The following is a 115343-nucleotide window of genomic DNA, read 5'->3' as shown; positions in this document are numbered from 1 at the left end:
GTCATCCTCACTGGCTTGGCTTAGCAACTGGCCTGCCTGGTCGAGCAGTACCAGCGCTTGCTTGCGCTCTGGCTCATCTCTGGCCAGGTGGGCCAGAATGTGCGCAGCCTCCTCCAGTACAAAGCGCTGAACGGAAGAACAAGTCTCGGCTAAGCGTTCGAGGGCCTCTCCTGCATGGTGGCGAGCCGCCTCCGCTTCTCCCAGCTCGAAATGAGCAATCGCCTGCCCGATCAGAGCATTGGCCAGCAGATCGCGGTAGATGCTCTCCCCCGGCGTCTTGCTCTGGCCGCTGGCCTGCTCCCAACTGCGGGCGATGGACAGGCAGTGCTGGACGAATGGCAGGGCGCTCGCTACACCATAGAGGTCAGCCAGCCCGTCGGCCACCAGTTGGGCATAGTTAAATTCTAAACGTAAGATATTATCTAACAGCTCATTTTGGATAAGAGGTAATAGCCGCTTCAGATAGGTGAGACGGCGCCAGGCTCGTGTCAGTAGCTCCGGCTGGCGACTGGCCCGAAATTCGGCGTAGAGTTCTGCTTGCTGGCGCTGGTAGGTGACCAGCAGAGGCTCCTCGCTATTCTCGCTGAGGAGGAGAGAGGTAGGTGAGGGAGGAAGGGGGAAACGAGGGACTGAAGGGCGTCGCGCATCTAGCCCCAGCAAATGGGGAGGGATGCCCAGGATCACGGAGAGCATGCGCCGGCGCCGTGAGGAATCCAGATAGTCGCTGCGGTTCTCCATGCGACGGATTGCCAGCTCTGACAGGCCGAGAGCCTCCGCCAGGTCAGCCTGGGTCCAGGAGCGCTCGCCACTCTGTTGCCGTCTGACTTGCTGCAGACGGTAATACTTGATGACCGCTCCTGGCAGCGGATAGCCGTCATCCCCGGCGGGAAAGGCCGGGTAGCCCTCCTGTACCCACCAGGGCGGCGAGCCGATGAGTCGCGGATGCTGGGGATCAAGCCCCAGCAGCTCCGGTGGAATGGCCAGCAGCTCAACCAGTTGGCGCCGCCGCTTGAGCGAATCAAGTCCCTGTTGCTGCTTCTCTAGATAGTAGATCATGCGCGCGTGAACGCCCAGCCGACGTGCCAGTTCAGCTTGAGACCACCCCTTTTGTCGGCGGTAATGTGCTACAACCTGTCCGGAATGTGGATAGTGACCGTGTTCGTCTTCGGGATCGAAGGCTCCATAGCTCCGCCACCACTCAGCTGCCATGCTATTACTACCCGTCCTTTCTACTTCTACTGCTGAAAACCTCTATGCTCCCGGAGGCGTCTCTTCCTGATACACAAGAAGTAGACCGATAATTTGAATATTTCGATCTCAGTGTATCATTGTAACTTTTCAGCCATAATTTTGCAAGCTGCCAGCATTCGGCTTGTATACTTCCTTGAGATTTTCCACTGAGCCTGCGCTGGGGAAACGGCAAAAGGTGTCCTTGAGCGACCTGAGCTGAAAGCCAGCACCTCAGTGGAGCGGTGGATGCCCTCTCTCCTGCGCGTGAGTCTTATCCTGCATCTGGATCACCTTCCCCTTGCAGCCACTGAAACAGGCGAGGACCAAGACGGCTAGCCCGGGCCGTTGCTGGCAGCGCTGCCAGAGTAGCTGCACTCATACACAGAATAAGCAGGCTACCGACCAGGAGTGTCCAGTTAGAGTTGGGGAGCATGGGGGTCCAGGAGTGGGTCAGAATATCCAGCATGGCCAGGGTGCTGCCCGTTGCGCCCACCATTGTACCTGAGCGCAGCAGCCAGGAAGCCGTAGCTCTTCCTCCCAGGGCCAGGGATGGCTGCTGATAGGAGAGCAGCGTCATCATATAGAAACAGAAGAAAGCGACGAACAGGCGCAGCAGCGTCATGGTTGCCAGCGGCAGGGCCATAGCTACTGAGGAAAAAGCCGCCTCTGATGGCACCAGGGGCAGTGCTACTAACAAAACAGCGGCTAGAACACCGGTGAGTAGTGTTTGTGTCACGAAAGCGCGCCACGGAATTCGTTCCCGGTTAAGCAAGGCCAATCCAGTTGGTAAAAGGCCGTCGAGGCTGGCCACAAACAGCAGGCGTGCGCCGGCGGAAGTATGGACGAGGGCCGCGCAGAGGTAGAATGCCAGCAAGCCGACCAGGGCCATATTGCCAGCAGCGTGGCCCAGGGCCATCTCAAGCACAAGGCCCGGCTCGCCGCCGGGTGTGACCAGAGCGGCGAGCGCGACGAGCAGATAGCTGCTGCAGACCAGTAGGGCGCTCCCAAGCAATGGGCGGCCTGGAGCGAGGCCGGGGCGCAGCTCGCCAGCCATGCTCAAAGGGGCGCTATAGCCGAGATAGAGCAAAGCGACCAGACTGTCAGACGGGCGTGAGGACCCAGCGACGGGCCAGCCTGGGCGCCAGGAGGGTGGGAGCCGCCACGCTCGCTGCTGCAGCAGTACCAGGCTGCAGATTCCGCTGAGGATCACAATGGCCAGTGTCAGTGTGCTGAACGTGTTCACGATACGCTGCACCGTACGCTGCCGTTGCCGGCCCAGCAGTAGCAACAGCGCCAGCACGATCATGATCACCAGTCCTCGCTGCCACGGTTCTGCCAGCCAGCCTGCTTTCAGGCTCTGCAGCGTCGTCACCAAACTCGCCAGCGCGCTGACGGTGGCCAGCAGACCGGGCAGCCAGTCGCTGATGCCCACAACCGTGCCCCAGTACGGTCCGAGTAAGCGTGCGGTCCAGGCATAGAGTGCTCCCTCGGAGGGAGCCAGTGCCATCAACTGCGAAGTAGCCAGCGTCATAGGGAGCAAGAGGCTTACCGTGCCCAAGACGACGGCCAGCAAGGCCGACGATCCTTCCCTGGTCAGCTGCAGCAGCGGGCCAGGGGTGAACAAGGCTGTGAAGTATAGCAGACAGAGATCAAGCGATCCGATAGGCCGTGGCAAGGCCCGTCTCGTGTAGTAATGGGAGAGCGCTGGCGGGCAGATCGCCCGGGAAACGCGGCCCGGCGGACCACCGGTCCCGGTTTGCATAGTGGCATCCCTGCCGTTTGGTTGCTGCCCTATCATAACCTTTTCCTCCTTCCTCTTCTCCTTCCACCCTGCGCCTCCGTGTGCTGACAGATGAGGAGATAGGAACAGGCGAGCGGTCATGGCGAGCGAGAGGCCCGCATCATGGCCAGACTCGCATTTTACACAAGAAACACCTTTATTCATATTGTACCGGAGGAGGTATAAGTAGCAGAAATAAGTGGGAGCTGCTCCTCTCTGCCGTGCCTTGACAGAGGGGGAAAAGATATGTTCTTATAGAAGGAACAAACAGCTGAGAGCGTCGAGCTGACGCCCCACTTAGGTTGTCAGGGAAGAGACTGGCTGATTGGCTGACCAGCTGATCGAGGAATGACTGACTGAGGAGGGAGCCAGTCTAACGGAGCAACCGAGGCGGCGGGCGGTCAGCGAGAGAACGAGTGTCAGTCAAAGAGTCATTGTAGCTCAAGAAGGACAGGCGTCCTGCCTGCCGTGCTGCTCGAAGGAAGCCAGCGTAATAGCAGGAGCAGGAGACCAGAGAAAAGCGCCCTCTGAAAGAGACGTGAGCATTCCCACGCAAGCCAGAGGGAGAAGAGCCAGCGACCTCCCGGCGGCGAGAGCGCAATCCTGCAGCAGTCGCGCCGGACAGGCCAGGCGAAGAGAGAGCAAGCCCGGCAGGGAGGCGTCCCGTACGTATCCGGTGCTCGTCTACCCCGTGCAAGAGGAACGAGTGGCCCGGCACAACAACCGATGGAACTCCACAGTGTGGAGGACGCGGGACCACGTGCCGGGCGTTTGCGTATGTTGAAGGAGGAAAGGAAGGAGAGCTATGGCCGAGGCTCATACAGCAGAAACCATCGGCGACCTGCAAGCGCACCCTGCCATTGCACCAGTCGAGTTTGAGCTAGATGGGCGAGAGAAATTTGTCGGTGAAGGGTTGACCTTCGACGACGTCCTGATCATTCCGGCGGCCTCGCGGGTTCTGCCCCGCGACGTCTCGACCAAGGCCCGTCTCACGCGCACCATCAGCGTCAACATCCCCATCGTCAGCGCCGCTATGGACACGGTCACCGAAGCGCGCATGGCCATTGCCCTCGCGCGTGAAGGCGGTATCGGCGTCATCCACCGCAACCTCTCGATTGAGGACCAGGCGCGCGAAGTTGATAAAGTCAAGCGCTCCGAGTCCGGCATGATCACCGACCCTGTCACCCTTGGGCCAGAGGCCTCGCTGCGCGAAGCGTTGCAGGCTATGGAGCACTTCCACATCTCTGGCATCCCAGTGGTCGAGAACGGCAGACTGGTTGGCATCCTCACCAATCGCGACATCCGCTTTGAGACCAACCTTGACCGGCCCGTCTCAGAGCTAATGACACGCGAGAACCTGATCACCGTGCCAGTAGGCACCACTCTGGAACAAGCCCGCGACATCCTCCATCGCCACAAGATTGAGAAACTCCCCGTCGTCGACGAGCATGGCATGCTGCGCGGCCTCATTACCATCAAAGACATCCAGAAGAAAATTCTCTATCCCAACGCGGCCAAGGACGAGTACGGGCGCCTGCGGGTTGCCGCCGCTGTCGGCGTTGGACCCGACACCGACGCGCGGGCCGCGGCCCTGGTCGAAGAGGGGGCTGACGTTCTGGTCGTCGATACCTCGCATGGTCATTCCCAGATGGTACTGGACACCGTGGCCCGTCTCAAGCATCTCTTCGGCGACCGTGTCCAGATTATGGCTGGCAACGTTGTCACCGGCGAAGCCACAGAAGCCCTGATTCAGGCGGGGGCCGATGCCGTCAAGGTAGGTATTGGAGCGGGCTCTATCTGCACCACGCGTGTCATCGCTGGCGTTGGCATGCCGCAGGTCACCGCTATCTATGAGTGTGCGCGGGTGGCCCGCCGCTATGGCGTCCCGATCGTTGGCGACGGCGGCATCCAATACTCGGGCGATATTGCCAAAGCCATCGCCGCTGGCGCCGACACCGTCATGCTGGGCAGCCTCCTGGCCGGTGTCGATGAAAGCCCTGGTGAGCTGATCATCTCCCACGGCGAGCGCTTCAAAGACTACCGCGGCATGGGTTCGATCGCGGCTATGAAGCAGCGCAGCTATAGCAAGGATCGCTACTTCCAGGGCGATATCGGTGATGAGTCGCAGCTGATCGCCGAAGGGATTGAGGCCCGCGTCCCCTACAAAGGCATGCTGGGGCCGCTTGTGCATCAGCTGGTCGGCGGATTACGTCAGGCTATGGGCTATGCGGGCTGCGCCACTATTGAAGAGATGCAGACGCGTACGCGCTTTGTGCGCATTACCAGCGCCGGCCTGCGTGAGAGCCATCCGCACGATGTGATGATCACCAAAGAGGCGCCCAACTACGGAACCAAGTTCCGCTAGGATCAGTGGGCCTATCGTAGTGGATTGCAGTGGCTTGTCGCAGCCCTGGCCGGCAACCACTGCAACTCACTCGTCGCTCCTCCCAGCCCTGTCAGCAGCGCCAGGCGCGGAGACAAGACCTCAGCAAGGTGCGCGATCTGCTCTGCTGCACTAGCGTTTTGGAGGCCGGCTGCCTGGTGGCTTTTCCTGGCCCTGGAGCCGGGCGAGCTCCAGCTCGGCGTTGATCAGCCGGCGCTGGAAGTCTGCCGCTACCTCGCGCAGCTCTTCCAGCTGCTGCCGCAGTGCTACGCAGACAGAGTCTCTATCGGCAACCGTACTGGTGTGATCAGGAGGCTGGGAGAGCATCTGAGGCGTGGGCCTGATCCCGCCAGCGGCCTGAGACTGGCCATTGCGAGCCAGGTAGGCAAAAAGTTCGTCCCAGGGGTAAGGCCCGGGACAGTAGCTACGTCCTTGTGGATCGAGCGAGAAATGACCGGTAATGCCCCCTTGGGCATCGGCTCGCCGTCGCGGAATGCCATGCCGCTCACACAGATGATCAATCAATAAAAAGCTGGCCTGCTTTTGGGCCTCGGTCAGCTCGTCTCCATTATCGCGCCTCAGCTTATGATGCTCGATCGAAAGCGTCACATAGTTGGGATTGCTGATTGTTCTCCACCAGCGGTCATGCCCCCGGCTCACTGCGCCGTTGCCCCAGGCGGCATCGGCCTCGCGTACAAGCTGGAAGATGCGCCCATCGCGTGCAATGAGATAATGCGTGCTCGCCTCCGTCTCGGGACGCTGAAAAAAGGCTACCACCTCTTCGGCAGTGGCGAAACCGGCGGTCCCATGCACAATGATCCAGCGTGGTCGCTCCCCTCGCCGACCAGCGAAGTAATGAGGCGAAGGGCGCCACAGCGCCCCTGGTTCGTCCATAATTCCTCCTGAATTGGTTGAGTACTCACTTACCTGATATAGAGTGTACTGACTGTCGATGGGAAAGATAACTGCTCACCACCCTTCCTGGCCCGGCCTGCCGATCCTGCTCCTGGCCAGGTCTGACCCGAGACCGGGATAGCCGGTGTATTGCTCATCCATCTACATATAACCATTAGCCAAGAAGTCTCACCTGGTTGCGCTCTCAAGCCGTATCGTATACAATACCAGCAGTCCCCGTATGGCAGAGCATAGGCGGGAACAGGCTGAATAATTGGCACCGGTGTTCCCTTCATCCACCTGCCGCGAGGTGCAACCCGTTCAGATATTCTTGTGGCTTCTTTTGCTCGCTAGCTCGCTAGCTGATGGGCGAGAGAGGGCAATTCTATTCTATACGATCGATCGACCGACCGACTTACCAACCGACCCGTTGCGGTGGTGCGTTCCGTGAGAGACGGAGGAGAGCATGGTTGACCTGAAGCAGGCACTAGGCCGCTTCCTAACCATCCCAGGCGTGAGGATGGCCATCCTTGTCGGACGCGATGGCCTGCTTATCGAGGGGGTCCCCCGCGATAGCAAGGAGGACCTCGAAGCTGTGGGGGCCATTATGACTAGCGGCCTGAGCGCCGCGGAGGCTCTGGGACGGGAGGTCGCTCGCGGCGGGCTTGTTGGCGCTCTTGTCGAGTTCGAGCATGGCCTGGTGAGCGCTGACCCCCTGGGCGACTTCGCGCTGATCGTGACGGTGTTCGACTCCGCTTCAGCGCTGGGGCGGGTACGCCATCTGGTCAAAAGTAGCCGCGATGAGATCCTCGAAGCGCTCGATATCGCTTGATCAGGCGCCGGCGCTCACTCGCTCGCTCACTGGCTTGCTCGTTCGTTTCTCTTTCTATTGTTCGTTCTTTCGTTCTTGCTTCGGTTTGTTCATGACGCCCGCTGCTCGCTGGCGCTCATGAAGCTGTGCCTGTGCTGTGCACGCTAAGCTTGTTGTACCGGACCGGAGGCGGCGCGTACATGGAGCAATTATCAAATCTGGTTATTTCGGATCATGAACTTGAGGCTATCCGGGCGACACTGAGCAAGTTGTTGCACGATACCAGCGCGTCCACTGTGATGTTGCTCGATAAGAGCGGCCAGGTGATCTCTAACTTCGGCAATGGGGTGCGCCGCAATGTGACTTCCCTGGGCGCCTTGCTGGCCGGCGCGTTCTCTTCCTCTCGCCAGGTGGCCGAACTCCTCGGCGAGAAGGATTTCCGTACGATCTTCCAGCAGGGCATGCACGAGAATATCTATACTACCCTGGTCGAAGAACAGTGGCTGCTGGTGATCGTCTTCGATAAACTGACCCATATCGGCCTGGTGAAGGTCTTGTCTAAAAAAGCCACCGATGAGCTGGTGCGCGTGCTCGCGCGCGTCAAAGCCGATACGTCTCGCCGAAAGACGTCGGTCATTAATGTGGAATTCCGTTCCTCTGTCGAGGATACAATCGATTTGCTTTTCCGCGATTAGGGCCTGCTTCCGAGGTAACTGGTTTCTATGGCTCTTATCAATATCGCTACTCACGAGATCCATTGCAAAATTGTCTACTACGGCATTGGATATTGTGGGAAGACTACCAATCTGCAGTACGTGTATAAGAGCATTAACCCCGCTATCCGCGGCGAGATGCTCTCTATCGCGACTGAGACTGAGCGCACGCTCTTTTTCGATTTCCTCCCCCTCGACCTCGGTACTGTGCATGGTTTCCGCACTCGCTTCCATTTGTATACGGTGCCCGGGCAGATTCTCTACGAGCGTACTCGCCTGGCTGTCCTCAATGGTGCCGATGGGATCGTCTTTGTCGTCGATTCTCAGGCGGAAAAATTTGAGGAGAACGTCCAGAGCATCGCCGAGCTGGAGATGTATATGCGTCGCCTCGGCAAGGATCTTGGCCATTTCCCCTTTGTGATGCAGTGGAATAAGCGTGATCTCCCTTCGGCTTTGCCTGTCCACGTGCTCGACCGCTACCTGAATCGTCGACGGGTGCCAGCTTTCGAGGCGGTGGCTTCCAGTGGCATCGGGGTCTTCGCGACCCTGCGTGCTATTAGTAAGAGTGTGATCGCGCAGCTCTAGCCTCGCTTGAGTAGGCGGTTGTCTGCTCTTTCTTGCTTGATCTGACTCCGGCCAGGCGCGGTTGAGGCCGTGGCGGGATCGGGCGCGTAACTTCATCTTCTGGTGGCCTTGTGATGTTATAGGGGCGATGGAAGATGCTGCGGTGGGGTGGATGGAATAGGATGAGGTGAGTGGCTCCAGGCAACGAGCGGAGCGGTCTGCTCGATGGCTGCTTTCTGTGGTCCTTCCTGTCTGATCGGGCCTGTCCAAGATGCGCATTTATGGCTGTGACTTCACCAGTGCTCCCTGCCATCGTAAGCCGATAGTGGTGGCTGTTGGCCAGCTAGAGGGCAGGCGTCTGACCATCCTGAGCCTGGAAGACTGCTCCGACTGGGCTGCCTTCGAAACCTATCTGCGTCTCCCTGGCCCCTGGCTGGCGGCCCTGGATCTCCCCTTTGGTCTACCCGCAGCGGTCGTGAAGGCGCTCGGCTGGCCGGCATCCTGGGCAGACTACGTGTCGCTCGTAGCCCGGCTGGAATTACCCTCCTTTCTGGCGCTTCTCCAGCGCTATAGCGCCGGCCAACCGCCAGGTCAGAAGCTGCCACGCCGGCCTACCGACGTTCTGGCTCAGGCGCGCAGTCCCCTGATGCGTCAACGCGTGCCTCTGGCCCGGATGTTCTGGCAGGGGGCGCCGCGTCTGCTGACCAGCGGCGCCTGCATTCTGCCCTGCCACCCGACGGAGGCTGAGCGTGTTATCCTGGAGGGCTATCCTGCTCTGGTAGCACGACGTTGGCTGGGGCGCCAGCCCTACAAAGGAGAGGGCCGAGAGCAGAACACCGCCGCCCATCGCCAGGCACGGCTCCGCCTGCTGATGTCTCTAACGTCTCCTGAATTGACTCAGAGCTATGATCTGACGCTCGTTCTCCCAGCAGCCTGCCAATCTGCCTGCCTGGATGATGCGCGTGGCGACCGTCTTGATGCCCTGCTCTGCGCCATCCAGGCTGCCTGGGCAGCGCAAGCCAGCGGGGACGTGAGCGCTCTCGCTCCCCAACAGCTGCGAGATCGTCTGTGGGCGCTTCTGCCTGTCGGCTGCAATCCCGATGAGGGCTGGATCTTCGACCCGGCACTTGTCGCCAGTGCTCACGCCAGTGGATCACTTCTCTCGCAGTCGAGCGACCGTCCCGCTTCACAGCAGCACACTGATAATCCCGGCCAGGGTCACAATGACGCCGATGATCGCTGTCAAGGACGGGATCTCATGCAGCCATAGGATGCCGAGCAAAATGCCTCCAGTCACCTCCTGGGTGGCGATCAGATTGGCATAAGTGGCATGCAGCGTCCGTAGCGAGGCATTGTAAAGCGTATGCCCCAAGCCGAGGGGCAGGACTCCCAAAGCAATCACAGCCCCCAGGGCTGGCAGCGGATAACTATGGCCAAAGGCGAAGTAGAGCATTACCGGCAGCAGCCAAAGCGCTGCCAGACCGTAGACATAGAAGGTATAGCGGAAAAGCGGATGCCGATCCCGTTCGCCACGCCCAGCGATCGAATAGATCCCGTAGCAGATAGCCGAGAGCAGAGCCAGGCTATCTCCCAGGAGCATGCAATGTCCTTCTTGTGGCTGGCAAGCGGTATAGTGCGGCTCAAAACCGGCCATGAAGGCCACCCCGATTACTGCCACCGCGATGCCGATGTACTTGCGCATTGGCAGGGCCTCGCGCAGTACCAGGGCGGAGAAGAGCGTCACGAAAATTGGCGAGGTGTAGACGATGGCCAGAGAATGAGCGATCGTCGTAAAGCTCAGCGAGGCGATGTAAAAAATAAAGTGCAGAGCTGTCACCAGCCCATAGAGCAGGAAGCGCGGCAAATCTCGGGGACTCAGCAGCAGTGACTGGCGCGTCACCAACCCCAATAGCAACACGAGCAGGGCGGCAATCGCCAGGCGCCAGAAAGCGATTTCGACAGAAGTAAAAGGGGTGGCAAGGCGAATAAAGACGGGGCTTGTTGAAAAAAAGAAAACCGCCAGACAGGCATAGAACAGACCCTGCCAGGAGCGGCCTTCTGTACCGAGGCCAGTGGGAACAGGGGCATCGGCCTCGATCTCGTGGGGGGAACGGGACTGCATCATGCTCCTCCTCGCGTTGTCCACACCCGCTCAGTCAGACGGCGTGGAGAGGCGCAGTGTCTTCCACGGAGCTGAACGAGTGGGTGAGTGGGGACAAACAATCTAGCCAGCTGCAGGCAGCCCAGACCGCTTACAGTCTGTTGACGGTTTGTTTACTGTCTGTTTGTCTAGCTGCCTGTCTGCTGCCAGGCACGCCGGCCTTGCTTCTAGACTGGACTGAGCGAGGCCTGGCAGCGGCTGGAACGGCTCGACCTTCTGCCAGCGCTCGCTCATGCGCTGCCGGTACTCTGAACATGCCAGAGCTGCTGACTCGACTTCAACCGTGCCCTGAGAAGCTAGGGACGGAGGGTAGCAATCAGACGCTTTGGATAGAAGAGGAGGTCGATCCCATCGATGGGGTTGCGCACCAGCACATCGGCGGCTTGCAAAGCCTCACGCGCCACTCCTTCGGGTCCCAGGACTGCCACGCCGATGGCTGCCCGGCGCAGCATTCCGGCATCGTTGACACCATTACCGAAGGCGATCACATTGGCTGGACCTAGCTCCTCAACATAACGTGTCTTCTCCTCGCCCGTATCGATCACATGCAGCGGCAGGCCCAGGCTGCGCTCCAGGGCAGCGACCTGGCCGTGTGTCGCCGCTGTCAGCAGGTGGATAGAGAGAAAGCTGGCCAGACGCTTCAAACGGCTCACGGCCTCGGGCCAGGGCTTTCCATCGAAGGCCAAAGTACCGTTGATATCAAAGACAGCATGCTTCAGTTCAATAGTCTCTCTTTGCGGAATCTCGATCCTGATCATTTCTATCAACTGATAAGCATCATGCGCTCAGAGAATGATGAGCTGACCACGGCCAGCTTTGTCCCCGCAGCTAGCGAAGTAACAATGCCAGCCATAAGGTAGAACTGGCACGGCAGCCAAATGAACCAGGCTGAACAGGCGGGAGAGAGGTAGTCAGCCTGGTATCCGCCTGGGTGTCTGCCGAGGCCACCGACGCCGGCTGCTCTGCCAGGCCGCCTGATGGATGCAGCTGGCGACATCAGCCGGACAAGCCTGCTCGGGCGTCCCTCTCTACCTGCAAGGCAGACCAGACATGAAGCATAAGAATAAGAAATTGCCGAGCAGAAGGACTGGCGAGCCCTTCTTGCCCAGGCAGGCAGAGTGAAGGACAGACGCGTTCACAGCTCACAGCTGTCCCGTCCCGGCTTATGGTCCTATCTCAGCAAATGGCCCCTCACGGCGGGCGACCATCTCTAGCAGTGCCTGTAAGCCCTCACGAGCACCGTGACGCTGGGTCGCACTCAAATTCGTAGCTGCCTGGAACTCATCTTCATCCAGCACCTGCACCCTCCCCTGACGGTCAACCCAGACGTCGAGAAAAAGATCGACCTGCTCGATACGATTGTCCTGGATCACCGCTGGCTCAGCAATGTTGCAATACCAACCCTTGCGCTGGCCATCCTTCCCTGCAATGGCAAAGATGTTGAACCAGCGATCAGTATAATAATACTCCGTAAAACAGTCGCCCGTTTCGAAGCGCGCATAGCCAAGATCGCGATCGGGCCACGTCCAGAAGGCGCGGATGATGCAAGTGCGCGAGGTAGCAGCGAGCACTTCACCCTGATAGGAGAAGAGCGCCTCACCCTGCGGATTTTTCTTAATAACGGTGATCATCGTATGCGCTCCTCGCGGCAATCCCACACGGGTCGGGCCACGGCCTGCATGACTCATCCGCCCAGGGAGAAGGGTAGCAGCAAGAGCCAGCCTTGTCAAGTGGCGAGAGCCAGAGGAGAAAGCCGCCGGAACGCAATAGAGAGCACTCAAGTGGCAGAAGATCCTCTTCCCCTAAGAAAGGTGAGCATGCTGATCAGATTGAGGAGCGGCGACCGGAGAAGCAAGGCGCTGGCGTTCTGGTCCGGCCCCGTCCCCCTGGTCAAGAAGCGCGCATTAAGCCAGCACCTGGACTCTCTTGCTCTACTCGCTTGCTATGCTATACTAACAGCGTATGCTGAGTCTTGATTTACTGCGCCAGCATCCCGATCTAGTACGGAAAGGACTCCAGAAACGCCAGGTCTCTGTTGCTCTAGAGGAGATTGTGCGCCTGGCCGAGCAGCGCGATGGCCTTACCAGGCGCTGCGAGGGACTCTATGGATCGCTTAAGAATCTGCGAGAGCAATGCCGGGCAACTCCAGTCAGCCAGCGCGCCCGGCTTGAACAGCAAATCACAAGCATCGGGGAGGAAATTCGAGAGCTGGAATTGCAGATCGCTGATCTGGAGACACGTCTACGCCTGTCACTTTTACCATTGCCCAATTTGCCCCACTCTGATGTCCCCACCGGCTTCTTGCGTTCGGCCAATCGCGAGCTACGCCGCTGGGGCGTTCCCATGAGCTTCTATTTTCCCCCGCGCTCATATCGCGAGCTGGGTAGTGAGCTGGGCATACTCGATAGCGTCGCCGGCAGCCGCCTGAGTGGCAGTCAGTTTATGGTCGTGAGCGGCCCGGGAGCCAGGTTGCTACGGGCGCTGGTGACCTTTGCCCTCGACTTCTTCACGCATGAGTGGGACTACAGAGAGGTTCAGCTGCCCCTTCTGATGAAATACGGTGCCCTGCTGGCCGCCGGACAGTTTCCTCCCCTGGAGACCCAGAGCTATAGCTGTCAGGCCGATGAACTCTATCTGAACCCCGGAGGCGCGACATCTCTGGTGAATCTGTACAGCGATATGCTGCTTACTGCCGAGACTATGCCCGTGCGCTTGGTCACCTGGACCCCCGTCTTTCACCGCGATGGTGGCTCGGCCTCGCTTCCTCCAAGTGCGGCTCGCCTGCCCTGGCACCAGCTCAGTGAGGTGCAACTGCTATTGTTGGTTGCTCCGAACGAATCATACACAGTCTTGCAAACACTGTTGTTTCAAATTGAAACACTGTTGCAGCGTCTGGAGCTGGCCTATCGGGTCGTCATGCTCTGTAGCGGCCAGTTGCCCTTCGCTGCAGCGATGACCCTGACGATCGAAGCCTGGCTACCAGCCCAACGCCGCTTTCTCCCCCTGGCCTCCGTGAGCAACCATGAGAGCTTTCTGACGCGCCGCTCCAACATCCGCTACCGAAGCCCCGCTGGTCAAATCGACTATCCCCACAGTCTGGGCGCCTGCGCCCTGAGCATTGAGCAGACGTTGGCCACCATTCTGGAGGTCTACCAGCAGGCGGATGGAAGTGTGGTGGTGCCCAAGGTGCTCCGCCCCATGATGGGCCTCTCCTTGCTCACTTCACACTGAACGCGATTCTAACAAATGTTTGTTCTCGCCATGACAAAGTGTCCACGATGTTGTCGATCCTTGTTGTGCAATGCATAAGACAATGACCCAAATGGTATGCTCGCAACGGCCCTAATCTTCCAAATTGAAACCGGTTGTGGTAAACTATCTAGCGGAGGGGTGGCAGAGCGGTCGAATGCAGCCGTCTTGAAAACGGCCGGGCGATGAGCCCCGGGGGTTCGAATCCCCCCCCCTCCGTCCTGCGCTGATCGATAGCGGCTGGCCTGTGTCCATAGCCCGGGGGTGCTGTGGGGACAGTGCGATTTTGTGTTTATGCGGCTGTGCCCGTGGATGGATAGGGTCATACTCACGCTGTCAAACAAGGTCGTTTGATGCCAACGCTGCTCAACGTTGTTGAATTTGACTCGGGTCGTATTCTGTTTGTAGATATTGCTGATGTCTCTCACGCATGCCGTGCTTGCTAGAGGCGAGAATTATACTTAGATATACACGCATGCACGCACACGCGCGGCAGGGGCATTGCGACAGGCGGTGAATTGCTGTGTCTACGGTGAGTTTTGCGACGACGTTAGATCGGGTCAATCTGGCTGATCTCTTGCGGCGCCTGGAGGCCCATGAGAAGAGCGGGATGCTGGTTGTAAAGCAAGGTGCTCTCTGGGTGGAGCTCTATTTTAGCCAGGGGCGCTTGCTCTGTATCGGCCCAGTGCGTGCTCAGCTGACGCTGGGCGACCGCTTGGTACAGGCTGGAGTGATCTCCCAGGCTGCTCTCTCCAACGCGATGACTGTCCTGCGGGAACGCGGTGAGGAGCCTGGCGAGACTCGCATCGCTCTGATCCTGATGGAGCTGGGCTATGCAACGCGCGAGCAATTGCGCGCCTGGGCCGCGCGCGAAGCCTCTCGCGTACTTGAGGTCCTCCTCTCGTGGCGCTCAGGCGAGGTGTATTTCGAAGAGGGGCGCACACCTCCTCCGTCTCGCTTGCTGGTCTCTCTCTCCCCCTCCACTCTCTTGCCCGCTCCGTCCGCTCACTCTGCTCCTGCGCCGTCGTCGCAGCTTATCCAAAACCAGGGGTCGTTTTCCGGCTCCGACCCGGTGTCCGCGCCTGCTGCTGCTTACCCTGGTTCGCTGCCTCCCTCTCAGGTGCCCTATGAGCAGCCGTTGTTGTCGCAACCTCTCTCTCCTTCATCGCAGCCTCAGCCGCCTCAACTAGCCGCCCAGGGGTCGGGACAGATCTCCCAGCAGCTTGCCCCGACTTCTCAACCGCGTGTAACTCAGGCTCTGCCTGAGACGGGCGCTGCCCCTCAGCGCCAGGAGCGTGCTCGCATCGATCTCAGTTCGCTCTTTGACCCCGATGCCCTGGCCCGCCTCTCGGCGGTTGCTTCTGATGCTCCCTCTTCCACCGCAACGGCCAATGCCGCAGAAGCGGCCTCTGCCCAACGACAGCCTTCTGTTGCCCAGCAGGCTGCCCCAACCTCCGCGGCGTCAGCTAACCTGCCAGCTCCTCGCCCCATTATGACGCCCTATACGCCGCGGCGCGTTGATGTCTCTTTTATCCATCCCGAGGCCAGGCTGATCCCGCCTGATCTACAGGCCCTGCGCTCTGGCAGCGTGGAGATTCCTCTGACCCCCGATGAGTGGCGTGTCTTTGGCTGTATTACTGGAGAGACAACGCCGCTGCAGATCGCTCAGCGTCTGGGGATGCCGCTAGAGCAGGTCTATGTTGTGATCGGAGAGTTGATGGCGCTGGGCCTGATCCAGCATCCTTACAGTATGCAGCCGCAGTATCCTGTCCAGGAGTTTTCTCCGGCTGCTCTGCCTCCAATGGCTGATCCTTCTGCGTCGCAGTCGCAAATGTCAAGCTCGCCGCCCTGGGTACCAGCCCAGGCGCAGGCGTGGCCAGCTCCGCCTCAGACTCCCCAGATCACGGGCGCGTTTGCTCCCACTGCCGCCGCGGTCCCTCAGTCGCCAATCTATGTGGAGACCGAATCGCAGTGGGGCAACGGCGGCAATGGGGCCCGCTTCATCGTGGGTCGTGGTTGGGGGGTCCAGCCAACACGACCGCTCTCGCCCGGTAGTCCCGCCCAGCCTCCGTATCCGGCCTCGGTGCCTGTTGGAGGCTCCCAACCCGGCAGATAGTCAGGCTGCATGCAGGTGAGCATAGTGGCCGCTGGCAGAGGGGCCTCACCGGTAGGGAGGCCGCTCCTGTTCGCCTGGTCATGGTAATTCCGTAGGCCGCTGGCTCCCTCCCGGGCAAGCCGAAATGGCGGCCTCCTTGTGAGCTGAACTGGAATGGAAGGAAGGGTGGGGACGATGTCGCAGGGTTCAGGACCGCGTTATAGCTCTCAGCCCGCTGCAAGCTCGCCTGAAGCGCATGAGGATGAGGCGCTCCTGATCGAGTTGGAGCGTTGTGGCCTGGTCATTGGACGTAGCCAGCCAATGCGTCAGATCGCGACGCTCATTCGCCAGGTGGCAGCTTTCCCAACCACGACAGTCCTGCTACAGGGGGAGAGCGGTACTGGTAAGGAAGTCATCGCTTACGCTATCCATGCCCTCAGCGGCGGTTCCGCTCGCCAGTTTGTGGCCATTAATTGTGCGGCCATTCCCGAAACCTTGTTAGAGACAGAACTGTTCGGCGTGGAAGCTGGCGCCTACACCGATGCTCGGGTGACGCGCGACGGCTATCTGGCGCGGGCCGATGGCGGCACGCTCTTTCTTGATGAGATCGCTTCGATGCCCCTCGTGCTCCAATCCAAGCTCTTACGCTTCTTGGAAACGCGCTCCTTCCGCCGCGTTGGTGGTACCACTGAGATTCAGGTCCGCCTGCGCGTGATCTCTGCCTCGAACGTCGATCTGGCAACGGCTGTGGCCCGGAAGGAATTCCGCGAGGATCTCTTCTATCGCCTAAAGGTCTTCACCATTCATATTCCCCCTCTGCGCGAACATCCTGAAGATATCGCCCCGCTGGTTGAGTACTTTTTACGTCAGCAGCTGGGGGAAGAAGGCCGTCCGCGCCGTCTCAGTCCCGAGGCTCTGGCCCTCTTGGAACGCTACAGCTGGCCCGGTAATGTGCGCGAGCTACGCAGCGTCGTCCAGCATGGCCAGATTATGTGTGAAGGCGATGAGATCCGCGTTGAGCACCTCCCTGCCTATTTGCAGTCTGCCTGTAGTAGTGCCCTACAGCGCTTGCTGGAACTCAAAGAGCAGCTCCATCTCCCCCCCGAAGGGATTAATTTAGAGGAGTTTCTCGCTGAGATCGAGCAGCGTTTTGTCTGTGAGGCCCTGGAACGCTGTAACTATAACCAGGTGCGGGCGGCAGCCCTGCTGGGCCTCTCGCGCGACCAGTTGCGCTATCGCCTGACACGGGTTGGCACTGGGAGAGGACGGCAGCACCGTTAGAGCACCGACGTCCCACGGAGAGGCCCATGCTCCTCCGACCGCATAGCGCTCTCTCGATGGCGGCTGCTGTCAGCTCAGCTATTCCTCTATTCCTCCGGCCAATCGAGCATGATGGCTTGCGCCGTCTCTCCCGGCTTGAGAATCTTGCCCCCTTCTGGAACGATCACCAGGGCGTTGGCGTTGAGCAGCGAGGTGGTAATATGTGATCCCTGATGACCGGTGGTGCGTGCTACAAAGCGGCCCTGCTCCCGACGTACCTGCGCACGTACGTAATGACGACGCGGCGTGCGCTCGCTGACGCCGTCCTCGACCGTGACCTCTACCAGGGGACGGTACAGGCGGCGGTGCCCCAGCAGCTTACGGATCAGCGGGCGCCCGAATAGCTCGAAGGTCACCGCGGCTGAGACAGGATTGCCTGGTAGCCCTAGCAGGGGGACCTGTCCAATGCGCCCGAAGGCCAGCGGCTTGCCAGGTCGCATATTGATTTGCCAAAAGTCGATGACCCCCTGCTCATTCATGATGCGCTTGACCAGGTCGAACTCGCCAACAGAGACGCCGCCAGAGGTAATGATGAGATCGTGTTGCATGGCCTGACTGAAGACCTGGCGCAGGCTCTCCTCGGTATCGCGTGCCACTCCCAGGCGCTGAGGCTCGGCCCCGGCGCGGCGCACTGCTGCCTCCAGCAGATAACCGTTGCTGTTGCGAATCTTGCCCGGTTGCAATGGCTCCCCCACGTCGATAATCTCGTCTCCCGTGCTGACAATCGCGACCCGCGGGCGACGAATCACCTTCACGCGGGCCTGTCCCACAGTGGCCAGGACACCGATCTCCCACGGGCCGATCTCACTTCCCTGGCTCAGCACACGCTGTCCGCGGCGGATGTCTTCACCAGCGGCGCGAATATTATTCCCCGGTGCTACCTCCTGGAGGATTTCGACCCAGCTGCTATCGGTGGGATCGCTGCGCGTCAGCTCGATCTGGATCACAGCATCGGCCCCGCGCGGTAACGGAGCACCAGTCATGATGCGCATGGCGGTGCCTGGCTCGATAGCCTGCTCTGTCACATAGCCCGCGGCGATCGTCCCGATGACGCGCAGACGGGCCGGACGCCCATGCTCCATACGCGTGTCTACGCTGCGCAGGGCGTAGCCGTCCATTGCCGAATTGGCGAAGGGCGGAAGATCTTCCTTGGCGACAACGTCCTCAGCGAGGACCAGTCCCGCGGCTTCCGCCAGAGCAATGGTGATAGCTGGCAGCGGTTGAATCGTGGCCAGCATACGTTCCTGCGCTTCCTCTACACTGATCATAGGCCCTCTTCCTTTGCTCTGTCTTGGCCCACGCCTGCCAGGATGGAAGAATATGGCAGGGCGAGCGGAAGGAACAACAAGGCCAGCCAAAAGCAAAGAGCCTGGCAAACCAGAAACACAGACAGGTCTGCCAGGCTCTTCCCACGATTGCGCTGATACCTCGTACGGGATTCGAACCCGTGATCTCCGCCTTGAAAGAGCGGCGTCCTAGTCCGCTAGACGAACGAGGCCCAATGACTGCTGCGCGCCAGCGTCTGGTAAAGCGCTGAGATGCTATCGCGCCTGCGTCATCTGGATTGTACTGTATCTGGCTCGTTTTGTCAAGCGGCTTTTGACGACAACCTCTTCCGAGCAGCTTAAGACCGGCGCGCGCCGACCGCTGACCAATGCCATTGTTGAGGGCAGGTATAGTCGAGAACCGCGACGTTGCCAGGCTCGGCGATCGCCACCACAACGAACTGGGGAACGCTCGGTTCCTGCAGCTGATTCGCTCGATCGGGGAGCTGGACGCTAATGCCATCCAGCTCATGAATATGTGAGATGGTGGCCTCGACGGTGGCCAGCTGGCGCAGGATAACGGTAACACTGAAGCTGAGGCTGTGGTCATAAGCGTCGATGGCCACAAAATGCGGAATAATTGTATCCTGCGCGTTGCGAAAAGGATCTTGGAAGGTAAAGTCTGTCTTGTAGGGATTGTCAGGGGTGGCGCGCAGATAGGCATAGGCTTCGGCGCAAAGATGATACTTGTAGGCGCTGTTAGGGCTGCGGACCAGTTGGACGCGCGGAGTTGGCGGGCGTCTGGAGGCCAGGCTGGGACCTAGCTGGTGGATGAGGACCAGCACACCAACCAGTAGGAGCGCCGCCGCGAGTGGTACGAGCAGAAGCCCCAACTGCCAACGCTGCTTCATGGCTTCTCTCCCCTTCCAGGAACTGGATGGAAAACTGGCTTTGCCTGACGCCTCCATTCCTGGCAAGGAAGAGGCTCATCCCCCCGCCTGCTCCTTGGCTCAGCGGCCCTTACCCACGGGAGAGACGCTTCTTTCCAACAGGGAGGGGGCAACAACCCTCTCACGACAGAGAAACTGGCGCTCACCCTGCCGATCAGTCAGGAGCCTCGGCCTGGCCGGAGGCTGACTGCTGTCTCTCCTTCTCCGCAGCTCCTGCGCTCAGATACAGAGATATGTATCTATCTAGCGACCAGCCCGAGAAGAGCGCGGGCGTGAGCGAGCAAGGGTTGTGGGCGGAGCGGAAGAAGAGGGCTGGAGTGCTCCTGCCTCCATCTCTGGCTCCGGTTCCAGCCACCTGGCCAGGCTGATCAGGAAAGCGATCAGGATCAAGACATGAAGAACGGTACACCAGAGACAAATGGCATGCAGGCGGACCAGCTCGACGTAGACCAGGTAGAGCACAGTGACCATACCGGCCAGCGACCAAAGGAACTGAGCGGGGCGAAGCCAGGCAGGCTCTGTAGGGCGCAGCAGGCTCATCAGCGCCAGCCCAGCCAGGATCAGGCACCAGCCCAGGCCAGGCAGCGAGATAGGAAGCGTTGTCCCGGGCACCACCGCGTAGCTGCTGCTGAGCACATGCGCGCAGTCAATAGCGCCCGAGGCAGGACAGACCAGCGGCGCATCTTGATAATGCACGATAGTCAGGTAGATCGCATCCCCTATGCCTACCAGTGCGAGCAGAAGAACCAGGAGCTGCAAGCCTGAACGTCGTAGTAACAGTTCCATCAAGTCAGACTCTTCGATACAAAATCGGTGACAACAGCACTCTCTGTAGAGAGGATACTGCGCGGTTCCCCCTCTGTCAAGGGTCAATCAAGTGCTACAATGAAGACGGCCTCTCGCGGCCCTGGCTGCGAGGGTGCTGTCCTGTGCTTGCTGCTTGATATGGAGGAGACTGAGATGGGACAGCGCATTGTCCAGGTCGATGCTTTTACTGATCGTCCTTTTGCCGGTAATCCGGCGGCAGTTTGCTTGTTAGCAGAGGCGCGTGACGAGCGCTGGATGCAGCTCGTCGCGCGCGAGATGAATCTCTCGGAAACGGCTTTCCTGCTCCCAGAAGGGGATGGCTATCGCCTGCGCTGGTTCACGCCGACAGTAGAAGTCGATCTCTGTGGCCATGCTACCCTGGCCAGCGCTCACGTCCTCTGGGAAGAGGAGCTGTTGCGGCCAGATGATCTGGCTCGTTTCTATACGCGCAGCGGCCTGCTGACCGCTCGTCGTCTGGATGGCTGGATCGAGATGGATTTCCCGGCGACGCCGGCCACAGCTACGACCCCGCCGCCGGGCTTGAGCGAAGCCCTGGGCCTAACCCCGCGCCTGGTTGCCAGGAACCAGTTCGATTATCTGATTGAGCTGGAGAGCGAGGAAGCGGTGCGTGCTCTCCAGCCGGACCTGACTCGCCTGCTGACCATTCCCGCGCGGGGCTTCATCGTAACCAGCCGTGCCAGCGGCCAGGACTATGATTTCGTCTCGCGCTTCTTTGGCCCTGCTGTTGGAGTGAACGAAGACCCGGTCACCGGTTCTGCTCACTGTACGCTGGCTCCTTTCTGGTGTAGCCGCCTCGGACGTCCCGCTTTGACAGGTTACCAGGCTTCTGCTCGTGGCGGTCTGGTGCGTGTGCGCCTGGCGGGAGAGCGAGTCTTTCTCAGCGGCCAGGCGGTCACCGTGCTGCGCGCCGAGTGCTTTTTCTAAGGGGAGCTACTGGAGGCCGCTCTCCCCTCGAGTCTGGGTGAGGAAGGGGGAGAGCGCTGAGCGCCGGCTGTCTGGGCTAGCGGAAGACGTAGCCCACGCCGCGCACGGTCTGAATCAGCTTGGGGGAAGCCGGATCTTCTTCTAATTTCTCACGCAACCAGCGGATGTGAACGTCGACGGTGCGGGTGTCGCCGGCGTAGTCGTAACCCCAGACGTGGTGTAAGAGTTGATCACGGGTCAGCACCGTTCCGCGATTGCGCACAAGATAGACCAGGAGATCGAATTGCTTCGGCTGCATTTCGATCTCCTGATCGCGACACCAGACCCGTCGCCCAGGCAGGTCGATGCGTACGGGGCCGGCAATCAGCTCCCGGGCACTGCGCCGCGACTGGACAGTGGCCTCTGGCGTCATGCTGCCCCCTTCGGGAGGCGCCTGCGTAACGGGATAGGCGGCACGGCGCAATAAAGCACGCACGCGCGCCAGCAGTTCGCGACGCCCGAAGGGTTTGGTCACATAATCGTCGGCCCCAACTTCAAGGCCCACAACCCTATCAATCTCTTCCCCGCGCGCTGTCAGGAGCATAATCGGCGTAGTAGCTGTAGCCGGCTCCCGTCGGAGCTGCCGGCAAACCTCCAGACCGTCGATCTCTGGCAGCATGATATCCAGAATAATTAGCTGCGGTCGCTCGCGCCGTGCCAGCTCCAGAGCAGCTCTGCCGTCAAGGGCCGTAAGCACCTGGTAGCCCTCCTGCTCCAGGCTGTAGGCAATGGCCTCAACAAGGACCTCTTCGTCATCGACCACCAGTATCTTCTCGCGTTGTCCTCTGATCATAGTGACGCTCTCATCCTTAACTGAAGCGCCCGCTGATGTAGTCCTCTGTCTCTCGCTGCCGCGGTCGCTTGAACAGCTCGGCGGTTGGCCCATATTCAATTAATCTGCCGTTAAGGAAGAAACCGGTATATTGGGAAATGCGTGCAGCTTGAGACATATTATGGGTCACAATGACAATGGTGTATTCCTTGCTGATCGAGAGCAGCAACTCCTCGATCTTGAGCGTGGCGATGGGATCGAGCGCCGAGCATGGTTCATCAAGCAGGAGCACCTCGGGGTGTAGTGCCAGGGCGCGGGCGATGCAGAGCCGCTGCTGCTGTCCGCCCGAGAGACCGAGAGCGGAAGCTTTCAGGCGGTCCTTGACTTCGTCCCAGAGCGCCGCGGCTCGCAGGCTACGCTCGACCTCCTCCTGAATCTGCCGGTGTGGCTTTCTCTGGATGCGCAGGCCATAGGCGATGTTTTCAAAGATCGACTTTGGGAAAGGATTAGGACGCTGGAAAACCATGCCAATGCGCTGACGGAGGCGGATGACATCGATGGCCGGGTCATAGATATTCTCGCCGTCAAAGATCGCTTCTCCCTCGATACGCGTCTCGGGAATAAGATCGTTCATGCGATTGAGTGTACGCAGAAAGGTGGATTTCCCGCAGCCAGATGGCCCGATCAGGGCTGTGATCTGCCGCTGGCGAATCGGTAGCGAGATATCGAAGAGAACCTGGCGCGTCCCGTAGTAGAAATTAAGGTGCCTGACCTCAATCGCAACCCCGGCGTTCTGGTCCAGCGGCTGACCTGGCTCAGCAGCCCCAAGGGCATGGTTTAGCCGAAGGTCGACAGGGGGCGTCTCGGATCGCTGGCTGGCGAGACGCCCCTCCGTCGCTGGCAACCGCGAGTATGGCCCACTCATATTGCTCTCCATTGCCTTTCCTCGCAGCCGCATCAGCTAGAGAAGCTGATACTCCTTATGAAGAGGAATAGCGGTATCTACGATCAGACGATTGTTCGTCACGATGAGACGAATGTAGCGCCCGGCGAGGGCTTTGCTGATAAAGTACGGGCGCCCTTCGTAGGAAATGTGGCCGCTACGGGCCACTTTCCGTGAGAAGATGCTGACGCCCTCTGGGAAGGTGTTACCGGTGGTGCTCACCGTATTCTTGCTCTCTGCTGCGGTATCCTTCACAGTAATCCCCTCTCTTGTAGCTGAGTTATCCTGACTAACTCGACTAGCCGAAACGTCCACTAATGTAGTCTTCAGTCTCTTTCTTGCGCGGGTGAGTGAAGAGCTGTTGAGTCTCTCCCTCTTCGACAAGGTGGCCCTGCAAGAAGAAGGCTGTGCGGTCCGCGATACGTGCGGCCTGTTGCATGTTATGGGTGACGACCACAATGGTGTACTGTCGCTTAAGATAGGTGATCAACTCCTCCACCTGGAGGGTGGAGATAGGGTCAAGGGCCGAGCATGGCTCGTCCATGAGCAGAACCTCTGGCTCCAGGGCCAGGGCGCGGGCGATGCACAGACGTTGTTGTTGCCCGCCTGAGAGGCTGGTGGCCGGGCTATGCAGGCGGTCTTTGACCTCCTCCCAGAGCGCGGCCTGCTGGAGGCTGCGCTCGACCAGTTCCTTCAGCCTCGATCCGCGCAGCCCTAGATTGAGCCGTGGCCCGATAGCCACGTTCTCGAAGATGCTGCGTGTCGGCAGTGGATTGGGCTGTTGGAAGACCATGCCGATGTGGCGCCTGACGTTCATCGGGCGAATGCCGCGCCCATAGATATCGAGGCCATTGGCGATCACCCTGCCCTCAACGCGGGCGCCGGGGAGGGTCTCATGGAGACGGTTGAGGCAGCGCACGAGCGTCGATTTGCCGCAGCCGGATGGCCCGATCAGAGCGGTGACGCTCAGTGGGGGCACCGTCAGGTTGATATCAAAGAGGGCCTGCTTACGTCCGTACCAGGCATTGAGCTGCTCAATGCTGAGCGCCATCCCCGCCGGCCTTGACACGCTCCTGCTTGTCTGCTCTACGATTGCCTGATCCATAGGCGAACTTCCTTCCTTCTTGTCCTCCTACCGGCCTGAACCTTGCTGCTCATCGTTGTTTGAAGCCGCCTGTGGCCAGGCGCACAGCCAGGGAGGCGAGGAGGATCAGGACGATGAGCACGAAGGCACCTGCGTAAGCTTGATTGACCTGTTGTTGATAAGGGCTGAGGGTGAACTGGAAGATGCGCAGTGGCAGAGCATCCATCGGCTGGGTGACATCGGTATTCCAGAAAGTCGTCCCGAAGGCGGTCATCAGCAGAGGCGCCGTCTCTCCAGCCACGCGTGCCATGGCTAGCACCACGCCTGTGATGATCCCGTTGCGCGCCGCGGGAAGCACTATCTGCAAGATTGTGCGCGCCTCCGTGGCTCCTAGTGCTAGCGAGGCCTCGCGTAGCTCGCGCGGTACCAGGCGCAGCACGTCCTCCGAGGTACGTGTCACGATGGGAATCATGATCATGCCGAGGGCGAAACCGCCGGCCAGACCCGAGAAGCTTTGCATAGGGATGACGATCAGAACCCAGGCCAGGAGGCCAAAGATGATGGTCGGGATGCCGTTGAGGACGTCGACCAGGAAGCGCACTCCCTGGGCGAAAGATCCGCGTCCGAATTCAGCCAGGTAGATGCCAGTGAAAAGTCCCAGCGGTACTCCCATCAGCGAGGCCAGAGCGATCAGGATCAGACTACCCTGAAAGGCTTCGCCCATGCCTCCCCCCGGCTCGCCGTTCGGGGTCGGGAGTTGCGTAAAGAAGTCGAGGTTGATGTAGCGCAGACCCTGGCTCAACACGTAGCAGAGCAGATAGATCAGTAGTCCGGCGGCGAAAAGAGCCGCCAGGGTGGTGAAAAGAACGATCAGGGCGTTCACCAGGCGCCGCCGTAGGTTCAGGGAGGAGCGTGTAGCCAGGAATGGGTGAAGACGGCTCTCCCCTGACGGCAGGGTTGATGAAGAAGATGCTGGCATAGGCACGCTCATGGGCGCCCTCCTCTGCTTCCTTGGGCCTGGCGCTGGAGACTGGCGATCAACCAGCGCGCCAGGATATTGGTGATCAAGGTGATGATGAAGAGGATGAGACCGGCTTCGATAATGGCCGAGAGGAAGAGGCCGGGCGTCGCTTCGCCAAACTGGTTAGCAATGACGCTGGCCAGGGTATAGCCGGGCGTGAAGAGGCTGAGGCTTGGCTCATTGGCCTGGTTACCGATGATCATGGTGACGGCCATCGTCTCGCCAAGGGCTCGCCCCAGGGCCAGAATGACACCGCCCAGAATGCCCACGCGTGCAAAAGGTAGCACGGCGTGGCGAATGACTTCCCAGCGAGTGGCTCCGAGCGCGAGCAGAGCCTCGCGTTGAGCGATGGGGGTCACCAGCATTACTTCGCGTGAGACTGAGATGATGAGGGGCAGGATCATCATTGTCAAGACGATGCCGGCCCCAAGGTAGCCGACGCCCTCCGGTTGCCCTGCGAATAGCGGCAGGAAGCCCAAGTGTTGCTGGAGCCAGGGCTCGCCGGCATTGTGCAGCCAGGGAGCGAGTACGAGAAAGCCCCAGAGGCCATAGATGACGCTCGGGATGGCGGCCAGCAGGTCAATCAGAAAGGCTAGAACGAGCCGCAGCGAGCGTGGGCAGAAGTCAACAAGGAAGATGGCAGCTCCCAGCCCCAGTGGTACGGCGAAGATGAGGGCAAAAGCTGAGGTCATCAGGGTGCCAAAGATGGCTGGCAAGACCCCGTAGACGTCGTGAACTGGATCAAAGGCTTTGTTAGTCAGGAAGCTAAAGCCGAAACGTCTGATGGTGGGCAGTGAATTGCTGATGAGAATCCAGGCTGTGCCCGCAACCAGCCCGAGAACGATCAGAACGAACAGCAGGGTAATGCCGCGGAAGAACAGGTCCCCGGGCCGCTGAACGCGCAATATCCGTTGCCAGCCTATCCACTGCTGACGTGCTTTGCTAAGGCTGACTCTCTCCTGGCTCATGCACTCTCCCCTGGCTCTCTACTCCCTAGGTGATGAGGCAGGGGCTGATCTTTGTAGGATACAGCTCCCTGCCTGTGCTTGCCTGGCTGATCTTTCTCGTTAACTCGCTGACGCCCTCTTCAGGAGCCGCTGTAGCAAGCGCTGCTGCCGCAACGCATGGCCTTGATCTGGGCCTCGTCCTTGCTGACGATGGTGTCTGGCAGTGGCACATAGTTGAGCGGCTGTGCATACTGCTGTCCGTCATGCACCATCCACCAGAGCAGGCGCGCCAGGGCCTGGCCCTTATCGCTGTTGCTCTGGTTCTGGTAGACTACGACCCATGAGAAGCCGGTGATTGGATAGGCGTTGTCGCCGCTGCCATTGACGATATAGAAGCGCAGATCTGCCGGGATATTGCTGAAGCTCTCGGCGTCGGCTTTGGCGCTGTCAAGTGAGGGCGCAACAAACTTACCAGCAGCGTTCTGGAGCAGGGCGTAGGGAATATTGTTGGCAAGAACGTAGGACAGCTCAACGTAGCCAATGGCCCCATCGGTGTTCTTGACCTGCCCGGCGACGCCGGAGCTTCCTTTGGCTCCGACACCCGTGGGCCAGTTAACGGTGGTACCAGCCCCGACCTTGCTCTGCCAGTCTGGACTGACTGCCGAGAGGTAGTGCGTGAAGATACTGGTGGTGCCACTGCCGTCAGAACGGTGGACGACGGTGATGTTCTTATGGGGGAGGTTGAGGCCGCCGTTAATGGCCTTGATCTGCGGGTCGTCCCAGGTGGTAATCTTGCCTTCGTAAATGGCGGCCAGAATCGGCCCTGTCAGCTTGAGCTGGCTGACTCCGCTGAGGTTATAGGAGATGGCCACCGCTCCAATGGTAATCGGGATGTGCAAGATCGGTCCACTGGTGCTCTTGTTCAGCTGATCGTTGGTCATAGGCGCATCAGTGGCACCGAAATCGACAATGTGCTGTAACAGGTTATTAATACCAGCTCCACTTCCTACCGCCTGATAGTTTACGTTGATACCACACTGGACTTTGGGATACTCCTGGAACATTTTTGAGAATAAAGGATTGTCAAACGTCGATCCAGCGCCCGTAAGCTGCTTGGTCGAAGGGCAGGTGCTGCCGCTGCCTGTAGTCGTGCCTCCGCTGGAGCTGTTGCCGCAGGCTGCCAGTAAAGCTAGCAAGCCCAGCAGCAGGAGGGCACCGAGATATCTCAGTCGCGGGCGCCCTCGGTGGCGGAGTGAAGGTGTGAATGGTGTCATAGCGCTGGTTTCCCCTCCTCAGTGACGCTGCCGTGGCGCGACGGCAGCGGAAAATAGATAAGCTAGTCGGCGGACAGGCCGCGCTGCCGGCCTTAGCCGGGCCACTGTTCCGTTCGGGCGTGCCCTGGCTCTTTTCCGCACCACCCGAATTGTACAGTTATCGCTTTAATGGCCCTTTAAGGGGGGGTTAAGTGCCTTTAAGCGGCGGTTAAAGTTTGCCGAAAGGATAGGAAGACTCTGTTAAAGAGATAGGGACGCCACTCTGCCGGGAGCACCTGGAGTGGCTCCGCAGGGAAGCTCTTGCCGCGAGCGACGGGGATGAAGAGTATAGAGGGGTGCCCGCCGTGGAGACTATAGCGTTTGAGCGGGATGGTGCCGGGTCCTGACTGCCAGTGCTCTCTTCCACGGCGGGCCTCTGATGAGGAAGGTGATGCTGCTTCTCTTTAGATGATCAGGCTGCGCTGTGGCCAGGTACCTCCGACCAGGATCGGGCTACTGAGCCTGGGGAGCTGTCTGTCGAGGATGAGGAAGGAGGCGGCTCTATCGATGGCGATTGGCCCCTGCTCCTGGCCTGGGACAGCCGTTCCAGGCGCAGATAGCTGCTCTCGCCGTCGGGGACCAGGAAAAGGTGGTCACCCCTGCCGATCTCGCCTCGCAACAGCGCCTCACTGAGACGGTCTTCCACCTCGTGACGCACAAGCCGCCGCAGCGGACGGGCACCCTCGATGAGCAGCTGCCGCTGACCGCGACTGAGCAGGTAGTCGCGTGCGGCTGGGCTGATTTGCAGGTTGATACCGAGTTGGGCCAGCCGCTGGCAGCTAGTGCCCAGCAATTGATCAACAATCTGGCCTAGATGCTCTCTCTTGAGGGGGTGGAAAGGGATAATGGCGTCGAGTCGGTTGAGCAGCTCTGGCCGGAAGCTGTGCTGAAGCTGGGTGAGGAGCTGCTTCCACCGGCGTATTGGCGACAGCCCACTCTGGGGCAGGCCGCTCCCGAAGCCGAGGACAGCTGCTTGATCTGGGGAGGTAGGCAGATTGGTAGTGAGGATGATAATGGCCTCGCGGAAGTTCACCAGCCGGCCCTGGCCATCGCTCAGGTGCCCATCTTCCAGGACCTGCAGGAGCAGGTCGAACAAGGCTGGGTGGGCCTTTTCCAGGCCCTCGAAGAGAACAATACTGGCAGGCCGCTGGCGGAGGGCCTCGCTCAGGAGGCCAGACTCCTTATAGCCCTGATAGCCCGGTGGGCTGCCGAGCAAGCGCTGTACCTGCTGGCGCTCCGTGAAGGCGGCCATATCCAGTGCAATTAAGGCGCGTTCGTCTCCTGTCAGGACCTCGGCCAGGGCTGTTGCCAGATGGCTCTTTCCGACGCCGCTGGGGCCAACGAAGAGGAATGAGGCTGCGGGCCGGCGCGGATCACGCAGGTTGCTGCGCGCGCGACGCACGGCCCGGGCGACGGTAGTGATGGCTTCTTCCTGACCGGCGACTCGTTGCTGGAGCAGATGTTCCAGGGAGAGCAAATACTGGGCCTCTGCGCCGCCTGGAAAGGTCACCTGCAGTCCTGTCCACTGCGCTACCACCGTGGCCACAGCTCTCTCGTCAACGCGCGGACGCGCGGCTGGAGTAGCTGCGTTCGATGCTACAGTACCTGACAACCTCTGCATCAACCACTCACTCTCGATGGCCAAAGCACGACGCAGGAGCTGCTGCTCTTGTCGGCGTAGCTCTAGAGCCGTGGAGAAGTGCTGTTGACGTATAGCGGCCTCTCGTTTCGCTCGCAGGCTGGCTAACTCCTCGTGGAGCTGGCGCAGAGCTGGGGGCGGCAGGGCCTGGCGCATGTGCAGCGTGGCGGCAGCTTCGTCGATCAGGTCAATCGCCTTGTCGGGCTGAGTGCGCCCGGCAAGGTAGCGCCCTGAGAGGCGCACTGCTGCCTTCAATGCCTCGTCGCTGATGATGACGCGATGGAAGGCTTCATAGCGCGGGCGCAGGGCCTGCAGGATCGCCAGCGTCTCGACGGCATCCGGTTCAGCGATAAAGACGGGCTGGAAGCGCCTGGCTAATGCTGCGTCCTGCTCGAAGTGGCGGGTGTACTCCTCAAAGGTTGTGGCTCCGATGCATTGCAGGTGCCCCCGGGCCAGCAGAGGCTTGAGCAGGTTGGCCACGTTCGGGGCGCTGGCTGGGCCGCCGGCGCCGATGAGCATATGAATCTCATCGATAAACAGGAGAACGTCACTGGCACTCTTGATTTCTGCCACGATACCTTGTACACGCTCCTCCAGGTCACCGCGGTAACGTGTACCGGCTATCAGCAGGCCGATGTCGAGGGCAACAACTCGTTTGCCCCGCAGACATTCTGGCACGCTGCCGGCGGCAATGCGAGCGGCCAGTCCCTCGACAATGGCCGTCTTGCCGCTACCCGCTGGCCCGAGCAGCAGCGGGTTGTTTTTGGTATAGCGCAGCAGGATCTGAATTGTGCGCGTCAGTTCAGCTTCGCGTCCAATCAGGGGGTCCAGGCGCCCCTCTAGTGCCGCCAGCGTCAGATCGTGGCTAACACTGTTCAGTTCCGGGGTACGCTCATAGCGCTCACGGTAACTCGATTGGAGGTCACTGGCTCTGCTGGCTGACGAGCCTGAAGGAAGATCGGAGGCAGAGCTACCTTGCGCTCCTGGCTCACCGGCCTGCGCAGGCGTGAAGATGGCCTGGTCGGGCAATGAGCCAGATGTGGCCAGGGCCAGCAAGCGAGCACGTACGCTGGCGCAGGTGATGCCAAAACCCTCCAGCAGGCCCAGCAGTAAAGCGGCCTGGCGATCCTGGACGCTGAGGAGGCCCAGGAGCAGATGCTCTGGCGCAATGGAAGGTGCTCCTAGTCTCCTGGCGTGGAGAGCTGCGGCACGTAAGGCCATCCGCGTCGCCGGAGAAAGCGTCTGACGGGACGCCTGGACACGCTTGCGCGGTCTGTCCAACGCCTCAATCATGTGGCGGAGCAGGGGAGGCCGCAGCATGAAGGAGGTCAGGAGTTGCCCGATGAGGGGGTCGTTGAGGCGCAAGATGCCCAGCAGCAGTTGCTCGTTGCCAATTAACCTGCGATGCCGTTTGCTGGCCTCTTCGCGTGCGTAGTGCAGGGCCAGGCGAGCAGCAGGGGTATATGTTTCATACACATGTTTCATTGATCTGGCCTTGTTAACCATGTCCTACAAAAATAAGCGCACCAGGTAGAAGAGACCCACTGCTTCCTCTCCCAGACCGCGTTGGCGTTGGCAGGGTGCTGAGACGGAGGGAGGCAAGCAGGGGCCTGTGGACATAAATCAGCAATAATCGATAGGGATACATACCTCTACAATATCTCTTGTCGGCAGGAGGGGCGTCAGCTATAAGGGGGAAAGCAATCCCTTCCCCAGATACTGCTATGGCAGACGGACAATGCTGAGAGAGGAAGGGAGAAGAGCTAGACTGCTCGCTCTGAGACGAAGCAATAAAGGTCTCCTCCTCATAGTGGTGAGCTGTCTGGTATCCCTGGACTCCGTATCGTGGATATGCTAGGATTCTCTTGCGAACTTCATTCGAAGTTGCAGTTCAAGTAGCCTATTGCTTAGTAGAGCAGAGCAGGGACAGCCTCGCCTGTCTCTGCTCTCTTCTTGCTCGCGACTCTACCTCAAGCCAGCTTGCTCTGGCCTGCTAGCTTTCCTTGTTCTGATTGAAGAATCGGAGGTCATTCTCGTATGAGCGAAGAGCAGCAACAGACGCGTGTGCCGGGGCGCTACGGGTTGGATGAGATTGCCACCAATCGCCTGGAAGCCTGGCCTAATCCGAACCCCGAGCGTGACTACGTCGTTCACCTGGAGATTCCCGAGTTTACCTGTCTCTGTCCGCGCTCGGGCTTCCCGGATTTCGCTACGATCGTTATCGATTATGTCCCTGACCGCTCGGTAGTTGAGCTGAAGAGCCTCAAGCTCTATATCAACGGCTATCGTGATCGACAGATCAGCCATGAGGCCGCCACCAACACCATTTTGAACGATCTGGTGACCCTGCTTGAACCGCGCTGGATGCGTGTGGCTGGGGACTTCAATGTGCGAGGCAATATCAAGACGATTATCTTCGCCGAGTATGCCGCTCCCAACTATAGCGGTCCCCGTCCTGAATATCGGCGTCACATGACGGGGAGCAGCCTGTAATCAGCTCCAGCTCCCGTGCGAGAGAGGCGCGACCAGTTGCCCACCTTCCCGGCGACCGGTGGACCCCCGAGGGGGCCTGGCGGGCCGGGAAGGGAGGCAGAAGAGAGAGCCTCTCTCGCTGGCCAGAGCCCTGACCTAACCTGTCACTGTTGGCTCAGTCAGCGCGAGAGCAGAATTGGACTGAAATTGGTATTGTAATCGAATGTATCGATCTGCTCATGCTTCTTGAGGAAATTGACGACTGCATAGGTCAGCGGCGTTGCCACCACCTCATAGCCAACCTTGAAAAGCCACTGCGTGAGCATCGCCGTCAACAGCTCGGCAGCTGGGATCACGCCCCAGAAGGCGATCGTAATAAAAATCAGCGTATCCAGTCCCTCCCCTACGAGCGTCGAGCCGATGGTCCGCGTCCAGAGCCAGCGCCCCTTTGTCAGAATCTTGAGCTTAGCCAGGACGAAAGAATTGGCAAACTCGCCGCAGAGATAGGCCACGAAGGAGCCAAGCAGTAAGCGCGGCGTGAAGCCGAGAATGGCGTTGTAGGCGGCCTGCAGCTTCCAGAAAGAAGCGGCGGGGGCCAGCCCTCCCACAAAAATAGCGACCACTGCCAGTAGATTGCAGGCGAAGCCAAGCCAGATAACGCGCCGCGCAGCCGCATAGCCATAGACTTCTGTCAAGACATCGCCGAATAGATAACTCAACGGAAAGACAATGATGCCCGCGGGCACGAGCAAGCCCGCCAGGGCGATGATCTTGACGGCAATAATATTAGCAGTAATCAAGCAGGTGACAAATAATGACGCGATGGTTACGAACCAGAACGATACTCGCAACGGACTCATCCTTTCTTAGCGTTTACTCCATGAACACCCGTCTGCCTGCCTTCAGATCTTCACAGGCTGTGCGCGTCTGCGTACAATATCAAGAGCAGTCGCCATCGCGCATCTATCCCGGTGACTTCTGCTCTATCAGGTAGGTGGCAGCCGCTATCATCTCTCGTTGGGGTGGTCGCCCAACAAGCTCCGGCTGGAAGTGCCCTGATCACACGCACCCGACTCACCTGACCTGGCCAGTGTGAGGGTGAACAACTGGAAGGAGAAGCAAGCATGTCTCGTCCCAAAGCGATCGCTGTTGTCAGTGGGGGGCTTGATAGTGTCACTCTGGCCCATCTACTCCATGCCCAAGGGTATCAGCTCCATCTGCTCTCTTTTGACTATGGCCAGCGTCATCGCAAAGAGCTGTTCTTTGCCGAGCGCTGCGCCCAGCGTCTAGAGGCGGCTTTTTCTCTCCTCGATCTGCGCCAGCTTGGCCAACACTTCAAAGGCTCGGCACTAACCGATGAAAGCGTGGCTGTTCCTGATGGGCACTATGCTGCTGCGAACATGGCCATCACAGTCGTACCCAATCGGAATGCCATCATGCTTGCCATTGCCTATGGTATCGCCGTGGCCGAAGAGGCGGAAGTGGTAGCTTTTGCCGCTCATGCTGGCGACCACTTTATCTATCCTGACTGCCGCCCAGCCTTTATCGAGGCTTTTGGTGCGATGGAGCGCCTGGCGGTCGAGGGGCATGGGCACCCGCGCCTGCATCTGGAAGCGCCCTTTGCCCACCTCAAAAAAGAGCAGATTGTCTGCCTCGGTGCGGCGCTCGGCGTTCCCTTCGTTGAAACCTGGAGCTGCTACAAGGGGGGCGAGAAACACTGCGGCACCTGCGGTACCTGTAACGAACGCAAAGAAGCCTTCCAGCTGGCTGGCGTCCCTGATCCCACTGACTATCTTCAGTAACCTGGCCCTGGGTGAGAAAGACAGAGGCTTCACCCAGGGCTGGCTTAGCAGGCGCAGCTCAGGTCGAGTGTGGGAACTGCCTCTTCGACGGTCTCCTCCTCAGCGCTATACCCTGAGAAGGCTTGCGGATTCTCCAGAGCCTGGTAGATGATAGCCTCCACCTCCGCCAGGCTATTGACGCGCACCAGGGCATTGCGGACATACTTGGCACCCGGGAAATGGCCCAGGTACCAGCCCATATGCTTGCGCAGCTCGACGAAATGATCCTCGCCCTTGAGCCGGGTATAGACTCGCGCGTGCTCCAGGGCCATCAGCAGGCGCTCCTCCCGGCTCGGGTTGGGGGGAGGCAGGTCGGCCTCCGTTGGCTCAATACCGGCATTGAGCAGACTCTTCATGCGCTCGCGATCGCGGAAGATCCAGGGATTGCCCAGGGTAGCACGCCCGATCAGCACCCCATGTACGCCCGTCTCGCGGATGCGCTTGGCCGCCTCGTAGAGCGAGTGGATGTCACCATTGCCGAGAATCAGTGTATCCGTCTGGCGCACGATCTCCGCAGCGGTAGCGATTGCCTCCCAGTTGGCCTCACCCTTGTAGTGTTGCACCAGCGTCCGCCCGTGCAACGAGATGGCAAACGGCTCCGTCTCTAGCAGATGCTGCACCCAGTCCTTAATAACGATAGAAGCGTAGCCCAGACGCGTCTTCACCGAGACTGGGATCAACCGTCGCTCGCTGCGCGGCTGATCTCCCCAGAGGCGGATGCGCTCCTCATTCATCTGCCGGATGCGCTGGATGCGCTCCGGCTCCATTCCCAGATCCTCTAGCGTCTGGCCATTAGCCCAGTCGCGCACTCCGCGCTGGGTGGCACGGATGATCTCTTTCGCCAAGTCGGGCGTACAGATCAGGGCCGCACCGCCACCACGGCTGGCCACACTCTTGGCCGGGCAACCCATATTGATGTCGATGCCGTCGAAGCCTAGCTCGCAGACCACGTGAGCGGCGCGATAGAAGGACTCCGGATTATTGCCGAAGATCTGCGCGACCACGGGCCGCTCAGCGGGCGTGTAGAGAAAATCGCGAAAGATACGATCGCTGCCTCGCCACAGGCCCTCGACATTGGTAAACTCGGTAATCACAAGATCGGGCCGCCCATAGAGGCCATGCATAGTCCGGCATGGCGCGTCTGTTACTCCATCCATCGGGGCCAGCCCAACAATCGGTTGTGGTATCTTCTCCCAAAACGATGGGTACCTTGTCATATCTCCCTCTGGCGCCACCTTCCCCTAATAGGTTGGCTAGGTGCTGAATAGCGAGGTGCCAGGCACTGAAGACTGGATACCAGGTGCACGGCAGCACCTGTCAGGCCCTTCTCTCTACCGACCTTTATCATTGGGATTATAGCCTTGTCTTGCCCAATCTGGCAAGTTAGCCCTCTGTTTCTCTGGCTGTCTGGCACCCGGCGACGGCCTTGGGATATAATGGGCCGCAGGAGCAGTGGCGCTCGTTGCCGCTTCGGAATAGCAGAGTCCCTTGCTCTGCTCATCCTGTCTGGATCTCCGGCTGCAGTAAAGGAGTCGACGCACGATGAATTTCTACTTGACTGAAGAGCAGCAATTAATTCGCGACACCGCTAGACGCATCGCCAGGGAAGTCGTTGCGCCTCGCGCCCCCGAGCTTGATGATACCGGGATTTACCCCGAAGATATTTTCCAGGTCTATAAGGAAACTGGCCTGCTGGGCCTGGGCTTCCCTGAAGAATTAGGAGGCAGTGGCGCCGGCATCTTTGGGCTAGCGCTGGCGATAGAGGAAATTGCCAAGGTCGACAATGCCTGTGCCCTCATCCTTCTCCTGACGCGCCTCTCCACCAGCGCCATTCTTAAAGCGGGCACTGAGGAACAGAAGAGGAAATACTGTGCTGGGACTGCGCGCGGAGAGCTGCGCGGCGCCTTCGGCCTGACCGAGCCAGGGGCCGGCTCCGACTCGGCCAATATTGCCACTCGCGCAGTAAGGAAAGGGAACGAATACATCCTTACCGGCACCAAATGCTACATCTCAGGTGCCAGCGTCGCCGATTTCTTCCTCGTTGCTGCCAAAACCGATCCCGGGGCTGGTTCTCGTGGCTTCAGCGTCTTCATCGTCGATCGTGACACACCCGGTTTCCGCGTTGGTAGAGAAGACCGTAAGATGGGCGTACATGGAGTTCCCACCTGTGAGCTGATCTTTGAGGAAGCGCGTGTGCCTGCCCACAACCTGGTGGGCCGCGAGAACGAGGGCTTCAAGCTCATCATGTGGAATCTCAATTCGGTGCGTCCTTGCGTCGCGGCGCGCGGCGTTGGTACCGCCGAGGGCGCTATTCAATATGCTGTTGACTACGCGCGTCAACGTCAGACCTTCGGTCAACCGCTGATCGAGCACCAGGCCATTCAAATGATGATTGCCGAGGTGGCGATGCACATCGAAGCCTCGCGCCTTCTCACCTACCAGGCTGCACTACTGGTCGATGAAGGAAAAGCCGATCGTGAGCACGCGCACTTTCTCTCGATGGCCAAGGCCTTTGCCACAGAGACCGCGGTTGAAGCCTGCGATAAAGCTCTTCAGATCATGGGAGGCCTGGGTTACATGCATGAGTCGCTGACCGAGCGCTTCTATCGCGATGCGCGCCAGCTCACGATCGTCGAGGGAACAAGCCAGGTTCAGCGCCTGATTATCGCGCGCGCAGTGAAAGATAACCTGCTCAACTGGTACTAAGGGAAGGAAGCAGCCACTTTCCCTCACTCCGTATCATCTACCTCGATCTCAGCAAGCTGGTTGCTGGCCCGGGCGTGGCCCGCCTGAGAGACAGGGGTTGCCAGTATCCCTGCGCGGGTCAGGTCAGGCAGGCCCTGGTAATGGTAAGAGACAGGTCTTTGCGCAGCAGCAGGCAAGAAGGAACAAGGCCGGCTCCTCACCCGGATGGGCAAGGCCGGTTCTCTCTTGCCTGCTGTTACCTCCTTGCCCGATCAGGCTGCTCGCTCAAGCGGCTCGCGCCTGAGTGGCAAGCTGGCGCTGGATAAAAGCACCAATATGCTGGATAGCGTGGGTGGCCTCGGGCATCCAGGGGGCGCCGATTTGCCAGACATGCCACATGCCTTCCCAGATCTCCAGCTCTACGGCTACACCGGCCTGACGCGCCCGCTCAGCAAAAGCGACCACATCGCTGAGGAGAATCTCATCGCTGCCTACCTGCAGGAGCAATGGCGGCAGGCCGTGCAAATCAGCGTAGAGCGGGGAAAGCAACGGCTCCGTCGGATCATGGTTCCCCACGTAGGCAGCGACCAGGGGGCCAACGGTCTCGACACGCAGAACTGGGTCGCGCCCGGCATGGGTGCGCAGCGACTCGCCCTTGCCATCGAGGGCTGTTGCGGGCGATAAGCAGACCGCCGCAGCTGGCAGAGCTTCGCCAGCGGCTCGCAGGGCTAGCAGGGCCGCCAGGACAAGATTGCCGCCGGCAGAATCACCGATCAGAACAGCCTCTGAGGCCGGGCAATGCTCCCTGAGCAACCAGCGGTAGGCGGTCAGCGTATCCTCAAGCGCTGCTGGAAAGGGATGTTCAGGAGCCAATCGATAGTCGATGGCAAGTGCCTGCAGCTGCGCTGCTGCCGCAATGCGGGCCACCAGGCCACGATGACTGCGTGGTGAACCCATAACAAATGCCCCTCCATGCAGGAACAAGACCGTGCCACGGCGGCGCTTGCCAGGGGGCAAGACCCACTCCGCTGGAACTCCACCTGCCGAAACCGGCTCGGTCACTGTGCCACAGGGAACCGAGAGGGAAAGAAACCAGTCCCCTTTCTCCATGCTTGCTCGTAGCTGGGCGATGCTCACATCTGCGCGATTGCTGAGCGAGCCAAGGCGCACAAGGTGACGAAACAAGATGCTTCGCAGGCTGGGCATAACGCGCTCTTTTCCAGAAGCCTTTTGCTTGTATCAAAAGCCAGCCGACCGCTTATTGGCAGGCCGGCTGAGAAGGAGCCAAGGCATTATCGGCTCCCTCGCTTTGATAGTCTACAATTCTCCACTGATGATTGCTATCCTCCTGGAGTGTGAGTGTCAGGCGATAGCTACGCTGGAGTTTGCTACGGGTGACCTCGTAGGTAGAGCTCCAGGTGTTGTCCTGGATAACGGTTGTGCCCTCGACCTGTTTATAGTCAACCACAGTGCCAAAGCAAGCGTCGTAGCGTTGGGCTTGGGCAATAAAGGTGCTCTGGGCGCCTGGTTGGAGTGTCATCGGGGGACCAAGATAGCGATAGGCCTGAGCGTAATCCTGGGTCCCCAGGGCGGCAAGAAAATTACTGGCGGTCACTGCTGCATCCTTGCTGAGACTCATACCGATGCCCAGATTGACGGCGGCGAAGGTTCCCATGAAGCCACAGATTCCGCAGATGACCAAGGCGGCGATAGCCAGCCACCACCAGCGCCATTTACGTCTGCGAGGAGGCTCTGGCTCGACATCAACATCATCAGGAGGGGGCCAGGCGGCAGGTGATCTCCACGCTGCCGACCGGCGGCGGGGGCGATAGCGGTGACCATTGGCCCCGTCGGCCATCTCAAACTCGGCGAAATCCTCTTCGTAGCGCTCCTGAGACTCTTCATCCCGGTCCCTGCGTCCTGGCATGCGATCCTCCTGCCATGTGCTATTGCATCACGATAGCTCTGTCTACAGGTATCGCTCTTTGACTGTGCGCAGCAGATCGCGCTGCGCTGTCGCAGGCGACACCTGTTCCCGAGCTTACTGGCTTTCACACTCGCTGCTCTTAATGACATTATGAATGGGGAACCACCCGAGAGGCAAGCCAGGCTGACCCGCTTGCAAGAAGCGAAGCAGGGAAAAGCGCTAGCAACTCATCCCTGCGTGAGAATGACCCCACTCAGACGGGCGCGGGCGCGTTGGAGCTGCTCACTCGCCTTCTTTGTGGCCGTCCGTGTACTGCGTCCCAGAACAACTACCAGGAAGGTTTGGTCAACGTAAGCACCCAGCAGCGAAGCATCGGCGCCTTCCAGAACGGGGGCTCCATGCACCACCAGCAAGCCTGATTGGCCCTGGCCCTCCTCTAGAAAGCGGCGCAGACTCCGGAGCAGCTCGGGTAAACGAGCTGCATAAGGAGCCAGCCCGTGCGGCATCCCTCCTGTACCGCTGCTCAGCAGCCAGAGGTGAGGTACAAAGGTTGGCGCCAGGTAGCGGCTCACCTGTTGTGGAGTCACCGTCTCTTCCTGCAAGAGTATATCCGAGAGACCCGGGCCCTGACTCAGGCCAAAACGCTGGCCCAGTCCGGGGTGGCGCACGTGAGCCTCAATCAACACCGTCGGCAGACCGCTTTGAGCCGAAGCGATGGCCAAATTAGCTGCCACTGTTGCCTGCTCCTCTGGATGAGACGGGCTGGTCAGCAGTAGCGCCAGAGAACGCTGCTGGCTCTCCCAGTTCAGGCGGATGGTAGCGAATAGCGAGAAGACCGCCTCAACGTAGGCTGAACCAGGATCATAATCCGATAACAAAGGCTGCATCTGTGTATGTGATTCACCCACGATACAATCTCCCGAGCTGCCAAAAGGTCAGGCTGTCAGGCTGCTGGGCTTGTTGGCCTGCGAACCCCAAACGATCTGCCTGCCAGCCGTTCATTGTTGTCGCTCTCACCTTGCATCCTCCCCCCTTATCTGTCCTATCCTCTCGGTCGTTAGAGCAATAGCAATTTGCCAAAGCATGGTTACTCGTACACTTACTGAGAGAGATCGCCTGCCTGCAGGAGCTAGCTTGAGTGAGCAGCTCAGGGCACTGGGGCAGGCGGGACCCGCCGTCGCTCGCGCTGCTCCCCAGAGCGTGGTGCCCGGGGCAGCTCACCATATACCGGCAACTGTAGCAGCTCAACGACCTCCTCGGCGCTACGAAGGCGGTCATCCAGGTAGTCGACCAGGAAAGCCAGCGCCAGACCAATGATCAGAGCCACGAGCATGATCGCGGCCAGAAGCGTCAAGCGGTTCCCCGCTGAACCGGCGCCAAGGCTGGGATCGGAGGCGGGACTGACCAGGCGCCCAATAGCTGCCGGCTGCAGCTGCTGCGCACCGGGACTGGCTCCTGGGGTGCCCTCAATGATATAGTCGAGATAGGTATTCAGATGGCTCGTCAGAACCTCGCCCACAGCATTGGCAATGGCCCAGGCGCCGGGGGCAGTAGGCCAACTGACGTCGATGGTCACCAGGTTATGCGATCGGCTGGCCGAAAGCGCCCCTCCAATCGCGCTCGGATTCTGCCAGTCGCCTAGATCAGGGCTATTCCCGTAACGCGCCTGGATCGCCTGCATATCCTGACTAATCTGGTCCGAGACGGCCTTGTCGAAGCCAGGCATAGTAACCAGGCTCGGCACGGCATCGGCCAGCGACTCAGCCACCTGCATATCTTCGATATAGCTAGGTATCATGCTGCGAGGCTCCGGTTGCAAGCCCACCTGAATCGTCACCGTCGAGTGGTAAGCTTTCAGAGCGCCGGGTGTCTTCCAGAGATGATAGCCCTGGTAAGCAACATAGAGAGCGGCAATAACGATCACTAGTATAACGAGCCAGAGACGGCGCCTGACGACATCCCAATAAGCTCGCAATTCCACGATTAACTATCCTTCCTCTCTTCTTCTTGGCTTGGCATACATAAGAGAAGCCACCAGTAGCGGAGCGGACTGCTGAGCCGCCAGGCTATGGCGCTCCAGAGGCCCCTGCCTCACCTCGCGGTTTGCCCTTCACTGCGACCGAAGGGAGAGCAAGAGTCTGCTCGTGTGACTGGCGCTCTGCCAGTTTCGCCTCGATGAATTGCAGCATGCGACGCTGGAAACGCGGCTTATCGAACTCCAGCGCGTGCTCACGAATCCTGTAAGGATCGAAGGCCCGTTCATCGAAGGTAGCTAGCACGGCGGCCAGGCTCTCCACCGTCTGCTCGTGGAAAAAGACCCCGGTCACACCCCCAATCACGGAAGCCAGAGCGCCGCCGGCGCCATAGGCGATGACCGGGCGGCCCGAGGCCTGGGCTTCAAGCGGCGTGATACCGAAATCCTCCTCGCCCGGAAAAATCAGGGCCCGGCAGTGAGCAAAATAGTCCAACACCTCCGCATCGCTGAGTTGGCCAGCAAAGCGGATCGTTGGGCCAGCCAGCCGCTGCAGGCGGGGCAGATCGCGCCCTTTTCCAATAATGACCAGAGGCAGGCGTAAGGCATTACAAGCCTCGATGGCCAGATCAATACGTTTGTAAGGAACCAGGCGGCTCACAATTAGAAAATAGTCACCTCTAGCTTGTGGCTCAAACTTGAAACGGCTGGCATCAACTGGCGGAGGGATGACCACTGCCTCGCGCCGGTAGTACTTGCGGATGCGCTCCGCCACCACGGGAGAATTGGCGATAAAGTGGTCAACGCGGGCCGCGGTCACCTGGTCCCAGAGGCGGAGCTTGCTGATCAAAAACGGCAAGAGACTGCGAGCCAGGCGTCCCAGCTGCTCGCGCTCGACGTATTCCTCATAGTTCCAGCACCAGCGCATTGGCGTATGGCAATAACAAATATGCAGCGTCTCCGGGCGCGTAATCACCCCTTTGGCGAAAGCACTAGAACTGCTCAGCACTAAATCGTAGCCGCGCAGATCCAGACTTTCCATTGCATAGGGGTAGAAGGGCAAATAGGGCTGGTGATGGCTTGTCACCAGAGGAAGTTTCTGCATAAAAGAAGTGCGGATATCCATCCGCCGAAACGCGGGATCAACCCGTTTCGGATCGTAGATAGAAGTATAGAGGGGGGCGTCGGGAAACAGTTCATGTAGCGCCAGAACAACGCGCTCCGCACCCCCCATCTGATTCAGATAGTCATGGACGAGCGCCACTCTCATCGTTTTTAGTATGCACCCCGCCTGAAAATGACCGCAGGAATCGTGCTCAACAGGATCTGAAAGTAGAGGCGCAGCGACCAGTTCTCAATGTAGTAGAGGTCGAGCAAGACGCCCTCATCGAAGCTAAGATCGCTCCGCCCGCGCACCTGCCAGAGGCCGGAGATCCCCGGTTTAATAGCCAGTCTACCCTTCTGCCACTCCTCGTACTGAGCGACTTCGCGAGGCAGAGCCGGGCGGGGGCCGACCAGGCTCATCTCTCCTTTGAGCACATTGATGAACTGGGGAATCTCATCCAGACTCAGCTTACGCAGAAGACGTCCAACGCGCGTTATGCGTGGATCAGAGCGCATCTTGAAGAGTGGTCCCTGCGCCTCATTGCGGTCGAGCAGGGCCGTCAGCATCTGGTCAGCGTTCTGATACATCGAGCGAAACTTATACATCTGGAAAGGCTTACCGTTCAGCCCGATGCGCGTCGACTTATAGATCACGCTGCCGGGCGAGTCCAGGCGGATAGCCAGGGCGATGCACAGCCAGAGCGGGGCGCCCAGAAGCAGGATCAGGCTGGAGACCACGATATCCACAGCGCGCGTGACGGCCCGCTGCCAGCGGTTGAGCGAAGACTGCTTGATGCCGATGAGGGGGATACCCTCGATCGACTCCATGTCGATGCGCGAGAGACTCAGCTCATAGAGGTCGGGAATGAGTTTAAAGGAGGTACCTAGCCGCTCGCAGAGACGCACAGTCCTGATCACCTGCTCATGCAAGTGAGAGGGCAGAGCGATGATCACCTCATCGACCTGCATCGAGCGGATGGCCATGCCCAGGTCATCCAACGTACCCAGCATCTTGAAGCGACCAAAATCGCCGGGCGCATTCTCCAGGTCATGGAGAAAGCCCACAATGGAGTAGCCCAGACTGGGGTTGGCCGCGACGTGCTGCATAATCATCTTGGCCAGGCGACCTGAGCCGACCACCAGGACGCGAGTCTCTCCCAGACCGAGCTGGTAGAGCGTGCCCATAATGGCCGAAGCGATCAGGCGCCCGAGGCAGAGCAGCACGATCGAGATGGCCCAGACGAAAGGTACCAGCAAGCGCGAATTGGCTGTCGGCTGAAAGACAAAGTAGTAGGTGATCAAGAAGGCCATGCCGATGGTGGCCGAACTGGTAATCGTCCACATCTGGCGAAACCAGGTACCGGTCAGGCGCAGCCGATAGAGGCCGCGAACGGCGAAAATGACGATGGCTCCAATCACGATGCCGGCCTGCATCTCGGTCAGCTTATCGAGAGGGATAAATGTGGCATGGCTAGGGCTGGCATCGGTCAGGGCACGGCGCAGACGATCGAGCCAGGGACTTTCAAACAGCAGCTGGAAACGGATAAGGTAAGCGAGATAGAACGAGATCGCGACCAGGGTGGCATCTAGCAGCACCATCGCGAGGCACTCAAGGATGCGCCACTGGCGGCGATGGGAGCGCCGCTGTGAGATAATGCGAGTCAGTTGGCCGGTAGCTCCCGTCACTCCCATGACCCCCGTATTGCCGGCCATCATACTGGCACCTGCCACTGAAGCGGTGGCCTCTGCTGGGGACTTCGGCGTTGCGCTCGCCGGACCCGCTGCTGGCGTTCTGGAGAGCTGTGCTTGTGAGAGTTCGCTACCTTTCACGGCCATATACCTGCTTTTTTGAACGTTTTATCACTCAAGAGAAGAAACATGTTGCTCCTTGCGTTGCGACCACGGCTCAGGTTGCTGTGGCTCTGGCGGCTTCTCGCTGAGGGCCTCCTCGTAGACAGCTCGCATCTGGCGAGCCATTGTGCGCAGCGAGAAGCGCTCTGCCACCGTGCTGGCCATTGCGCGGCAGTGCTGCCGATAGGCCTCATCGCTGAGTGCCCGGTACAGGGCGTTCGCCAGGGCGTCCACGTCGCGCGGCTCTACCGTCAGAGCCACGCCGGAACCTGCTTCGGGCAAGCTGGAGACAGTAGAGGTGACCACCGGCAGCCCGCAGGCCAACGCTTCTGCTACCGGCAGTCCGAACCCTTCATAGAGGGAGGGATAAGCAAAGGCCGTGGCTGCATGATACCATAAAACCTGCTCGCTGTCCGCGATGAAACCCGGGAATAGGACTTCTGACTCAAGCCCCAGGCTGCGAACGCGGGCAAAGATCGAGTCATAGAGCCAGCCCTTGCTCCCCGCCAGCACGAGCTTCTCCCGAATGCCCTGCTGGCGCTTCAGACGAGCAAAAGCCTCAATCAGTGTATCGAGATTCTTGCGTGGTTCTAGCGTCCCAAGATAGAGAATAAACCCACTCTCAAGTCCATAGTGGGCGCGTAACGCCCGTACTGCCTGCTCATCCTGCTGGCTGGCGGTAAAGCGAGCGTCGATGCAGGGGTAGACGGTGCGCAGACGCTCTGCCGGCAGAGAGAGCAGCTCGATGGCATCGCGTCGCGTGCTGTCTGAGACCGCGATGATCAGCGTTGCGCGGCGTAAACTATGTAACGTAAAGGTGCGCTGATAGAGCCGTTTTGGGCCTGTCAGAACCTCCGGGAAGCGGAGAAATGCCAGGTCATGGAGCGTCACCACGCCATGGCAGTCCGCTGGCAACCGGAAAGGGAGTACGTTCACCGGCGAGTGCAGCAGCTGGATGCGCCGCTGGCGCAGCTCGCCCGGCAGCTTCAGTTGCTCCCAAGCCACACGCCTCACAGGCTGCTCTTCTGGCCAGGGGGCACTGATATAGGTCAGCTGCGGATGGCGCGCTACTGCCGCTAGCTGCTCCTCTACCTGAGGACCATTGATAAAGATAGTATAGCAATGCTCGCCAGGTTCCTGGGCCAGTCCTTCCAGCAACCGGCGGATGTAGCGGCTCACTCCACTATTACGGTAGCTCTGGCTGTACGATAAGAGCTGGGCATTGATCCCAATATGCATAACAACTGCTACCCCTCCCAGAAAGGCGTATTCCCTATTCTATGCTATAGCAGCCGCTATAACCTGCCAGAAGAACGGCTTGTAGGCTGACCTGGTAACAACTCTGGGCCTTTTCACCCGCCCTTTCTCTGCTCTGGCCTCCCAAGAACAATAGCTCAGCTTACCAGCACGAACTTGACTCGCCTTGGTACCACCTGCTTCCACTACCCTATTACGGATAAACGCATGGCTCTGTCCTTTAGACACAGGGAATCCTCTCCGTCTCTAACCAGCCAGCCCGGACGCATAGAAGGGCCAGCTCCTGGCTCTGAGCACCCGTGGCCTGGCCAGATTGTCTCTTCTCTCTTTGGTCTGAGTCTGGTTTCACCCTGGCCCCCCGAACCACTCAGGCCAGCTTTCTTGACCACTGCCCCTTGCCTGTATACAATGCAAAAAAGGAGGCATTCCTCCTGGTCGGCTACCAAAAGTGAGCTGGCTGCTCGCAGAGCAAGCCAGCCGGAGAGGGGGGAAGAGCAGCGGAGACGGCAGCTAGCCAGAACAGGAGATTGTCGTGAGGGGGAAGGGCAGCGCCAGCAGCGCCTGAAGAAGGCACGCGCGGGCCTGTGATCAGCAAGGCTGTCTGCTTACTTACTTATGCTGAGGAGGAGCCGACCGGGGTGGATGGAGCTGAGCCTGGTGGCGCGGCTTCTACTCGGCCTTGCTATGCCTTTCCCATGCGTTGCGTTTTTCTCGGCGTCGGTGTAATATAGCCTAAAGTCTCGGAATTGCCTAGTGTGCACATCACTCAATCGCGAGCTATCAAGTACGGGAGAGAAGTGCTTTGGCCAAACAACTCCGTCTCGACGTTGCACAGCTAACAGACGTTGGCCGCAGGCGTGAGCACAATGAAGACAATATGGCCTATGTCATCCCTAAGGACCCCCAGGTGATGGCAACGAAAGGCTCACTGTTCATTGTGGCCGATGGCATGGGCGGTCATGCGGCGGGGGAGGTGGCAAGCGAGATTGCCGTAGACACTGTTAGCACGGCATACTATCAGGACGACAGCGATGAGGTTCCGGTCGCTCTGGTCCGCGCTATTAAGCGAGCCAATGCCGCCATTCATCAGCGCGCAGCCGAGAATATGCTGCGCAACGGCATGGGCACAACCTGCGTGGCAGCGGTGCTGCGTGGGAATATGGCCTATATTGCCAATGTAGGCGATAGCCGCGCTTATCTGATCCGCGGCAAGACGGTCAAGCAGATCTCTCAGGATCACTCCTGGGTCGCCGAGCAGGTACGCGCTGGCTTGCTGACTGAGGATCAGGCCCGTACTCACGCGCAGCGCAATGTGATCACTCGCTCGCTGGGCACACAACCCGATGTCGAGATCGATATTTTCACCGAGCCACTGCAGGAAGGGGACTCGCTCGTCCTCTGTACCGATGGCCTCTCCGGGTTGATCACTGAGGATGAACTGCAGGAGATCGTCAATCGCTTCGTCCCCCAGGAGAGTGTCTATCACCTGGTAGAGCGCGCCAATGAAAACGGGGGGCCCGACAATATTACGGCGATTGTGATTCGTGTCAACGAGGTAGGGGTCGAACCGCCTCCTCGCCAACGGCGCCCTGTAGCGGTCGGTGGACCCGAGGAGGATACGGCGATTCTGGAGACTTCGCTGGCCTCTTCGGCTGGTCAGGCAGGGACGCGCTATGGCAATGGCCACAGTGGTACATTCTCTTTCTCGGCTCGTGCCGTACCGACGCTGGCGGATGCGGCGCCGCTGGCCGCTCCTGCCTTACCTGTCTCCAAACGTCGGCGGCGGGGACGGATCTTCTTTCTCAATGTAGCCCTGCTTACGGTGGTCCTGCTGGCACTGGTTGTCGGGGCTGTCTACTATCTGGTGCTCCGCCAAGGTCCTGATCCCGATCAAGTCCTGGCCCAGGCAACGACCCTGATCAACCGCGCTACAGGTGAGCTGAACAGTGATCCGGTGCGCGCTCTGCAAGATCTGGCCAGCGCCCAGCAGTCTCTGCGCTCGCTTCAGGGCGTGTCGCTCTCAGATGCTCAGCGGACGCAGCTTGCCAGTCTTCAGCGCTCGCTGACCAGCCATGCTGAGGCCGCCCTGACTGCCTACAATAAGCGCTTTGGCATTACTTCCCTCCCCTGCTCCAGTACTGGCGTGAGTCCCATCAATACCGGCAGCATTGCCACGCGGGCCCGTAGCCTGGCAATCCTGCAGCAGAAGGGGAAGGCGCTCTTATACGCCTTGGGTGAGGATAGCCAGCTCTACCCACTGATGCAGGTTAATCGTCAATATAGCCTGCAGAATCATCTCGACCTTGATGGCAAGGTGCTCGGCGTGGCCAGTGCTAATGATGGCTCGCAGCTCTATCTGCTCCTGGCTCGCACCAGTCAGAGCCAGGGGGCTGCCTCTGTCAGCTATGAGCTGGCTGCCCTGCAGGCTGGCCAGACGAAGGCCAAAACAGTCCCTATCGATACAGCCTTGACCTCCAACGGTCAGGTCCCGTCGTTAATCGCGGCCTGGGATGGCGATGTCTATGTGGTCTTCTCTTCTAAACAGGCTCCCAACAGTGCCCAGATCGTCGACTTCGATCGTACCAAGCTGACTGCCAAGCAAGCACCGCTGCCGATCTCGGCCAATGTGGTCAGTATTGCCGCTTTCCCCAACAATCAGCTCTTTCTCTTGCTGGGCGATGGCAGCGTGCAGAGTCTGCAATACACCTCGGGCAAGGCCCAGGAGCCGGTACCAGTTCCTGTGCAGGTGCAGCGTCCCATTCCCAGCGCTCTCCCGGTCAGCGATCAGGGGTTCACTGCGGCTACTCCCGTTCCTACCGTCACGGTTCCGGCGCAGCAGGGTCCTGTGCCTCTGCTGGCCTCCAACAAGGCCACCCTCTCTGCTGGCCTGGTGAATCATATTCCCCATCTCTATGTGGCCGATAGCGCTGCCCATCGCTTGCTCGCTTTTACGCCGCTCGGCGGCGGCTCAGCTGGCGGCACTTCTGACTCGAATAGTATCTTAGTGCAGCTGACGGGACAATACACCTCCCCAGGCTTGTTCGCCTCCCTGCGCAGCGCTCAGCCTGACCCCTCCAGTGGCACCCTGCTCTATGCACTTGCTCAGAATACTGCCTCCCTGCTCAATGTGGTTGCTGTCGACACCAGCTCGTCGGGGAGTTGTGCCTGACCACGAGATGGTGTACACTTGGTGAAAACCATTGCAGAGAGTGGCCAGCAGGGACCGCTGCCTGGGAGGCTTTCTTTCTTTTTCCGGGCCGAAGCGAATTGGGCTGTTTCTCGGGTGGTGGTTATCCTCTTGCGTGTGCGTGAATGGCAGTGAAGAAGGAGTCCTGAGCAATCGTGAGTTTCGCCGTACATTATCGTACCCATACCTGTGGAGAGTTGCGTCAAGAGCACTGTGGCCAGCAGGTGCGCCTGGCGGGCTGGGTCAATCGCCGGCGTGATCATGGCGGGCTGATTTTCCTCGACCTGCGCGATCGCTATGGGATCACGCAGGTCGTCTGTGATCCCTCACGCTCGGAGGAGGCGCATCGTGTGGCCAGCGAGCTGCGGGCTGAGTATGTGATCGAGGTCACGGGGACGGTGGCGCCGCGCTTGCCGGGCACGGAAAATCCCCATTTGGAGACGGGGGCTATTGAGGTCGTGGCGACAGCCATCCGCCTTCTGAATCCCTCGCGCGTTCCCCCTTTCTCGATCTCTGGCGAGGGCCAGGTTGAGGAGACCCTGCGCCTGAAGTATCGCTATCTCGATCTGCGACGGTCCAGGATGCAGAAGAACATGATCCTGCGTCATCGCTTGATCAAGGCGATGCGTGACTACCTGGATGAGCGTGGCTTTTTGGAGATTGAGACGCCCATTTTGATCAAGAGTACGCCCGAGGGGGCGCGCGATTACCTGGTGCCGAGCCGGCTCTATCCCGGTCAATTCTACGCTTTGCCGCAGTCGCCCCAGCAGCTCAAGCAGCTGCTGATGGTCGCCGGTCTAGACCGCTACTTTCAGATCGCCCGCTGTTTCCGCGATGAGGACCAGCGCTCGGATCGGCAACCGGAGTTTACGCAGCTGGATATCGAGATGGCCTTTGTCGATGAGAACGATGTGATGAATCTCATCGAGGGGCTGCTGATCTTCTTGGTTGAGCAGGTGACGCAGAAGCGCATCAAACAGAAGCCGTTCCCGCGCCTCTCCTATGAGGAGGCGCTAGAGCGCTACGGTACTGATCGCCCCGATCTGCGCTTTGAGCTGCCCTTGGTGACCATCTCCGACTTGGCGGCTGGCAACTTTGGGGTCTTTCAACAGGCCCTCACCGTCGGCGGCGCGGTCAAGGGCATTCGCGTTCCAGGGGCGGCGGGCTATAGTCGGCGCGAAGTGGAAGAGCTGACAGAGTTTGCTCGCAGCCTGGGAGCGAAAGGCCTGGTCTCATTGGCTATCGCTCCGACGGGCGAGCTGAAGTCTGCCCTGACTAAATTCTTGCCAGCAGAGCAGCTCCAGGCCATTGTGAGCCGCATGCAGGCTGGCCCGGGTGACCTCCTGCTCTTCGTGGCCGATCGCGTTGAGGTCTGCAATGAGGTGCTCTCTCGCCTGCGCCTGCGCCTGGCAGAGCGTCTAAGGCTGATCGATCCCCAGGAATTGGCCTTCTGTTGGGTCGTTGACTTCCCGCTGCTCAGCTATAACGAGGAGGAGGGACGCTACGAGGCCGAGCATAATCCGTTCTCGGGAATGCGTGAGGAGGATGTGCCTTTGCTGGAGACGGAACCGCTGAAAGTGCGTTCGCGCCAGTACGATATCATTTGCAACGGCTCCGAGATCGGCGGGGGCAGTGTCCGTATTAATGTGGCTTCACTGCTCCATAAGGTCTTCTCGTTGATGAATTATAGCGATGAGCAGATTCGCGACCGCTTCGGCCATATGCTGGAGGCCTTCGAGTACGGCGCTCCTCCCCACGGTGGTATTGCCCTGGGCCTGGACCGCCTGGTGATGATTCTCGCCGGCGAGCAGACCATTCGCGAGGTGATCGCTTTCCCCAAGACGCAGAGCGCTCAGGATCTGCTGCTGAACGCTCCTTCACCTGTGGATGAGCAGCAGCTGCGAGAACTCCATCTACAGGTGCGCGCTGCGGCGGAGCCCCCCCAGCCTCCTGTCCATAGCTGAAGTGTAGATCCTCTCGCAGTGCATGCTGCACAGAAGCAGAAGAACCTGCGGGCAGTCAACCCCGCCCTGAAAAGCCTGGGGTTGTTCCTGCCCGCAGAGGCCGCTTCGGCTGGCGTCCCCTATTCAGTCTACAGCTTTTTCTCTATAGACAATTAATTGAAGGTTAATATTTATATGCATCTGAATTTGCTAATATTGTTTAGTAAAATTTGTATCTTTTTCTTGCCCAAAAATTCGCTTGTGAGTTAACGATAGATTTCTCCTTAATACGATTTGGATAGGCAAGTATACTGGAAGTAGATCCCCCCAGATCTAGAGAAAGTTTCAAATCACCCGGATGGGAGGATGGAAGGAGAAGAAGACAATGGCCACAACGAATCAGGGAAACACAACTCGCAATACACAGTCAGGTTCAACGGGATCACTGAGCGTCTTGAGTCGGCAGTCAGGTTCAACGACCCATCATTCGTCGGTGGGAGTGGGGCCTAAGTTCGTGCCGGCTCTCAGCGAAGATGAGGCCATCGGCCAGGCTCGCTTGCTGAAGGCGCTGGCCGATCCTACGCGCCTGCGCATCCTGAGCCTGTTAAGTCGCTATGAAGGGGAGGTGTGTGTCTTTGAGATCGTGGAAAGCTTCACCTTGGAGCAACCGACTATCTCGCATCATCTCCGTATTTTGCGAGATGCGGGGCTGGTGGATTGCCGTAAAAAGGGCCTCTGGGCTTATTACTATGTGCGTCGCGAGGCCCTTAACCGCGCTCGGGATGTGATCAGCGGCATTGTCTCTTAGCCTGGCCTGGCCTGATCTGGCATGTCTCCTGGCCAGGTGGCTCTATTCTCTATCTGGCTGGGGCTGGTGCTTGGGCTGGAATATGTCTGGTATGCCTGAGGTGCTCTGGATCAGCTCTGATTGCTTCCTGGTGGGGGCTTCTTCCAGCCAGTCAGAGGAGCTGGCGAGCCGTCGCACTTCTAGCGCGTGGTCAACAGACAGTTCTCAGTCTGTGGGCCTCTTGTGGGCCTCTTGTGGGCCTCTTGTGGCCTTCTCGCCGGTCCTCAAGGGTGTCAGGGGAGCGGTAGGAGAGGACCCCTGCTTCGCCCCTTCCTGGTCGACCGGGCGAACGCGGTGGAGCGGGGCTCTAGCACGTGAGGCGGCCCCCACCCTGCCAGGGGGTAAGATTGACTGGGGTACGAAGCAGGCTCAGGCTACCAGACTAACAGCGCTGCTGGCCTCACATGGGGGCCTTCGTTGCAGAAGAGGTCGCTCGGCGTCTCCAGTGGAGCTGAGCTTCTTCCCTCTCTTCGCATGGAGCCGCCCCCAAATTCACCAAACTGGTCAATCTCCCCCTTGACAAGGCTCAAAATTTTTTGTATCCTACAAGGCGGAAACGGTAAGTGCTAGATGTGCCTGTAGCTCAGTGGATAGAGCGTTGGCCTGCGGAGCCAAAGGTCAGAGGTTCGAACCCTCTCAGGCACGCCGATCGAGAAGCCCCGGTCATTGTCAATGGCTGGGGCTTCTCTTTGTCTCTGGCCCTGCCTGGCCCTCCTGCTGCCAGCCCTGGTCTGCATGGTATCCTTCCTGTCTACTCGCGAGTCAGGTTGCAGCCCTTTCTCCTCGCTGCTACAATGGAAACCACATGGCTGTGAGGCAGCTGCTACTGCTAAGGATCTCAGCTTCGTGAGGGCTTGGCTCGCGCGACCTCGGTTTCGAGCAGGGCAGGGGACCAGCTCATCCGCTGGCCTGCCTCGCATGCTGGTGGAGTATTGCCGTGACTCGCAGCTGGTTCTGTCGCTACCTATGCCATGCTCGCCGGTGCCTTGCCTGGGAGCGTCTCACTGGTTGGCTCCAGGTGCTGGTGCTCTCTGTCTCTACGAACTATCGCCTCTTCAGGTGGCGACGCCAGCCCCTACGCTGGTGGCGGCAAGACCAATCTGTAGGGAGCACTGCTGCAAGCTCAATGGAGAACAAGCAAACCTTGCTTTTTGTGCGTCATGGCCAGACATCCTGGAACGTTGAGCGTCGTCTGCCTGGACGCTTACCTGGTATTCCTCTGACCGATCAAGGGCGGCAGCAGGTAGCGCGCCTGGCTGATGCCTTGAGTGGGCTACCGATCAGTGCCATTATCAGCAGCCCGCTGGAGCGGGCGCGTGATACGGCGGAGATTCTGGCTCAGACTTGGGGCCTGGAGGTCTGGCTGGAGCCTGATTTGATGGATACCGATGTGGGGCACTGGGCTGGTGAGCGTTACGATGAGCTGCTCAAGAAAGATCCTGCCTGGAAGGCGTTTGTGCAAGATCCAACGGTGGCCCCTACCCCTGATATTGAGACATTTCCCCAGGTGCAGCAGCGTGCTGTTGCCGCAGTGGAGCGCTGGCGCCAGCGCTCCGAGGCGGGTGCCTGGCCGCTCTTTGTGGCTCACGCTGATGTGATCAAGCTGCTCCTGGCTCACTACAGTGGCCTGCCGCCTGTGCGGGCGCCCCTGCTGGGGATCGATAATGCCTCGGTGAGTATCGTAGAACTGGAGGGAGAGTTGCCTCCTCGTTTGATTGCCGTTGGCTGGACACCTCGCCCGGGCTGGTTGCGTGCGCCGGAGGCGGCACGGGCTTCTGTAGCCTCGCCTCCAGCCTCCCCGCCGTCCCCGGCGGCTTCGCCAGGCGCTGGCAGCCAGCCTGGGGAAAAGGGTACAATAGAAGGAGAGGCTTAGCGCGCTGTCTAGCTGTTGTCTATGCTGAGAGAGTGCTGGAAGGAAAGAAGCAGCATGTTTGATCCGCGAGATCCTTACGAGCGTTACTGGTGGCATTACGAGTCACGCCGCCCGCTCTCGATTGCGCAGATCATCGCCCTGGGCTCAACGGATGCGGAGACGGTAGCCTTGATCTGGCTCATGCTGGAGCACGGTGCCTCGCTCACGGTGGCTGGACCGACTGATCCTCAGCCTGGCGTTGGCAAAACCACAACCCTTAATGCCCTGCTCCAGTTTCTTCCCGAAGGGACGGCGCTGGCCTATATGTCCGGCATGTATGAGGATTTCTCTTTCACTCGCTTGCCTGAGGTCGATCCCACTCGCACCTATGCTCTTTGCAATGAGGTCAGCGATCATTTGCCGATCTATATGTGGGGGCGGGTGGCCCGCCGCTATCTGAGGCTGCCCTCGCAGGGTTTCCATATCGCTACCAGCGTCCATGCCGATACGATTGACGATGTGATCCGCATGTACCGTCGCGATCTCCGCCTGGAGATCGAAGATGTTCGTCGTCTGGGCCTGGTGATCAATATGGGCCTGGTAGGGCGCATCTACCCGCCGCGTCGTCGCTGGTTCACCACCCATTATCTGCATCCTGCGGCTCCATCCGAGCGTCCCGATGAGATTGTCAAGCTGCCTCTTTCCGTCTGGAATCCAGAGGACGATAGCTTTGAGCATGCTGATGCCTGCGTGATCGATGAGCTGGCCACGATCGCTGGCTTGCCCTCTCAAGAGTTCAGGGCTGCCTTTAAACGCCGTGTCGCCTGCCTCCAGGAGATCTCTCAGGGGCGCGGTATCGATATGCACGAAATGTTCAATGCTATCGAAAAAGTGCGAAAACAGGAGCGCCAGCTGCGCTCGTGAGCCGGCCTGACCTGAGTCAACAGCCTCAGCGGAAATATCCGCGCTTTGCCCGCGTGTTCTATGTAATGGCTACAGCATGGCGCTGTAGCCATCATGGTACATTGTTGTCTTCCGCCTGTTTTCAGGAGAGGAAAGGAGGGACGCCTGTGTCCGCGCATCTGCTCTCGATGGCAAGCGAAGGGCGCTGGCCCCGCATTTGCAACTCATAACGATTGCTGCCAATTCTTGTGAGGGGAAGGAGTTTGCGCATTATGAGGCATGCCATTGCCATGCTCTGCGTCCATACGTCTCCGCTGGACATGCCGGGGCAGACGCCGGACGCGGGCGGCATGAATGTCTATATTCGTTCTCTGGCGCGCGAGCTTGGTCAGCGCCAGGTTGCTGTTGATATCTTTACCCGTCGCACTGATGATCATCTTCCTCCGATCGTTCCGCTTGGACCCCGCACGCGAGTCATCCAGGTTGAGGCCGGCCCGGTCGCACGCTTGCCAAAGCACGACCTCTATCCCTATCTCCCCCAGTTTTGTGCCGCGGTTGAGGCTTTTCGTCAGGCTGAGGGCCTGAGCTATGATCTGATTCACAGTCACTACTGGCTCTCTGCCTGCGCCGGCCTGGAGCTGGCGAGTCGCTGGCATGTTGCGCATGTGACGATGTTTCACACCCTGGCCCAGGTGAAGCTGCTCAGTGATCCCACCAGTCAGGAGCCTCCCCTGCGCACTGAGATGGAAAAACAGGTCGTGGCCGAAACCGATCGTATTATTGCTGCGACAGCTGAGGAGCGGCTCCAGCTGATGAATCTTTATGCAGCCTCGCCTGGCCGCATTAGTGTCATTCCCTGTGGCGTTGATCTGCGTCACTTTGTCCCCCAGGATCGCTTCCAGGCTCGTCAGCGCTACCGCTTGCCGCTGGACCGTCCTTTGCTCCTCTTTGCGGGACGCCTGGACCCTTTCAAAGGGCCTGATCTACTGCTGCGCGCTTTGGCGCTGATGGAAGAACGGGCTGAGGCCGTCATTGTGGGGGGCAAGCTGCGCGGTGATCGCGAGCTTCAGCAGTTGCGTCGGCTGGCGGCCTCGCTCGGGATGGCGGCTCGGGTGCATTTTCTAGGGGCTTTGCCACCGTGCGAGATGCCTTTTGTCTACAGTGCCGCCGATGTAACGGTCGTGCCCTCTTGTAACGAAAGCTTTGGCCTGGCGGCGGTAGAGTCGCTGGCTTGTGGCACCCCGGTGGTAGCGACGCGCGTCGGGGGGCTGGCTGCGATCGTGCGCCACGGAGAGACTGGCTATTTGGTGCCCCGTTGCGCGGGCTTCTTCGCTGAGCGCCTGGATTTCATGCTACGTCATCCTCTCTTACTGGCTCAAATGCGCCGGGCCGCGCGTCCTTCGGTGATGCGCTTTAACTGGCAGCAGATCGCCTCGCAGGTGCTGGATGTCTATGCCGAGCTACTCAGTGATGCACGCTACCTGCTGGCGCAGTAGGGTGGGCCGGGCCGGTCGACTCTTCGCTGACTGGTGCTCTGCCGCCAGGTCGAAGTTGATGACCGCCAGCTCCCTCCCTCGGCTGTAGCAGATAGCATATGAAACAAGGATTGATCTCATGAGGAGGAGCAATGAGTGATGACACGCGCGCGCCTGCGTGACCTGGGAATCAGTGTGGGGCATCTCCCGCCGGGTCGCTTCAATGCCATTACCGATGTAGCTGGGGTCCTGGTGGGCCACTGTACGTTGATCTATGATGAGCCGCGGGTGGCGCGCACAGGGGTCACGGTGATTGTGCCGCGCGAGGGAAGGATCTGGACGGATCAGGCCTTCGCCGGCTATTTCAGCCTCAATGGTTGTGGCGAGATGACTGGCACGGCCTGGATAGAGGAGGCCGGCCTGCTGCATACACCTATAGCCATCACCAATACCAACGCTGTTGGGGTAGTGCGTGATGCCCTCTGCGCCTTTCCTATGGAGCAACAGGGTGAGGCCGCTCTGGCGGCGGTTTCTTCTTCATGGACTGGAGCCTTGCCGGTGGTAGGTGAGACCTGGGACGGCTGGCTCAACGACATTGCTGCTTTCCATGTGCGCAAGGAGCATGTCTTTGAGGCGCTGAGGACGGCGAAGGGGGGGAGCGTTCCCGAAGGGAACGTGGGAGGGGGGACAGGCATGATCTGTCACGAGCTGAAAGGAGGAATCGGGACTGCCTCGCGCCTGGTCGATTTGGGCGATGCTCGCTATGTGGTGGGGGCCCTGGTCCAGGCTAACTATGGTGCACGCCATCTGCTGCGCGTCTCTGGCGTACCCGTGGGCCGTGAACTCAGCTATGAGAAGGTCCCTAGCCCCTGGTCTACTCCGCCGCCTGCTGCTGGTCGAGAGGGGGCCGGCTCGATCATTGGTATTATTGCCACGGATGCGCCGCTGTTGCCCGTGCAGTGTAAGCGTCTGGCCCGCCGCGCCGCTCTTGGCCTGGCGCGTGTGGGCAGCATTGCCAGCAATGGAAGCGGAGATCTCTTCCTGGCTTTCGCCACCGGCAACCATCTGCCCGCGGGCCAACTGCGGCCCTACGCTCTGACGATGTTGCCCCATGATCGGCTTGACCTCCTCTTTGAGGCCGCGGTTGAGGCGGTCGAAGAAGCCATTCTTAACGCACTCACCGCGGCTGAAACGCTCAGTGGCTGGCAGGGTCGTACCGTCTATGCTTTGCCTTTGGATGAGCTGCAACGCATCATGGAGCGTTATCGCTAGCGGCCTGCGCTCCGGTGCGGCGTCGGGTGTGCGCGAAGGGACGCAGGTAGCTAGCGAGTCGCGGGTGCAGAGAGCGCAACAGCATCAGGTCCTCCTGAGTCAGAGGCCGGATCAGGAGCAGGAGCAGGGCTGCCCCTATGAGATAGATAAAGCCTGCCAGAGTGAGCGTCGGGAAATTATGCGGACGCAGCAGCAGCGATGGTATAGCAGCCAGGGCCAGGGCCAGGAGCAGGCGCAGGGTGTAGCTGAGGGGATAGCGCTCTGGCAGGAGTCGCCAGAGGAAGCCGAGCAGCAAGGCGCCGCCAATGATCTGAGCCAGTCCATCGGCGATCAAGGCGCCCGCCGGCCCCCAGCTGGGGATCAGCACGACCCCAAGGATGATGAGCGAGAGCAGACTGATCCACTGGCCAAGTACTACCTGCCAGGCTCTCCCCACCACATAGAGCGTTGACTGGTGGATGCTGGTACCAAGGGTTCGGATGAGGATCTGGAAGATCAGGAAGAGGGCCAGGAGCGGCCCAACTGGCTCATAGCCTTGATAGAGCAAGTGAGCAATCAGGGAGGCGTTGAAGAAGCTAAAGACCAATACCGGCGCCGCCAGCAGCGTTTCGATCTTGATGAGTGCCTGCCAGGAGCGCGCGAGCCGGGCATAGTTCTGGCCGACGAAGGCCGCCGCCAAGGCCGAGCCGGCTACACCACCGAAGCCGGTCACCATAAGGAGGCTGGCAGTGTGACCAAGCTGGTAGGAGAGGTTGAAATAGCCAATTTCTGCCAGCGGCACGGCGAAACTTCCCAGTAGGATGATGACTGTCTGCTTGAGTAAGGCGCCAGAAACAAGGTTGGTGAGCCAGGCCGAAAGCCCAAGGCGAATCACTGGCTTGAGCGGCTGATGATAACCCGCTCCGCGTTGAAGCAGGAGCGGTGCTTGCCAGATGAGGAAGGCAGCAGCGCTGGCGAGCGAGACCAGTGCCTGCATCCAGAGCAGGCCATCGACGCTGCCGCCCAGTCGCAGCACCAGGTAGCTCAGAGGAAGTTGCACCAGCTGGGACAGGCTGCCGATGACGAAGACGAGGCGCATGCGCATGAAGGAAGCACAGACGGCGGTTTGCAGGCTGAAGATGCCGTTGCCGAGGACGTAGAAGGCGATAGGCGTGATATGACGTAGAAGCTGGGGATTGCGCAACCCGTTGGCCAGGTCGCTAGCCCAGGTCCACGAGCTGGGAAGAAGGCTAAAAGGCCAGGCCAGGGCGGGTAGGGCGAAGAGCATCACCCCCATGCACAGAACCAGGGTCAGGCTGCGTAAGAGTAGCAAGCGCCGAATCAAGGCCGCTGCTGCCGGCTGCCCATGCTCAGCCAGGACTCTGGGTACATAGGTGGTTGTGGCATCCTCCAGCCCAAAAGCGACGATGTAGGCGATGGTATTGAAGGCCGACATCGCTACCGCGTAGACGCCATAGAGTTCATGACTATTGACAAATGCGCGGGTAATGATGAGCGTCAGAATGAATGAGGAGAGGAAAAACCACAGTCCGTATGCCTGATTGAGCAAATAGCTGATGGGGGTTCGGCGCAGCAAATGACGCGCTTCGCCCTCCGCTCTACTGTGCTCTGAGCTGATCGCAGAGCTGCTATCGCTGACAGTATTGGCGCTACTTATGCTGGCACTGACCACCTCTGCGACAGGAGGGTGGCTCGGCGGCGGGTCGTCTCGCTGGTCGCCGTCCTGTCTGCCTAATCCCTCCTGCAGCGTTGCCAGTGGCACGGGCTGGTCTGCCGCACTTCGATCGAGCTGAGAAGCCTCGCTGGTGAGCTGACCAGTATAGAAGCGCTTCAATCGTAAAGGGTGAAACCTGGGTCGCTGCATAGCTCGTAGTATACACCTTTAACCAGATTGGTGCAGCTTGAAGATATGTCGCCCTAGCCAACCAATCCCACCCAGCAAGGCGAACAACTCCAGGATGCTGACGTTGGCCGTCACATGGTCCGGCGAGACCAGGTAGAAAGCCCCGATCTTGGAGGTGGCCGCCACCAGAAAGAGGCCCAGGCTGAACCAGGCTGGCAGCGAGGCGTAGAACAAGGCTCGCTGCCAGGCGCGGCAGAGGAAGCCGATCAGGGTGGGGAGCACATAGAGCGAAGCCGCCACAAGAGGCGCCAGAACTGGGGGGTAGGGGCCGTCCAGGGCCGCTGCCGCTGATTGGGGCAGCAGGCGTGTCCAGAGTTGGGCTGGCACCAGGGCCGTTAACAAGAGCAAGGTCTCAATAACGATCAGACAGATGGCAGTAATATGCCAGCGTTTCTCTTGCTCAGCTGTTGGTACACTTAACCGCAGCATTATGGTTTTCTCTCTTTACAACAATAGAAGGTCAGTCAAAGACAGAAGCATCAGAAGAAAGCCTCTCTGCTGCTCTGAACGGTTAAGAGAGCTACTGTGGTAAATGCAGCAGCCCCAATTGGTATTTCAGCATCAGAATACGGCGTACAGACTCATCGATTCGTTGAACGCTCAATGTTCCCGTTTGCACTGCGGATTTCAGAGCTTCCAACATGGAGGCCGCTGTCTGCGCTGAGATCGGCCCCATAAGCAGATCGGCCCCGGCCTGGACCGCCATCACTGCCGCCTGGCTTTCGTTGTAGTATGCGCTGATCCCCTCCATCGTCAGGCTGTCGGTGATGACCACGCCCTGGAAGCCGAGCTGCTGGCGGAGAATACCGGTGATCACCTTGGGTGATAGTGAAGAGGGTGTGCTGCTGTCGACTGCTTTCACGATCTCATGGGTTACCATGATCGCGTGGACCTGTCCTGTTTGGATTAACGTACGATACGGTAACCAGTCGTTGGCCTCCAGCTGAGCCAGGCTGCGCGTGAGAACAGGTAGCCCACTGTGGGGGTCAACGCTAACATCGCCCAGGCCCGGGAAATGTTTCAGGGTGCCAAAGACCTGGCCACTCTGCTGTAGTCCTTGCAAGTATGCCCCTGCCATGCGTGTCACCAGGCCAGGATCGCTGCCGAAGGTACGCGTGTCCAGTTGCGGGTTATAGACGCTGGTCACGTCAACGACAGGGGCAAGATTCAGATTAATCCCGTAAGATGCCAGATCATGAGCGTCCTGGAGACCGGCGGCCCGCGCGCGCTCGGGGTCATTGGTGGCGCCGATCTCGGCAGCTGAGGGGCGAGGACCATCGAGGTCGCGCAGGCGATCGACTAGCCCTCCCTCCTGGTCAATGGCGATGAGGAGAGGAATGCCGCTTCCTGCGGTGCGAGCCCCGTTCTGAATCTCTTGAGTCAGCTGCTTCAGTTGAGGAATGCTTATGATATTGTTGTTGGCCGTGAAGAGAATCACTGCGCCGACATTTTCTTGTGTGATCATTGTGCTGAGATCCAGCGAATAATAAGGACCAGTGAATTGTACAAAGAGCATTTGCCCCAGTTTCTGGTCAAGCGTCATAGTGCGTAGAATCAGATTGATATAGGCTGCAGGTGTAAGCTGCTGTGAGCTTGGCTCCGTCGCGTGGACTGACGGCGTAGCGGAGGGCAAAGCCGAACGAATCTGCTGTAAGACGTTGTTAGAGCCAGCGGTTGGACCCCAAAGCATAAAGGCCCAGCCCTGTGGTCCCAGCAGCTGAGCCAGGCTGCTAGTGCTGGCGTTGATTACCAGGATGAGCAGGAGCACGAGCAGGCAAAAGGCTTGACCACGGCTGAGTCGCCAGGCCCGCTCTTCTTCTCGCCTGCCAGCTGCTTTCAGGGCCGGCAATTGGCGCGTGGGTAACAAGGCGAGAGCGGCGGCGGCTCGCTCTGCCACGTCGACCCATGTGGGAGGAGGGAAGGCAGGCACAGGGGCAGCAGGCAGTTTGGCAGTTTCGATCTCGGCCAGACGAGACTCTGCCTCTGCCAGTGCCGGAGGCAGAGGCAGCTCGCGCGTCTCCTCCTGGGCGATCTGCTCGGCCTGTTCCTCTTCACTTTGCTTCGGCTCGGCTCGAGCCGCTTCTGGGGGAGTGAACGGCGCCAGGAGAGGCGCTTGCAGCTTTCTGGCATCGCTCCCGCCACCAGTTCTCGAGGAGTGGCGAATGGGCGAGGGCCTGCCGGGAATCCTGATCGTGGCCAGCTTGACAGTATCCTCCTCATCTTCCTGGCGGATCTCAGGAATCTCTGCTGCTTTCCTCTGGCCAGGTGGTTGCTCTTTCTCCATGTTGGTAATACCTCATCATAGTGCCCTCTGACAGGGATGCACTTCTCTCTTCGCTCTAACAGAGGAGCTTGCCGCTTGCTTTGTTCTGCTGCTATTACCAATGACGTATAGCCTGTCTGCTGGTCCAGGGTCTTTTGTCCGTACTCTGGCCAGGCAGCAGGAAAGTGGAGACGGGAGCATGGAGGTCTTTCAATAGACTTGTTGACTGGCCGAAAGTAGGCAAGCACCGCGGGCAGCCTCTACTCTGGGTCGATAGCACGTCACGCAAGCTTGCCCCTTCTCTCTGGCTTTGTGTGACACCAGGTTCATAAGTCGTCTCAATAAGCAAATAGTCTTCCTGTTATACCGGCTCCGCATGATTGCTGGTTACCTCCATGTTGACACTTGTTCAAGTCACCGCTGCTACGCTATACTGTGACTGCTATCAACCGGCAAGTTCTGCGAAAGGTCGCTGGACGGAATGAGAGCGGAACAACATCCACAGGCCCTCGTAAGCGTACAAAAACTGGGAGGCGGGGCTACAGCTCTGCGACTACTCGCCTGGCCGCTGCTAGCTGGGACTTTGGCCGCCACAGCTGGCTTTGCTGTTGAGCTGGCGCTGTACTGGCTGCAGAGAATGGCCACTCACTGGCCGCTAGGACGGGGAGATGGCCATCAGCCCGCCTTGTTGCTGTCTTTTGCTTCCTGGCTTCCTTCGCTCTCCTTCGGTGGATGGTGGCCGCTGGCCATTCCTGTAGGGGTCGGTCTCCTTGTCTTTGTGATCACTGGCCTGCTGCGCCGCCCGCTGGCTCTCCGCGCCTATGCCCGAGCCGTGCGTTCCTCCCCGGCAGGTCCGCTGGCTATACTCCCGTTGTCAACTGCCTCTGATATCTATGAAACAGCGCTTGCTTATTATCAGGATATCACTGATCAGAGTGCTCTGCCATATAAACAGGACCTTTCTTTCTCCGCTTTGCTGCAAGAGCCATCTGCTCAGCTGCTACTGCTAGGAACGTCGGGGGCTGGGAAAACTTTTGCCCTTTCCAGGCTGCTGAGATCTACTCTCGATGCTTTCCTCCGCAATAGAGGAAAAGATACGAGATTGCCTGTCTACCTCTCTCTAGAGCACTATAGCCTCTATCTTAATAGACGGTCATCGATCGTATGCGCAGCTGATTCGGAGGCGGAGGAGGGAGGGCAGGGCAGGGGAGGGATGGTGAAGGAGGATGAGGAGGACAAGGAGGCAGCCCCTGATAAGCCGGCGCTGGTTAGCCTGCAGCCAGAGGCCACCCTTTTTGACTTCCTCCTGGAGAGCCAGGCCCCAGGTCTGCGCCACCTGCGGCCCTATCTGAGCCAGCTGGCGGAGCGTGGCCAGCTATTGCTCCTCTGCGATGATTTCCATCTGATTGAGGTGGCTTTCCGCGAGGCTATCATCTCTGAGCTGAGCTATCTCATGAGTCAGACAGGTAATCGCCTGGTGGTGAGTGCCTGCGATCTGGCTCATGACGCTCTGCCCCAGTTGGAGCGCTTGTTGACAGCAGGGGAGATGGCCTGTGCTGTTCTTACTCCACTCTCGCCCGCGCTAATCCGTCGCTTTGTCGAGCAGGCGCTGCGGGAGCAGCGGATTGTGACGCGTCGACAGTACACTGCTGGCCAGATTATGCGTGCGCTCGAAGATAGTCGCCTGCGCTATCTGTGTAGTGTGCCGCTCACCCTCTTTAGCTTTCTGGAGATTCTGGATACGCTCGATTTAGGGAATCCTGGGCAGTTCGATAGTCGTGGCCGCCTCCTCGCTCATTTATTACACCTCTTGCTGATGCGGGAGTTGCGGCAAAAGCGCTGGCGCCGGGGCAAGCGCGGTCTGACAGAAGAAGAAGTAGTGGCGCTGCTCCGCCGGCTGGCCTGGGTGCTCTATCTGAGTGGAGCGCGCAATCTCATCGTTCTGCCCGTGGCCCAAGGGCGCCGTCAGAAAACGGCGGCCCGTGCAGCAGCTCTGGCTTTGCCTCGCTGGCTCGAAGAGAATCGCTCGATCCTGTCGCGACAGGGGCTGGTACTACCAGAGGATCTCCAGGCTCCACTGGCTGAGCCATCGCTCCTGGAACACCAGCTGAGCTGTCTGGAGGCTGCTGGTCTGCTAGTGCTTGGCGGCGATTGCCTGCGCTTCCGTCATCTCTGGCTGGTAGAGTACCTGGTGGCCTCTGTCTTGCTAGAGGTTGATCTGGAGACAGGCCAGGGAGTGGAGGGACGGCAGGCAGTCCTCGCGCTCTGCTGTAGTGATGCTGCGCGCTGGGCGGGTCCCGTCGCGCTGTGGGCGGGCATTATCGATGAGCCTCTCGATCTGGCGGAGCGCTTTGCTGGCTTGGGAGAAGCGCATTCCTCCTCTGCCGTGGCTGCTGGAGCTTTGGCGCTTATCTGTGTCGGTGTCGCCTGGAGTCCCCCGCGTTCAATGGCCGATGAGCCGCTGAGCCTGCCACCTCGCCTCTTACGCTTGCTCAGTGGCATCCTGCGCGATCCAGCGGCTGTTGAGCAGCTCTCTCGTCTCATTGGGCGGTTCGCCGCGGAAGGCACGCTGGAGATCTATCAGGGATTGTTGCCGACCGTGATGGTGCCTGGCATTGAAAACCTGCTGCGGCTCTGCGACCAGAAGTTGCTGTTGGATCGCTTCTTCGATTATCTCTACGAGGTCATCGACCTGCCTGCCTATGATGGCCAGGTCCGGCGTCTTATCCCCGTTTTAGGGCGCCTGGGTGAGGGGGTAATTCCCTATGCTGCTGAGTTGCTGCAGCCAGCATCTGATCATTCGTTACGCTTGCGGGCGGCAGCAGTGCGTATCCTCGCTCGTTGTGATGCGCAGCAAGCCGTAGATCCTCTACTTGATTGCCTTGCCGATAGCGAGCAGGTGATCGTCGAGGGGGCGCTTAAGGCGCTGATTCGCCTCGGTCCCACGCGAGCCTTGGAGCCACTGCTCGATGCCTTAGAGCAGTATCTGCCCAGTGGTACGGCAGCGCGTCAGGTGCAGCGGGCCATTCTAGTGGTACTTGACTATTTTCTCAGCGAGAGCGATGCGCAACGTGCGCTTTCTGAGGAGCAGCGTAAGCGAGTTCTCGCGGCGGTCTGCCCTCTCCTGTCTGGGCAGCAGCCGCCCGAGGTACAGCGTGCGGCGCGTGATCTGCTGGCCCGTCAGTTGCAGAGGGAGCCGCAGCCCGAGAGTGTTCAGCTTCTCATCCAGGCTCTGGCTAGTGCAGATGAGCTGCTGGTGCGCAATGCCATTCGGGTCCTGCAGCAGGGAGATGCGCGCCTGACGCCTTTGCTCCTGAAGCAGTTAGAAAGCCAGAGCACCGATGTCGTACGGGCCCGCCTGGTCGAGGTGCTCGGCGGCATCCGCGACCTGCAGGCTTTGCCCCTACTGCTCAAGCTTCTGGCCGATACTTCGCCCCTGGTGCGCCAGCAAGTAGGGATCGCTTTGCAGCACGCCTACGTGCCCGAGAGTATTCCGGGCCTGATCGAGCTGGTGCTGCATGGCAAAGAAGAGCAGGTAGCCAGTCTGGCGGCGCGTATCCTCAGCGGGATGGGCGAAGAGGTGTTGGAGCCAATTTTGCAAGCTTTACCGCAGATTGTCCCCGGTCGTACCCAGCTGCTGATCCAGGTGCTCGAAGAGTTGGATGATCCGCGCGTGATCCCGGCGCTGATTGGCCTCCTGCAGGAGGCGCGAAGCGAGCCGCTGCTGACGGTAGCTATTATCCGGGCCTTGGCACGCTTCGCCGATGGGCAGGTGGTGCCGCCGCTGATCGGTCTGCTGGACAGCAAGGAGACGCTCGTCTATGAGGAGGCTATTCTGGCGCTGAGCCGCCTGCGTGAGGTGGCTCTCTCCGATCTCCTCGATGCGCTCGATGTCGAGCCGGAGTGTGAAACCGTAGTGGCGGCTCGGGTGAGGCGGGCGATTCTTGGTATGGAGCCGTTTCCTGGTGAACAGCTCATCGCTGTTCTGACCCACGGGAGCGAGGCCCAAGTCCAGCAGGTAGCGAAAATCTTCCAGGAGCGGGGAGCCGAGGCCGCGCTGCTGCTTGTCCAGCAGCTCTTCCATCCCGATGCACGCACTCGCAGCTATGTCCGCCAGATTCTCGATGGTATGGCCGGGCAGGTCCTGGTGCCTGCTCTCCTTGAAGTGCTGAATCGTCCGGCCTGGCGCCCGGTACTGGCAGAATATCTGGTACGCTATCCGGCTGAGGCTGTGCCTCCACTCATCAGTCTGCTTGGTGATCCCGAGCGTGGTGATGCCGCGGTCTCGATCCTGCTGCTCTTTGGGCCAGAGATTCTCTCGACCATCATTCCGGGTCTGGCTCAGGAGGATGAGCTGGCACGGCGACGGGCGCAGCAATTAGTGATCTCGCTCGTGCGCCAACAGCCGGAAGCTGTCGAGCAGGTGGTGCAGCTCTTTGGTCCCTCGTTGCCGCCACGGGCCTATGAGAGCCTGGTGGCGATCCTGGCTGGCGATCTCGCCGATCTGGCTGTTCCCGCTCTCCTGGACGGCCTGGGCGATGCCTATCTCCTCGGCGGGGTTTCAGACGTGCTTGCCCGCCTGGCCCGGCGCCGTCTTACACCTGCTGGACGCGAGGCGCTGGCGGGGTTAGTGGCGGCTCTCCGCTCGGAGGAGCGGCGGCATGGTGCCGAGATTACCCTGGTCGAGTTGGGTGATCTGGCGGTCGCTCCTGTAGGCGAGCTAATCACCGATCCTGATCCCCAGGTAGCGCGTGCCGCTCGGCGTATTCTGCGCGATATTGGTACACCAGCCCTCCCCTTTATCTGGGCAGCTTGTAGCGATCTGGCTAATCGTCAGCGGCGTGAAGCAGCCCTTGAGATCTTCCGCAGTATGCCGACGCTTGTCATTAAGGATGAGCTGCTGGCTCACCTGGCCAGCCGGACAGTTCAGGAAAGCGCAATGGCGGCAACGCTCTTGCAGGAGCGTATCCATGATGAAGCGAACAGCCCTGATCCTTCTCGTCAAGAGATGGTTCCGGCCTTGCTGGAATATGTCCAGCATCCCCAGAGCGACGAACGGCTCTGCCGCCGCATTCTGGCTCTGCTGCTGCTGATGGGAGGGGAGTATATTGTCCAGCATCTGGTGCAGGCTCTCTATGCGCGTTCGGAGCGTCAGGAACTCTTGATGCGTTGCTTTCTCTTCTTGGGCCGGGAGGGCGAGACTGCCCTGTGGGAGATGTATCATGATCCTGAGACCCCGCCGGATCTGGCCAATCTGGTGGTCAGTATGCTGGGAATGCTGAGGGCCTACCCTGAGATCAGCGAACTGGCTCTGAGCCTGAGTCAGTATGGCCTCACTCTCAATAGGGAACGCCTCCAGAGTCCTGATCAGCTGGAGATTTCTCTGCGGGCCCTTGGCGGCCTTCTGGCTGGAGGCCATTGGAATGTCGAGGCCCTGGAGGAGTTGCGCCAGCGCTTGAAGGAGGGCAGCGCAGAGCGCGATCTGGTGGAGGTGCTGCTGGGTTGGCGCTATGGGGCCTACATTACTCGCCTGGAGAACGATTTGCAGAGTGTTGAGCAGGCCCACAAGGAGAATATGCGCAATTTGACGATGCAGCTTCTGCAGGCCCGTAGCCAATTGAGCGATATGGAGCATGAGCGTGATAATCTCGAAGAATCGCTTAAGAAAGCACAGCAAGAGCTGGAGGTGACGCGGCAAGAGTTGACTCGTCTAACACAGGAATATCAGCGCCTGCAACAGGAGCAGGGGGCCAGGAGCGAGGAGCTAGAGCAGGCTCAGCAGGCCGTTCAGCGTCTCCAGGAGCGCTTGAATGTAGTCACACAGGAGAAGCGCCTGTTACAGGACCAGATCAATCAATTACATGCCCATAATGCTCAGCTTGTTGAGCAGATCAATCTGCTTCAAGGGGCGGAAAATCCCTGAATGCTCGCAGCAGACTGTCAGCCATTGCTGGTGATAGGTGGAACGAACAGGTAAAGTCTGGCTGGGGCGCCTGGAGCGGGTCGGGCCGGGCCGGGCTGGACCCGCTCCATCCTGCTGCTGAGGGGGGGCGAAGGGGGGCTGAGGCGCTGTGGATAAGGCAGGTGGCGATGGCCGGTCTGGCCGAGAGGGCTGGCCCGATTGGTTAGAGCTCGTGCTCGGCTTCCAGGTGACGCCGGCGGTGTTGGCTGTAGAGTGCATAGTCCCAGTCCAGGTACGCTTTAGGCAGCATATCCTCGGGCGACCATTCCTGCTGCTGCCCATATTTCCCCTGATATTCTTTGAGTGTCTCACCGACGTACTCGAAGGTGATCTGGCAGATGCGGAAGCCGACGGGCACGACAATGGTCGTCATGGTATGGTTGCTGATCTCCATTGTCCAGCGGCTGATATAGCCTACGTCGCCCACACCGGCGCAGCGGCAGACCGAGAGGCCCGAGCGAGCGACTGTGCTGCGTGCGTACATTTTCCCCAGGTAGCCATTGCGACCACCGATGATCTCTTGCGTATGGGCGAGAATGGTTGTCCCTGGGCGAATGGCTATCTGGCCATTCTTGGCGCGACGTGGCTCGCCCCAATAGCGTCGGATCTCCTCCGGGTTGTCTAGATGGAGGATCTCAACGTTCGCATCGCCCTGAAAGTACCACTCACCCAGACGGCAATCATAGGAATTGGTTCCAAGCTGGCGCTCGTCGAAAGGTTCGATAACAATGTTGCCGCGTGCAAGCTCCTCTTTGATACGCTTATCTGATAACAGCATAGATCATTATTTCCTCCGCGCTGGATGAACTGGCTCTACGGACCACCGCCATGATCTGGCTCCTGGCCTGGACTCGTCAGGAGCTGGTGGAAAGGAGAGCGATGATGTAGCTGCTATGGTATCACATCTGAGCCATTTTGTCTGCGCGCCTGGTCGTCTGATCCCGGCTCCTGTGGCTGGGTGCGCGTGGCAGGCCCTCGTTGCTGGGCACAGAGCGCTTGCCAGATGGCTTCAATCAGCTGCTCCCTGGCCTGCGCCTCCACCAGGACCTGGGAGGTGAGAGGGAAGAAGGCGCGGTCCCGGCTATGGCGCTTGATCCAGCGACTGATGATCATAATCTGGTCGATCTCCGCCTGTCCCACTGTGGTGGGGGGGGACGGCAGGGCCGCGGCCCTGGCGAGTAAGTGGCCCAGCGCCTGGCGCGTGGCCTGCTCCTCGTGAGGAACCCGTTGGAGTTCGAGCAAGCGACCGTGACGGATCAGAAAGATCTCGTTGTAGCCCTCCCAGGCTGAGGGATAGGCAATGAGCAGATTATTGGCGGCAACGGCACTGCTGATCAGGCGCTGACTGAGGAGGACCTCCTCAGCGCTCTGGAGCATGTCACGCAGGCGGGCGGCCCGCTCGTAGTGCAGGGCCTGGGCGGCTTCCTCCATCTGGTGGCGCACACGGGCCAATAGCTCGGGACGCTTCCCCGTCAGGAAGGCGCAGACCTCCTCGATCATCTGTCGGTAGGAAGCTGGATCGGCCTGACCACTGCAGGGGGCCAGGCAGCGACCCAGATGGTAGCGAAGACATGGCGCGCTGGGCGCGCCTGCTGGTGGCAAGGGGCGGGTACAGGTTGCCAATGGAAAAAGGCGCTCAAGCAGCTCTAACGTCACAGCCAGGCTGCGCTCGCTGCGAAAGGGTCCGAAATAGCGGGCCCCGTCGGTCCCTGGCTCACGGGTAATGCCAAAGCGTGGAAAAGGCTGGTGTACATCGACCTTGAGAAAAGGATAACGCTCGTAATCGCGCAGCTGGGTGTTGTAAGGAGGCTGTAGCTCCTTGATCAGCTGGGACTCGACGAGCAGCGCCTCTAGCTCGGAGCCGAGAGGACGTGTCTCGATGGCCTGCACTTGCGGGAGCAGACTATCGATTCTCGGCCTGATGCCTGGTCGGTGATGATAGTAGGAGGCCAGGCGCGCCTTTAAGCAGCGAGCCTTACCGACGTAGAGCACGTGGCCCGCTCCGTCTTTCATCAAGTAAACGCCAGGTTGCGCGGGAAACGTACGTCGCCAGGCGGGATTGAGCCAAAACATGCCTGAGAGTGGTGACCAGACGGTAGGGTCAGGTCTCCGCCTGGCCGAGTGTCTTTCTGCCTGCTGCGACTCAGAGCACTGTGCTGGCTGGCCCGGAACGCTGGGGGACCGGGCCAGACCTGTGCTCAGCTCTTCCTGCCCAGCTGACGCAGGCTGCAGATATTGCAGGAGCTGCCCGTAGGTCGTTAGACCCTGCTGACGGGCCAGCTGCAGCAGCTTGACAAAGACCATTGCCGTTGCCTCGGCATCTGCCAGCGCCCGATGAGGAGTCGTCAGTGGAACCTGCAGCCGGCGGGCCAGGGCCGCCAGGCCGCAGCGGCGCTGATCAGGCAAGAGACGGCGGGCCAGCGTCAGCACATCGATCCCCGCCACGGGCAGCCGTGCATTGAGGGGAGCCGTCTCGTAGGCGAGGAAATGTAGATCGAAGCCCAGGTTGTGCCCGACCAGGATGGCGCCGCTGCAGAAACGTAGCAGCTCAGGCAGGACCAGCCCGATTGTAGGCGCTGCCGCCAGACTTTGCTCATCGATGCCAGTTAATCGTACAATAGCGGCGGATACTGGCTGCTCAGGATTCACCAGGCTGTGGAACCGTCCACCCAGCAGCTCGCCTCGTAGGCGCCAGGCTCCAAGCTCAATGATGCGGTCGCGCCCCGGTCTTAGGCCGGTGGTCTCGATATCCAGGACGACAAAGTCAAGATGCTCTAGTTCTCGTTGCCAGAGTCTCCAGATGGCTGGCTGCCAACGTCCTGCAGGATCGCACACAAAGAGATCCGAGCTTGCCAGCAGCTGAGCGAGCGACTGGCGCGAGGGAAACTCGCAAGCCAACTGTGCCCTCTCCCGCAGCCCTTGAAGGAGCCGCTCCTCGTCCAGCGGCTCCCCTGCTGCCTGGAGCAGAGCGTAGATCTCTCGTAAAATGTGGCCAGAGCCGGCTGCTGGCTCTGGCTCCCCAGCATAGTGCAATGATAGCCTCGACCTTGACATGTTGCGCTGCTGCTAGTGACCGGCCTCTTTTCAGGTAGCCTTGAGAGAAGCAAAGTGGATAATAGCGGGCGCTGCTCACATCCTGCCGATACCAGAGAGGATAGCACGAGGTATCTGACCTGACAAGGGCACGGGCCAGCAGGCGCCAGCACCTCTAGATAGCGCTCCTCTTCCGCTGGCGCATTGGTCTGTATCCTGTCTGGCCTGGCCTGCTGCAGCCAGCTGAGATGAGACAGACAGAGGATGGCGCGCTTTAGAACCGAAGTAGATAAAGCTGGCCTGACACTCTTACTGGAACATTGCCCGCCAGGCCAGTCAGCGAGATGGTATACTGATCCTATACTGCTCACCCAGACGCACGCTCTACACGTCTGTTAGTGGCTGCCTGGAAATGCTCAGCCGCACTCTGTGCGATGCTGGAACCCTTCGCAGCAGGCGGGACGAGCTTTATTGCTTAACATAATCGCTGCTAGTGAGAAGTTGAAGATGACAGCAGAAATGCAGATTCCCACCTTTCAAGATGTATTGCGGGCCAGACAGCAAATTGCGTCCTATTTGCCACGCACTCCCCTATACAGCTATCCGGCACTCAATGAATTGCTGGCGGCCCAGGTCTATGTCAAGCACGAGAACTATCAACCCGTAGGCGCCTTCAAAGTACGCGGAGGCGTCAATCTAATTGCGCGTCTCACGCCCGAGGAGCGCGCTCGGGGGGTTATCGCGGCCTCCACCGGCAACCACGGCCAATCGGTGGCCTATGCTGCCCGCCTCTTTGGGGTCAAAGCGCGCATCGTTGTTCCTGAAGGAGCGAATCCGGGCAAAGTAGCGGCCATGCGCGGGATGGGTGCAGAAGTCATCTTTCATGGTCCGACCTATGATGAAGCCAAGTCCTACTGTGAAGAGCTGGCCCGGCAGCATGGCTATCGCTACATCCATTCGGGGGATGAGCCACTGCTAATTGCCGGTGTGGCGACCCTGACCCTGGAGATTCTGGAGGACTGCCCGGACCTGGAGGTACTCATTGTCCCCATCGGGGGTGGCAGTGGGGCCGCCGGCGCCTGTCTTGTGGCCCGTACGCTCAATCCTGGCCTGCGCGTCATCGGCGTGCAATCCGAGGCAGCCCCGGCGGCTTACGAATCCTGGCGCCAGCGGCGGCTGGTGACCGCTCCGAATCGCACCCTGGCTGAAGGACTGGCAACCGGGGTCTCTTTTGCCTTACCGCAACAGATCCTGCAGGAGAAGCTGCGCGAATTCGTATTGGTCTCCGACGAGGAAATCCTGCGTGCGATTGCCTGGATGGCTGAACTGGCCCATACGCTGGCCGAGGGAGCAGGCGCCGCGGCCCTGGCGGCAGCCTATCGGCTGCGAGACGAGCTGCAAGGCAAAAAAGTCGCTCTCGTCTGCTCGGGCGGCAACGTCTCCTTGGAGCAGCTACAGCGTGCCCTCGCTCTCCGCTTGCAGGAACAAAAGCAGTAGGATGCTTGTGAGTGATCGACGGATCAACCAGAGCAGGGCTGGTAGCCACGAGAAGTGAGAGCATCGTCAATAGCGAGAAGGAAACAAGCGCATCGTGATGAGCACTGTTGTTCATATTCGAGAGATTACACCAGACGATGCTGAGGCCTTTCTGACGCTTTGTAAGCGACTCGACCAGGAGACACGCTTTATGCTACTGGAGCCTGACGAGCGCACCCTGACGCCGGACGAGCAGCGGCAAGCGCTTGAAAACCTGCTGGCTACGGGGCGCTCGACCATTTTTGTGGCCGAGGCCGGGCAGAGTGGCGAGCTGGTTGGCTACCTGGCCCTTGAAGGAGGAACCTATCGGCGCGAACGTCAGCGGGCTACACTGGTCATCGGCATCCTCCAGGCCTTTACAGGCCAGGGAATTGGCAGCCGTCTCTTCCAGGTGATGGAGAGCTGGGCCCGGCAACGGAGTTTTCATCGTCTGGAATTAACCGTGATGGTCCATAACCAGCGCGCACTGGCCCTCTATCTCCGGCAGGGCTTTATGGTCGAGGGTCTGCGCCGTCAAGCCCTCGTCGTCGATGGGCAGTCTGTCGATGAATACTATATGGCGAAACTCCTCCAATAAGCCTTTGGCCTCTGCGGGGGTGAGAGAGCAGCTCGGGCCAGTCTGCTGAACGGAACAGCTCTTTCGTCGGAGCTACAAACATGCTACAATAACAACCATGAGTGAGCTGACCTCGCGTATTGAACGCCTGCAATGGCGAGTCCACGAAACGATGGTGCGCCTTTGACCTGGCGCACAAACGAGAACAGATTGCGGCTCTCGAGGCGGAGACGCTCCAACCCGATTTTTGGTCCGACAATCGCCGGGCCCAGTCTCATATGCAGCACCTCACAGCATTGCGCGAAGAAGTCGAGACCTGGGAGAGACTGGAGAAGCAGCTTCAAGATCTGCAGGAGTTAGCGCAATTGCTAGGAGAGGAACCGGATGCTGATCTGGAGGCTGAGGTCACGCGCTCGCTGAATGCTGTAGAGCAGGAGGTAGAGCAGCTTGAGCTGGCTCTGCTCTTCAGCGGTGAGCACGATGAACGCGACGCTATTCTCAGCATCCATGCGGGCAGCGGCGGCGTTGATGCTCAGGATTGGGCCGAGATGCTGCTGCGCATGTACTTGCGCTGGGCCGAGCGACATCGCTTCCGCACCCAGATCTACGATTACAATGAAGGTGAGGAGGCAGGGATCAAGAGCGCCACGGTTGAGATCTCGGGACGCTATGCCTATGGCCACCTGCGTTCCGAGATTGGAACCCATCGTCTCATTCGCCTCTCGCCCTTCGATGCCGCGCATCGCCGCCATACCTCCTTTGCCCGCGTCGAGGTCATCCCCGATATTGAGGACACCATCGAGGTAACCATTCGCCCCGAAGACCTCGATATCGATACCTATCGCTCGACCGGCGCCGGCGGCCAACACGTCAACAAGACCGATTCGGCGGTGCGCATCCGCCATATTCCAACGGGGATCGTAGTCACCTGTCAAAACGAGCGGTCGCAGATCCAGAACCGCGAGGTGGCGATGCGCATCCTGCGGGCGCGTCTCTACGAGTTGGAGCGCCGCAAGCGTGAGGAGGAAGTCGCGCGTCTCAAGGGCGAATATGTCCAGGCCGACTTTGGGACCCAGATTCGCACAGTCACTTTGCATCCGTATACGATTGTCAAGGATCATCGCACCGGCTATGAGACCAGCGATACCCAGGGGTACCTGGCCGGCGATCTTGATCCCTTTATTCGCGCGTACCTCCAGATGCAGGCGCACCAGGCGGTGAGCGCCCAACGCTAGCCTGACGCCTGGCAGGTTCCTCTATCCTCGAAGCGAAGAGGTGGAAGAAGAGCCAGGCGGAGCCAGACCAGCGGTGGTGCGCTCTCTCTACCGCCGCTGGTCGGCTCGCCGATCTCCTTCCTCCTTACCTTACCTTTCAGAGCGAAGCAAATTCGCGCAGACCGTAGTAGCGCTCGGGATAGCGCAGCTTGCGTAGTGCCTTCACCTCGATCTGGCGAATGCGCTCGCGTGTCAGTTTGAAGCGGGCGCTCACCTCGTCCAATGAGTGAGAACAACCATCCTGCAGGCCGTAGCGCATCTCAAGAATCGTCCGCTCGCGGGGATTGAGAATCTCCATTGCCTGCTGAAGATGGTCATGGAGTCGCTGACGTGCTTCGCTGTCCTCTGGGGCCATCATGCTGGGGTCCTCCAGCGTGTCGGCCAGGTGATACTGTTCGTCATCGGCAACCGGAGCATCGAGAGAGACTGGCTGCTCCGAGATATTGAGAAGCTCGACAATGCGCTCCTTGGGGAGGCCTACCTCGGCAGCTAGCTCCTCGGGCAGCGGCTCAACGCCTTGCTCCTGATAGATGCGTCGGGCCACGCGCTTAATGCGGTAAATGAGTTCTACAACGTGCACCGGGATATGGATCGTGCGCGAATGCTCCGCGATCGCCCGGCTGATGGCCTGACGAATCCACCAGGTGGCATATGTGCTGAAGCGGAACCCGCGGCGATAGTCGAATTTCTGGGCCGCTCGCATGAGGCCGATGTTCCCCTCCTGAATCATGTCGAGGAGAGGTAGGCCCTGGTTGGTGTAGCGCTTGGCGATGCTAACAACTAGACGGAGATTTGACTCGATGAGGCGCTGACGGGCCCGAAGGTCGCCTTGGGCCACGCGCTCGGCGAGCATTAACTCCTGCTCTGCAGTCAGCAGCGGATAGGAGCCGATTTCTTTCAAGTAGAGCTTCACAGTGTCATCGATGGCACTGCGTTCTGATGTCTCCCCTCCATCCTCATCCTCGTCCTCCTCTTCTCCCAGCTCAGCGAGAACAGCCTCTTCGCTTTCCAGGTCGAGATCGGAGGGGCTAGGCTCATCGAAAGCGGCGGCTGCCTGACGGCTGCGTTTGCCGGGGTGCCTGGGTTGTCCCGCTCTCTTCTTTGGACGCTGGGCCGCAGAAGTCATATCATCCACCTCAAGCAGACCAAGATGCGTCTCTGCCTTGTTTCCTCGCACTCCCATTACTCAAGCTCCTTATGGCGCAGATGAGGTCGCGTTGATCACGCTGCTCATGCAACCGATGCCAGTGGATTGAAAGGGCCGCCCTGACTGAAGGACCAGGGGCGGCGCAGGGTTTGCGCTCCCACACTTCTCTGGATTCGCAAAAAGCATGCCAAAGGGTAAGAGCAGGTCGCAAAAAAAGGTGAGGAGATCATGAGCCTGATGGCAAGAGGCAAGCCTGGCCTTGTCTCCGGGCGGAGAGATCAGAGAGCAGAGCGCCTGGAGAGCCGAAAGACGCTGGTCTTCCCTCCAGGAATCTACTGGAGGGCGAAGAGATTTCCACCTCTGGGGAATTTTCCTCACCCGGCTGGCCTGGCTGGCCAGCCAGGCAGCAGACCGCTCTTCGCTGGCACTCGCTCGCTCGCTCGCGGAAACTGGCGGAAAGCCACCAGGCTGCCAAAGCTGCAAGGGACAGGTGCAGACAGTGTCTCCCTGGACCGGGTCAGGACTTGCTTCTCCCTGGTATGCTAATGTGTAGAGTGAGCAAACAGGCGGCGGAGTGGGGCAGGAGGCGAAGCGCAAGAGGAGGATGCTGGTGAGGGCAAGCTCAGGTATGTTCACGTCAGCCCCCATCCTGACCTCAAACGATGCTGACGACCCTCAGCCGCGCTTGCTTCTTGCTTGCCATTTCGGCAGAAACAATTGTGTGTGACGAATAGATATGTTATAATCGTGTGGTATCGAAGAGATACACGCGCGAGCGGTTGGGATTGGCCGTTCCCAGCAAAACCGACCCCTCATAGGGAAAGAGGGTGTCACACAAGAGACAATCTGTGGTATGATAGCGGCGGCATGGACTATGTATGACTGCTGTGGGGACGCGGATGCAGAGGCGGAGGCTCCCCCTCGGCTTACTTCTTCGCCCAGCCTCGCCTGGTCTCGTGGTTAGGCAGGCGAATACAATCCTCCAGAGAGAAGGAAGGAGGCGATTTCGTGGAATTCTCGTTTCCTCGGTGTCGCAAATGTAGTGAAGGTGATCTGGTTCCGCTTTCGGACTTCGGCAGCCAGGGAGCTTCTATCGAGTACAAGGCCTGGGTCTGTACCAATCCCTCTTGCCTGTACAACATCAAGATCAGGAATGGAGATATCATCATTAATGAACCCATTAGTGATGGCTCTCTCCATCAGTACCGTGGCAGCCGCTCGTGAACCGGCCTCCAATTGCTAAGATCCCATCCATAGAGCAATCAGCGCAGTACCTGGATGGCTACGGTGGTGGGCAACAGGGATACCCGCCGCTGCCCTGCCCCCGATCCGGTTCGGTCGCGTGCAACGGGTTCCTTTGTGTGTTTAGCTGCTGAAAAGACGCTGGCACGATGCTCTTGCTCTGCCTGATGCCTTTTCAGCTTCAGCGCGCACTTGTAAAGCGAGGGCGTTCTCACCTGCCGCACGGCTCCGTCCCAGGTGAGCAGGCCCTCACTTACAAGTTCGCCCCATTTGCTCTCTTCTTCCGCCGCTTTCTGCCCGGCTAATCCCCCAGCTCTTGGCTCTCTTCCGTGCCACGTAAGGCCTGCTTGCGGCTGTAGCGAGGTTTGTCTGTTGAGACGGCGCATAGCAAGGCAAGTGCGAGCGTGGCTACTATCCCTGCCTGTGACTCTCTTCAATGGCTTGTTGCCTTTCTCGCTATCCGGTGAGCGCGCGTGAGCCAGACCTCCCTTTACTTCTCAGGTAGGAATCGTCTACAATGAAAGCTGATGGCTGGGGCCGGCAGGAAGCGAGTGAGGTCTGTCAGTCTGCTGGCCTGGCTCCTTCTTGTTGTCTGCCTGGGGACCGGATCGCGGGCGGCCAGCGCTTGCCTCCTCTGCTCTTCCCAGATGGGGGCAGAGTGATCACGCTGGTAGATCTGGGAGCAACCAGGCGAGGGGCAGGCGGAAGGAGAGCACAGTGCGCTGTTGGCGAACGATTGGGCTGAAGTCTCTGATCGCCTGAAGGAGTCGAAATCACGGTGCTTAATAGATTTTTTGGTCGTAAACCGAAAGAGGAAGAAGAAGCTGCCAGGCAAGAAGAGAGCGTTGCAGGGCAGGAGCGGAAGGGGGCGGACTCGGCGTTCGAGCAGCGGCTGAGCTTTCTCAAGGCCAGCCTGAGTCGTACGCGCCGGCTCTTTGGGCGGGTGCAGGAGAGTTTCCGGCAAGACGAGCCGGTAACTGACACCTTCTGGGATGAGCTTGAGGAGTCCCTCATCGAAGCCGATGTTGGGGCTAGCACAACGACCTGGCTGCTTGAGCGCCTGCGCGAGCGGGCTGAGCAGGAGCGCTTGCGTACAACCTCGCAGGTGCGGCGTGCTCTGCGTGAAGAACTGCTGACCCTGCTCGGCAAAGCGGCACCATTGCACTTTGCCACTCAGGCGCCGCTGACGGTCATGCTCATCATCGGTGTCAATGGCTCAGGTAAGACCACTACGGTGGCTAAGCTCGCCTACCGTCTCAAGCAGGAGGGCCATCGCGTCATCCTGGCGGCTGCCGATACCTTCCGTGCTGGAGCGATCGAACAGCTAAAAGCCTGGGGGGAGCGCATCGATGTGCCAGTCATCAGCCAGAACCCCGGCTCCGATCCCGGGGCGGTGGTCTATGATGCCATTCAGGCTGGCCTCTCTCGTGGCCATGATGTCTTGCTGGTTGATACTGCTGGACGCTTACACACAAAGTTCAACCTGATGGAGGAGCTGAAGAAGATCGGGAAGGTGGTACAGAAGTTCCTGCCCGAGGGCCCCCAGGAGCTGCTCATTGTGATCGATGCCACCACGGGCCAGAATGCGCTGTTGCAGGCGCGAAAGTTCGCTGAAGATGTTGGTCTGACTGGCGTCATCATTACCAAGATGGATAGTACGGCCAAGGGTGGCTTTGCCTTTGCTGTGGCCGACGACCTGGGCGTGCCTATCAAGTTCCTCGGTACCGGCGAGAAGGTCACCGATTTGACGCCCTTTGATCCAGAGAGCTTTGTAGAAGCACTTCTGGCCCAGGATGAATAGTGAAGTCAAACAACTGCTGCTGCTACAGATAAGGGCAACATCAACGACTCATCGCAACGTCACAAACATAAGAGGGTACTGTTATGGCGAAGGAAGCGGCGGGCTCTTCTGGTGGGCCGCAACCTGAGCGGCCTTCGGGACCGGGGGTTGCTCCCGATAATTTGATGGTTAAATGCCCCAAATGTAAGGAGATCCTCTATAGCCGAGACTGGGAGAAGAATTTAAAGGTCTGTTCACGCTGCAACTATCACTTCCGCTTGACCGCCCATGAGCGGGTCAGCCTCCTGCTTGATCCCGGCAGTTTTGTGGAGCTGGACGCCGCGATGGTCTCGGTTGATCCTCTGAACTTCGTGAGCCGCTCCCAGTCCTATGCGGCGAAGCTGCAAGAAGAGCGGGCCAAGGTGGGCCTCAATGAGGCAGCGATCCGTGGCTACGGTACGATCGAGGGGCTACCGCTCTCGCTAGCGGTGATGGATTTCCGCTTTATCGGCGGGAGCATGGGCTCGGTGGTGGGTGAAAAGGTGACGCGCGCCATCGAGCTGGGGTTGGAGCGTCGCTGGCCGGTGCTGGTGGTCTCGACCTCTGGTGGAGCGCGCATGCAGGAGGGTTTCTATTCACTGCTGCAGATGGCCAAGACGGTCGCCGCTCTGGCGCGCCTGAGTGAGGCCCGCATTCCCTATTTCAGCTTGATTACCGATCCGACTACGGGGGGTGTCACCGCCAGCTTTGCCATGCTTGGTGATGTGATCCTGGCCGAGCCGGGGGCCTTGATTGCCTTTGCCGGTCCGCGTGTCATCGAGCAATTTATGCATGTGAAGTTGCCCGAGGGAACAGTCAATTCCGAATTTGTGCTCCAGCATGGGATGATCGATGCTGTGGTCCATCGGCGCGAGTTGCGCGCCACGCTGGCCCGCCTGCTGCGCCTCTATAAGGTTCCGGAGGCTGAGCGGGCACAGCAATCTGCCCCCGCTGCGCAGTCGTCGGTCGAGGCGGCAACACTCTTGTCTCGCCAGCCAGCGCAGTCGCGGGCCGAGGTTGGAGGAGGTCAGGATGGTCTACGATCTTGAGTTTGAGAAGCCCCTGGCGGAGCTAGAGAAGCGCATTGCCTCCCTGCAGCGTAAGGGGGAGCGCCTCCGCCCGGAGGAGCATGTCCAGTTGCAGGAGTACGAGCGCGAGCTGCGCCGCCGTACGGAGGAAATCTATCGCAGTCTGACTGCCTGGCAGACGGTTCAGGTGGCGCGTCACAAGGATCGCCCCTATACCGCTGATTTCATCCATCTGATGTGCGAGGAGTTCTTCGAGCTGCATGGCGATCGCCGCGTGGGTGATGATCAGGCCATCATCGGCGGCCCTGCCCTCTTCAACGGGGAAACAGTGATGATCATCGGCCACGAGAAGGGGCGCGGCATGCGCGAGAAGATGTATCATAACAACGGCATGCCTCACCCGGAGGGCTACCATAAGGCCATTCGCCTCATGGAGCAGGCCGAGAAATTCGGCTATCCGGTCATCTGCCTGGTCGATACTCAGGGGGCCTTCCTTGGCCTGGAGGATGAGGAGCGGGGTCAGGGCAGCGCTATTGCGGCCAGCCTCTATGCGATGGCTCGCCTGCGCGTGCCTATCATTGCAGCGGTGATCGGTGAGGGAGGAAGCGGCGGCGCTCTGGCCATCAGCGTGGCTGACCGCCTGCTGATGCTGGAATATAGTATTTATACGGTGGCCGCTCCCGAGGCCGCCGCCTCGATTATCTGGCGCGATAAGGTCTATGCCCCCCAGACGGCAGAGGCCATGCGCATCAGCGCGCGCGAGCTATACGCTTTGGGGCTGATCGATGAGCTGGTCCCTGAGCCCCTGGGCGGTGCTCACCATAACCATCGGCTGGCGGCGGAGAATCTTAAGATGGCCCTCATTCACCATTTACAGGAGCTGAGGCAGATTCCTGTCGATCGACTGGTGCAGATGCGCTACGAGAAGTATCGCGCGGTCGGACCGTTTGGTTTTGCCTCGTGAGTATAAGAGAAGTCCGGAGCGCACGGTTTTCTGCTTGCTCAGCCGGGGCTTGACGTCAGTCGCAGACTTTTGTATACTGGAAGCTGCCAGAGCGAAGGACAGGTATGCTCGCTGTCAGCCTGGCAGCTTTTCTGAGTCTGAGCAGCTGCTTGGCAAAGTGCTCCTGGCTCCAGAGCCGGTGTGGCGGAACGGTATACGCGCCTGTCTCAAAAACAGGTCCCGCAAGGGTTGTGAGTTCGAGTCTCACCACCGGCACCTCCATACCATAGAGGAAGAGGGCGGAGTGACAATCTCCTCCAGGAGGGTCATTCCGCCCTCTGCTTTTGCTCTCCTCAGCAGTTTGCTTTCCCGGCCCGTCCCATCCTACCGTCCTACCCCCTGCCATCATTACTCACGCTGCCAGGATCGCGCGGGGCTAAGAGAGGGCAACGGACGTAGGGGGAAGACTGGCCACATGCTCGCTGCCCTTGTTCTGCAAGCTGACTGACTGTGGAAGGCGAAGAGCCAATTTGAAGCTCTCTAGCCGGAAGCCCAGACCGATGCTCACGACGGCCAGGATAAAGAGCCAAGGTGCGCAGCGCGTTGAGGTCGTTGATCATCGCCGGACTGGACTGCAACAGATGTAAATTGATCAGGACGGCCATGACGAGTGAGGCCGGAATGAAACCGATGACAAACTTGGGGAAGCGCGTGAAGATTTCGCTCCAGCGCGGGCGCAAGCGACCGCTGTCGCGTTCGACGCGGGTGATCCAGTAGAGGGTAAGCAGGAAGGCGATCAGACCCCATAGCAAGAGGCTCGCTGTCAAGGTCCAGTCGAGCAAGTTGGTTTGCCGGTGGAGACAGTGGAGAGAGCGAGTGAAGAAAGACAGGCGAGGGCCACTCTTGGTGTGTCGCTCTATACTAGGGGAGGGGAAAGCGATGAGCCTGGTGCGTGATTCCTTACGAAGCAAAGGTGCTTCACTACGTATTCTGTGCATTGGGGGGAGCAGTCGCGACGACTGCTCCCCTTGGTCTCGAACTGAGCCGGGCCTCTTTCCCGCTCCTATGGACCTGTCTCCAACGCCGTACCATCGGTTGGGGGGGGTCTATGTTCAGCATGCTCCACTCAGACTGCGGGCGTTGAGGGCGCCATTGGCGGTGCCAGCAGCAGCACTGAGGGGACGCGCTCGGGAGAGGCCAGGCGCAGAAGGGCAAAGCCGGTCCCCGCCAGTCCTGTCATCAGTCCGGGTGTTTCCACCCCGAACGGTACACCACAGACCCAGCCCTGGTGCTCCATATTCTCCAGCAAGGCCGCGGCGATGCGTGGGATATGTTCAGCGAAGGTCTCGCCGGGTAGCAGGCGAGCGGCGGTGATCAAGATATCCAGGTTGCCCAGGTCCCCATGACAGAGGGAATGGTTCAGGCCAAAACCCTGAGTCAGGGTCGTACGCAAACCGGCTTTGATCTCCTCTGTCAGCTCCTGGTCATCGAGCAGCGAGAGCAGGGCCAGGCGCGAGAGAGCCACCCCGGGTGCGCCATGGCACCAGGCCACCATATATTTCTCCCCTACTGGCTGGTTGACACCTGAAGAAGGTGGGCGCTGACGCAGATCCAGCCAGTTCTGGCGTGAGGGCGAGAAAAGCGTGCGCTCATAGGCTAGCGCTGCACGGGCCATCTCGGCAAAGCGTGTCTCCCCGCTGACCTGAGCCAGCTGCATCAGGTACAAGGCGATCCCGGCGTTCCCGTGAGCAAAACCGGCCAGCGCGACCGGCTGACGCGTCGTTGGCCAACCGCAGCCGCCCTGTGCCTGGGGTTGAGCATGGGAGAGCAGATGCTCGCCGCAGCGGACAGCAGCCGCCAGCGTTTCGGGCGAGGGAGACACACGCTGCAGGCAGAGCAGCGCTGCGATAGCTCCCGCGGCTCCGCCGATCACATCATAGACCTGGTCCTGCTCAACCTTCGCCAGGAGCGAGGGAACCAGCTCCTCTGCTTGACGATAGAGGGCAGGCTCGCTCCAGAGGGCGCCCAGGTGGCAGAAGAGGTAGATCAAAGAGCCGAGGCCATTGAAGGCGCCGATTCCGTAAGCGCGGGGGAAGTACTTGCGGCGCATAATCTGCTGCTGGATCGTGCGCAGGGCCATCCGTGCCAGCTCAGTGTGGCGCTGCTCGCCTGTCAGGTGGCCCAGGTAGGCCAGAAAGAGTGCGATGCCTGCCAGTCCATTGTAGAGATCGCCATCGGCGGGTAGCAAGTGCCACTCGCGGTCGTTCACCGGTGTCACGCCCAGCCAGCCCACATACTCACCCTGGTAGAGAGCAAACTGGCGCAGGCGGTTACCGATCGCCGAGGCGGCGGCCAGCAGCCGCTCCAGGGTTGGAGAAGTGCGGGCGGGGTGCAGCTCCAGGCGTGTGTAGCTCTGGGGAGTGGTGGCATCGATCATGCTCGTGAAGGAGGCACGAATGATCCACAGCTGCTTCTCCAGGTCCAGCTCACTGAGCTCGGCCAGGCGTCGGCGTACCACTTCCAGGCCGGGTTCGCTGAAGAAAGCAGACAGGCGCTCGCCCTCTGACGTGAAGAGATCAGTTGACGCTGCTGTGGTCGTAAAAACCGGAACATCCCCGCGCCACAAGTCGCGCCGCTCAGCAGGGATCAGTGGCACCAGATACGGGAGGCGCTCCGTCGTAGCCCACAGTCGGTCAAAGAGACGATCGCGATCCAAGGCATCGCGCAGCACGTTGGGATGCAGACTATCGACCAGCAGCTGCGTATAAATCCGTGTTGGACGGAGCACGCAGCGAACCTCAGCATCGGCAAAGCGTGGAAGATAGGTCTCGAGCAGCTCCGAGCGTTGGGCCATGAGGAGGCGGTAGGCGCGAGTAAAGCCCTCAATGATGCACTGGCTGTAATCCAGAACATTGATATCCTGGTCATTGAGGCGCGGGCGATTCTCCTTCACGGGCAGCTCGACGCGCTCATTGGTCAGGCGCATCTCATCGGTGCCTGTACCTTTCCAGGTAGGGACAGGGCGCGGAGAGAGCTGGCCGGGCTGGCCGCCGAGGCCACTCATATCGATCCCCTCACCCTCCTGGTTTGACCAGAGGCGCTGCGGCAACAAGCCCACGCGCAGCACCGAATGGCCGATGGCCTCCAGGCCGGGCGCTCCCTGGGCCTGCAACACTTCGGGGTTGATCTGGGGTAAGAAGAGCGTCTCCAGATCGATCAGCATCGGATACTCGCCGGAGGCGATGATATTCTCGGCATGAAAGTCCGAGGCCTCCAGGGCGTAGAGCAAGGCCAGGTAGGCGCCCTGGCGCAGATAGAAGCGCTCAATCTCCTCGCGAGAGGAGCAGTGGCGAGCCTGAACAAACTCGACCCAGCCATAGTGTCCCCGATCAAGGACTGTCAGCGTACGCAGAGGTGGGCTGAAGCCTCGTTCATTCATCCAGGCGAGCAGCTCCTGAAAATGGCGATCAATAGCCAGCGAGCGCGGTTTATAAACCAGGCGGAAACCGGAGTCCCAGCGTAGCAAGATCACACTCTGCCCGTTGCGATGCAGGTCCCCGGCGCCCTGGTGAATCTCGCACAGCGACCCGGCCTCGCCGTTGGTGAGGAAAGTGGAGCAGATCAGTGGCCAGTCGTCGGTGAGGCGCTCCAGCAGCTCCAGTGAGCGGCAGACCCAGCGCTCAAGCGTCTCCGTTACCAGACGGGCCAGAACCACGTACTCTTGCAGAAAATCGAGGGTCGCCTCACGCTCGCTCAGCTGCTCCAGGAAATACTGAAAGCGCTCCTCCGAAGTGGCCCCGTGCAGGCGGCCCTGAACCCGCGCGACGTGAAGCTCCAGGACGATAGCGCGCGAGATCGAAGGGAGCAATAGACCGGGGATATTGCGCGCCAGTAAATCAAGGACCCTCTCGGCATCGAACGAGAAAGAAAGGGAGCGCCGAGCCAGCTCCCGCAAGCCGGCGGCCAACTTTCGTCTGGCGCGCCTGATCAACGGCAGAAAGGGGTGGAGGAACGAGCGCGTGTGGCTCCCTTCCTCCAGGCCTGGCAGAGGAGAGGAGCAGACGGTCTCGGCCTCTTCCCCGTTGTCGTGCGGGCCTGCAGTAGGGGAGAAAGCCTCGCTGAGAGCTAGCAGCCAGGTGGGAGGAGCGGGGCAGCGTGCGCGCAGGACTTCGGCGGGTTCACCCAACAGGAGCAGTAGCTCCTCCTCATCCAGGCCATCCAGTGCAAGGCGGGCGGCAAAGCGGCCCTCTTCCTCACTCAAGGCCGGTAGCTCTTTCCAACGCTGCAGGCGCTGCTGGGCCCGCGCCAGAGCCTCTGCCTCGAGGGCATCCAGCGTAGGCGGAAACGGGGTCGTGCGCAACAAGGCCAGGCGCTCGTTCAACGTCAAGGCGCGGTACCAGTCGGCCTCTTGCCAACGACCCTGCGGATAGGAAACGGAAGCGGTGATAGTCTCGCTCGTTGTCTCGCTCATGGAATCACGCGCTGGGATGCAGCGCCAGGACAGGCGATCCCGCCGCCTTAACCGGTGCCAGGAAGCCTGGTACTGCGCTGCATCTCCTTTCTTTGCTTTCTTCTTCATTACTCGGTAGTTACCGATGGATTGTGGCAGCAGTCGATGCCTGCCGCTCAGGTGGCTTGTCAACATGGAAGAATAGAGGTGAGCGGTGCGAAAAGACTGGCGACCGCTGGAAGGTAAAGAGCGTAGTGGTAGCGGATCTCAACTGAATTGCAACGTGCGAACCATGCTGCAGCGGACTCGATCATTGATCGTTCTCGGAGGTTTGACCCGGCTCGGAGCAAGCGCTGGCAGGCAGAGGGCTGTGGATGGGATTCCCTGGTATAAGAGTTCAGCAGGCGCCTGCTCGTCTGCTCTACTGTTCTGGTCTGGCTAGGTGAGCGAGCGCCAGAAGGCTGGGAGTGTCTTGTCAGAGCAGCCTTAACTGGCGCGAACAGAGGGTCGGGACGGAGTCAGGCATCCCAACCCTCTGTATATCCTGATCAGGCCATACCGAGACCCCTGGCGTGGGGCGACGACTGCTAGAGACAGCCGCCAGCGGCGTTGGTATTGCAGAGGCCGAGGAGCACAGCCAGGGACTGCAGACAGAGCACGGCAACCGTGTTATTGCACTCGTCGGTGTTGCCGTGACCGCCCTGGACGGCCTCCAGATCTGCATCAGTCAGCTCGACCTCACCGATGGGGCTCTCAGGCAGCAGGCTGAGCTCCTCCTCGCTGAGGCTCTGGCGATAGGCTTCATCTTTCCATGCGCGAACGATGTCGAACTTCATGTGCGTGCGTTTCCTTTCTTGTACCTTTGGTGTTGTTGTGGTGTCGTGCGTTCGGGCACCCCGTCTACGCTTTGGGATAACGCTGCCCAGGCAGGTGGCTTCCTGACGCCCCCAAGGTGGCCCTTCGACGCCCGGCTGACCTGCCTGAACAAAATACGTTCAAAGCGTATTTGCTACCCGAACGCCTAAGTACATTGTACGGATAAAGCCAAATACATAAGTTTCAATATATCATTTGTAAGGAGAGAAGAGGGAAGAAAGGCGGTGGAACAGGGAGAATGGGGCGAGTGGAGAGAAAAGCACGGAGGATCAGTGACCAATGGGGGCCAGGCTCGGGACCGCGCCTTAACGGGCGCCAGCGCGAGCCTGGCGTTCCTCCTGTTCAAGTTGCTGCCGCATAAGCTGGGCGTAGTAGCCATTCAGCTGGAGTAGCTGCTCGTGGGTTCCCTGCTCGATGATCATGCCATCGTGCATGACCAGGATCAGATCGGCGTCGCGGATAGTACTCAGACGGTGAGCGATGATGATCTGCGTGCAGGGATAGGCGCGCAGGTTCTCAGAGACGCGCTGTTCAGTAAGCACATCGAGATGGCTGGTGGCCTCATCGAGGAGCAGGATGGCTGGTTCATTGACCAGGGCGCGTGCCAGGCAGAGGCGCTGCCGTTGACCGCCCGAGAGGGCACTACCGCCTTCGGCCACTGGAGTATCGTAGCCCAGTGGCATACGCATGATATCCTCGTGGATAGCCGCGGCGGTTGCTGCTTTCACGATACGCTCATAGGGAACATTGGGATCATTGAGCGTGATATTCTGCAAGATGGAACCGCTGAAGATCTGGCTGTCCTGGAGAACGACGCCGAATTGACGCCGCACCTCCTGGTAGTTGAGCTGGCTCAGCGGCAGTCCATCGTAGTAGATCTCGCCTTCGGTTGGCGTATAGAGGGCCAGCAAGAGCTTACCCAGCGTGCTCTTGCCCGAGCCTGTGCGCCCGACAATAGCGATTTTCTGACCCGGCTCAATACGGATGTTAATCTGCTTCAGCACCCGTGGCGAATCTGGTCCATATTGGAAGCTCACATTCTGCACGTAGATGCGTCCGCTGAGTCGCGGAGGCAACTGAGCCTTCTCGATGTCCTGTTCCGGCTCGGCTGTTGTGACGTCGGTCAGGCGCTCCAGGTGGGCGTAGAGGATCTGGAACTGTTGTCCGCTGCTGACGAGCGAAGCCACGGGAGTCAGGAAAGCGCTGGCCAGCGTATTGAGGGCAAGCATGGTACCAACGCTGAGATGGCCATTGAGAACCTGGTAGGCGCCGATCCACAGCAGGGCGATCGGTGAGAAGATCCGCAGAATGGTCATGGCCGTATTGATGCCGGCCTGGAGATAGCTGAGGCGCAGAGTGATATTCAGGCGCTCGTAGAAGAGATTCGACCATCGTTCGAGAGCGCGCTGCTCGGCGCCGGCGGCCTTGAGCGTGGCCATTCCGGCCAGGGTCTCAGCCAGATAGCCCTGAGCTTTGCCTTGGGCCGCCAGATCGCGGCTGGCCAGGTCCAGCACAATACGATGGGTCCCCAAAAGGACCAGCACCTGCAGCAGTCCCAGGCCAAGGGTCAGGAGCGCGAAGATCGGCGACTGCCAGAGCAGGATAAAGAGATAAGCGATGACCGTGCCGCTGTCAAGCAGGGTTGAGATAAGCTGGTTGCTCAGCGTGTCGCGGATGATGGTGTTGCTTCCCAGGCGCTGAAGCAGGTCGCCACTCGAGCGCTGTTGGAAGAAGCTGAAGGGCAGGGTGAGGAGATGCTCGAAGAAACCGAGCACCAGCTGGATGTCGACGCGGGCCCGCAGATAGACCAGCAACCACTCGCGAAGGATCGTGGTCGTAGCCTGAGTGGCGAGGAGCAGCAGCAGGCCGAGGCCCAGGATGCCCATGATATCGACCATGTGATCTGGCAGGATCTGATCGATGACGATCTTGGTGAGCAGCGGCAGGAGCAGGCCAAAGAGCTGCAGGAAGAGTGAAGCTCCAAGCACCTGAAGCAGGGTGCCGCGCGTTTGACGGGCGAACTGCTTGACCTGCATCCAGAGAGTAACGCGGTGAGCGCTGCCTTCGGTGCTGAAATGTACTCCTGGTTCGAAAAGGATCACAATGCCGGTGAAGCCGGCGTCGAATTCTTCGGGGGTGAGTCGCTTGCGCCCCCAGGCGGGGTCGATGACTTCCACCCAGCGGGGAGTCCAGCGCTCAACGACAATGAAGTGCTTGAATTCCCAGTGGACCACTGCCGGAAGCGGAACGGCATGGAAGTCCTCGGTGCGCTGCAATGAGATGGCGCGTGTGCGCAGACCATAGCTCCGGGCTGCTTTCACGATGCTCAGCGCTGAGAGGCCGTCGCGCCCCAGACCATGCCGCATGCGTAGCTCGGAGACTGAGGTAGGGCGTCCGTAATAGTTGAGGATCATCGCCAGACAGGCATAGCCGCACTCGACGACGTTCATTTGGGTAAGGGGACGGACGCGCCGCCGTCGCCATCCTCGGCCAGACCAGGTTTGCTTGCTGGCGCGCTTACTCGGCGTGCCTGCCTCAACCGCCGGCCTGGCCTGACCTTGTTGCTGAGGGGGTTGGGCCTCCGCTGCGGCGGGCTGCTGTTGCTCGCCTATCTGCTTGCCTTCGGCTGCGGCTGCGGGCACTACTGGTGTTGCTGCTGACGCTGGCTTCTGCCTGACTGGCAGGCGCAGATGAGGACGAATGGCTGGATAGTCGCCCTCCTGCTGGAGGACGATCGGACGAATACGCCGTCGCTTGAGCGGTCGACGTGCAGTGATATATTCTTGTGGGTCGAAGATGTCTACATAGTCGCGATCCTGAGTTACTTCCTGTCCATACTGTCCTTGCTGTCCGTAGTCGTGCATCATAACGCTCCCTGGCCTCCCGACAACATCCCAACCCCTGGCAGCAAGTTGATAAGGCGGGTGAAACCAGTCTGTACCTGCGCTGTCAGGCCCGTTCCAGCATAGATGCTGGCTGAGAGCTGCTGGCCTAATGGTACCAGTACAGCTACTGAGGGATGCGTGACCGGTGATGACGCTTGGTGCGAATTAGCCGTAGTATAGTAGGTGCAGGCGGTTGCAGGACTGGTGACGCCCGGCAAAATGCGCGCTATGTGACTATTCAGCGTGAGATTGGTGGCTGGTAAGGTAATTTGTACAGGTTGCCCTGGTCGCAGCCTCTGATGTGCTTCCCAGGGAAAGAAGATCAGCGCAAAGGCCCCCTGTGACGGCAACTGGAACCGCTCGCTGGAAGCTTCCGCGTCTAGTACCAGGCCCGGGCCAACGGTGTAGGTCGGGATCTCCGTTGTCCAGGCGAGCGCTGCGGCGGCGAAAAGCAGCCCGAAGAGCAGCCAGAGCAGCACGGGTACGGGCAATGCCATGAAATGCGGGAGAATATCTTTTTCTCGTCCATAGAGATGATGGTGCAGTGCACGCTGACGAAAAATAGGACGTTGATGTACTTGCATCGATCTTATTCTGCCTTGCTACCAGAAGGAATAGAGAAAGAGCCTCTAAGTGCATTATATGAAGTGGACCAATTGGGCGAGGAGAGGATATGGAGAGAAAGGACAGAGAGGCAGCCAGGCTGCCTCTCTGGGAATAGGCAGATCTTGGGCTGCGAGCGTTATTGCAGGTAATGCTCAACGATACGGGGATCGCGAGGCTGAGCCTCATCGGGGTTGAGATGGGCATGGCGGCGCGCTCGCTGCTGGCGCAGCAGGTCCCAACACTGATCAAGGCGAGTCTCTAGCTCTTTCATGCGCACGCGCTCCTCGTCCGTGAGCCCCTCTTCTTCCGCCTTCTTGAGCAGTTTGTGCTCCTCATCCACCAGTTCGTCAATACGCTGCAGAATTTCCGCATCATCCATCGCTAGCGATTACCTCCTCTCTTGAACGATCGCACAGCGGTCTACCTGCAATGCTTTCATGCTGGTTGTCTCCAGCCACAGCATAACAGTAAAACTCGGAGGTGCCCCCGCTTATTCCCCTGGGCAGGATTTGGGATTGGTGCGGAAGAGGATGGGTATCAGAGGCCGCCCATCGGGAGCGAAAGGGCGGTGGAAGCTGGGCGAGGAGCCTGACTGCTGCTCAACCTCGCTGAGGATGGCGAGCAGACGGGCACGGTGAGGGGAGAGACTACAGGCGGGGTCGGTATTGGCGGCATCGCCTGTCAGCAGGAAGGCCTGGCAGCGGCAACCGCCGAAGTCCTGCTCACGCAGCGGGCAGCTCCGGCAAGGTTCAGGCATCCAATGGCTGCCGCGGAAACGCTCAAAGGCCGCTGATCGCTGCCAGATCCAGGCCAGGGAATGCTGGCGCACATTGTCAAAATGCAGGTTGGGAATGACGCGGGCGGTCTGACAGGGCAGGACCTCACCCTCGGGGGTGATGGTCAGATAACGGCGGCCCCAGCCATACAGGCAGGGCTTGGGACGTTCAGCATAGTAATCGGGCCAGACATAGATGACCTCCATGCGTCCGCGCAGGCGCTCCTGAGCAGCGCGCACAATCGTTTCGGCCTGCTGCACCTGAGCTTTTGTCGGGAGCAGCGCGACTTTGTTGCAGAAGGCCCAGCCCAGATACTGCGTGCTGGCCAGCTCCAGGCGCTGAGCGCCTAGCCGCTCGGCCAGGGTGATCAGTGCCGGCAGGCGCTCGATGTTGCCGCGGTGAAGCACCACATTGATCGTCAGGGGCAGGCCACAGGCGTTGACCAGGCGCGCGGCCTCTAGCTTGTGCTCATGAGCACCCGGACAGCCGGCAATGCCATCGGCCAGGGCAGCTTCGTCGGCTTGGAAGCTGATCTGAACGCTATCAAGACCGGCCTCCCGCAACTCCTGTAGACGGCGCCGTGTCAGGCCAAGGGCGCTGGTGATCAAATTGGTATAAAGGCCAATGGAGCGAGCGCTATCAACAAGGACGGGCAAATCTCGCCGTAGGAGTGGCTCACCACCTGAAAAGAGCAGATGCAGAACCCCGAGGGTGGCGGCCTCGCCGATCACGCGCTGCCACTCGCTAGTCGTCAGCTCAGGCTGTCGCTGATCTGAGAGAATCTGAGTCGGATTCGAGCAGTAAGGACAACGGAGCGGACAGCGATAGGTCAACTCGGCCAGCAAACCGAATGGCCGCAGCGTATTGCCCAGGGCGGCCTGAGAAAGAGCATCCTCCGGCTGATGTGTGCCTGGTGAAGGAGATGGCTTCATCTGCTGCTCGTTGAGCGTCATGATCAATGTCCTCTCTGGCTATACAACCTGTCTGGCGACCGATCCTGTGCTGAAGCCGATAGCGGGCGAAGGAGTAGGCGGACCTGATCTACTCTAGCCAGGCGACGAGATTCTGGTCCCGCAGCGAACAAAGGTATTCATAGACATCATCCTGCAGCTGCTCGGGACTGGCCTCGTAACGGTTCGCCAGCTCTCGAAGGATATCGGCCAGCGTATACTCGCCGTTGCAGAGCTGCAAGATAGCAGCTGCGGTCTCATTGAGCATCATCACTCCTTCGGGATAGAGCAGAATAGGTCGCTGGCTGAGACGATCGATTTCCAGCCGTGCCCTGGGAAGCAGGCGGGGACGCAGCACCTTCGGAGGTGGGAAACTGCCTTCGCCAGGCGTGCTCATAGGCGACCTTCCTGTGGGGCGGGAGTGGGGGCGCTGGTGCTGGCCGCTGTCTGCGCCGGCTCGCCAGGCAAGGGGCCGTAGGCGAACTGCAGGGCGTCGAGCATGCTCCAGAGCACATCACATTTAAAAGCGAGCGCCTGGACAGCACCCTCCTGAAGCTGGCGCGTTGTGCAGTAGCGCACAGTCAGCTCCAGTGCCTGTGCCGCGTCGCGTGGTGCCTGCTGCAAACGGGCCCGGAAATAGGTCAACCCCTCCGGGCTAATCCAGGTGTAGTAGCGCTCAAAGGCGGCCAGGCGCTCGCTCATCAGGTCGGGAGAGAACAGCTCAGTCAACGAGGAGGCTACGGCCAGAGGCCACGGCTGCTGACGGGCGAAAGTCACATAGGCTTCGACGGCGAAGCGGACGCCAGGCAGCACATGCCGTCCGCTCAGCACCTCTTCCCGTGAGAGGCCGCTTGCTTCGGCCAGCTTCAGCCAGGCTGCAATGCCGCCCTCATCCTCGTGCTCGCCATCGTGATCGCTGATGCGGTGAAGCCAGAGCCGGCGAACCTCTGGGAGAGGACAATTGGCAAGGATTGCCGCATCTTTCATCGGAATGTGCTGCTGATAATAGAAACGGTTCACGATCCAGGCGCGGATCTGCTCAGGAGAAAGGGCGCCTCGATTCATAGCTTGATGAAAAGGATGGAGATGATGATAGCGAGTCATGCCAACAGCTCGCAGTTGGGCGACAAAGGTCTCGTGATCCCAAGGCTCAAGAATCACTGTGCTCATAGTAGCTCCTCTCTTCGCTCTTGCCAGCCAGCTTACTTGCTGGCTCGATTGCTTATCTGCCCTGCGATCCTCTGGTCAGCGGCAGGCGAGGTGAGGGCGTGTGCAATCATAGCTGCAGTTCTAGGCCGTCCCAGCCGATGATGACTCCGGCAGCGTACACGGTGGCATACTGGGGCGAATCCTCGACCAGGACCGGATTGGTGTTGTTGATATGGGTATAGATGCGATAGGGAATAGGAAGCTGCGCTAACCAGGCCAGACTGCCTGCTGGCCCGCTGATTGGGAGATGGCCCATGCTGCTTGCTGTTGCCTGGACAAGACCCTGCTCCTGCAGCTCATGCTCGCTCCAAAAGGTGCCGTCAAGGAGAATGGCATCGCAGGCTCGCAGGTAGGGCTGCAGCTGCTCCTCTTGTCGGGCTAGCCCTGGTAGGAAAAGCAGACGTCCGCCAGTCCGCACATCCGTGAGATAATAGCCAACGCGGAACGGGGAGCCGGTTGCGAGCGTACTGGCCTCTGCGAGGTCGAGGTAGCGCGGAGGCTTGCCGGTCAGGGGGATAGCCTGGTAGAGAAGGCCGCTCTCATGGCCCGCCGCAGTGGGCAGAGGAGCCAGCTCTTCGGCGGGTTCACGCCACTCGACGCAGCAGTAATGAGCGAGCAACTGCGGTAGGACCAGTCCCTGGCGCAGGGCTTGTTGAACTGCCACAGGCGCATAGATAGTCAAAGCTGAACGCTCCCGAAGGAGCAGGAGGCCGAGGGTATGGTCGAGATCGGCATCGGTCAGCAAAATGGCCTCGATCGGCGTGCCGCGCCTGCAAGAGGCTGGGGGCCAGAGAGGTGGAAAACCTTCAAGCTGAATGCGCAGATCAGGAGAGGCATTGAGTAGAAACCAGCGCTCGCCGTCGGCGCTCACCGCCACACAAGACTGTGTGCGTGCCTTCGCCTTCAGCTCTCCCGCACGGAGACCCTGGCAGTTCGAGCAATTGCAGTTCCACTGCGGGAAGCCTCCTCCTGCTGCTGTACCGAGCAGACGCACCAACATTTTTCTTGTTTTTCTAATCCCTGAACGGGCTGCCTCTCTCTTCCATTTCAATCCTTGGAGGTGTTTGCTCACTTTCCGCAGCCCAGGCCAACAAAGCAGAACCAGACAAGGCATCGACCGCAGCCAGACGGGGAGCAGGGAGGAGGCAGGACCTGCTCAGTCTCCGCCCCCTCCCTCTACGGCTCACCCTTCCTCCATTAGCGCCCTCTGCCTGCTCTCTCCCTGCCTAGCGCGGTACTACTGTCTCTTTTGAGGTTCAAACAACAGGAGTACACCTGCATAGGCAGTGCACTCAAGGCTCACCGCAATGACTTCGAAGGACGGCTTGACCCACCGGGGCTTTTCTTGCATGTTGCTCCTTTCCCTTTTCAGGCTGCACAGAGTTCCAGCGCAGTACGCTTCTCAAGCACCCCTCTGCGGAGGACGCTCTGACCATGCTCATCCATAGCCCTCCGCTCCTCACCCCGCCTCCTCTCTTACCGGTCAGCATGCCCTCCAGTCCATCCGTCGAGATAACCGCCGACGAACTGGTGGACGGCCCGTCGACCAGTGCCTCACGCTCTTCGGCCTTGCTTCGCTTGTGCGCTGGGCAAAGCTACACCTCCATTATAACCAACCCCAATAAATAATAAATGTATATCCATCTATGAAGCGAGATGAAGAGCAGCGGAGCTGGCGGAGCCTAGGGCGTACTGCCCGAGCGAGCCTGGAGTTGGCGGGCGAAGTCAACGAAGAACTGGATCGCCTGAGGATTGCTCATCGCGTCGGGGCTGGCCGCCTTCTCCAGAGGCATACCCAGGAGCAGCTTCTTGACTGGCACCTCCATTTTCTTGCCGCTCAGTGTGCGGGGCACCTCGGGAATGGCAATGATCTCGTCAGGCACATGATGCGGCGAGATCTCGCGGCGCAGAGCCTCCTTCAAACGGCGCTGAAGGTCTTCATCGAGGCGGACTCCCTCGCGCAGCACAACGAACAGGGGCAGGTAATAGCCGCCACCGGGGCGTTCTACTCCGACGACCAGGCTATCGAGCACCTCGGGGAAGCTCTCGACGACGCGATAGATCTCGCTGCTTCCCATGCGAATCCCCTGGCGGTTGATCGTCGAATCTGAGCGACCGTAGATGATGGCGCCCCCGCGTGGGGTGATCTTGATCCAGTCACCGTGGCGCCAGACGCCCGGGTACATTTCGAAGTAACTTTCACGGTAGCGGCGATTATCTGGATCGTTCCAGAAGAAGAGTGGCATTGAGGGCATCGGCGCCGTGACCACCAGTTCGCCGACCTCATCGATTAAAGAGCGTCCCTCTTCGTCGAAGGCCTCGACACGCGCGCCGAGTGCACGGCACTGGATTTCACCTGCATAGACGGGAAGCAGGACACAGCCGCCGACGAAGGCTGAGCAGACATCGGTGCCGCCGCTGACCGAGGCCAGCCAGACATCGCGCTTGACGTGCTCATAAATCCAGCGGAAGCCTTCTGGGGGCAGGGGGGAGCCAGTGGAACCAATGCAGCGGAGCTGGCTGAGATCGAACTCCTTTCCTGGCTCGATACCAGCCTTCATGCAGCCAGAGATGTAAGCGGCGCTGGTCCCGAAAAGGTTCATACCGCTATCCTGAGCAAAGCGCCAGAGGGTATTCATATCGGGATAGCCGGGGGCGCCATCGTAGAGTAAGATCGTGGCCCCGACCAGCAGGCCGCTCACCAGGAAGTTCCACATCATCCAGCCTGTGGAAGTGAACCAGAAGAAGCGGTCGCCCGGCTTAAGATTGCTCTCCAGTGAGAGCACTTTGAGATGTTCCAGCAGGATGCCGCCCTGACCCTGCACGATGGCCTTGGGAAGTCCAGTGGTTCCCGAGGAATAGAGCACCCAGAGCGGATGCTCAAAGGGAACCTGCTCGAAGGTGAGGGGGGCTGGTTGGGCGAGCAGACTGCTCCAGGGAATGGTCTTGCTGAGGCCGGCCCTGGCTTCCTCAGGGGTGGCGTGCAGGTAGGGAATGATAATGGTATGTTCGAGCGTAGGCAGGGCTGTCTGAAGCTCAGCCAGCACTCCCCTGCGGTCGAAGGAGCGCCCATTGTACTGGTAGCCATCGACGGCGAAGAGCACCCGTGGCTCAATCTGCTGAAAACGGTCAACGACGCTGCTGGTGCCAAAGTCGGGCGAGCAGCTAGACCAGATAGCGCCAAGGCTGGCGCAGGCGAGGAAGGCGATCACTGTCTCCGGAATATTAGGCAAATAGGCCACGACCCGGTCGCCGCGCTTGATGCCGAGCTGACGCAGGGCCTGGGCCACGGCTCCCACTGCCTGCTCCAGCTCCTTCCAGGAGAGCGTGCGCCACGGTTCGCGTTCGGAGCGGAAGATGATGGCCGGATGCTCAGCACTGGCCTGGCGGAAGACATGCTGAGCGTAGTTCAGCTCGGCGCCTGGGAACCATCTGGCGCCAGGCATGCTGCGGCTGGCCAGCACCTGAGTATATGGCTGGCTGGCCTGGATCTGAAAATAGTCCCAGAGCGAGGACCAGAAGCCTTCAAGGTCGGCGACCGACCACTCCCAAAGCTCATGGCGGCTGGCGAATTGCTTGCCGCGCTGCTCGGCAAGCCAGCGCATATAGTGCGTAATATTGGCTTGCTCTTTTAGTTCCTCTGAAGGCTCCCACAGGGGCTGTTCGGCGTTGAACGAGGTACTCATCGGCTCGTGCTCCTTTCAAACAGATGGGCTTTCGGGGCCCTTGACCTTCGAGGCAGGGAGACAGGTCGGCCCGCGCTGGTGGTTGTTCTTTTTCTGCTGTAAGTAAGTCTATGTCGCGCGTAGAGACAAGTCAATACAGACGGCGATAGCTATCCAGTAGCGGCTGCAAGCCTGCACGGCCAGCCAGGCGCCAGCGCTCATTCCAGTCCTTACCCTGTCCGTCCAGGGGCATCAGGCAACAGCTGACTGCCCGCCCTTGCTCGCGGAGTTGCGCGCTGAGACGAGTTGTGGCCTCGCGTCCTCCCTCATCGCCATCGAGGGCCAGCAGCACGCTGCGAACCTGGGCAGGGAGCCAGCTGAGGGGCAGTGCGGTGCCAGCCAGGGCGACCACTTCGTTCGCTCGAAGGCCAGCCGCCAGCAAGGCCAGACGATCAAAGGTTCCTTCAACCACGATGAGCTGAGGGGCAAGCTGCTCTCGTGGCAGGCTAAAACAGCCGGCAGGATTGGTTTTGATCCAGCGCTGTGGGCGACCGGGACGCTCTAAGAGCTGCTTATGAGCGTTTTCATCCATTCCAGGCTGCCATCCCACGAGTGTGCGCCCGATATAGCCTCTTGTGGTTTCTGCTTGAAGAGGAAAAATCAACCGCCCGCTCCAGCGTTGCAGGAGGCGTCGCTGTTTAGAGTGCGTCAGGCGAGTAATGATCGTTGGCGTCAGGAGGCCAACGCCACCAGTAAGAGCGATCTCCAGAGGAATGGCCCGCTCGCGCAGGTAGGCGCGCCCCAGGCTGCTGGACTTCAACGCCGCTTGCATGGTGGGTTCCAGGGCTTGCAATATACGCCGCTCTTCTTCTTGCCAGCGGTTCAGAACGCTGACGCTACTAGGCCGTTCTTCTGGCTGGCTCAGCCAGTGAAAGGGCGAGGAGGTCTGGCTTCCTGTTGACCCTTCCTGAGCGCTTGCCTGTCCCCGACTACCGCTGGCGTTGGCTGCCAGGAGATGGTGGGCTGCACCTGGATTCCATTCAGCTATCAGGACTTTGGCTTGACAGGAGGCGTTAAAGCAATAGCCCCAGCCGCTGGCTGGGTCGATCGAGAGCGAGCGTTGATGATCACTGCCGTGAATCGGACAGAAGGCGCGCACCCGGTTGCCTGTCAGGCGCGGATGGCGTAGTTCACTCTGTGAGAGAATCTCGATCCGTTTGCCTCGACGGGTGAAGATGGTGATCATACTGGCCATCCTCTGCTCTCTTTGGCGCTTTCCCCGTCCTTCCATCCTCGCCAGCGCTGCTCTCTTTCTATTTCTACTGGAGATTATAGAATATTTGTTCTGACCTGTCGAATGTCGGACGAGCCGTGACGCCAGGCTAGGACTTTCGGCCAGCGCCCAGGCCGTGGCCGTGGAGGGAGAGAGAAACAGGCGGACTCTTGGAGTTATGCAACCTGCCAGCGTTCTCCTCTGTAAGAGAGAAGGGAGAAGAGGATGCTCCTCTTCCTTGACAGCGATAGCTATCTGTTATACTCTGTCTTTGAGAGAATGGCGCAATGAAGATCAGAAGCTGCAGGAAAAGGACGCACTTGAATAGAAGTTCCGCCTTTCGGGCGCTTGTTGAGAGATAGAGAGGATCGACAATGTACCGACGAAACCATTTTGGGCGCCACCGGGGTTGGTTTTTCTGGTGGTTTATTCCTCTGTTTTTCCTGGGTCCGGCACATTGGTGGTGGGGCTGGGGTAGCGCGATGTTCGGCATTATGCTGAGCATCTTCTTCATCGCCTTGCTGGCCTGGGCCCTCTCTGTGCTCTTTGCTGAGCAGGGGCCGGGGGCGGGGCGCAGCTGGCCGATGAGTGGTGGCATGTGGCAATGGCAGCAGCAGCCGCCGCAGGCGCCGCCGGGACCAATGGATACCTACCAGACCTCTTACCCGGGCAGCCAGCCAGGAGAGCCTGAGCGGCGCTACCACCAGGGTTATCGCGCCCAGACGGGTCCGCGCTCCAGCGAGGCTGCCGAGCCACAGCCACAGCAGGCTCAACCGATGGCGAGGCGTCCTCAACCGCAGTACGAAGAGCCGCAGGTTGAGTATCCTCGCGAAGAGCCGCCGCTGGTCCAGTAGCCATCTTGACCTCTATACCGCCAGGCTCCCGCGCGTCTTAATCTGCACCAGCATGCTTCATATGGTACTATTGTGGGGGTGATTTGACGGAAGCCCTCAACTCCCGGGATACTTCTGGTAAATGATGTTGATGTGTTTATGGAGATGAAGAACCGGGAGGTTGCTCTGTGGTCCCCTTTATGGTGCTGGCGAGCGCGCTGCTCCTGCTCATGCTGGGGCTGAGTCTTTGGCGCCGTGGAAGCTGGCTTGAGCGCTGGTTGCGGCGTGAAGGGCTGGCAAGTGCTCTCCTCGTCTCCTCTTCAGGAGAGCAAGCAAGCTTGACCGCTCGTACTGCCCGCCTTCTGCAGCGGGCACAAGACGGCCAGGAGGGGAAGCCCTGGTTCGCTCAGACGATCCCGGCGCCCTGGTATCGGCGTTGGCGTGTGATTCTCTCGCTGCTGCTGCTGGTAATGGTTCTTCTGGCGCTCTCGATGACCAGTGCTCTGGCCGATGGTGGACAGCTGACGCTGAACGCGGCGCTCACCTTTTTCCGCAACAATCACGGTCAGACACTTGATCTCCAGACCCTGCCTCATGGCTTCAACGCCTCGCGCAGTCTTGTGCGTATCTCCCAGCTTGATCCTGCCCAGTATGCTTCTCAAGAAGAATATGACACCTGGGCCTATTCTGCATGTTCAGCAGCCGCCATGACGGAGGTCTTCAATGCCTATGGCCGGCACTATCGCATCAGCGACGTGCTGCACGTCGAGGCAGCTCTGGGGCAAATCACGCCGGAGCTGGGCCTGGTATCGCCAGATGGTATTGCAATCACTGCGGCCCACTTTGTCTTTCGCACCGAGTGGGGTGAGCACTGGTCCCTGGAGCAGCTGCTGGCCGTGGCCAACAATGGTGCCCCTGTGATCGTAAGCTTCCCACCAGATCGCTATGCTGGCGGCCATTTGCTCGTCGTGCTCGGCGGCGATGCAACGTCGGTCTATCTGGCCGACTCCTCGGCCTGGAATCGCCGTGTCCTCAGCCGGGAGCAGTTCCTCCAGTGGTGGGGCGGCTATGCCGCTGTAGTAACGCCTCTTGAGTAAGCCAGGCCAGCGGAAGGCGGCCCTGACGCGGGCACCGCTCTGGCGCTCGAACAGATCTTCGAATGTCCATCCTCCTATGTCGGGCTGCATGGAGGGAGACCTCACAGCTGCGGCAGACCTGTTGGCTTGACAGCTAGAGAGCCGGGGAACACGCTTCCCAGCAGCTCCTGCTTCTGGGCAAGGGGAGTGGTTACCTCTCCTCCTTCTCCTCCTTTCGTTCCCATTGAGAGATCAATCCTTTTGAGAGATCAATCCTTCTGATCAGGAACCGTGCTGGATCAACATCAATGGGCGCAACGCTCAGATGGCCTGTGCCGCTTCTCCTCTGCTTTGCCGGGTTGATCACCTGCTTCTATACTCCCTCAACTCCCCGCTTCTCTCTTCTCTAGATACGGCTGTTCGCTGGCCGGGAAGATTATCCGGCTTCCCCGTTGTTATTACCAGTGGATTGGATAATAGATCGGAAATGTGCTATTATAAAATCGGAGAAGTGAAAAGTCTCAATTTCCCGGCCCCAAGCGGGGAAGCTGCTGAGGTTCTGTCTCTTCCTTTTCAGGCAAACTGAGCCGCTTCCCTGGCGGGACGGGCAGATCGGGAGTTCCAAATTCTCAGCGAAATTTCAGCTAATTCACAGTTCCTCTTAATAGAGGAGTGTTTTACTCATATTAGCTGGAAATGATAGAACGCTCCAGGCGAACTGCCTGGGACTGTAATCCGATCGAATTCAGTAGAGAGGAGAGGGAAACCTATGGCTCGTCGGGAAAGTGCAGTTGTGGATCGCGAGCGCGATTCTCGTGAAGAGTATACGACAGAGCTGCTCACTGTCAGCGAGGTAGCGAAGCGCCTGCGTGTTGATGACACCACGGTGCGCCGCTGGATCAAGACCGGTGCCCTGCAGGCCATTACCTTGCCGCACAAGGGCAAGCGCGAAGTCTATCGTGTCAAGAAGAATACGCTGGACGAGTTGCTCAACACGCCCGCGACTGCCGCGTCGTAAAGCGGGTCGGATCAGCGGCGGTTGTGCGGTGATCTGACCACAGAAACAAGCTGGACCCGAGGGTATCTCTCTCGGGTCCTTTTGTGTGGAAAATGGCACCGGGGACTATCCTGGCATCAGGGGTTGCTCGCAGAAGGCTCCTGTCTCTCTGATCAGTGCCCACCCAAACGGCGTAGTTCAACCTGGCCATTGCGAACGCGTACCGCATAGCGCGGAGCCGGCACGGTTGCCGGGCCAGTCAGCACGCGCCCATCGCGCACGCAAAAGCGTGAGCCATGCCAGGGACATTCCACCACATCCCCATCCAGCGTTCCTTCGTCCAGAGGTCCCCCAGCATGGGGGCAGGTTGCTGAAATTGCATAGTACTGCTCGCCACGACGGAGCAGTACCACGGGCACACCGGCTACTGTTACGCGATAGAGGTGTCCCTCCTCGACATTGCTTGCCGGAAGGACCGGCTCGAAGTCCTCGCCTGCCGCCTCCCAGGCAGTATGGTTAACGTTGGTGCCCTTCACAAAGACCATGTCTCCGCCCAGATAGCCCGCCACCAGAATAGCCACGAAGCCGATGAAGCCGAGCACGGCGGCGGCGATGCTTTCGTTCAGAGGAGAGATCAGGCGCAGGATCAATGAGACCAGATAGAGGAGAAAAGCCGCCGTGTTGAGCAAGCCATGATAGAAGCCGACCGTTCGCTCAGCTCCATAGGTATCGCTCCAGTCGGCCAGACCGGTAAACAGCGCTCCCAGAGCAGCGATCAACCCAACGATGGCTCCGACCAGCGCCCCGCGCGCGGCCCAGCTATTGCCAGCTGGTGCGGCCAGCCAGATAATGTCGAGAATGGCGGTCAGGGTCCAGGCGCCGATCGGGATATCGGTGATGGCCGGGTGCAGGGGATGACCTCCAAAGGTGCCGCTGAGTAAGCTTTTCAGGAGGCGTGGTGGCTTCTGCGTGCCTCCAGTCAGCGTGCGGGCCAGAGCCTGCAGACTGTCGCCAAAGCGGTCGGCGAAAGACTGCCAGATGTTGGTCGTTGACGGGACCGGCTCATGCGTCGTGTCGCTCATGGTGCTCTCCTTCGTCTCTTCTCTTCTCTTCACAAGGGCTGACAACCTGCCCATGCTCCAACTCTGGCCTCAAGAGCGGCCTTCCCCCTCGTCCTTGCTGCATGTTGCCAGGTCAAACGCCTCTCGTCTCTGTGCACGGAAAAACGGGGGGGCAATGGCTGACAAGACCGCATACAGTGGGCCTTGACCACGTCAGCGTGTGCGCTGGCCAGGCCTCGACCGGCTGGCGTTGCTCGCCATTGCCCCTCCGTCTCTGGTTAGCCGCTCCTGCTGTACAGGAAGCAAACAGGCGTCAGCAGATAGCAGGCAGTTGTGCTTTGGCTAAAAAAGCCTGCCCGATCCGTCCACTAGCGCATCGGGCAGCTTCCAGGACTCTCTCCCTCTTTTGGATATACCATACTCGCTCGGGAAAGTCAAGAAAGTCAAAGAATTTATTGACATAAGGCTGGCTCTCTGTTAAACTGAGGCAAAGCAAGCGCTAATTGTTTTTCCTCTCGATCAGGAAGTGCAAGACCGATGACTGGCAATCAGGCGCAGCGGCGCTTTTTCAGGAGCACGCGCGGGCGCATTGTGGCTTTGCTCTCTCGCCAGGGGGCTACAGTTGAAGAATTGGCCCGGGAGCTAGGGCTGACCGATAATGCCGTGCGTGCTCACTTGGCGGCGCTGGAGCGTGATGGCTTTGTTGTCCAACGGGGAGAGCGGCGTGCTGCTCAAGGGAAGCCGGCTTACCTTTACGAGCTGGCTCCGGCTGCCGATCCTCTCTTTCCGCGTGCCTACCTGCCAACCCTCGATGCGCTCCTTGAGTTACTGACCGAGCAGCTCCCTGCCGCGGAGCTAGAGCGACTCCTGCGGACTATCGGCCAGCGCCTGGCACAGCGCTGGCGAGCCAATGAGCAAAGTCGGTCGAGCGAGCCGCTGAGTCGCGTGCGTTGGGCGGTGGCGGTGCTCAACGAACTCGGGGCTTTAGCTGAGCTAGAGGTAGGGGTGGAGGATCTGAGCGATTGTTCTGGCAGCCAGGCTCGTCTACGTGCCGCGAGCTGTCCACTGGCTGCGCTGATCCCCTCTCATCCCCGTCTCTGTCTGCTGGTTGAAGCGCTGTTGGCTGAGTTGACTGCTTTGCCCGTGCGGGCCTGTTGTTGCTGCGCAGAGCGACCGCAGTGCTGCTTTGAGATCGATCTGATCACTGAGCACTGAGCTCCAGCCCGGTCGGGGCGGGACCAGGGGATGCCCCTTTCAATGCTCTCTTGTTCGTCCTCTTTGCCGCTTTCAACAGCAGAGTCTGACATGGTACAATGAAGAGGAAACGGCCTTGCAGCAATCCCCAGGGAAGGAAAGGACAGAGCCGCGATGTCAGAGACTCCCCACGAGGGCGACCATGTCTCGCCGCCCTATGGCAGCGAACGCCAGTTTCAAATCTACATGGCGGGGCTACAGGGACAGCTTCCGGCCTTGCCTCTGGATGTGCAGGAGCTGGAGCGGCGTGCCAAAGAGCGCCTAAGCCCCGAGGCTTATGACTACGTGGCTGGGGGTGCTGGCGCTGAGGATACCATGCAGGCTAACCTTGCTGCTTTTCAGCGCTGGTCCATCGTCCCGCGTATGCTGGGCAATATTGCCCAGCGTGATCTCAGCGTCGAGCTGTTGGGACTGCGCCTACCAGCGCCTCTGTTGCTTGCCCCAATTGGTGTTCAATCGATCATTCACCCCGAGGCCGAGCTGGCAGTGGCGCGGGCTGCGGCTTCGCTGGGCATTCCCTTTATTTTGAGCACGGTCTCCTCTTATACACTGGAGGAGGTAGCTCGGGCAGCAGGCGGTGGACCGCGTTGGTTCCAGCTCTATTGGCCTGCCGATGCCGAGTTCTGTGCAAGCCTTGTTCAGCGAGCTGAGCGGGCTGGCTACGGCGCAATTGTGGTCACGCTCGATACACGCTTGATTGGCTGGCGTCCGCGAGATCTGCAGCGGGCCTATCTGCCGTTTCTCCAGGCGCAGGGGCTAGCCAACTACCTGAGCGATCCTGTCTTCCGTCGCGATTTACCACAAACCCCCGAAGAAAATCCATTTCCGGCTATTCAGAAGTATGTCTCCAGCTTCGGCCATCTGACACTCCAGTGGGAAGATCTCGCTTTCCTTCGCCAACATACGCAACTGCCCGTCTTGCTCAAAGGGATTCTTCACCCTGATGATGCGCGCCGGGCGGTGGAGTGCGGTGTCGACGGCGTGATTGTCTCCAATCACGGGGGACGCCAGGTTGCGGGGGCCATTGCTGCGCTGGAGGCATTGCCGGGAGTAGTGGAGGCCGTTGCCGGACGGATTCCCGTGCTGTTTGACAGCGGCATTCGTCAGGGGGCTGATATTGTCAAGGCGGTGGCGCTGGGGGCGCGGGCCGTCTTGCTGGGGCGCCCCTATATTTGGGGGCTGGCTGTGGGAGGGGAGGCTGGTGTGCGCGAGGTCTTGCAGAATATGCTGGCCGATCTGGATCTCACGCTGGCCCTGAGTGGGTTTGTCTCTGTCAGCTCGCTGGATCGTTCAGCCCTCGTCAAAGCGGAGAGAGCGTGATAAGATAAAGAGGAAAAGCGAGGAGCGCCGCCTCTGTCTGTAGGCGAGGAAATTAGCCGGAACCGGAAGGACGTCCCGCTGACGAGATAGCTGGTTCTGATAAGCGTGTTCTGCAGGAAGCCTGGCCTAGCGACAGCAGCAGAACGATTGGTTCCTTCTTCCCCTCTCTGGCCACGAAGGGGCAGTGTGTGCCAGAGGAGGGGAAGCGAGTCGTTAGCTGGCTAACTGAGGTTACAGGCAGACCAATTGGCCAATCAGACAAGGTGGTGAGTACCTACTCAAGAGTAGCGGGAGGTTGCCAGGAAACAGGCCTGTCGCTGCCCGACTCCTGCTTTGCAGGCAGGGTAATGCCCGTCAACGAATCGCAGGCTATCGGACGGCGCGTGACAGGAGCCGACGGCGGCAGGCGCTGAAAGAGTCGAGTAGCAAGAAGGAACAGAAGAGCAGTTCAACAGAGGGTTCAGAGAAGAAGTACATCGCCTGCAAGAGGATGAGATATTCTGTCTGTCGGTGAGGAACACAGTACTCCTGCAGACTGGAAGCTCAGAGGAGATGACAGGCGATGAGAAAAGTCAAAGATGTTATGACCACACGGGTGGTAACTGTCCGTGAGGACCAGACGCGACAGCAGGCGGCAGCCCTGATGGCGTGCCATCGAGTCAGTGGGTTACCCGTGGTCAATGAAGAGGGGATGATCACCGGTCTTGTCACTGAGCACGATGTATTGGCGCGTCAGGGTCGCTTTGTGCGAGAGATTATGACCCGTGGTCTGATCAGTGTCAGCGAGGAGACCGATCTGGAGGATGTTGCCCAGCTGCTTGTCAATCGGCGTGTTCGGCGCTTGCCGGTGCTGCGCGAGGGGCGGCTGGTGGGCATCGTGAGCCGCGCTGATCTGGTCAGGGAGGTGGCGACGCGCTGGACCTGTCCGGTATGTGGCGAGGTGGCGCCTGGCGAAGCACCGCCGGAGTGCTGCCCTCGCTGTGCAGCGCCTCAGATGGTGGCGCCAGCCGAGCCAGCTCCTCCTGGTTTCTAGGCGTCTGCTTGTCTGGTAAGAACGACGCCCAGGCAGCAGTACGGCGCTGGCTCTGTGCTCTTCCTTGTTCCGGCTCATCAGGGCGATTGGATCGCTAGCAGTCAAGCTCATCTTGTTGAGGCAGTGTCGATTAGCCAGAAAGAAGAAGTAGTGTACCTATGGAGACCAGACAGCAACGGAAGGCAGCCGCACACGGGGCCGGGCCGAATACCCCCGGCTCCCCTGCTTCGCTGCTCGCAGGAACGGACCGCGAAACGCTGCTCAATTACTATTATCAGATGGTCCTTATTCGCTATTTTGAGGAGAAGGCCGGTGAGATGTACACCCGTGCGCGCATCGGCGGCTACTGTCACCTCAATCTTGGCGAAGAGGCCACGGTCGTCGGCTTCTGTGCCGGTCTGGAGCCTGACGACTACGTCTATACCAACTACCGCGAGCATGGCTATGCCATCTGCCGTGGCATCTCGCCTGCGGTGGTCATGGCCGAACTATTCGGCAAAAAGACTGGCTGCTCTCTTGGGCGTGGGGGATCAATGCATCTCTTTGATATCAAGCGGCGCTTCATGGGGGGCTACGGCATTGTAGGGGGGCAGTTGCCGCTGGCGGTGGGGGCGGCCTTTGCACTGGCCTATCGGGGCGCACGTGAGATTGTGGCCTGCCAGATGGGCGATGGCACTACCAATGGGGGGCCTTTCCACGAATCGCTCAACCTGGCCAAGCTCTATCGGTTGCCGGTGGTCTTCCTCATTGTTAACAATCAGTACGGCATGGGGACGCGTGTTGATCAGGGCTCGGCGGTCCCCGATCTTTATCGCAAGGCCTGTGCCTATGATATGCGTAGCGAGCGCGTTGATGGCACTGATGTTCTGGCCGTCTTAGAGGCTGTACGCACGGCGGCTCGTATTGCGCGTGAGGAGCGTGAGCCGAGCCTGATCGAGGCGGTCAGCTATCGCTTCCGTGGTCACTCGGTGGTTGACCCTGATCGCTATCGCCCCGAAGACGAGGTACGGCGCTGGCGCGAGCGTGACCCCATTGTGCTTTATGCAACCCGGCTCAAAGAGGCGGGGCTGATGGATGAGGCGACGCGCCAGGAGCTGGAGACGCGGGCGCAGCAGGAGGTCGAGGAGGCGGTGCGCTTCGCCGAGGAGAGCGAGCTTCCTTCGGTCGAGGAACTCTACGACTTTGTCTATGCCGGTGAGGGAGGGCGCTGAGTATGGCCGAGATAACCTATCGCCAGGCGCTACATGATACGCTGCGCGAGGAGCTGCTACGTGATGAGAATGTTTTTCTGATCGGCGAGGAGATCGGGCGTTTCGAGGGTTCTTACAAGATCACCGCCGGCCTCCTCCAGGAGTTTGGTCCGAAGCGTGTGGTTGATACGCCGATCTGTGAGAATGGCTTTGTGGGGCTGGCGATCGGGGCCGCCATGCTTGGTTTGCGCCCAATCGTGGAGATCATGACGATCAACTTCATTGCCCTCGCGATGGATGAGATCGTCAACCATGCGGCCAAGATCTATTATATGTTCGGCGGTCAGTGCCCGGTTCCTCTGGTGATCCGCACTCCGGGCGGTGGTGGTCAGCAGCTCTCGGCGACCCACTCGCAGAATCTGGAGGTCTGGTTTGCTCATGTTCCTGGCCTCAAGGTGGTCGCGCCCTCCACGCCGGCGGATGCCCGAGGTCTGTTGCGGACCGCTGTGCGTGACGACAACCCGGTGCTCTTCCTGGAGAATCTGGCGCTTTACAATACGCGTGGCGAGGTACCCGATGGGGATTACACCATCCCCTTTGGCAAGGCTCGGGTCATGAAGGAGGGCCATGATCTGACCATCATCAGCTACTCGCGCATGGCGGTGGTGGCTCTTGATGTTGCCCGGCGGCTGGAGCAGGAGCGCCAGCTCAGCGTCGAGGTGGTTGACGTGCGTTCCTTGCGTCCGCTTGACCATGAGACAATTGTCAATTCGGTCAAGAAGACCAACCGAGCTATCATTTTTGAGGAAGACTGGCGCTCTTATGGGGTGGGGGCCGAGCTGGCGGCCACTCTTCAGGAGGAAGCCTTTGATTATCTAGATGCGCCCATTCAGCGCGTTGCTGGTGCTGAGGTACCGCTCCCCTATTCGAAGCCGCTAGAGCAGGCGGCTTTGCCAAGTGCGCGGCAGCTGGTGGAGGCGGTCGATCGCCTGGCTATTCGCAAGAGGAGGGTCGTCTATGCCTGAGGTGACTATGCCCCGGCTCAGCGATACGATGCAGGAGGGGACGATTGCCCGCTGGTTAAAGAAACCTGGCGATCGCGTTGAGCGGGGAGATGTGCTCGCTGAGATCGAGACCGATAAGGCGACGATGGAGCTGCAGGCCTACGAGAGCGGGGTCTTGGAAAAGATCCTGGTCCAGGAAGGGGAAAGCGCCCCGATCGGTCAGGTGATTGCGCTGATTGGAAGTGGGGCAGGTGTTGCTGACCAGGCAGGGGTGAGCGCAGCGCGCCCAGTTCCCCAGGCAACGACTGCTTCCTCTGCGGCGGGTAGTGGTACCACCGGTAGCGGCGGCTCTGGGGCAGAGGTCTCTCAGGAGGCATCATCGTCGCGGCAGCGGACCGCAGCGCCGGTTGAGGTACCCCCACCGACTGCGCCGGTTGGTCATGAGAATGGAGATCGCGTCATCAAGGCCTCGCCGTTGGCCCGTCGCCTGGCTGAGGAGCACAATATCGACCTGCGTCAGATCCGTGGCTCTGGCCCTGGTGGGCGTATCGTGCGCGATGATATCGAGGCTTTCCTTGAAAGCCATCGGGCGGCGACGGTGACTGCTCCGGCGGAAGCCGCCCCAGCACCTTCAGTCGCTGCGCCCGCTGCCGCCGCTGAGGTCGGGGCGGCTCCTGCTGAGGAGCTGGTGCCGCTCTCGCGTATGCAAGCGACGATCGCACGGCGCCTGACTGAGTCGAAGCAGGCGATCCCGCATTTCTATGTCAGTACTGAGATCGATATGACGGAGGCTCTGGCGCTGCGCCGCCAGCTCAACGAGAGCGCTGGTGAGGGCGGTGTTAAAGTCTCGGTCAATGATCTGATCATTAAAGCCTGTGCTCTGGCTCTGGAGAAGTTCCCCGAGGTCAACAGCTCCTATCGCGATGGCCAGTTTGTGCGTCATCAGGCTATCAATATTGGTATCGCGGTGGATATTCCCAATGGCCTGGTGGTGCCGGTTATTCGGGATGCCAATCTCAAAGGGGTGCGCACTATTGCTCGTGAGGCGCGGGCTTTGATTGAGAAGGCCCACGCTGGAAAGCTGACACCAGCTGATCTTTCGGGTGGTACCTTCTCAATTTCCAATATGGGCATGCTTGATGTCAGCGAGTTCATCGCTGTGATCAATCCGCCCGAAGCGGCCATTATGGCGGTGGCCTCCGTGCGGCGTACTTTTGTTCCTATCGATGATCAGCCTGTGCTGCGCGATATGATGCATGTCACGGTCTCGGCAGATCATCGTATCCTCTATGGGGCGACGGTGGCGCGCTTCTTGCAGGAGGTCAAGCGTTTGCTGCAGAATCCGTTTAGCCTGCTCGGATGAGGCTGTGACAAGCCTCAGCGATCGATAACACAGGTGGGCGCCCGCCCTATCTTGGCCTGGGCGCTGCCAGGAGGCTCTTCTGATACCGTCAGAAGAGCCTCTTTGTTTTGGCGATAGAAAGAGCGCTGCCAGATTTTCTTCTCCAGGCTGCGTAATCCTCCCATTTTTGCGCACTTTTGCCCCATCATTGACAGGAAATGAGATCTGATATATAAAATATTTGCATCTAAGAAATAAGAAAGGGCAGATTGAATGGCGAATCTTTGTGAGCCTCCTCGGCGGCCTGCAGCTAGAGCCTCTCTCTTGAGTGGTTGGCTACGACGCAGTGGTCGGTTTTCTCGGCAGCTGACGCAGCGTTTCACCTTTGCGCGCGCCTTGGCCAGTCGTCCTTTTCGCTTGCTCTGGTTGGGCCAGACGATTTCGAACCTGGGCAACAATGTCTTCTCGCTGGCACTGGCCTGGCAGGTCTTGCTGATGACGCACTCGGCCACGGCTATGGGCCTGATCCTGATGGCCAGGCTGATTCCCAACCTCGCCTTTGTTCTGATTGGGGGCGTTGCTGCTGATCGGCTGCCGCGGCGTTCGATCGTGCTCTGGTCGGATGGCTTACGGGGCCTTGTCCTGCTCTCCGTTACAGTGCTGGGCGTTGTCGGTCTCCTTCAGCTCTGGCTGCTTGTAGTAGAAAGCCTTATCTTTGGGATCGTTGAAGGCTTTTTCAATCCTGCGCTGATGTCTCTCCCGCCCGAGCTTGTAGGGAAGGAGGAGCTGCCATCTGCCAATGCCTTGACCGCGCTGAGCCTCAATCTGGCGGGACTGGTGGGTCCGGCGCTTGGGGCTTTACTCATTGCTCTGGCAGGGCCGTTTTCTGCCTTTGCCCTGGATGCTGTGAGCTTTTTTATCTCGATGCTTCTGTTGTTCCCTGTTCCTATTGTTGAGCGCCACCGGCGCTCTGAGCAAGGGCAACTCGGATCGTCAGCTCTGGCGCTGCGTGAGGATGCTGAAGGCGAGGAGGAGAATCTTGTGAGAGGGCGGCTGTGGGAGCTAAGGGCTGGTCTGCAGAAGGTGTTGCAGGACCTGGGTGAGGGTCTGGTCTATGTGCGCCGGTCGCGCTGGATCTGGGTGACCTTGCTCAGTGCGACTGTTGGAAATGTCTGCTTTATAGCCACTTTGGCGGTTTCTATGCCAAAGCTGGTGCAGGTTGTCTATGGACAGGGGGCTGGATTCCTTGGTCTTCTTGAAACAGCTGAGGCTATTGGCTCGCTGCTGAGCATCTTGCTTTTGGGGGTGGTCTTGCGTCTGGGACGGCGCGGGTTGCTGGCCTATCTCTTTCTGATGCTGAGCGCGGCTGGTGTGCTTGCTTTTGGCTTGATTCCGGCGGCCTTGGCCCTCTGGTTAGCTCCGCTGGCGTCGATCCTGGTCGGCTTCGGCCTGACCTTTTTTAACACGGTCTATTTCACTATTTTGCAGGAGCAGGTACCTGGGGACAAGCTGGGGCGTGTCATCAGTCTGGATACCATCGGCTCCTTGGGTTTAGCCCCGCTGGGGCAAGTGCTGGGTGGAATTTTGACCGATCGGCTCGGAGCTGCGACTGTCTTTCTGCTCTTCGGGTCCCTTGCGCTGGGCAATTGTTTGTATCCGCTGCTTGTGAGAGAGGTACGGGAGACGCTCTAGACGGAGATGAGTCTCTGGGAGCCAGAGTGAGAGCCATTGATCGCTTGCTGTAGGGAGGAAACGCCGCTCATTGTAGAGGGCGTTCGCCTGGCACGCCTGGCGACCAGGCAGTTGCGGGTGAGCTGCCGTGGACACCGCGAGCCAAACAGGTCTTCACGCTGGCAAAGGAAGAGGCTCAGAGACTGAAAGTAGGACGCATCGGCACTGAACATTTGCTGCTTGGGTTGCTTCGGGACGGAGACAACCTTGGCGCGGGGATGCTAGAGATGCTGGGGATCGATCTTGCTGAGGCGCGCAGGCAGATGTTGCGCGTCATTGGCAAAGGAGAATAATGCAACAGGATGGTGAGGTGATGCGCCCCAGTTCCTGCTGTGAGGTCTAGTGCAGGGGCACCGGTGCGAGAATTCAGGCCCTAGATCCCATATTGTGGCCTGGTCCAGTCGGTGGTAGACCGGCACGAGCTGCGTACCAAACGAAGCAAGGGTCCTGCTCTCTCCTCTGGGCTGCCCCTTCCGCGTGCGCTGTTATCGACTCCAGTACCAATTTCACCATTATCAACAAAAGCTGTTTTTGCTGCTGTTGCTGTTCGCTTCGAGGATCTCGGCTCCCGACGTTCCACGCAGCGATCCTCGAATGGCTTTTGAAGCCGGCTGAGGGCCATATAGCCTGGCATCATTACCGCACGAGAGCGGTCACTGATGACCGATTTTTTGGGATCATCGAAAATGCTTGACGGAAGCCGCTCCAGATGCTATCTTAGAAGGGGTGCCGTCAGAACGCCGCTCAAGCCCGTTTAGGGATTGGAACATACAAAGACAACTGTGTATGCCGTATATACATTTTTGTCAGAACGCCGCTCAAGCCCGTTTAGGGATTGGAACAGCCTGGCTGCAATGCAACCTCTATCTGCATCTGGTCAGAACGCCGCTCAAGCCCGTTTAGGGATTGGAACTCTTCCACGTGGTGGTTTACCAATTGCTCTCATTTCTGTCAGAACGCCGCTCAAGCCCGTTTAGGGATTGGAACTAACACTCGGGGCCGCCCACCAGGCTCTCTCTAGAAAGGTCAGAACGCCGCTCAAGCCCGTTTAGGGATTGGAACTACTGGCTGACGCGGGATGTTTCCATCCCCGTGGGTCAGAACGCCGCTCAAGCCCGTTTAGGGATTGGAACACAAGTGCTCATCGGCGTTCGTGATAGTGATCTACGTCAGAACGCCGCTCAAGCCCGTTTAGGGATTGGAACCATACTCGACGCCGGGGAGACGGCAGTCTGGATGGAGTGGTCAGAAGGCCGCTCAAGCCCGTTTAGGGATTGGAACTTGCAAGAGATCCAGGCTTCAAAGCCGTTCAAGGCTGGTCAGAAGGCCGCTCAAGCCCGTTTAGGGATTGGAACCAGGCACATGTGGGGGCGACGTCTACGGGGGAGATGGTCAGAACGGCGCTCAAGCCCGTTTAGGGATTGGAACTACTATCGGCTGCTGGACCAGGTCAGAACGCCGTGCAAACCTGTTTAGGGATCGGAACAAGGGATTGAAAGAGAAAAAAGTAGGACCAGCCCTTCCCCCGGAAACGATGCCTGGAGAAGGGCTGGTACTTTTCTGTGGAAGGCACCGGCCAGCAACGCTCGGGTCGGGTCACCAATCGCCCCTAAGAAAAGTAGAGGTGTTCCTCTCGCGGTGGCTTGCCTCCGACGGTGAGAACGTGCTTTACACAGGCCTGACAGAGCGGATACATACGGACACTGTCCTCCCGCTCGTTCAAGTGGGCTGCCAGGCGTGCCCGGAGAAGCACAAGCTCCTTCTTTGTCAGGAAGCATTCGAAGACTGAATACTGAGTCCACTGCCCGAAGCCACAGAGGATCTTGTACACACGGGCACGGCGCCGATCATCAGGAATATCATAAGCAATGATATAACAACAGGTGTCATGAGACATATAGCGATTTCACCTCACTACGAACGGCTGATAGTATGCAATCTCGCCAGTCAGGTACTTGGCCAGAAGACGCGCCTGTAGCTCGATGCAGCGCCGATAACTCACACGATAGCCGAAGATCGGATGAGTGATCTCCTCCTGGAAACGCTCCTCAAGAGCGGTGAGAAAGCGCTTTTTTGGCTCTTTCTTGAGACGATAGGTGCCGAGCAGCTCCTCGAAATCGTCCCGGCTGAGCATATGCTTGTTAACTAACTTCACAACGACAGAGTCAACAATGAGCGGGCGGAACTCTTCCATGAGGTCAAGAGCCAATGCTGGGCGGCCATAGCCACTGCTGTGGAGATAGCCGATATAGGGATCAAAGCCAACAAGCTGAACAGCTCCTGTGAGGCGATTCGCCAGGATGGTGTAGCCATAACTCAGCAAGGCATTAACAGGGTCTGTCGGAGGCCGCTTTGTCCGACCCGGGAAGCCCCAGATGTCAGGCTCCAGGAGCATCTGAGGAAAAGCGGCATAGTAGAGAGCGCTACCCTGGCCTTCGAGGCCCAACACGGTTTCCAAAGGAGTTCCTCTGATCCTGTGATCGCCTGTGGCGAGAGGGCGCAGAGAAGCAGAGACCACTGCAGGAAGCTCACGAACTGATTCGATGATTCGAGCGAGGTCCTCCAGCACCACATGTGCTTGGTCAGGGGAACGCCGTGACAACAGACGCTGCAAAAGACGCCGTTGGTTGGTGAGCTTGCCGGCTACAAAGCACGAGGCCAGCGAGAGCCGCTGCTGGGGATCATGATGGGCCTGATGCTGCGCAATCCGCAAGAGAGCATTTTTCGATGCCTCCGGAATCAGCGATCCCCGGAAACTCCCATACTCGCGCATGAAGTGCACAGGTATCTTGCGCTCGAGCAAGAGGTCCAGTGCAGCTGCCGTAAACGTGACATCTCCCATCACAACGACCTCATCCACCTTGAGAAGAGGAATACGCTTTTTAAGCAAAGCCGTTTTCTGTTCTCCATTAACCAGACGTTGCTCCGGGATATGAATGAGAAGACAGTCTTCAGTATCTCGCTTTACCAGGCTATGAGCCTCCATGAGATAGAGCGTAGACACATTCCACTCCTTTATTTCCCATTGGTTATGCTATGGCCATCGGCTTTTTAGCAAAGATTACACCCAGGCATCGCCTGTCCCGTTGTATCTTCCTGCTCTTGCTCCTGAAGCGCGCGGACCTCCTCGGGTAGGCAGAGCGGCAGCAGACTGCAGTCGCGACACCGTCGTGCTGCCTTCCCCTGAAGAGGAACCGGTGGGCCTGGCTCTCGGGCAAGCTCCAGAGCCAGCTGAATGCTTTCCTGCGTCTTCTGACGGAGTTCGGGGAGAAACAGAACCTGCTGACGACGCCGTGAGCCAAAGTAAAAGATGTAGCCATGCGTGAGCGGTGCCAGATGTGGAAGATGCTCCTCCAGACAGAGTGCCTGAGCGCAGAGCTGGATATGATCATTCAGCCAGCGCCCTTCTTTCCCTCGCTTGTATTCAACGGGCACCAGCTTTCCCCTCTCCTCTTCAAGTAAATCCAGGTAGCCAGCCGTGCGCAGGCGCTCGCTGCAGAGATAGAGGCGATGGATGCGCTCCACTCCTTTCTCGGTAAGGAGGCCAGGCTGATCCACCCCTTGATGAAGCAGCTGGCCCTCTAGTACAAAGGCATTAACGAGCATCTCCCCCTGAACATATTCGTAATAGAAGCGTCTGGGACAATACTCCAAGGCATTCAGGGCGGAGAAAGGAATAATCATCTGCTCAGCCGGCTCACTGTCAGTCAGCCTGGTAGACAATTTCATCTTCCTCTCCCACTGGTTTGTGAAAGGTCGACGCAGCCCTGGCCACAGCATGGCTGGCTGACGGCTGCTCAGACGACGGCTGCACATTCAGCCAACGCGCTTGCCCCATGCCCATCGCTGTTTTGTAACCCACGCCGCTAAAGAGAGCCAGACGAGCAAGGGGCGTCAGCCAGCGGGCCTGTGGTACGTCCCCTGGCCCTTTCACTTCGTAGGTGATGCGTCCCAGAAAGCCGGTCTGTCCAAAGCGGCTGGAAGGCAGGTACTGGGTGCGAAGATCGTAGTGAGAGACGATCAGGTTGTCAGCACACCAGTCAGCAATCGCGAGAGGGGTCAGACCGGCAGCAGTGAGGCGCAGGGGCGCGGGAGCGAAGAGATCCCAGGAGCGTGCCAGGCTTTCAAAGACAGCAGCGGGCTCGGGGAAGAGAGTCAGCAGCTTGCCCCAGGGGCGTTGTCCCTTACTAAAGGCCGTGGGACTCGCAAACTCAAAGGTGTAGTGTTCCTGGACCTCCTGCTCACGGGCCAGCTCCTCAAAGGAAGTGATCGCCACCCAGGACGGCCTCTCATGCGCTGGATCAGGGGCGGCTAGAATATGGGTGATGAGCAGCGGCGTCTGCTCAATGGTCAGGCAGAGCTGTCGGGCCTGCTGCAGAGAGGTGCGCAGGATAGCCCGGATAAGCCGCTCATCTAAGAGCGTCAGACGCAACCAGTAGCGCTCTCCAGGCTGGACAGGTACCGGTTGCTGCTGGCTGGTGACAAGCTGCAAATCCTTCGCACTGAGCTGGCGAAAGCCGTGCAGCAGACTAAGTGTGTAAGGCCGGCGCTGATTTGGCTGGTGCAGCCAGGCCGAGAGATCTGGATCGACCCGGCGCACCAACTGCAAAAAGGCCGCCTGTAGCTGCGGGCCACAACTGGGCGTCAGCCAGCCCGGCTCAGCTGGCTCTACTCGCAGCACCATTGAGATGAGTGTTCCGCGCTCCTCTACAACAGCTCCTGAAGACATAGTCGCTCTCCTCTCTCTTGCTCTGTCCTCAGCAAGCTGCTGCGGCCAGCAAAAAGGCCGCAGCTGGCTGCGTGAGGCGTGGCAGTTTCACTGTCTCCTCGTGAGGACGCTGCTTTCTCCCGCTGTCTCGTTAGAAGAAGAGCAGCTCGCTCTCTCCCTGCTGTCCTCGCCGCCGATCACGCTCGAAGACCCAGCGAGGGATCTCCGCCGCCAGTTGCCAGGCCAGCGGACCCAGCACAGCCCGATAGCAGACCTTCGGGCGATCGGCGAAGGAGACCTCCAGCGCCACAGGGAAAAAGCGTGCTTTCTGGCGCAGGGACATGAGCCAGGCAACGGTGCTGCTTTCCTCTGCCGCCACGAGGACAGGAACAAAGCGCTCTTGTAAACACGTGCGTATGCAATCTGGAAGACCGCTATCATCGTTGATCAGTCGCGGCTGCAAGCCCCAGAGTGCCGTGACGCGATAGGCCCACTGTTCTTCCCATGCCCCCCGCTCCTGGTCAGGGACGTCCAGGCGTAAGCCGACTTGACGTGGCTGCTTGCGTAGCCCATGAAGGCGACAGAAGAGAATCACCTCCTCCTTTCTGGCGCGCACTGGCTTCTCTCGCTGATTTACAGAGACGTCCGCCTGCCAGCGGAAGCTTTCGGAAAAGCAGGCGCGTCTCCATTCCTCCACGGTGGGGAAGAAAGTCGCTTCATACGAGCGCAGAATGTGGAAGAGATCATAGTGGGTCACGTCCTCGTCAGACAGCAGATGCTGCGGGTCGAACACCAGTACCTGGAGCGTCTCAAAACCCTCGCGGAAGTTCCATCGAGCGTGCTCTACATAGTACTGGCTCAGATCCTGCTTGAGCCAGCGAATAGCCTCAAGACTGCACCGCGGCTTTTCTTGCCGATGCTCGATGATAGAAAGCAAGCGCTCATCAAATGCCTTCAGATAGGGGATGGTCGGATCATGCTGATCTGGCGGCTGGCCATTGAGCAGGGCGGCGAACCGCTCAAAGGCAGCAACGGGAATATGGCTGAAGCCCCCATAGCTGCGGGCAAGCTCTTCATAGCGCCTGAGTACTTCCCGTATCCGCTTGTAGGACCAGGGACGCTGGCGCTGCTCTTGCTCTCCCGCAAAGGCCCTCTGGAGGTCCTCCAGGAAGTTATCGAGGAGTGGCAGCTCCTCGTCGGCCATCCCCTGGCCGATCAATCCAATCGCGCGGCAGAATTCCACAATCGCACCGCTGCGCACATAGGCGGTCAAATTCTGCCTCGCCGGCATCTGGGCCGCCAGCTTGGCCAGCGTTCCTCGCTCGATCGTCGTCCCGTCATAGCCTTCAAACAAGCGATAGCTCTCCTGATCCACGACAGCCCAGGCCTGACAGGGGCCACAGTGCTCTCCTGTCGGCAGCGCCAGGACCCTCCCAACGCGGCCCAGACGCTGAAGTAGCTCATCGCCCGACCAGGCGTCGAAGAGCAGGAAATCGAGCGAGGGTCGCGGCTTGCGCACAGTCGATATGGGAGTCTCTTGCCCTGCCTGCTTCTGCTCTGACCGCGTGCGCTCGAAGTTGTAGCCGATGTCCACCGTAGGGGTAGCCAGGATTAACTGGCGCTCGCGTGCCTGATCACGTGCCTGGCCGCTCTGCGGGCCCGTAATGCGCCCTACCCGTTCGCTGGCAGCTGGCCAACGCGCTTGCAGCTCGCGGTAGATCAGATTGATGGTACGTAGCGAGTTAGAGAGAATGGCCCCCTCGACAGGGAAGCCATCGGCAGGCTGCATCTCTAGAAGCTGGCGCAACGTTGGCCACAGGTGCTGGACCAGGCTCAGCAAGGCGTCGCCACTTTGGCGCTGGCTATGCTGATCCTGTGCCAGTTCTTCAGCGCTGTAGATCGCCAGCTCCACGGGCGTCAGTGCTCGCACCGGTTCGACTTTGTCTGTCCACGCCTCGGGAACAGGGTCCTGCGGCTCGATCCATTCGGTCTCGATCCCCAGCCCTTCCAGATAGCGCCGCATCTGCACCGAGGGCGTCGCTGTCAACAGGCACACTTGCCGGGGGCTGTCAGGGCCACTGAGGTAGCCCCAGGCCGCTGACAGCTTCAGGAAGAAAAGAAAGGCTGCGAGCTGCCGCGGGCTGTAGTAGTGCACCTCGTCGATGATTACCAGGCTAAAATCTCGCAGCACCTCCGTCAACAGCGGCCCGCGGTCAAAGCGATTGTAGCAAGCGGTCAGGATATAGTAGAAAATGTCAGGGTTGGTCACAAAGATAGTGGCCTTGGCCGTCGAGACATCTTCCTGCAAAGCTGTGGCCGGCTCGCTGAGCAGGTGGCGCAGAAATTGGCCGAGGCGGGAGTAGCCTTCTGTGGTCAATCCTTGCCTGTACCCTTCCAGAGCGTCGCGGGTCACGGAGACCACCCGGTAAGGCAGCCCATAGCGCTGACAGAACTCTCTGGCAGTGGCTGCGTGCTGCTCGATCAGCTCGTTCGTAGGGGCGATGAAGAGCGTGTCTCCCTGGCGGGGCGTCAGCTGATCAGGGCCGATCTGACGCACACGGGCCAGCAAGCGCAGCAAGGCCCCCAGGGTTTTGCCAGTACCTGTGGCGTGGGTATTGATGACCAGCGGCGCCGTGGCCTGGTACATGCGCCACTGATGGTAGAGGAGCCGAGGCACTTCCTGTGTCGGAGGGCCATCCACCTCGCTCCCGCCCTGCTCAGGTCTGGCCGAGCTGTCGAGCGCAAGCGGATGCACCCCTAGCCAGCGGCGTTCCTCTTGAGGACATACCTTGATGGTCAGCACGATGTTACCCTCCTCTTTTCCAAGTTCCAATCCCTCAACGGGCTTGAGCGGCATTCTGACGCACGGCCAGGCGGGCCCCCCA

Annotated in this window: 88 protein-coding genes, 4 tRNA genes and 1 CRISPR repeat array (1 of these 93 cut by a window edge); of the genes, 41 read left to right on the top strand and 51 right to left on the bottom strand. The window is 59.6% G+C overall.

Annotation, left to right across the window (positions count from 1 at the left end):
• On the bottom strand, positions 1-1209 hold the 5' portion of the coding sequence (locus A4R35_RS08735; protein WP_112428471.1) for a helix-turn-helix domain-containing protein. Its footprint begins 360 nt before the window's first position; the window shows 1209 of its 1569 coding nt (coding positions 1-1209); the start codon lies at positions 1207-1209; its stop codon lies beyond the left edge, outside the window.
• A 292-nt stretch (positions 1210-1501) separates the two neighbouring features.
• Positions 1502-3028: an APC family permease gene (locus A4R35_RS08730; protein WP_189361562.1), complete on the bottom strand. Its 1527-nt coding sequence runs from the start codon at positions 3026-3028 to the stop codon at positions 1502-1504.
• Positions 3029-3815: 787 nt separating this feature from the next.
• On the opposite strand from A4R35_RS08730, the gene guaB reads away from it, so the two are divergent.
• Positions 3816-5375 carry an IMP dehydrogenase gene (guaB, locus tag A4R35_RS08725; RefSeq protein ID WP_112428467.1) on the top strand — a complete coding sequence of 520 codons (1560 nt, stop codon included), beginning with the start codon at positions 3816-3818 and terminating at the stop codon, positions 5373-5375.
• Between the two features lie 150 nt (positions 5376-5525).
• On the opposite strand, the gene A4R35_RS08720 is transcribed toward guaB, so the two are convergent.
• A complete protein-coding gene (locus tag A4R35_RS08720) occupies positions 5526-6287 on the bottom strand; it encodes an N-acetylmuramoyl-L-alanine amidase (RefSeq protein WP_112428465.1) in 762 nt (253 codons plus the stop codon).
• A gap of 466 nt (positions 6288-6753) precedes the next feature.
• Between A4R35_RS08720 and A4R35_RS08715 the strand changes: the two genes are divergently transcribed.
• The 4 genes from A4R35_RS08715 to A4R35_RS08700 all read left to right on the top strand — a co-directional run bounded on the left by A4R35_RS08715 (position 6754) and on the right by A4R35_RS08700 (position 9645).
• Positions 6754-7119 carry a roadblock/LC7 domain-containing protein gene (locus A4R35_RS08715; RefSeq protein WP_112428463.1) on the top strand — a complete coding sequence of 122 codons (366 nt, stop codon included), beginning with the start codon at positions 6754-6756 and terminating at the stop codon, positions 7117-7119.
• Positions 7120-7298: 179 nt separating this feature from the next.
• Positions 7299-7793 carry a roadblock/LC7 domain-containing protein gene (locus A4R35_RS08710; RefSeq protein ID WP_052888162.1) on the top strand — a complete coding sequence of 165 codons (495 nt, stop codon included), beginning with the start codon at positions 7299-7301 and terminating at the stop codon, positions 7791-7793.
• A gap of 27 nt (positions 7794-7820) precedes the next feature.
• Positions 7821-8396: a GTP-binding protein gene (locus A4R35_RS08705; RefSeq protein WP_069801542.1), complete on the top strand. Its 576-nt coding sequence runs from the start codon at positions 7821-7823 to the stop codon at positions 8394-8396.
• A gap of 250 nt (positions 8397-8646) precedes the next feature.
• Positions 8647-9645, top strand: coding sequence for a DUF429 domain-containing protein (locus tag A4R35_RS08700; protein ID WP_112428461.1), 999 nt, complete (start codon positions 8647-8649; stop codon positions 9643-9645).
• Here A4R35_RS08700 and A4R35_RS08695 read toward each other — a convergent pair.
• The 3 genes from A4R35_RS08695 to A4R35_RS08685 form a co-directional block, all read right to left on the bottom strand.
• Positions 9562-10500 (bottom strand): DMT family transporter, encoded by a 939-nt coding sequence (locus A4R35_RS08695; RefSeq protein WP_112428459.1) that lies wholly within the window; start codon positions 10498-10500, stop codon positions 9562-9564. The genes A4R35_RS08700 and A4R35_RS08695 overlap by 84 nt on opposite strands.
• 332 nt (positions 10501-10832) lie before the next feature.
• Positions 10833-11294 (bottom strand): HAD family hydrolase, encoded by a 462-nt coding sequence (locus A4R35_RS08690; RefSeq protein WP_112428457.1) that lies wholly within the window; start codon positions 11292-11294, stop codon positions 10833-10835.
• A 405-nt stretch (positions 11295-11699) separates the two neighbouring features.
• Complete coding sequence (locus A4R35_RS08685) at positions 11700-12167, bottom strand: DUF402 domain-containing protein (RefSeq protein ID WP_189361560.1); 468 nt, start codon at positions 12165-12167, stop codon at positions 11700-11702.
• A gap of 331 nt (positions 12168-12498) precedes the next feature.
• Here A4R35_RS08685 and A4R35_RS08680 point away from each other — a divergent pair, with 331 nt between their 5' ends.
• From A4R35_RS08680 to A4R35_RS08665, 4 genes are all read left to right on the top strand, one after another.
• Positions 12499-13767, top strand: a complete 1269-nt coding sequence (locus tag A4R35_RS08680) for an aminoacyl--tRNA ligase-related protein (RefSeq protein WP_112428453.1) — start codon at positions 12499-12501, stop codon at positions 13765-13767.
• Between the two features lie 153 nt (positions 13768-13920).
• Positions 13921-14004 (top strand) — tRNA-Ser (locus tag A4R35_RS08675).
• A gap of 304 nt (positions 14005-14308) precedes the next feature.
• Positions 14309-15901 carry a DUF4388 domain-containing protein gene (locus tag A4R35_RS08670; protein WP_189361558.1) on the top strand — a complete coding sequence of 531 codons (1593 nt, stop codon included), beginning with the start codon at positions 14309-14311 and terminating at the stop codon, positions 15899-15901.
• Positions 15902-16075: 174 nt separating this feature from the next.
• Positions 16076-17161: a sigma-54 interaction domain-containing protein gene (locus tag A4R35_RS08665; protein ID WP_189361556.1), complete on the top strand. Its 1086-nt coding sequence runs from the start codon at positions 16076-16078 to the stop codon at positions 17159-17161.
• A gap of 86 nt (positions 17162-17247) precedes the next feature.
• Here A4R35_RS08665 and A4R35_RS08660 read toward each other — a convergent pair whose 3' ends face one another.
• The 4 genes from A4R35_RS08660 to A4R35_RS08645 all read right to left on the bottom strand — a co-directional run bounded on the left by A4R35_RS08660 (position 17248) and on the right by A4R35_RS08645 (position 20201).
• Complete coding sequence (locus A4R35_RS08660; protein ID WP_112428446.1) at positions 17248-18468, bottom strand: molybdopterin molybdotransferase MoeA; 1221 nt, start codon at positions 18466-18468, stop codon at positions 17248-17250.
• A 156-nt stretch (positions 18469-18624) separates the two neighbouring features.
• Positions 18625-18698, bottom strand: a tRNA-Glu gene (locus A4R35_RS08655).
• A gap of 126 nt (positions 18699-18824) precedes the next feature.
• Entirely contained in the window at positions 18825-19376 is a 552-nt protein-coding gene (locus tag A4R35_RS08650; RefSeq protein ID WP_146747149.1) for a hypothetical protein, read from the bottom strand.
• A gap of 282 nt (positions 19377-19658) precedes the next feature.
• Complete coding sequence (locus A4R35_RS08645) at positions 19659-20201, bottom strand: vitamin K epoxide reductase family protein (RefSeq protein ID WP_112428442.1); 543 nt, start codon at positions 20199-20201, stop codon at positions 19659-19661.
• Positions 20202-20375: 174 nt separating this feature from the next.
• Between A4R35_RS08645 and A4R35_RS08640 the strand changes: the two genes are divergently transcribed.
• Positions 20376-21167 carry a PhzF family phenazine biosynthesis protein gene (locus tag A4R35_RS08640; RefSeq protein WP_112434105.1) on the top strand — a complete coding sequence of 264 codons (792 nt, stop codon included), beginning with the start codon at positions 20376-20378 and terminating at the stop codon, positions 21165-21167.
• A 76-nt stretch (positions 21168-21243) separates the two neighbouring features.
• Here the strand turns inward: A4R35_RS08640 and A4R35_RS08635 are convergent, their stop codons facing one another.
• The 8 genes from A4R35_RS08635 to A4R35_RS08600 form a co-directional block, all read right to left on the bottom strand.
• Positions 21244-21999 carry a response regulator transcription factor gene (locus A4R35_RS08635; protein WP_112428440.1) on the bottom strand — a complete coding sequence of 252 codons (756 nt, stop codon included), beginning with the start codon at positions 21997-21999 and terminating at the stop codon, positions 21244-21246.
• Positions 22000-22015: 16 nt separating this feature from the next.
• Entirely contained in the window at positions 22016-22915 is a 900-nt protein-coding gene (pstB, locus tag A4R35_RS08630; RefSeq protein ID WP_223258259.1) for a phosphate ABC transporter ATP-binding protein PstB, read from the bottom strand.
• A gap of 24 nt (positions 22916-22939) precedes the next feature.
• Positions 22940-23176 carry a hypothetical protein gene (locus A4R35_RS08625; protein ID WP_223258258.1) on the bottom strand — a complete coding sequence of 79 codons (237 nt, stop codon included), beginning with the start codon at positions 23174-23176 and terminating at the stop codon, positions 22940-22942.
• A gap of 43 nt (positions 23177-23219) precedes the next feature.
• Positions 23220-23972: a phosphate ABC transporter ATP-binding protein PstB gene (pstB, locus tag A4R35_RS08620; RefSeq protein ID WP_112428438.1), complete on the bottom strand. Its 753-nt coding sequence runs from the start codon at positions 23970-23972 to the stop codon at positions 23220-23222.
• 103 nt (positions 23973-24075) lie between these two features.
• Positions 24076-24996 (bottom strand): phosphate ABC transporter permease PstA, encoded by a 921-nt coding sequence (gene pstA / locus A4R35_RS08615; RefSeq protein ID WP_223258257.1) that lies wholly within the window; start codon positions 24994-24996, stop codon positions 24076-24078.
• The gene (gene pstC, locus A4R35_RS08610) at positions 24993-25994 is read right to left on the bottom strand and encodes a phosphate ABC transporter permease subunit PstC (RefSeq protein WP_112428436.1); all 1002 of its coding nucleotides are present in this window, start codon (positions 25992-25994) and stop codon (positions 24993-24995) included. The genes pstA and pstC overlap by 4 nt, the downstream gene beginning before the upstream one ends.
• Before the next feature lie 119 nt (positions 25995-26113).
• Complete coding sequence (gene pstS, locus A4R35_RS08605; RefSeq protein ID WP_112428433.1) at positions 26114-27247, bottom strand: phosphate ABC transporter substrate-binding protein PstS; 1134 nt, start codon at positions 27245-27247, stop codon at positions 26114-26116.
• Between the two features lie 451 nt (positions 27248-27698).
• Positions 27699-30410 (bottom strand): ATP-dependent Clp protease ATP-binding subunit, encoded by a 2712-nt coding sequence (locus A4R35_RS08600; protein ID WP_189361554.1) that lies wholly within the window; start codon positions 30408-30410, stop codon positions 27699-27701.
• Positions 30411-30962: 552 nt separating this feature from the next.
• On the opposite strand from A4R35_RS08600, the gene queF reads away from it, so the two are divergent.
• Positions 30963-31418 (top strand): preQ(1) synthase, encoded by a 456-nt coding sequence (gene queF, locus A4R35_RS08595; protein ID WP_112428429.1) that lies wholly within the window; start codon positions 30963-30965, stop codon positions 31416-31418.
• Between the two features lie 158 nt (positions 31419-31576).
• Here queF and A4R35_RS08590 read toward each other — a convergent pair whose 3' ends face one another.
• Entirely contained in the window at positions 31577-32248 is a 672-nt protein-coding gene (locus A4R35_RS08590) for a queuosine precursor transporter (protein WP_223258256.1), read from the bottom strand.
• A gap of 273 nt (positions 32249-32521) precedes the next feature.
• Between A4R35_RS08590 and queC the strand changes: the two genes are divergently transcribed.
• Entirely contained in the window at positions 32522-33199 is a 678-nt protein-coding gene (gene queC, locus A4R35_RS08585; protein WP_112428425.1) for a 7-cyano-7-deazaguanine synthase QueC, read from the top strand.
• Positions 33200-33243: 44 nt separating this feature from the next.
• On the opposite strand, the gene A4R35_RS08580 is transcribed toward queC, so the two are convergent.
• The gene (locus tag A4R35_RS08580; RefSeq protein WP_112428423.1) at positions 33244-34455 is read right to left on the bottom strand and encodes a tRNA dihydrouridine synthase; all 1212 of its coding nucleotides are present in this window, start codon (positions 34453-34455) and stop codon (positions 33244-33246) included.
• A gap of 325 nt (positions 34456-34780) precedes the next feature.
• On the opposite strand from A4R35_RS08580, the gene A4R35_RS08575 reads away from it, so the two are divergent.
• Complete coding sequence (locus A4R35_RS08575; RefSeq protein ID WP_112428421.1) at positions 34781-35944, top strand: acyl-CoA dehydrogenase family protein; 1164 nt, start codon at positions 34781-34783, stop codon at positions 35942-35944.
• A 264-nt stretch (positions 35945-36208) separates the two neighbouring features.
• Here the strand turns inward: A4R35_RS08575 and A4R35_RS08570 are convergent, their stop codons facing one another.
• The 7 genes from A4R35_RS08570 to A4R35_RS08540 form a co-directional block, all read right to left on the bottom strand.
• Complete coding sequence (locus A4R35_RS08570) at positions 36209-37129, bottom strand: alpha/beta hydrolase (protein WP_112428419.1); 921 nt, start codon at positions 37127-37129, stop codon at positions 36209-36211.
• A 52-nt stretch (positions 37130-37181) separates the two neighbouring features.
• Complete coding sequence (locus A4R35_RS08565) at positions 37182-37850, bottom strand: hypothetical protein (protein ID WP_112428417.1); 669 nt, start codon at positions 37848-37850, stop codon at positions 37182-37184.
• A gap of 227 nt (positions 37851-38077) precedes the next feature.
• Positions 38078-38758, bottom strand: coding sequence for a CpsD/CapB family tyrosine-protein kinase (locus A4R35_RS08560; protein WP_146747148.1), 681 nt, complete (start codon positions 38756-38758; stop codon positions 38078-38080).
• A gap of 239 nt (positions 38759-38997) precedes the next feature.
• Positions 38998-39831 carry a YveK family protein gene (locus A4R35_RS08555; protein WP_112428413.1) on the bottom strand — a complete coding sequence of 278 codons (834 nt, stop codon included), beginning with the start codon at positions 39829-39831 and terminating at the stop codon, positions 38998-39000.
• An 85-nt stretch (positions 39832-39916) separates the two neighbouring features.
• A complete protein-coding gene (locus A4R35_RS08550; protein ID WP_112428411.1) occupies positions 39917-41092 on the bottom strand; it encodes a glycosyltransferase in 1176 nt (391 codons plus the stop codon).
• A gap of 5 nt (positions 41093-41097) precedes the next feature.
• Entirely contained in the window at positions 41098-42642 is a 1545-nt protein-coding gene (locus tag A4R35_RS08545; protein ID WP_223258255.1) for a sugar transferase, read from the bottom strand.
• 144 nt (positions 42643-42786) lie between these two features.
• Positions 42787-44016 (bottom strand): glycosyltransferase family 4 protein, encoded by a 1230-nt coding sequence (locus A4R35_RS08540; RefSeq protein ID WP_112428409.1) that lies wholly within the window; start codon positions 44014-44016, stop codon positions 42787-42789.
• An 820-nt stretch (positions 44017-44836) separates the two neighbouring features.
• Here A4R35_RS08540 and A4R35_RS08535 point away from each other — a divergent pair.
• The 8 genes from A4R35_RS08535 (at position 44837) to A4R35_RS08500 (ending at position 55513) form a co-directional block, all read left to right on the top strand.
• Positions 44837-47203 (top strand): Stp1/IreP family PP2C-type Ser/Thr phosphatase, encoded by a 2367-nt coding sequence (locus A4R35_RS08535; protein WP_146747147.1) that lies wholly within the window; start codon positions 44837-44839, stop codon positions 47201-47203.
• A gap of 173 nt (positions 47204-47376) precedes the next feature.
• Positions 47377-49185, top strand: coding sequence for an aspartate--tRNA ligase (gene aspS, locus A4R35_RS08530; RefSeq protein ID WP_112428405.1), 1809 nt, complete (start codon positions 47377-47379; stop codon positions 49183-49185).
• Positions 49186-49549: 364 nt separating this feature from the next.
• A complete protein-coding gene (locus A4R35_RS08525) occupies positions 49550-49972 on the top strand; it encodes an ArsR/SmtB family transcription factor (RefSeq protein ID WP_112428403.1) in 423 nt (140 codons plus the stop codon).
• 611 nt (positions 49973-50583) lie between these two features.
• Positions 50584-50656: transfer RNA gene (locus A4R35_RS08520), tRNA-Arg, on the top strand.
• A gap of 481 nt (positions 50657-51137) precedes the next feature.
• Positions 51138-51884 carry a histidine phosphatase family protein gene (locus tag A4R35_RS08515; RefSeq protein ID WP_112428401.1) on the top strand — a complete coding sequence of 249 codons (747 nt, stop codon included), beginning with the start codon at positions 51138-51140 and terminating at the stop codon, positions 51882-51884.
• A 54-nt stretch (positions 51885-51938) separates the two neighbouring features.
• Positions 51939-52787, top strand: a complete 849-nt coding sequence (locus A4R35_RS08510) for a hypothetical protein (RefSeq protein ID WP_112428399.1) — start codon at positions 51939-51941, stop codon at positions 52785-52787.
• Positions 52788-53038: 251 nt separating this feature from the next.
• On the top strand, positions 53039-54262 hold the full coding sequence (locus A4R35_RS08505; RefSeq protein WP_112428396.1) for a glycosyltransferase: 1224 nt from the start codon (positions 53039-53041) through the stop codon (positions 54260-54262).
• 138 nt (positions 54263-54400) lie between these two features.
• Positions 54401-55513, top strand: a complete 1113-nt coding sequence (locus A4R35_RS08500) for a DmpA family aminopeptidase (protein ID WP_112428394.1) — start codon at positions 54401-54403, stop codon at positions 55511-55513.
• Here A4R35_RS08500 and A4R35_RS08495 read toward each other — a convergent pair.
• From A4R35_RS08495 to A4R35_RS08485, 3 genes are all read right to left on the bottom strand, one after another.
• A complete protein-coding gene (locus A4R35_RS08495) occupies positions 55494-57377 on the bottom strand; it encodes a lipopolysaccharide biosynthesis protein (protein ID WP_112428392.1) in 1884 nt (627 codons plus the stop codon). The two genes, A4R35_RS08500 and A4R35_RS08495, sit on opposite strands and share 20 nt — an antisense overlap.
• An 18-nt stretch (positions 57378-57395) precedes the next feature.
• Positions 57396-57845, bottom strand: coding sequence for a hypothetical protein (locus A4R35_RS08490; protein WP_112428390.1), 450 nt, complete (start codon positions 57843-57845; stop codon positions 57396-57398).
• A gap of 91 nt (positions 57846-57936) precedes the next feature.
• Complete coding sequence (locus A4R35_RS08485; protein ID WP_112428388.1) at positions 57937-59700, bottom strand: glycoside hydrolase family 3 protein; 1764 nt, start codon at positions 59698-59700, stop codon at positions 57937-57939.
• A 460-nt stretch (positions 59701-60160) separates the two neighbouring features.
• Between A4R35_RS08485 and A4R35_RS08480 the strand changes: the two genes are divergently transcribed.
• Positions 60161-65602, top strand: a complete 5442-nt coding sequence (locus A4R35_RS08480) for a HEAT repeat domain-containing protein (protein ID WP_112428386.1) — start codon at positions 60161-60163, stop codon at positions 65600-65602.
• A 202-nt stretch (positions 65603-65804) separates the two neighbouring features.
• Here the strand turns inward: A4R35_RS08480 and dcd are convergent, their stop codons facing one another.
• Positions 65805-66419 carry a dCTP deaminase gene (gene dcd / locus A4R35_RS08475; RefSeq protein WP_112428384.1) on the bottom strand — a complete coding sequence of 205 codons (615 nt, stop codon included), beginning with the start codon at positions 66417-66419 and terminating at the stop codon, positions 65805-65807.
• Between the two features lie 113 nt (positions 66420-66532).
• Positions 66533-68695, bottom strand: coding sequence for an exonuclease domain-containing protein (locus A4R35_RS08470; protein ID WP_112428382.1), 2163 nt, complete (start codon positions 68693-68695; stop codon positions 66533-66535).
• Positions 68696-69181: 486 nt separating this feature from the next.
• Here A4R35_RS08470 and A4R35_RS08465 point away from each other — a divergent pair, with 486 nt between their 5' ends.
• The 3 genes from A4R35_RS08465 to prfB all read left to right on the top strand — a co-directional run bounded on the left by A4R35_RS08465 (position 69182) and on the right by prfB (position 72001).
• Entirely contained in the window at positions 69182-70171 is a 990-nt protein-coding gene (locus A4R35_RS08465) for a threonine ammonia-lyase (protein WP_223258254.1), read from the top strand.
• A 97-nt stretch (positions 70172-70268) separates the two neighbouring features.
• The gene (locus tag A4R35_RS08460) at positions 70269-70787 is read left to right on the top strand and encodes a GNAT family N-acetyltransferase (protein WP_112428380.1); all 519 of its coding nucleotides are present in this window, start codon (positions 70269-70271) and stop codon (positions 70785-70787) included.
• Positions 70788-70884: 97 nt separating this feature from the next.
• Positions 70885-72001 (top strand): peptide chain release factor 2 gene (gene prfB, locus A4R35_RS08455; RefSeq protein ID WP_399356828.1). Its coding sequence is split into 2 segments (ribosomal slippage): positions 70885-70950 and positions 70952-72001, totalling 1116 coding nucleotides; the frame shifts between segments, so codons are not numbered across the junction.
• A 136-nt stretch (positions 72002-72137) separates the two neighbouring features.
• Here prfB and A4R35_RS08450 read toward each other — a convergent pair.
• Positions 72138-73223, bottom strand: a complete 1086-nt coding sequence (locus A4R35_RS08450; RefSeq protein ID WP_223258253.1) for a sigma-70 family RNA polymerase sigma factor — start codon at positions 73221-73223, stop codon at positions 72138-72140.
• A gap of 972 nt (positions 73224-74195) precedes the next feature.
• On the opposite strand from A4R35_RS08450, the gene A4R35_RS08445 reads away from it, so the two are divergent.
• The 5 genes from A4R35_RS08445 to A4R35_RS08425 all read left to right on the top strand — a co-directional run bounded on the left by A4R35_RS08445 (position 74196) and on the right by A4R35_RS08425 (position 78495).
• Entirely contained in the window at positions 74196-74411 is a 216-nt protein-coding gene (locus A4R35_RS08445; protein WP_052888209.1) for a hypothetical protein, read from the top strand.
• 796 nt (positions 74412-75207) lie between these two features.
• Entirely contained in the window at positions 75208-76230 is a 1023-nt protein-coding gene (gene ftsY / locus A4R35_RS08440; protein WP_112428378.1) for a signal recognition particle-docking protein FtsY, read from the top strand.
• Positions 76231-76313: 83 nt separating this feature from the next.
• Positions 76314-77297: an acetyl-CoA carboxylase, carboxyltransferase subunit beta gene (gene accD / locus A4R35_RS08435; RefSeq protein WP_112428376.1), complete on the top strand. Its 984-nt coding sequence runs from the start codon at positions 76314-76316 to the stop codon at positions 77295-77297.
• The gene (locus tag A4R35_RS08430) at positions 77281-78240 is read left to right on the top strand and encodes an acetyl-CoA carboxylase carboxyltransferase subunit alpha (RefSeq protein WP_112428374.1); all 960 of its coding nucleotides are present in this window, start codon (positions 77281-77283) and stop codon (positions 78238-78240) included. Before accD ends, A4R35_RS08430 begins: the two co-directional genes overlap by 17 nt.
• A 174-nt stretch (positions 78241-78414) precedes the next feature.
• Positions 78415-78495, top strand: a tRNA-Leu gene (locus A4R35_RS08425).
• Positions 78496-78611: 116 nt separating this feature from the next.
• On the opposite strand, the gene A4R35_RS08420 is transcribed toward A4R35_RS08425, so the two are convergent.
• The 12 genes from A4R35_RS08420 to A4R35_RS08365 form a co-directional block, all read right to left on the bottom strand.
• The gene (locus tag A4R35_RS08420; RefSeq protein ID WP_112428372.1) at positions 78612-79061 is read right to left on the bottom strand and encodes a hypothetical protein; all 450 of its coding nucleotides are present in this window, start codon (positions 79059-79061) and stop codon (positions 78612-78614) included.
• A 284-nt stretch (positions 79062-79345) separates the two neighbouring features.
• Positions 79346-82690: a type 2 lanthipeptide synthetase LanM family protein gene (locus A4R35_RS08415; protein ID WP_189361549.1), complete on the bottom strand. Its 3345-nt coding sequence runs from the start codon at positions 82688-82690 to the stop codon at positions 79346-79348.
• 566 nt (positions 82691-83256) lie between these two features.
• Positions 83257-83505 (bottom strand): mersacidin/lichenicidin family type 2 lantibiotic, encoded by a 249-nt coding sequence (locus A4R35_RS08410; protein ID WP_069803490.1) that lies wholly within the window; start codon positions 83503-83505, stop codon positions 83257-83259.
• A 345-nt stretch (positions 83506-83850) separates the two neighbouring features.
• A complete protein-coding gene (locus A4R35_RS08405; RefSeq protein WP_112428368.1) occupies positions 83851-86412 on the bottom strand; it encodes a peptidase domain-containing ABC transporter in 2562 nt (853 codons plus the stop codon).
• On the bottom strand, positions 86409-87014 hold the full coding sequence (locus A4R35_RS08400; RefSeq protein ID WP_112428366.1) for a hypothetical protein: 606 nt from the start codon (positions 87012-87014) through the stop codon (positions 86409-86411). The genes A4R35_RS08405 and A4R35_RS08400 overlap by 4 nt, the downstream gene beginning before the upstream one ends.
• A gap of 158 nt (positions 87015-87172) precedes the next feature.
• The gene (locus tag A4R35_RS08395; protein WP_112428364.1) at positions 87173-87415 is read right to left on the bottom strand and encodes a DUF2630 family protein; all 243 of its coding nucleotides are present in this window, start codon (positions 87413-87415) and stop codon (positions 87173-87175) included.
• A 111-nt stretch (positions 87416-87526) separates the two neighbouring features.
• Complete coding sequence (gene pqqE / locus A4R35_RS08390; RefSeq protein WP_223258252.1) at positions 87527-88765, bottom strand: pyrroloquinoline quinone biosynthesis protein PqqE; 1239 nt, start codon at positions 88763-88765, stop codon at positions 87527-87529.
• A gap of 88 nt (positions 88766-88853) precedes the next feature.
• Positions 88854-89159 carry a pyrroloquinoline quinone biosynthesis peptide chaperone PqqD gene (gene pqqD / locus A4R35_RS08385; RefSeq protein ID WP_112428362.1) on the bottom strand — a complete coding sequence of 102 codons (306 nt, stop codon included), beginning with the start codon at positions 89157-89159 and terminating at the stop codon, positions 88854-88856.
• Positions 89156-89932: a pyrroloquinoline-quinone synthase PqqC gene (gene pqqC / locus A4R35_RS08380; protein WP_112428360.1), complete on the bottom strand. Its 777-nt coding sequence runs from the start codon at positions 89930-89932 to the stop codon at positions 89156-89158. Before pqqC ends, pqqD begins: the two co-directional genes overlap by 4 nt.
• Positions 89933-90038: 106 nt before the next feature.
• Positions 90039-90971 carry a pyrroloquinoline quinone biosynthesis protein PqqB gene (gene pqqB, locus A4R35_RS08375; RefSeq protein ID WP_112428358.1) on the bottom strand — a complete coding sequence of 311 codons (933 nt, stop codon included), beginning with the start codon at positions 90969-90971 and terminating at the stop codon, positions 90039-90041.
• 682 nt (positions 90972-91653) lie between these two features.
• The gene (locus A4R35_RS08370; RefSeq protein ID WP_112428356.1) at positions 91654-93657 is read right to left on the bottom strand and encodes an acetoacetate--CoA ligase; all 2004 of its coding nucleotides are present in this window, start codon (positions 93655-93657) and stop codon (positions 91654-91656) included.
• 130 nt (positions 93658-93787) lie between these two features.
• Complete coding sequence (locus tag A4R35_RS08365; RefSeq protein WP_189361547.1) at positions 93788-94891, bottom strand: toprim domain-containing protein; 1104 nt, start codon at positions 94889-94891, stop codon at positions 93788-93790.
• Between the two features lie 392 nt (positions 94892-95283).
• Here A4R35_RS08365 and A4R35_RS08360 point away from each other — a divergent pair, with 392 nt between their 5' ends.
• The 3 genes from A4R35_RS08360 (at position 95284) to A4R35_RS08350 (ending at position 97836) form a co-directional block, all read left to right on the top strand.
• On the top strand, positions 95284-95763 hold the full coding sequence (locus A4R35_RS08360) for a hypothetical protein (protein WP_146747146.1): 480 nt from the start codon (positions 95284-95286) through the stop codon (positions 95761-95763).
• A 167-nt stretch (positions 95764-95930) separates the two neighbouring features.
• Complete coding sequence (locus tag A4R35_RS08355) at positions 95931-96839, top strand: cysteine peptidase family C39 domain-containing protein (RefSeq protein ID WP_112428350.1); 909 nt, start codon at positions 95931-95933, stop codon at positions 96837-96839.
• A 748-nt stretch (positions 96840-97587) separates the two neighbouring features.
• Positions 97588-97836 carry a helix-turn-helix domain-containing protein gene (locus A4R35_RS08350; RefSeq protein WP_112428347.1) on the top strand — a complete coding sequence of 83 codons (249 nt, stop codon included), beginning with the start codon at positions 97588-97590 and terminating at the stop codon, positions 97834-97836.
• Between the two features lie 152 nt (positions 97837-97988).
• On the opposite strand, the gene A4R35_RS08345 is transcribed toward A4R35_RS08350, so the two are convergent.
• Positions 97989-98897, bottom strand: a complete 909-nt coding sequence (locus A4R35_RS08345; RefSeq protein ID WP_189361546.1) for a Rieske 2Fe-2S domain-containing protein — start codon at positions 98895-98897, stop codon at positions 97989-97991.
• 516 nt (positions 98898-99413) lie between these two features.
• On the opposite strand from A4R35_RS08345, the gene A4R35_RS08340 reads away from it, so the two are divergent.
• The 8 genes from A4R35_RS08340 to A4R35_RS25260 all read left to right on the top strand — a co-directional run bounded on the left by A4R35_RS08340 (position 99414) and on the right by A4R35_RS25260 (position 108043).
• Complete coding sequence (locus tag A4R35_RS08340) at positions 99414-100091, top strand: helix-turn-helix transcriptional regulator (protein WP_112428343.1); 678 nt, start codon at positions 99414-99416, stop codon at positions 100089-100091.
• A gap of 153 nt (positions 100092-100244) precedes the next feature.
• A complete protein-coding gene (locus tag A4R35_RS08335) occupies positions 100245-101450 on the top strand; it encodes an alpha-hydroxy-acid oxidizing protein (RefSeq protein ID WP_112428341.1) in 1206 nt (401 codons plus the stop codon).
• 562 nt (positions 101451-102012) lie between these two features.
• Positions 102013-102483, top strand: a complete 471-nt coding sequence (locus A4R35_RS08330) for a CBS domain-containing protein (protein ID WP_112428339.1) — start codon at positions 102013-102015, stop codon at positions 102481-102483.
• A 158-nt stretch (positions 102484-102641) separates the two neighbouring features.
• On the top strand, positions 102642-103694 hold the full coding sequence (gene pdhA / locus A4R35_RS08325; protein WP_112428337.1) for a pyruvate dehydrogenase (acetyl-transferring) E1 component subunit alpha: 1053 nt from the start codon (positions 102642-102644) through the stop codon (positions 103692-103694).
• Between the two features lie 2 nt (positions 103695-103696).
• Positions 103697-104698, top strand: a complete 1002-nt coding sequence (locus A4R35_RS08320) for an alpha-ketoacid dehydrogenase subunit beta (RefSeq protein WP_112428335.1) — start codon at positions 103697-103699, stop codon at positions 104696-104698.
• Positions 104691-106040: a dihydrolipoamide acetyltransferase family protein gene (locus A4R35_RS08315; protein ID WP_112428333.1), complete on the top strand. Its 1350-nt coding sequence runs from the start codon at positions 104691-104693 to the stop codon at positions 106038-106040. The genes A4R35_RS08320 and A4R35_RS08315 overlap by 8 nt, the downstream gene beginning before the upstream one ends.
• A 303-nt stretch (positions 106041-106343) precedes the next feature.
• Positions 106344-107711 carry an MFS transporter gene (locus A4R35_RS08310; protein WP_189361538.1) on the top strand — a complete coding sequence of 456 codons (1368 nt, stop codon included), beginning with the start codon at positions 106344-106346 and terminating at the stop codon, positions 107709-107711.
• 122 nt (positions 107712-107833) lie between these two features.
• Positions 107834-108043, top strand: coding sequence for a Clp protease N-terminal domain-containing protein (locus A4R35_RS25260; RefSeq protein ID WP_112428327.1), 210 nt, complete (start codon positions 107834-107836; stop codon positions 108041-108043).
• Positions 108044-108481: 438 nt separating this feature from the next.
• A CRISPR array of direct repeats spans positions 108482-109105; the repeat unit is 37 nt; unit sequence GTCAGAACGCCGCTCAAGCCCGTTTAGGGATTGGAAC.
• Between the two features lie 254 nt (positions 109106-109359).
• On the opposite strand, the gene cas2 is transcribed toward A4R35_RS25260, so the two are convergent.
• The 5 genes from cas2 to cas3 all read right to left on the bottom strand — a co-directional run bounded on the left by cas2 (position 109360) and on the right by cas3 (position 115261).
• Positions 109360-109647 (bottom strand): CRISPR-associated endonuclease Cas2, encoded by a 288-nt coding sequence (gene cas2, locus A4R35_RS25255; RefSeq protein ID WP_112428325.1) that lies wholly within the window; start codon positions 109645-109647, stop codon positions 109360-109362.
• Between the two features lie 9 nt (positions 109648-109656).
• Positions 109657-110754 carry a type I-D CRISPR-associated endonuclease Cas1d gene (cas1d, locus tag A4R35_RS08290; RefSeq protein ID WP_112428323.1) on the bottom strand — a complete coding sequence of 366 codons (1098 nt, stop codon included), beginning with the start codon at positions 110752-110754 and terminating at the stop codon, positions 109657-109659.
• A 47-nt stretch (positions 110755-110801) separates the two neighbouring features.
• Positions 110802-111473 (bottom strand): CRISPR-associated protein Cas4, encoded by a 672-nt coding sequence (gene cas4 / locus A4R35_RS08285; protein WP_223258251.1) that lies wholly within the window; start codon positions 111471-111473, stop codon positions 110802-110804.
• Positions 111454-112479 carry a CRISPR-associated endoribonuclease Cas6 gene (gene cas6 / locus A4R35_RS08280; protein ID WP_112428321.1) on the bottom strand — a complete coding sequence of 342 codons (1026 nt, stop codon included), beginning with the start codon at positions 112477-112479 and terminating at the stop codon, positions 111454-111456. Before cas6 ends, cas4 begins: the two co-directional genes overlap by 20 nt.
• 130 nt (positions 112480-112609) lie before the next feature.
• Positions 112610-115261 carry a type I-D CRISPR-associated helicase Cas3' gene (gene cas3, locus A4R35_RS08275; RefSeq protein ID WP_189361537.1) on the bottom strand — a complete coding sequence of 884 codons (2652 nt, stop codon included), beginning with the start codon at positions 115259-115261 and terminating at the stop codon, positions 112610-112612.
• Positions 115262-115343: the final 82 nt, after the last annotated feature.

The sequence above is a fragment of the Thermogemmatispora tikiterensis genome, assembly GCF_003268475.1.
Taxonomy (GTDB): domain Bacteria; phylum Chloroflexota; class Ktedonobacteria; order Ktedonobacterales; family Ktedonobacteraceae; genus Thermogemmatispora; species Thermogemmatispora tikiterensis.
The sequence above is the reverse complement of the archived record's forward strand: the minus strand, read 5'-3'. Positions and strand labels throughout refer to the sequence as shown.

What these genes read in the sequence shown, in the direction of transcription:
- A4R35_RS08730 (WP_189361562.1), bottom strand. Translation starts at nt 3,028, where the DNA reads ATGATAGGGCAGCAACCAAACGGCAGGGATGCCACTATGCAAACCGGG.
- guaB (WP_112428467.1), top strand. Translation starts at nt 3,816, where the DNA reads ATGGCCGAGGCTCATACAGCAGAAACCATCGGCGACCTGCAAGCGCAC.
- A4R35_RS08720 (WP_112428465.1), bottom strand. Translation starts at nt 6,287, where the DNA reads ATGGACGAACCAGGGGCGCTGTGGCGCCCTTCGCCTCATTACTTCGCT.
- A4R35_RS08715 (WP_112428463.1), top strand. Translation starts at nt 6,754, where the DNA reads ATGGTTGACCTGAAGCAGGCACTAGGCCGCTTCCTAACCATCCCAGGC.
- A4R35_RS08710 (WP_052888162.1), top strand. Translation starts at nt 7,299, where the DNA reads ATGGAGCAATTATCAAATCTGGTTATTTCGGATCATGAACTTGAGGCT.
- A4R35_RS08705 (WP_069801542.1), top strand. Translation starts at nt 7,821, where the DNA reads ATGGCTCTTATCAATATCGCTACTCACGAGATCCATTGCAAAATTGTC.
- A4R35_RS08700 (WP_112428461.1), top strand. Translation starts at nt 8,647, where the DNA reads ATGCGCATTTATGGCTGTGACTTCACCAGTGCTCCCTGCCATCGTAAG.
- A4R35_RS08695 (WP_112428459.1), bottom strand. Translation starts at nt 10,500, where the DNA reads ATGATGCAGTCCCGTTCCCCCCACGAGATCGAGGCCGATGCCCCTGTT.
- A4R35_RS08690 (WP_112428457.1), bottom strand. Translation starts at nt 11,294, where the DNA reads ATGATCAGGATCGAGATTCCGCAAAGAGAGACTATTGAACTGAAGCAT.
- A4R35_RS08685 (WP_189361560.1), bottom strand. Translation starts at nt 12,167, where the DNA reads ATGATCACCGTTATTAAGAAAAATCCGCAGGGTGAGGCGCTCTTCTCC.
- A4R35_RS08680 (WP_112428453.1), top strand. Translation starts at nt 12,499, where the DNA reads ATGCTGAGTCTTGATTTACTGCGCCAGCATCCCGATCTAGTACGGAAA.
- A4R35_RS08665 (WP_189361556.1), top strand. Translation starts at nt 16,076, where the DNA reads ATGTCGCAGGGTTCAGGACCGCGTTATAGCTCTCAGCCCGCTGCAAGC.
- A4R35_RS08660 (WP_112428446.1), bottom strand. Translation starts at nt 18,468, where the DNA reads ATGATCAGTGTAGAGGAAGCGCAGGAACGTATGCTGGCCACGATTCAA.
- A4R35_RS08650 (WP_146747149.1), bottom strand. Translation starts at nt 19,376, where the DNA reads ATGAAGCAGCGTTGGCAGTTGGGGCTTCTGCTCGTACCACTCGCGGCG.
- A4R35_RS08645 (WP_112428442.1), bottom strand. Translation starts at nt 20,201, where the DNA reads ATGGAACTGTTACTACGACGTTCAGGCTTGCAGCTCCTGGTTCTTCTG.
- A4R35_RS08640 (WP_112434105.1), top strand. Translation starts at nt 20,376, where the DNA reads ATGGGACAGCGCATTGTCCAGGTCGATGCTTTTACTGATCGTCCTTTT.
- A4R35_RS08635 (WP_112428440.1), bottom strand. Translation starts at nt 21,999, where the DNA reads ATGATCAGAGGACAACGCGAGAAGATACTGGTGGTCGATGACGAAGAG.
- pstB (WP_223258259.1), bottom strand. Translation starts at nt 22,915, where the DNA reads ATGGAGAGCAATATGAGTGGGCCATACTCGCGGTTGCCAGCGACGGAG.
- pstB (WP_112428438.1), bottom strand. Translation starts at nt 23,972, where the DNA reads ATGGCGCTCAGCATTGAGCAGCTCAATGCCTGGTACGGACGTAAGCAG.
- pstA (WP_223258257.1), bottom strand. Translation starts at nt 24,996, where the DNA reads ATGAGCGTGCCTATGCCAGCATCTTCTTCATCAACCCTGCCGTCAGGG.
- pstC (WP_112428436.1), bottom strand. Translation starts at nt 25,994, where the DNA reads ATGAGCCAGGAGAGAGTCAGCCTTAGCAAAGCACGTCAGCAGTGGATA.
- pstS (WP_112428433.1), bottom strand. Translation starts at nt 27,247, where the DNA reads ATGACACCATTCACACCTTCACTCCGCCACCGAGGGCGCCCGCGACTG.
- A4R35_RS08600 (WP_189361554.1), bottom strand. Translation starts at nt 30,410, where the DNA reads ATGAAACATGTGTATGAAACATATACCCCTGCTGCTCGCCTGGCCCTG.
- queF (WP_112428429.1), top strand. Translation starts at nt 30,963, where the DNA reads ATGAGCGAAGAGCAGCAACAGACGCGTGTGCCGGGGCGCTACGGGTTG.
- queC (WP_112428425.1), top strand. Translation starts at nt 32,522, where the DNA reads ATGTCTCGTCCCAAAGCGATCGCTGTTGTCAGTGGGGGGCTTGATAGT.
- A4R35_RS08580 (WP_112428423.1), bottom strand. Translation starts at nt 34,455, where the DNA reads ATGACAAGGTACCCATCGTTTTGGGAGAAGATACCACAACCGATTGTT.
- A4R35_RS08575 (WP_112428421.1), top strand. Translation starts at nt 34,781, where the DNA reads ATGAATTTCTACTTGACTGAAGAGCAGCAATTAATTCGCGACACCGCT.
- A4R35_RS08570 (WP_112428419.1), bottom strand. Translation starts at nt 37,129, where the DNA reads ATGCCCAGCCTGCGAAGCATCTTGTTTCGTCACCTTGTGCGCCTTGGC.
- A4R35_RS08565 (WP_112428417.1), bottom strand. Translation starts at nt 37,850, where the DNA reads ATGCCAGGACGCAGGGACCGGGATGAAGAGTCTCAGGAGCGCTACGAA.
- A4R35_RS08550 (WP_112428411.1), bottom strand. Translation starts at nt 41,092, where the DNA reads ATGAGAGTGGCGCTCGTCCATGACTATCTGAATCAGATGGGGGGTGCG.
- A4R35_RS08545 (WP_223258255.1), bottom strand. Translation starts at nt 42,642, where the DNA reads ATGATGGCCGGCAATACGGGGGTCATGGGAGTGACGGGAGCTACCGGC.
- A4R35_RS08540 (WP_112428409.1), bottom strand. Translation starts at nt 44,016, where the DNA reads ATGCATATTGGGATCAATGCCCAGCTCTTATCGTACAGCCAGAGCTAC.
- A4R35_RS08525 (WP_112428403.1), top strand. Translation starts at nt 49,550, where the DNA reads ATGGCCACAACGAATCAGGGAAACACAACTCGCAATACACAGTCAGGT.
- A4R35_RS08515 (WP_112428401.1), top strand. Translation starts at nt 51,138, where the DNA reads ATGGAGAACAAGCAAACCTTGCTTTTTGTGCGTCATGGCCAGACATCC.
- A4R35_RS08510 (WP_112428399.1), top strand. Translation starts at nt 51,939, where the DNA reads ATGTTTGATCCGCGAGATCCTTACGAGCGTTACTGGTGGCATTACGAG.
- A4R35_RS08505 (WP_112428396.1), top strand. Translation starts at nt 53,039, where the DNA reads ATGAGGCATGCCATTGCCATGCTCTGCGTCCATACGTCTCCGCTGGAC.
- A4R35_RS08500 (WP_112428394.1), top strand. Translation starts at nt 54,401, where the DNA reads ATGACACGCGCGCGCCTGCGTGACCTGGGAATCAGTGTGGGGCATCTC.
- A4R35_RS08495 (WP_112428392.1), bottom strand. Translation starts at nt 57,377, where the DNA reads ATGCAGCGACCCAGGTTTCACCCTTTACGATTGAAGCGCTTCTATACT.
- A4R35_RS08490 (WP_112428390.1), bottom strand. Translation starts at nt 57,845, where the DNA reads ATGCTGCGGTTAAGTGTACCAACAGCTGAGCAAGAGAAACGCTGGCAT.
- A4R35_RS08485 (WP_112428388.1), bottom strand. Translation starts at nt 59,700, where the DNA reads ATGGAGAAAGAGCAACCACCTGGCCAGAGGAAAGCAGCAGAGATTCCT.
- A4R35_RS08480 (WP_112428386.1), top strand. Translation starts at nt 60,161, where the DNA reads ATGAGAGCGGAACAACATCCACAGGCCCTCGTAAGCGTACAAAAACTG.
- dcd (WP_112428384.1), bottom strand. Translation starts at nt 66,419, where the DNA reads ATGCTGTTATCAGATAAGCGTATCAAAGAGGAGCTTGCACGCGGCAAC.
- A4R35_RS08470 (WP_112428382.1), bottom strand. Translation starts at nt 68,695, where the DNA reads ATGTCAAGGTCGAGGCTATCATTGCACTATGCTGGGGAGCCAGAGCCA.
- A4R35_RS08465 (WP_223258254.1), top strand. Translation starts at nt 69,182, where the DNA reads ATGACAGCAGAAATGCAGATTCCCACCTTTCAAGATGTATTGCGGGCC.
- A4R35_RS08460 (WP_112428380.1), top strand. Translation starts at nt 70,269, where the DNA reads ATGAGCACTGTTGTTCATATTCGAGAGATTACACCAGACGATGCTGAG.
- A4R35_RS08450 (WP_223258253.1), bottom strand. Translation starts at nt 73,223, where the DNA reads ATGGGAGTGCGAGGAAACAAGGCAGAGACGCATCTTGGTCTGCTTGAG.
- accD (WP_112428376.1), top strand. Translation starts at nt 76,314, where the DNA reads ATGGCGAAGGAAGCGGCGGGCTCTTCTGGTGGGCCGCAACCTGAGCGG.
- A4R35_RS08430 (WP_112428374.1), top strand. Translation starts at nt 77,281, where the DNA reads ATGGTCTACGATCTTGAGTTTGAGAAGCCCCTGGCGGAGCTAGAGAAG.
- A4R35_RS08415 (WP_189361549.1), bottom strand. Translation starts at nt 82,690, where the DNA reads ATGAGCGAGACAACGAGCGAGACTATCACCGCTTCCGTTTCCTATCCG.
- A4R35_RS08410 (WP_069803490.1), bottom strand. Translation starts at nt 83,505, where the DNA reads ATGAAGTTCGACATCGTTCGCGCATGGAAAGATGAAGCCTATCGCCAG.
- A4R35_RS08405 (WP_112428368.1), bottom strand. Translation starts at nt 86,412, where the DNA reads ATGATGCACGACTACGGACAGCAAGGACAGTATGGACAGGAAGTAACT.
- A4R35_RS08400 (WP_112428366.1), bottom strand. Translation starts at nt 87,014, where the DNA reads ATGCAAGTACATCAACGTCCTATTTTTCGTCAGCGTGCACTGCACCAT.
- A4R35_RS08395 (WP_112428364.1), bottom strand. Translation starts at nt 87,415, where the DNA reads ATGGATGATGCGGAAATTCTGCAGCGTATTGACGAACTGGTGGATGAG.
- pqqE (WP_223258252.1), bottom strand. Translation starts at nt 88,765, where the DNA reads ATGACGCTCAACGAGCAGCAGATGAAGCCATCTCCTTCACCAGGCACA.
- pqqD (WP_112428362.1), bottom strand. Translation starts at nt 89,159, where the DNA reads ATGAGCACGCCTGGCGAAGGCAGTTTCCCACCTCCGAAGGTGCTGCGT.
- pqqC (WP_112428360.1), bottom strand. Translation starts at nt 89,932, where the DNA reads ATGAGCACAGTGATTCTTGAGCCTTGGGATCACGAGACCTTTGTCGCC.
- pqqB (WP_112428358.1), bottom strand. Translation starts at nt 90,971, where the DNA reads ATGTTGGTGCGTCTGCTCGGTACAGCAGCAGGAGGAGGCTTCCCGCAG.
- A4R35_RS08370 (WP_112428356.1), bottom strand. Translation starts at nt 93,657, where the DNA reads ATGAGTACCTCGTTCAACGCCGAACAGCCCCTGTGGGAGCCTTCAGAG.
- A4R35_RS08365 (WP_189361547.1), bottom strand. Translation starts at nt 94,891, where the DNA reads ATGGCCAGTATGATCACCATCTTCACCCGTCGAGGCAAACGGATCGAG.
- A4R35_RS08360 (WP_146747146.1), top strand. Translation starts at nt 95,284, where the DNA reads ATGTACCGACGAAACCATTTTGGGCGCCACCGGGGTTGGTTTTTCTGG.
- A4R35_RS08350 (WP_112428347.1), top strand. Translation starts at nt 97,588, where the DNA reads ATGGCTCGTCGGGAAAGTGCAGTTGTGGATCGCGAGCGCGATTCTCGT.
- A4R35_RS08345 (WP_189361546.1), bottom strand. Translation starts at nt 98,897, where the DNA reads ATGAGCGACACGACGCATGAGCCGGTCCCGTCAACGACCAACATCTGG.
- A4R35_RS08340 (WP_112428343.1), top strand. Translation starts at nt 99,414, where the DNA reads ATGACTGGCAATCAGGCGCAGCGGCGCTTTTTCAGGAGCACGCGCGGG.
- A4R35_RS08335 (WP_112428341.1), top strand. Translation starts at nt 100,245, where the DNA reads ATGTCAGAGACTCCCCACGAGGGCGACCATGTCTCGCCGCCCTATGGC.
- A4R35_RS08330 (WP_112428339.1), top strand. Translation starts at nt 102,013, where the DNA reads ATGAGAAAAGTCAAAGATGTTATGACCACACGGGTGGTAACTGTCCGT.
- pdhA (WP_112428337.1), top strand. Translation starts at nt 102,642, where the DNA reads ATGGAGACCAGACAGCAACGGAAGGCAGCCGCACACGGGGCCGGGCCG.
- A4R35_RS08320 (WP_112428335.1), top strand. Translation starts at nt 103,697, where the DNA reads ATGGCCGAGATAACCTATCGCCAGGCGCTACATGATACGCTGCGCGAG.
- A4R35_RS08315 (WP_112428333.1), top strand. Translation starts at nt 104,691, where the DNA reads ATGCCTGAGGTGACTATGCCCCGGCTCAGCGATACGATGCAGGAGGGG.
- cas2 (WP_112428325.1), bottom strand. Translation starts at nt 109,647, where the DNA reads ATGTCTCATGACACCTGTTGTTATATCATTGCTTATGATATTCCTGAT.
- cas6 (WP_112428321.1), bottom strand. Translation starts at nt 112,479, where the DNA reads ATGTCTTCAGGAGCTGTTGTAGAGGAGCGCGGAACACTCATCTCAATG.